Origin of the sequence: Clostridium sp. 1001271B_151109_B4, assembly GCF_015670405.1 — a bacterium.
GTDB lineage: Bacteria > Bacillota > Clostridia > Clostridiales > Clostridiaceae > Clostridium.
On record NZ_JADPBQ010000011.1, the window covers coordinates 23483 to 128166 of the forward strand.

The 104684-nt window shown below is 30.9% G+C and carries 109 protein-coding genes, 4 tRNA genes, 3 riboswitches and 3 other annotated features; of the genes, 105 read left to right on the plus strand and 8 right to left on the minus strand.

Features of this window, described 5'->3' with window-relative positions; all coding sequences use genetic code 11:
- The first annotated feature begins 4 nt into the window (after positions 1–4).
- From tuf (I4V63_RS09025) to I4V63_RS09305, 57 genes are all read left to right on the plus strand, one after another.
- Positions 5–1198, plus strand: a complete 1194-nt coding sequence (tuf, locus tag I4V63_RS09025) for an elongation factor Tu (protein ID WP_196000962.1) — start codon at positions 5–7, stop codon at positions 1196–1198.
- Between the two features lie 176 nt (positions 1199–1374).
- The gene (rpmG, locus tag I4V63_RS09030) at positions 1375–1524 is read left to right on the plus strand and encodes a 50S ribosomal protein L33 (protein WP_042402281.1); all 150 of its coding nucleotides are present in this window, start codon (positions 1375–1377) and stop codon (positions 1522–1524) included.
- A gap of 50 nt (positions 1525–1574) precedes the next feature.
- The gene (secE, locus tag I4V63_RS09035; RefSeq protein WP_196000963.1) at positions 1575–1805 is read left to right on the plus strand and encodes a preprotein translocase subunit SecE; all 231 of its coding nucleotides are present in this window, start codon (positions 1575–1577) and stop codon (positions 1803–1805) included.
- A 38-nt stretch (positions 1806–1843) separates the two neighbouring features.
- Complete coding sequence (gene nusG, locus I4V63_RS09040; RefSeq protein ID WP_196001043.1) at positions 1844–2365, plus strand: transcription termination/antitermination protein NusG; 522 nt, start codon at positions 1844–1846, stop codon at positions 2363–2365.
- A gap of 81 nt (positions 2366–2446) precedes the next feature.
- Positions 2447–2872, plus strand: coding sequence for a 50S ribosomal protein L11 (rplK, locus tag I4V63_RS09045; protein ID WP_042402288.1), 426 nt, complete (start codon positions 2447–2449; stop codon positions 2870–2872).
- Positions 2873–2931: 59 nt separating this feature from the next.
- Positions 2932–3621, plus strand: coding sequence for a 50S ribosomal protein L1 (rplA, locus tag I4V63_RS09050; RefSeq protein ID WP_196000964.1), 690 nt, complete (start codon positions 2932–2934; stop codon positions 3619–3621).
- Positions 3622–3666: 45 nt separating this feature from the next.
- Positions 3667–3798: a sequence feature (ribosomal protein L10 leader region), on the plus strand.
- Positions 3799–3834: 36 nt separating this feature from the next.
- A complete protein-coding gene (gene rplJ / locus I4V63_RS09055; protein ID WP_196001044.1) occupies positions 3835–4338 on the plus strand; it encodes a 50S ribosomal protein L10 in 504 nt (167 codons plus the stop codon).
- A 33-nt stretch (positions 4339–4371) separates the two neighbouring features.
- Complete coding sequence (gene rplL / locus I4V63_RS09060) at positions 4372–4737, plus strand: 50S ribosomal protein L7/L12 (protein WP_042402292.1); 366 nt, start codon at positions 4372–4374, stop codon at positions 4735–4737.
- A 332-nt stretch (positions 4738–5069) separates the two neighbouring features.
- Positions 5070–8777 (plus strand): DNA-directed RNA polymerase subunit beta, encoded by a 3708-nt coding sequence (rpoB, locus tag I4V63_RS09065; RefSeq protein ID WP_196000965.1) that lies wholly within the window; start codon positions 5070–5072, stop codon positions 8775–8777.
- Between the two features lie 21 nt (positions 8778–8798).
- The gene (gene rpoC / locus I4V63_RS09070; RefSeq protein WP_196000966.1) at positions 8799–12335 is read left to right on the plus strand and encodes a DNA-directed RNA polymerase subunit beta'; all 3537 of its coding nucleotides are present in this window, start codon (positions 8799–8801) and stop codon (positions 12333–12335) included.
- A 150-nt stretch (positions 12336–12485) separates the two neighbouring features.
- Positions 12486–12725, plus strand: a complete 240-nt coding sequence (locus tag I4V63_RS09075; protein WP_196000967.1) for a ribosomal L7Ae/L30e/S12e/Gadd45 family protein — start codon at positions 12486–12488, stop codon at positions 12723–12725.
- A gap of 55 nt (positions 12726–12780) precedes the next feature.
- Complete coding sequence (gene rpsL / locus I4V63_RS09080) at positions 12781–13158, plus strand: 30S ribosomal protein S12 (protein WP_196000968.1); 378 nt, start codon at positions 12781–12783, stop codon at positions 13156–13158.
- A 154-nt stretch (positions 13159–13312) separates the two neighbouring features.
- Positions 13313–13783, plus strand: a complete 471-nt coding sequence (gene rpsG / locus I4V63_RS09085; protein ID WP_196000969.1) for a 30S ribosomal protein S7 — start codon at positions 13313–13315, stop codon at positions 13781–13783.
- A gap of 77 nt (positions 13784–13860) precedes the next feature.
- Complete coding sequence (gene fusA / locus I4V63_RS09090; protein WP_196000970.1) at positions 13861–15927, plus strand: elongation factor G; 2067 nt, start codon at positions 13861–13863, stop codon at positions 15925–15927.
- Between the two features lie 162 nt (positions 15928–16089).
- Positions 16090–17283 (plus strand): elongation factor Tu, encoded by a 1194-nt coding sequence (tuf, locus tag I4V63_RS09095; protein ID WP_196000962.1) that lies wholly within the window; start codon positions 16090–16092, stop codon positions 17281–17283.
- Positions 17284–18010: 727 nt separating this feature from the next.
- Positions 18011–18319, plus strand: a complete 309-nt coding sequence (gene rpsJ, locus I4V63_RS09100) for a 30S ribosomal protein S10 (protein ID WP_021876938.1) — start codon at positions 18011–18013, stop codon at positions 18317–18319.
- A gap of 79 nt (positions 18320–18398) precedes the next feature.
- Positions 18399–19028 (plus strand): 50S ribosomal protein L3, encoded by a 630-nt coding sequence (rplC, locus tag I4V63_RS09105; protein ID WP_196000971.1) that lies wholly within the window; start codon positions 18399–18401, stop codon positions 19026–19028.
- A gap of 24 nt (positions 19029–19052) precedes the next feature.
- Positions 19053–19673, plus strand: a complete 621-nt coding sequence (gene rplD, locus I4V63_RS09110; RefSeq protein ID WP_196000972.1) for a 50S ribosomal protein L4 — start codon at positions 19053–19055, stop codon at positions 19671–19673.
- A complete protein-coding gene (gene rplW, locus I4V63_RS09115; protein WP_042401534.1) occupies positions 19673–19969 on the plus strand; it encodes a 50S ribosomal protein L23 in 297 nt (98 codons plus the stop codon). The genes rplD and rplW overlap by 1 nt, the downstream gene beginning before the upstream one ends.
- A gap of 58 nt (positions 19970–20027) precedes the next feature.
- The gene (gene rplB, locus I4V63_RS09120) at positions 20028–20861 is read left to right on the plus strand and encodes a 50S ribosomal protein L2 (protein WP_196000973.1); all 834 of its coding nucleotides are present in this window, start codon (positions 20028–20030) and stop codon (positions 20859–20861) included.
- 64 nt (positions 20862–20925) lie between these two features.
- Positions 20926–21210, plus strand: coding sequence for a 30S ribosomal protein S19 (gene rpsS, locus I4V63_RS09125; RefSeq protein WP_005212052.1), 285 nt, complete (start codon positions 20926–20928; stop codon positions 21208–21210).
- 21 nt (positions 21211–21231) lie between these two features.
- Positions 21232–21567, plus strand: a complete 336-nt coding sequence (rplV, locus tag I4V63_RS09130; protein ID WP_005212053.1) for a 50S ribosomal protein L22 — start codon at positions 21232–21234, stop codon at positions 21565–21567.
- 20 nt (positions 21568–21587) lie between these two features.
- Entirely contained in the window at positions 21588–22256 is a 669-nt protein-coding gene (gene rpsC, locus I4V63_RS09135) for a 30S ribosomal protein S3 (RefSeq protein ID WP_196000974.1), read from the plus strand.
- Positions 22257–22274: 18 nt separating this feature from the next.
- Complete coding sequence (gene rplP / locus I4V63_RS09140) at positions 22275–22709, plus strand: 50S ribosomal protein L16 (RefSeq protein ID WP_040419026.1); 435 nt, start codon at positions 22275–22277, stop codon at positions 22707–22709.
- Positions 22709–22921 carry a 50S ribosomal protein L29 gene (rpmC, locus tag I4V63_RS09145; protein WP_005212060.1) on the plus strand — a complete coding sequence of 71 codons (213 nt, stop codon included), beginning with the start codon at positions 22709–22711 and terminating at the stop codon, positions 22919–22921. The genes rplP and rpmC overlap by 1 nt, the downstream gene beginning before the upstream one ends.
- A 22-nt stretch (positions 22922–22943) precedes the next feature.
- On the plus strand, positions 22944–23198 hold the full coding sequence (rpsQ, locus tag I4V63_RS09150) for a 30S ribosomal protein S17 (protein WP_005212062.1): 255 nt from the start codon (positions 22944–22946) through the stop codon (positions 23196–23198).
- 32 nt (positions 23199–23230) lie between these two features.
- On the plus strand, positions 23231–23599 hold the full coding sequence (gene rplN, locus I4V63_RS09155; protein WP_021876949.1) for a 50S ribosomal protein L14: 369 nt from the start codon (positions 23231–23233) through the stop codon (positions 23597–23599).
- 17 nt (positions 23600–23616) lie between these two features.
- Positions 23617–23931, plus strand: a complete 315-nt coding sequence (gene rplX / locus I4V63_RS09160; RefSeq protein ID WP_196000975.1) for a 50S ribosomal protein L24 — start codon at positions 23617–23619, stop codon at positions 23929–23931.
- A gap of 22 nt (positions 23932–23953) precedes the next feature.
- Positions 23954–24496 (plus strand): 50S ribosomal protein L5, encoded by a 543-nt coding sequence (gene rplE / locus I4V63_RS09165; protein WP_196000976.1) that lies wholly within the window; start codon positions 23954–23956, stop codon positions 24494–24496.
- Between the two features lie 15 nt (positions 24497–24511).
- Positions 24512–24697: a type Z 30S ribosomal protein S14 gene (locus I4V63_RS09170; RefSeq protein ID WP_005212070.1), complete on the plus strand. Its 186-nt coding sequence runs from the start codon at positions 24512–24514 to the stop codon at positions 24695–24697.
- Positions 24698–24725: 28 nt separating this feature from the next.
- Positions 24726–25124, plus strand: coding sequence for a 30S ribosomal protein S8 (gene rpsH, locus I4V63_RS09175; protein ID WP_005212071.1), 399 nt, complete (start codon positions 24726–24728; stop codon positions 25122–25124).
- Positions 25125–25187: 63 nt separating this feature from the next.
- Complete coding sequence (gene rplF, locus I4V63_RS09180) at positions 25188–25730, plus strand: 50S ribosomal protein L6 (protein WP_042401515.1); 543 nt, start codon at positions 25188–25190, stop codon at positions 25728–25730.
- 19 nt (positions 25731–25749) lie between these two features.
- Entirely contained in the window at positions 25750–26112 is a 363-nt protein-coding gene (rplR, locus tag I4V63_RS09185; RefSeq protein WP_196000977.1) for a 50S ribosomal protein L18, read from the plus strand.
- A gap of 20 nt (positions 26113–26132) precedes the next feature.
- Positions 26133–26630 (plus strand): 30S ribosomal protein S5, encoded by a 498-nt coding sequence (gene rpsE / locus I4V63_RS09190; RefSeq protein WP_042401509.1) that lies wholly within the window; start codon positions 26133–26135, stop codon positions 26628–26630.
- Positions 26631–26642: 12 nt separating this feature from the next.
- Positions 26643–26822, plus strand: a complete 180-nt coding sequence (gene rpmD, locus I4V63_RS09195) for a 50S ribosomal protein L30 (protein ID WP_005212077.1) — start codon at positions 26643–26645, stop codon at positions 26820–26822.
- 21 nt (positions 26823–26843) lie between these two features.
- Positions 26844–27284 (plus strand): 50S ribosomal protein L15, encoded by a 441-nt coding sequence (rplO, locus tag I4V63_RS09200; protein ID WP_042401505.1) that lies wholly within the window; start codon positions 26844–26846, stop codon positions 27282–27284.
- 1 nt (position 27285) lies between these two features.
- Positions 27286–28563 carry a preprotein translocase subunit SecY gene (gene secY / locus I4V63_RS09205; RefSeq protein ID WP_196000978.1) on the plus strand — a complete coding sequence of 426 codons (1278 nt, stop codon included), beginning with the start codon at positions 27286–27288 and terminating at the stop codon, positions 28561–28563.
- A 22-nt stretch (positions 28564–28585) separates the two neighbouring features.
- Complete coding sequence (locus I4V63_RS09210; protein ID WP_196000979.1) at positions 28586–29236, plus strand: adenylate kinase; 651 nt, start codon at positions 28586–28588, stop codon at positions 29234–29236.
- Complete coding sequence (map, locus tag I4V63_RS09215) at positions 29236–29985, plus strand: type I methionyl aminopeptidase (protein WP_042401494.1); 750 nt, start codon at positions 29236–29238, stop codon at positions 29983–29985. The genes I4V63_RS09210 and map overlap by 1 nt, the downstream gene beginning before the upstream one ends.
- Positions 29986–30068: 83 nt before the next feature.
- Positions 30069–30350 carry a KOW domain-containing RNA-binding protein gene (locus I4V63_RS09220; protein ID WP_196000980.1) on the plus strand — a complete coding sequence of 94 codons (282 nt, stop codon included), beginning with the start codon at positions 30069–30071 and terminating at the stop codon, positions 30348–30350.
- 7 nt (positions 30351–30357) lie between these two features.
- The gene (gene infA / locus I4V63_RS09225) at positions 30358–30576 is read left to right on the plus strand and encodes a translation initiation factor IF-1 (protein WP_005212092.1); all 219 of its coding nucleotides are present in this window, start codon (positions 30358–30360) and stop codon (positions 30574–30576) included.
- A gap of 41 nt (positions 30577–30617) precedes the next feature.
- Entirely contained in the window at positions 30618–30731 is a 114-nt protein-coding gene (rpmJ, locus tag I4V63_RS09230; RefSeq protein ID WP_016205879.1) for a 50S ribosomal protein L36, read from the plus strand.
- A 216-nt stretch (positions 30732–30947) separates the two neighbouring features.
- Entirely contained in the window at positions 30948–31316 is a 369-nt protein-coding gene (gene rpsM / locus I4V63_RS09235; RefSeq protein ID WP_196000981.1) for a 30S ribosomal protein S13, read from the plus strand.
- 15 nt (positions 31317–31331) lie between these two features.
- Positions 31332–31727 (plus strand): 30S ribosomal protein S11, encoded by a 396-nt coding sequence (gene rpsK / locus I4V63_RS09240; RefSeq protein WP_005212098.1) that lies wholly within the window; start codon positions 31332–31334, stop codon positions 31725–31727.
- 31 nt (positions 31728–31758) lie between these two features.
- Positions 31759–32379, plus strand: a complete 621-nt coding sequence (gene rpsD, locus I4V63_RS09245) for a 30S ribosomal protein S4 (RefSeq protein WP_196000982.1) — start codon at positions 31759–31761, stop codon at positions 32377–32379.
- Between the two features lie 102 nt (positions 32380–32481).
- Positions 32482–33429 carry a DNA-directed RNA polymerase subunit alpha gene (locus I4V63_RS09250; protein ID WP_196000983.1) on the plus strand — a complete coding sequence of 316 codons (948 nt, stop codon included), beginning with the start codon at positions 32482–32484 and terminating at the stop codon, positions 33427–33429.
- A 12-nt stretch (positions 33430–33441) separates the two neighbouring features.
- The gene (gene rplQ, locus I4V63_RS09255; RefSeq protein ID WP_042401475.1) at positions 33442–33783 is read left to right on the plus strand and encodes a 50S ribosomal protein L17; all 342 of its coding nucleotides are present in this window, start codon (positions 33442–33444) and stop codon (positions 33781–33783) included.
- A gap of 212 nt (positions 33784–33995) precedes the next feature.
- The gene (locus tag I4V63_RS09260; protein WP_196000984.1) at positions 33996–34838 is read left to right on the plus strand and encodes an energy-coupling factor transporter ATPase; all 843 of its coding nucleotides are present in this window, start codon (positions 33996–33998) and stop codon (positions 34836–34838) included.
- Positions 34823–35692, plus strand: a complete 870-nt coding sequence (locus tag I4V63_RS09265; protein ID WP_196000985.1) for an energy-coupling factor transporter ATPase — start codon at positions 34823–34825, stop codon at positions 35690–35692. The genes I4V63_RS09260 and I4V63_RS09265 overlap by 16 nt, the downstream gene beginning before the upstream one ends.
- Before the next feature lies 1 nt (position 35693).
- Entirely contained in the window at positions 35694–36491 is a 798-nt protein-coding gene (locus I4V63_RS09270; RefSeq protein WP_196000986.1) for an energy-coupling factor transporter transmembrane component T, read from the plus strand.
- A gap of 25 nt (positions 36492–36516) precedes the next feature.
- Positions 36517–37251 carry a tRNA pseudouridine(38-40) synthase TruA gene (gene truA / locus I4V63_RS09275; RefSeq protein ID WP_196000987.1) on the plus strand — a complete coding sequence of 245 codons (735 nt, stop codon included), beginning with the start codon at positions 36517–36519 and terminating at the stop codon, positions 37249–37251.
- A gap of 165 nt (positions 37252–37416) precedes the next feature.
- Positions 37417–37851, plus strand: coding sequence for a 50S ribosomal protein L13 (gene rplM / locus I4V63_RS09280; protein WP_196000988.1), 435 nt, complete (start codon positions 37417–37419; stop codon positions 37849–37851).
- Positions 37852–37877: 26 nt separating this feature from the next.
- Positions 37878–38270, plus strand: coding sequence for a 30S ribosomal protein S9 (gene rpsI, locus I4V63_RS09285; RefSeq protein WP_196000989.1), 393 nt, complete (start codon positions 37878–37880; stop codon positions 38268–38270).
- 432 nt (positions 38271–38702) lie between these two features.
- Positions 38703–40316, plus strand: a complete 1614-nt coding sequence (locus tag I4V63_RS09290) for a Na/Pi cotransporter family protein (RefSeq protein WP_196000990.1) — start codon at positions 38703–38705, stop codon at positions 40314–40316.
- Positions 40317–40409: 93 nt separating this feature from the next.
- A complete protein-coding gene (cwlD, locus tag I4V63_RS09295) occupies positions 40410–41105 on the plus strand; it encodes an N-acetylmuramoyl-L-alanine amidase CwlD (RefSeq protein ID WP_196000991.1) in 696 nt (231 codons plus the stop codon).
- A gap of 157 nt (positions 41106–41262) precedes the next feature.
- A complete protein-coding gene (locus tag I4V63_RS09300) occupies positions 41263–42105 on the plus strand; it encodes a fumarate hydratase (RefSeq protein ID WP_196000992.1) in 843 nt (280 codons plus the stop codon).
- An 11-nt stretch (positions 42106–42116) separates the two neighbouring features.
- A complete protein-coding gene (locus I4V63_RS09305; RefSeq protein WP_196000993.1) occupies positions 42117–42671 on the plus strand; it encodes a Fe-S-containing hydro-lyase in 555 nt (184 codons plus the stop codon).
- A gap of 171 nt (positions 42672–42842) precedes the next feature.
- Here I4V63_RS09305 and I4V63_RS09310 read toward each other — a convergent pair whose 3' ends face one another.
- Positions 42843–43700: a YitT family protein gene (locus I4V63_RS09310; protein ID WP_196000994.1), complete on the minus strand. Its 858-nt coding sequence runs from the start codon at positions 43698–43700 to the stop codon at positions 42843–42845.
- A 322-nt stretch (positions 43701–44022) separates the two neighbouring features.
- Between I4V63_RS09310 and I4V63_RS09315 the strand changes: the two genes are divergently transcribed.
- From I4V63_RS09315 to iadA, 4 genes are all read left to right on the plus strand, one after another.
- Positions 44023–46254, plus strand: coding sequence for a ribonucleoside-diphosphate reductase subunit alpha (locus tag I4V63_RS09315; RefSeq protein ID WP_196000995.1), 2232 nt, complete (start codon positions 44023–44025; stop codon positions 46252–46254).
- An 85-nt stretch (positions 46255–46339) separates the two neighbouring features.
- Positions 46340–47374: a ribonucleotide-diphosphate reductase subunit beta gene (locus I4V63_RS09320; RefSeq protein WP_196000996.1), complete on the plus strand. Its 1035-nt coding sequence runs from the start codon at positions 46340–46342 to the stop codon at positions 47372–47374.
- A gap of 307 nt (positions 47375–47681) precedes the next feature.
- On the plus strand, positions 47682–49301 hold the full coding sequence (ptsP, locus tag I4V63_RS09325) for a phosphoenolpyruvate--protein phosphotransferase (protein ID WP_196000997.1): 1620 nt from the start codon (positions 47682–47684) through the stop codon (positions 49299–49301).
- Positions 49302–49844: 543 nt separating this feature from the next.
- Positions 49845–51017, plus strand: coding sequence for a beta-aspartyl-peptidase (gene iadA / locus I4V63_RS09330; protein WP_196000998.1), 1173 nt, complete (start codon positions 49845–49847; stop codon positions 51015–51017).
- A gap of 35 nt (positions 51018–51052) precedes the next feature.
- On the opposite strand, the gene I4V63_RS09335 is transcribed toward iadA, so the two are convergent.
- On the minus strand, positions 51053–51628 hold the full coding sequence (locus tag I4V63_RS09335; RefSeq protein ID WP_196000999.1) for a cell wall hydrolase: 576 nt from the start codon (positions 51626–51628) through the stop codon (positions 51053–51055).
- A gap of 73 nt (positions 51629–51701) precedes the next feature.
- Entirely contained in the window at positions 51702–52721 is a 1020-nt protein-coding gene (locus tag I4V63_RS09340; RefSeq protein ID WP_196001000.1) for a hypothetical protein, read from the minus strand.
- Between the two features lie 182 nt (positions 52722–52903).
- Between I4V63_RS09340 and cdaA the strand changes: the two genes are divergently transcribed.
- The 21 genes from cdaA (at position 52904) to I4V63_RS09445 (ending at position 79046) form a co-directional block, all read left to right on the plus strand.
- A complete protein-coding gene (cdaA, locus tag I4V63_RS09345; protein ID WP_042402506.1) occupies positions 52904–53758 on the plus strand; it encodes a diadenylate cyclase CdaA in 855 nt (284 codons plus the stop codon).
- Entirely contained in the window at positions 53728–55002 is a 1275-nt protein-coding gene (locus I4V63_RS09350) for a CdaR family protein (protein ID WP_196001001.1), read from the plus strand. Before cdaA ends, I4V63_RS09350 begins: the two co-directional genes overlap by 31 nt.
- A 62-nt stretch (positions 55003–55064) precedes the next feature.
- A complete protein-coding gene (locus I4V63_RS09355) occupies positions 55065–56666 on the plus strand; it encodes an FAD-dependent protein (RefSeq protein ID WP_196001002.1) in 1602 nt (533 codons plus the stop codon).
- A gap of 494 nt (positions 56667–57160) precedes the next feature.
- Positions 57161–58069: a phosphate butyryltransferase gene (gene ptb, locus I4V63_RS09360; protein WP_196001003.1), complete on the plus strand. Its 909-nt coding sequence runs from the start codon at positions 57161–57163 to the stop codon at positions 58067–58069.
- Between the two features lie 24 nt (positions 58070–58093).
- Positions 58094–59161, plus strand: coding sequence for a butyrate kinase (buk, locus tag I4V63_RS09365; protein ID WP_196001004.1), 1068 nt, complete (start codon positions 58094–58096; stop codon positions 59159–59161).
- 699 nt (positions 59162–59860) lie between these two features.
- Entirely contained in the window at positions 59861–60634 is a 774-nt protein-coding gene (locus I4V63_RS09370) for an AIM24 family protein (RefSeq protein WP_196001005.1), read from the plus strand.
- An 87-nt stretch (positions 60635–60721) separates the two neighbouring features.
- Complete coding sequence (locus tag I4V63_RS09375) at positions 60722–61030, plus strand: YerC/YecD family TrpR-related protein (protein WP_196001006.1); 309 nt, start codon at positions 60722–60724, stop codon at positions 61028–61030.
- Between the two features lie 107 nt (positions 61031–61137).
- Positions 61138–62481, plus strand: coding sequence for a phosphoglucosamine mutase (gene glmM / locus I4V63_RS09380; RefSeq protein ID WP_196001007.1), 1344 nt, complete (start codon positions 61138–61140; stop codon positions 62479–62481).
- Positions 62482–63267: 786 nt separating this feature from the next.
- Positions 63268–63780, plus strand: a complete 513-nt coding sequence (gene ilvN / locus I4V63_RS09385) for an acetolactate synthase small subunit (RefSeq protein ID WP_196001008.1) — start codon at positions 63268–63270, stop codon at positions 63778–63780.
- Between the two features lie 295 nt (positions 63781–64075).
- Entirely contained in the window at positions 64076–65668 is a 1593-nt protein-coding gene (gene cimA / locus I4V63_RS09390; RefSeq protein WP_196001009.1) for a citramalate synthase, read from the plus strand.
- Between the two features lie 14 nt (positions 65669–65682).
- On the plus strand, positions 65683–66942 hold the full coding sequence (gene leuC / locus I4V63_RS09395; RefSeq protein WP_196001010.1) for a 3-isopropylmalate dehydratase large subunit: 1260 nt from the start codon (positions 65683–65685) through the stop codon (positions 66940–66942).
- Between the two features lie 14 nt (positions 66943–66956).
- Positions 66957–67448 carry a 3-isopropylmalate dehydratase small subunit gene (gene leuD, locus I4V63_RS09400; RefSeq protein WP_196001011.1) on the plus strand — a complete coding sequence of 164 codons (492 nt, stop codon included), beginning with the start codon at positions 66957–66959 and terminating at the stop codon, positions 67446–67448.
- 38 nt (positions 67449–67486) lie between these two features.
- Positions 67487–68557: a 3-isopropylmalate dehydrogenase gene (leuB, locus tag I4V63_RS09405; RefSeq protein ID WP_196001012.1), complete on the plus strand. Its 1071-nt coding sequence runs from the start codon at positions 67487–67489 to the stop codon at positions 68555–68557.
- Positions 68558–68671: 114 nt separating this feature from the next.
- Positions 68672–70330, plus strand: coding sequence for a dihydroxy-acid dehydratase (gene ilvD / locus I4V63_RS09410; RefSeq protein WP_196001013.1), 1659 nt, complete (start codon positions 68672–68674; stop codon positions 70328–70330).
- 43 nt (positions 70331–70373) lie between these two features.
- The gene (gene ilvB / locus I4V63_RS09415) at positions 70374–72059 is read left to right on the plus strand and encodes a biosynthetic-type acetolactate synthase large subunit (protein WP_196001014.1); all 1686 of its coding nucleotides are present in this window, start codon (positions 70374–70376) and stop codon (positions 72057–72059) included.
- A gap of 161 nt (positions 72060–72220) precedes the next feature.
- Entirely contained in the window at positions 72221–73225 is a 1005-nt protein-coding gene (gene ilvC, locus I4V63_RS09420; RefSeq protein ID WP_196001015.1) for a ketol-acid reductoisomerase, read from the plus strand.
- Positions 73226–73428: 203 nt separating this feature from the next.
- A complete protein-coding gene (locus tag I4V63_RS09425) occupies positions 73429–74352 on the plus strand; it encodes a type II CAAX endopeptidase family protein (protein ID WP_196001016.1) in 924 nt (307 codons plus the stop codon).
- Positions 74353–74629: 277 nt separating this feature from the next.
- Positions 74630–74731, plus strand: a riboswitch (purine riboswitch).
- A gap of 112 nt (positions 74732–74843) precedes the next feature.
- Positions 74844–76151, plus strand: coding sequence for an NCS2 family permease (locus I4V63_RS09430; RefSeq protein WP_196001017.1), 1308 nt, complete (start codon positions 74844–74846; stop codon positions 76149–76151).
- 148 nt (positions 76152–76299) lie between these two features.
- Positions 76300–76487 (plus strand) — a binding site (T-box leader).
- Positions 76488–76549: 62 nt separating this feature from the next.
- Positions 76550–78211, plus strand: coding sequence for a glutamate--tRNA ligase (gltX, locus tag I4V63_RS09435; RefSeq protein WP_196001018.1), 1662 nt, complete (start codon positions 76550–76552; stop codon positions 78209–78211).
- A gap of 146 nt (positions 78212–78357) precedes the next feature.
- Complete coding sequence (locus I4V63_RS09440; RefSeq protein ID WP_196001019.1) at positions 78358–78579, plus strand: hypothetical protein; 222 nt, start codon at positions 78358–78360, stop codon at positions 78577–78579.
- A 263-nt stretch (positions 78580–78842) separates the two neighbouring features.
- Entirely contained in the window at positions 78843–79046 is a 204-nt protein-coding gene (locus tag I4V63_RS09445) for a hypothetical protein (protein WP_196001020.1), read from the plus strand.
- A gap of 300 nt (positions 79047–79346) precedes the next feature.
- Here the strand turns inward: I4V63_RS09445 and I4V63_RS09450 are convergent, their stop codons facing one another.
- Entirely contained in the window at positions 79347–81008 is a 1662-nt protein-coding gene (locus tag I4V63_RS09450) for a glutamine--tRNA ligase/YqeY domain fusion protein (RefSeq protein ID WP_196001021.1), read from the minus strand.
- Positions 81009–81273: 265 nt separating this feature from the next.
- On the opposite strand from I4V63_RS09450, the gene I4V63_RS09455 reads away from it, so the two are divergent.
- The 8 genes from I4V63_RS09455 to rpsD (I4V63_RS09490) all read left to right on the plus strand — a co-directional run bounded on the left by I4V63_RS09455 (position 81274) and on the right by rpsD (I4V63_RS09490) (position 88711).
- Complete coding sequence (locus tag I4V63_RS09455) at positions 81274–81594, plus strand: DUF1540 domain-containing protein (protein ID WP_196001022.1); 321 nt, start codon at positions 81274–81276, stop codon at positions 81592–81594.
- Positions 81595–81748: 154 nt separating this feature from the next.
- Entirely contained in the window at positions 81749–82618 is an 870-nt protein-coding gene (locus tag I4V63_RS09460) for a type II CAAX endopeptidase family protein (protein ID WP_196001023.1), read from the plus strand.
- Positions 82619–82694: 76 nt separating this feature from the next.
- Positions 82695–83714, plus strand: coding sequence for a homoserine dehydrogenase (locus I4V63_RS09465; protein WP_196001024.1), 1020 nt, complete (start codon positions 82695–82697; stop codon positions 83712–83714).
- A 202-nt stretch (positions 83715–83916) separates the two neighbouring features.
- Positions 83917–84069 (plus strand): zinc-ribbon domain-containing protein, encoded by a 153-nt coding sequence (locus I4V63_RS09470; RefSeq protein WP_196000097.1) that lies wholly within the window; start codon positions 83917–83919, stop codon positions 84067–84069.
- 186 nt (positions 84070–84255) lie between these two features.
- Entirely contained in the window at positions 84256–84819 is a 564-nt protein-coding gene (locus tag I4V63_RS09475) for a 5-formyltetrahydrofolate cyclo-ligase (protein ID WP_196001025.1), read from the plus strand.
- 67 nt (positions 84820–84886) lie between these two features.
- Positions 84887–85052, plus strand: a riboswitch (SAM riboswitch).
- A gap of 247 nt (positions 85053–85299) precedes the next feature.
- Positions 85300–86577, plus strand: a complete 1278-nt coding sequence (locus tag I4V63_RS09480; protein WP_196001026.1) for an O-acetylhomoserine aminocarboxypropyltransferase/cysteine synthase family protein — start codon at positions 85300–85302, stop codon at positions 86575–86577.
- Between the two features lie 22 nt (positions 86578–86599).
- Positions 86600–87820 carry a homoserine dehydrogenase gene (locus I4V63_RS09485; protein ID WP_196001027.1) on the plus strand — a complete coding sequence of 407 codons (1221 nt, stop codon included), beginning with the start codon at positions 86600–86602 and terminating at the stop codon, positions 87818–87820.
- A 294-nt stretch (positions 87821–88114) separates the two neighbouring features.
- Positions 88115–88711 (plus strand): 30S ribosomal protein S4, encoded by a 597-nt coding sequence (rpsD, locus tag I4V63_RS09490; RefSeq protein WP_196001028.1) that lies wholly within the window; start codon positions 88115–88117, stop codon positions 88709–88711.
- 155 nt (positions 88712–88866) lie between these two features.
- Here rpsD (I4V63_RS09490) and I4V63_RS09495 read toward each other — a convergent pair whose 3' ends face one another.
- Both I4V63_RS09495 and thrS read right to left on the minus strand, forming a co-directional pair.
- Positions 88867–89793: a M48 family metallopeptidase gene (locus I4V63_RS09495; RefSeq protein WP_196001029.1), complete on the minus strand. Its 927-nt coding sequence runs from the start codon at positions 89791–89793 to the stop codon at positions 88867–88869.
- A 137-nt stretch (positions 89794–89930) separates the two neighbouring features.
- A complete protein-coding gene (gene thrS / locus I4V63_RS09500) occupies positions 89931–91862 on the minus strand; it encodes a threonine--tRNA ligase (RefSeq protein WP_196001030.1) in 1932 nt (643 codons plus the stop codon).
- A 261-nt stretch (positions 91863–92123) separates the two neighbouring features.
- Positions 92124–92333 (minus strand) — a binding site (T-box leader).
- A gap of 315 nt (positions 92334–92648) precedes the next feature.
- Between thrS and I4V63_RS09505 the strand changes: the two genes are divergently transcribed.
- The 3 genes from I4V63_RS09505 to I4V63_RS09515 all read left to right on the plus strand — a co-directional run bounded on the left by I4V63_RS09505 (position 92649) and on the right by I4V63_RS09515 (position 93210).
- Entirely contained in the window at positions 92649–92885 is a 237-nt protein-coding gene (locus I4V63_RS09505; protein ID WP_196001031.1) for a hypothetical protein, read from the plus strand.
- Between the two features lie 55 nt (positions 92886–92940).
- A tRNA-Leu gene (locus I4V63_RS09510) sits at positions 92941–93024 on the plus strand.
- A gap of 112 nt (positions 93025–93136) precedes the next feature.
- A tRNA-Gly gene (locus I4V63_RS09515) sits at positions 93137–93210 on the plus strand.
- A 212-nt stretch (positions 93211–93422) separates the two neighbouring features.
- On the opposite strand, the gene I4V63_RS09520 is transcribed toward I4V63_RS09515, so the two are convergent.
- The gene (locus I4V63_RS09520; protein WP_196001032.1) at positions 93423–93824 is read right to left on the minus strand and encodes an HNH endonuclease signature motif containing protein; all 402 of its coding nucleotides are present in this window, start codon (positions 93822–93824) and stop codon (positions 93423–93425) included.
- 192 nt (positions 93825–94016) lie between these two features.
- Here I4V63_RS09520 and I4V63_RS09525 point away from each other — a divergent pair, with 192 nt between their 5' ends.
- The 4 genes from I4V63_RS09525 (at position 94017) to I4V63_RS09540 (ending at position 96648) form a co-directional block, all read left to right on the plus strand.
- Positions 94017–94691, plus strand: a complete 675-nt coding sequence (locus I4V63_RS09525; protein WP_196001033.1) for a hypothetical protein — start codon at positions 94017–94019, stop codon at positions 94689–94691.
- A 50-nt stretch (positions 94692–94741) separates the two neighbouring features.
- Positions 94742–94815: transfer RNA gene (locus tag I4V63_RS09530), tRNA-Gly, on the plus strand.
- A gap of 6 nt (positions 94816–94821) precedes the next feature.
- Positions 94822–94897, plus strand: a tRNA-Lys gene (locus I4V63_RS09535).
- Between the two features lie 187 nt (positions 94898–95084).
- Positions 95085–95279: riboswitch (SAM riboswitch) on the plus strand.
- Positions 95280–95364: 85 nt separating this feature from the next.
- Positions 95365–96648, plus strand: coding sequence for a Na+/H+ antiporter NhaC family protein (locus tag I4V63_RS09540; protein WP_196001034.1), 1284 nt, complete (start codon positions 95365–95367; stop codon positions 96646–96648).
- Between the two features lie 131 nt (positions 96649–96779).
- On the opposite strand, the gene ispF is transcribed toward I4V63_RS09540, so the two are convergent.
- Complete coding sequence (gene ispF, locus I4V63_RS09545; protein ID WP_196001035.1) at positions 96780–97256, minus strand: 2-C-methyl-D-erythritol 2,4-cyclodiphosphate synthase; 477 nt, start codon at positions 97254–97256, stop codon at positions 96780–96782.
- 479 nt (positions 97257–97735) lie between these two features.
- Here ispF and I4V63_RS09550 point away from each other — a divergent pair, with 479 nt between their 5' ends.
- The 8 genes from I4V63_RS09550 to I4V63_RS09585 form a co-directional block, all read left to right on the plus strand.
- A complete protein-coding gene (locus tag I4V63_RS09550; RefSeq protein ID WP_347707729.1) occupies positions 97736–98335 on the plus strand; it encodes a class D sortase in 600 nt (199 codons plus the stop codon).
- Positions 98336–98350: 15 nt separating this feature from the next.
- On the plus strand, positions 98351–99355 hold the full coding sequence (locus tag I4V63_RS09555; protein WP_196001037.1) for an anti-sigma factor domain-containing protein: 1005 nt from the start codon (positions 98351–98353) through the stop codon (positions 99353–99355).
- A gap of 84 nt (positions 99356–99439) precedes the next feature.
- Positions 99440–100225, plus strand: a complete 786-nt coding sequence (gene rluF / locus I4V63_RS09560; RefSeq protein WP_196001038.1) for a 23S rRNA pseudouridine(2604) synthase RluF — start codon at positions 99440–99442, stop codon at positions 100223–100225.
- 674 nt (positions 100226–100899) lie between these two features.
- Positions 100900–101628 (plus strand): DUF3298 and DUF4163 domain-containing protein, encoded by a 729-nt coding sequence (locus I4V63_RS09565; RefSeq protein WP_196001039.1) that lies wholly within the window; start codon positions 100900–100902, stop codon positions 101626–101628.
- A 32-nt stretch (positions 101629–101660) separates the two neighbouring features.
- Positions 101661–103037, plus strand: coding sequence for an aldehyde dehydrogenase (locus I4V63_RS09570; protein WP_196001040.1), 1377 nt, complete (start codon positions 101661–101663; stop codon positions 103035–103037).
- Between the two features lie 69 nt (positions 103038–103106).
- The gene (locus I4V63_RS09575) at positions 103107–103379 is read left to right on the plus strand and encodes a sugar phosphate nucleotidyltransferase (RefSeq protein WP_196001041.1); all 273 of its coding nucleotides are present in this window, start codon (positions 103107–103109) and stop codon (positions 103377–103379) included.
- 294 nt (positions 103380–103673) lie between these two features.
- Positions 103674–103868, plus strand: coding sequence for a hypothetical protein (locus I4V63_RS09580; protein ID WP_042402220.1), 195 nt, complete (start codon positions 103674–103676; stop codon positions 103866–103868).
- A gap of 137 nt (positions 103869–104005) precedes the next feature.
- On the plus strand, positions 104006–104684 hold a 679-nt coding region (locus tag I4V63_RS09585; RefSeq protein ID WP_196001042.1), incomplete at its 3' end, for a helix-turn-helix domain-containing protein.

Sequence of the window (104684 nt, forward strand, 5' to 3'; positions counted from 1 at the left end):
TAAAATGGCAAAGCAAAAGTTCGAAAGAAGTAAACCACACGTAAATATCGGAACAATCGGTCACGTAGACCACGGTAAGACTACATTAACAGCTGCTATCACAACAGTATTAGCAAACAGAGGATACGCAGAAGCGTTCAACTATGCTGATATCGATAGAGCACCAGAAGAAAAAGAAAGAGGAATCACAATCAACACTGCACACGTTGAGTACGAAACAGAAAACAGACACTACGCTCACGTTGACTGTCCAGGACATGCTGACTACGTTAAGAACATGATCACTGGTGCTGCACAAATGGATGGAGCAATCTTAGTTTGTTCAGCTGCAGATGGTCCAATGCCTCAAACAAGAGAGCATATCTTACTTGCATCAAGAGTAGGTGTTGACTATATCGTAGTATTCTTAAACAAAGCAGATATGGTTGATGATGAAGAATTATTAGAATTAGTTGAAATGGAAGTTAGAGAATTATTATCTGAATACAACTTCCCAGGAGATGATATTCCAGTAATTAAGGGATCAGCTTTAAGAGCATTAGAAAACCCAACAGATCCAGAAGCAACAGCTTGCATCATGGAATTAATGGATGCAGTAGATAGCTACATCCCAACACCAGAAAGAGCTACAGATAAGCCTTTCTTAATGCCAATCGAAGACGTATTTACAATCACAGGTAGAGGAACTGTTGCAACTGGAAGAGTTGAAAGAGGTATCTTACACGTATCTGATGAAGTAGAAATCGTTGGATTAATGGAAGAAAAGAGAAAAGTAGTAGTAACAGGAATAGAAATGTTCAGAAAGTTACTAGATGAAGCACAAGCTGGAGATAACATCGGAGCATTATTAAGAGGGGTTCAAAGAACTGAAATCGAAAGAGGTCAAGTTTTAGCTAAAACTGGATCAGTAAACCCACACAGCAAGTTCGTAGGTCAAGTATACGTACTTAAGAAAGATGAAGGTGGTAGACATACTCCATTCTTCGATGGATACAGACCACAATTCTACTTCAGAACAACAGACGTTACAGGATCAATCAAATTACCAGAAGGAATGGAAATGGTTATGCCTGGAGACCACATCGATATGAACGTTGAGTTAATTACTCAAGTAGCTATGGATGAAGGTTTAAGATTCGCTATCAGAGAAGGTGGAAGAACTGTAGGTTCAGGAGTTGTTACTTCTATAATTGAATAGTAGATTAATTACTTCATATATAAAGGGCTGGGTTAGTTTACCTAGTCCTTTACCAAGCTAATATTATTGACATAATATCGCTTTTATGATAGAGTGTTTAAGTAATTAACGAATTAGGTAACACAATATCATATATATACTTATATAATTATTTGGATAAACTGGAGGTGCAGACTGTGAGAGTAAAAGTAACATTAGCATGCACAGAGTGTAAGCAAAGAAATTACAACACAATGAAAAATAAGAAAAACAACCCAGACAGAATGGAAATGAATAAATATTGCAGATTCTGTAAAAAACACACACAACACAAAGAAACTAAATAGTTCGCTTTAGAGTGATGACACGTACTCACAATAGTTAAGGATGTGAAGTAATGGCTATTAAAGAAAATGTAAATATTAATACTAAAACTTCTGAAAAAAGAGGGCTTTCTAAGTTTTTTAGAGAACTTAAGGCAGAGGTTAAAAGAATAACTTGGCCTTCTAAAGATGACACAAAAAAAGCGTTAATTGCAGTAGGCGTAGTCGTACTAATATATATAGTATTAGTAGGCGGGTTAGATTATATTTTTACAAACCTCTTTAAATTGATTTTTAAACTATAATAAAGGAGGTTTAGGTGAGTTTCTCATCTATAGTAAATATGAGTGAAAGAGCTAGATGGTATGTAGTACATACATATTCAGGTTACGAAAACAAGGTTAAAGCAAATATTGAAAAGACCGTAGAAAATAGAAATCTTGAAAATCTACTTCTTGATATACAAGTTCCTATGGAAGAAGTTATTGAGGAGAAAGATGGTAAACAAAAGGTTTCTTTAAAGAAGAAGTTTCCGGGATATGTGTTAGTAAAAATGCTTATGACTGATGAGTCATGGTATGTGGTTAGAAATACTAGAGGTGTAACAGGATTTGTTGGCCCAGGTTCTAAACCAGTACCTCTTACTGATGAAGAAGTTGAATCAATGGGTGTTGTAGAGCTGCCTATAGATATAGACTTAGAAGTAGGGGAAAGTGTAAGAGTTATCTCAGGACCGCTAAGAGAATTTGTAGCGATAATCCAAGAGATAAGTGTTGAAAAACACAAGATAAAAGCTTTAATAGATATGTTCGGCAGAGAAACGTTAGCTGAACTAGATTTTAACCAAGTTGAGAAATTAGTTTAGTATTTAAAATATAAAACTAATGTTTTTAATTAAGTGGGAGGACAAAAAGTCCGTATTACCACAGTATAGGAGGAATATTAAATGGCTAAGAAAGTAACAGGAATGATTAAATTACAACTTCCTGCAGGTAAGGCAACACCAGCACCACCAGTAGGTCCAGCATTAGGACAACACGGTGTAAACATTATGGGATTCTGTAAGGAGTTTAACGCAAAGACTGCTAATCAAGCTGGATTAATAATACCAGTTGTTATAACAGTATACCAAGATAGATCTTTTAGTTTTATCTTAAAGACTCCTCCAGCTGCAGTTCTAATTAAGAAGGAATTAGGATTAGAAAGCGGATCAGGAGTTCCTAACAGAACAAAAGTTGGAACATTAACAAAGGATCAAGTTAGAAAGATCGCTGAATTAAAAATGCCAGACTTAAATGCTGCTACAATCGAAACTGCAATGAGCATGATCGAAGGTACTGCTAGAAGTATGGGTGTTACAATCGCAGAGTAATTCTGATTTTTTAATAAGTGGGAGGTAAAAACCGCTAAAACCACGAAGGAGGCATAACAATGGGAAAGAAATATGTTGAAAGTTCAAAATTAGTTGATAAGAACGTTTTATATACACCAGCTGAAGCTTTAGATTTAGCTGTAAAAACTGCAAAAGCTAAATTCGATGAAACTATCGAATTACACGTAAGATTAGGGGTAGACCCAAGACACGCTGACCAACAAGTTAGAGGAGCAGTTGTTCTTCCAAACGGAACTGGTAAAAGTGTTAAAGTATTAGTATTCGCTAAGGGAGCTAAAGCTACAGAAGCACAAGAAGCTGGAGCAGATTTCGTTGGAGCTGAAGAATTAGTTCAAAAGATCCAAGGTGAAAACTGGTTTGACTACGATGTAGTAGTTGCTACTCCAGATATGATGGGTGTTGTTGGTAGATTAGGTAGAGTATTAGGACCTAAGGGATTAATGCCAAACCCAAAATCAGGAACAGTAACATTTGATGTAGCTAAAGCTATAGCTGATATCAAAGCAGGTAAAGTTGAATATAGAGTTGATAAGACTGCTATCGTTCACTGCCCAATCGGAAAAAAATCATTTGGTGTTGAAAAGTTACAAGAAAACTTCCACGCTTTAATGGATGCATTAGTTAAGGCTAAACCAGCTGCTGCTAAGGGACAATACGTTAAATCTGTATCAGTTTCAAGCACAATGGGACCTGGAGCTAAAATTAATCCAACAAAAGTTTTAGATTAATATTGACATAATGAAATTAACATAGTATAATGAATTTCGTTGTGAAAAAAGAGAATACTGTTTCCGTAGACAGTAGGTGCCGTAAGGTTTAAAGTAATCGCCTGCCTAGGATAACTAGATAAGTGATTATTTATTTGGTCTTCCTGTGTCTATGGGAAGACCTTTCTTAATATATATTACAGTTAATAACTGTGAGGAGGTGGACACACAGTGATAAAGAAGAACAGACAAATCAAAGAAGCTAAAGTAGCTGAGATTAAAGAAAAGTTAGAAAAAGCTCAAGGTGTAGCATTAGCTAGTTACCAAGGTTTAACAGTTGAAGAAGATACAATGTTAAGAAAGAGCTTAAGAGAAGCTGGTGTTGAATATAAAGTTTACAAAAACACATTAGTAACATTAGCTGCTAACGAATTAGGTTTAGGTGATTTAGTTCAATACTTAGAAGGACCAGTTTCAATAGCTTTCGGTTACGAAGATGCTACTGCTCCTGCAAGAGTATTAAATGATTTTGCTAAAGATCATAAGAAGTTAGAATTAAAAGCAGGTATTGTTGACGGTATTGTTTACGACAAGGCTGGAGTTGAAAAACTTGCAACAATCCCATCAAAAGAAGTTCTTATTGCAAAACTTCTTGGAAGCTTCAAAGCTCCATTATCAAACCTTGCATACTTATTAAATGCAATTAAAGAAAAAAAAGAATCAGAGTCAGCTGAATAATAAACTGATAAAAATTTTGGAGGTGCAATTAAAATGACAAGAGAAGAAATCATTCAAGCTATAAAAGAAATGACTGTTTTAGAATTAAACGAATTAGTAACTGCTTGCGAAGAGGAGTTTGGTGTTAGCGCTGCTGCTCCAGTTGCTGTTGCTGGTGGAGCTGTTGCAGGTGCTGCAGCAGAAGAAAAGACTGAGTTTGACGTAGTATTATCAAATGCTGGTGCAAACAAGATCAAAGTTATCAAAGTTGTTAGAGAAATAACTGGATTAGGATTAAAGGAAGCTAAGGAAATAGTTGACGGAGCTCCTAAGACATTAAAAGAAGCTGTTTCTAAAGAAGAAGCTGAAGACATGAAAGCTAAATTAGCTGAAGTTGGAGCTGAAGTAGAAGTTAAGTAATTTCTTAACTTATATATAAAAAGGTGCTTTATAGCACCTTTTTTAATGCCCAAATCATGAAAATTTTTCAAAAATTAGAATGAGAAATGTTTTTTTGAGAATACTATTATATTATTGGAGTGTAATTAATATACAAAAGTGTTGACAAAAAAAAAAGGGTATGTTACTATCATTAAATGTACTATTCATTATGGATAATTATATATTCTTGCGAAAATAAGTATAATCAAGTTTAAAAATGGTTATACTATAACGTGATGCTCTCCGAAAGTATATGTCCTTAGGGAAATTATGCTTTTGGTTATTTTACTTTAAACAAGGGGTGAAAATTCATGGTACATCCTGTCCAAGTCGGAAAAAGAACTAGAATGAGCTTTGCTAAGGTTAAAGATGTAACCGAAATGCCAAACTTAATCGAGGTACAATTAGATTCTTATGAGTGGTTTTTAAGAGAAGGATTATTAGAAGTTTTTGACGATGTTAATCCTATTTCAAACTTCACTGGAAATCTTGTACTGGAGTTTGTAGATTACAAACTTGATATGGATAATATTAAGTATTCAGTGGAAGAGTGTAAGGAAAGAGATTGCACTTATGCAGCTCCATTGAAAGTGTCAGTAAGACTGACAAACAATGAAACAGGAGAAATAAAAGAACAAGAAGTATTTATGGGAGATTTCCCATTAATGACTGAACAAGGTACTTTTATAATTAATGGGGCTGAAAGAGTTATCGTAAGCCAATTAGTTAGATCTCCAGGTGTATATTATAGTAATACTGTTGATAAAAGTGGTAAAAAATTATTTTCATCAACTGTTATTCCTAACAGAGGTGCGTGGTTAGAATACGAAACAGATTCTAATGATGTTATTTATGTTAGAATTGACAAAACAAGAAAACTGCCAATTACAATATTAGCTAGAGCTATGGGTTATGGAAGTGACCAAGAGCTTTTAGATTATTTTGGTGAAGAAGAAAGATTCAAAGCAAGTATTGAAAAAGATAATACTAAAACTAAAGAGGAAGCCTTACTTGAAATCTATAAGAGATTAAGACCAGGTGAACCACCTACAGTTGATAGTGCTGTTTCATTAATTGATTCTTTATTCTTCGATGCTAAAAGATATGATTTATCAAGAGTTGGTAGATACAAATTTAATAAGAAATTAGCTATTAATCTTAGATTAATTAATCAAATTGCAGCTGCTGATATAATAAATCCTTCAACTGGAGAAATAATGGTTGAACAAGGAGAAAAAATAAGCAGAACAATGGCTTCTAATATTCAATGTGCAGGAATTAACTCTGTAGACATTTTAGTAGAAGATAAGGTGTTAAGAGTAATAGGTAATCACTTTGTTGACTTAGAAAAAGTTGTGTCATTTGATGTAAGTGATTTAAACATAAGAGAAGCTGTTCATTATCCTACATTAATGGAAATCCTTGATAATTATGATGATGAGCAATCTATTAAAGAAGAAATCAAAAAGAACATAACTAGATTAATACCTAAACATATTATAAGAGATGATATATTTGCAACTATAAGTTATGAATTAGGATTAGCTTATGGAGTTGGATATACTGATGATATAGACCATTTAGGTAATAGAAGATTAAGATCTGTTGGTGAGTTATTACAAAACCAATTTAGAATTGGTTTATCAAGAATGGAAAGAGTAGTTAAAGAAAGAATGACTATTCAAGATCAAGAAGCAATTACTCCTCAAATGTTAATAAACATTAGACCAGTAGCTGCTGCAATAAAAGAATTCTTTGGTAGCTCTCAATTATCACAATTCATGGATCAAACTAATCCATTATCAGAATTAACACATAAGAGAAGATTATCAGCTTTAGGACCAGGAGGTCTTTCAAGAGAAAGAGCTGGGTTCGAAGTAAGAGACGTTCACCATTCACATTATGGTAGAATGTGTCCTATAGAAACTCCAGAAGGACCAAATATAGGATTAATCAACTCATTAGCAACATATGCAAAGGTTAATGAATATGGATTTATAGAAACTCCGTATAGAATTGTTGACAAAGAAACTGGAATGGTTACAAATGAAATCAGATACTTTACTGCTGATGAAGAAGATTTATACTTAATTGCACAAGCAAAAGAACCAATTGGTGAAGATGGAAGATTCGTGGACAGTAGAGTTACTGTTAGACATAAGCATGATATTTTACAAGTTAATGCTAAAGACGTAGATTTAATTGACGTTTCACCAAGACAAATAGTTTCAGTTGCGACTGCAATGATACCTTTCCTTGAAAATGATGACGCATCAAGAGCACTTATGGGAGCCAACATGCAACGTCAAGCAGTTCCACTATTAAAGCCTCAAGCTCCAATAGTAGGTACAGGAATTGAGTATAGAGCAGCAGCAGATTCAGGAGTATTACCTAAAGCTAAGAACTCAGGTACAGTTGTATATGTTAGTTCATCTGAAATCAGAGTTAAGAGAGATCTTGATGGAGGAATAGACACATATAAACTACTTAAATTCAAGAGAAGTAACCCAGGTACTTGTATAAACCAAAGACCTTTAGTAGATAAGGGTGAAATTGTATTTAAGAACCAAGTGTTAGCTGATGGTCCAGCAACTGACCTAGGAGAAATCGCATTAGGAAAGAATATCAGAATGGGATTCATTACTTGGGAAGGTTATAACTACGAGGATGCTATGCTTATCTCTGAAGAATTAGTAAGAGAAGATGTATTTACTTCTATCCATATTGAAGAATATGAATGTGAAGCGAGAGATACTAAGCTAGGACCAGAAGAAATAACAAGAGATATTCCTAATGTTAGTGAAGATGCTCTTAAAGATATAGATGAAAGAGGAATAATCAGAATTGGTGCTGAAGTTAGATCAGGGGATGTTCTTGTAGGTAAAGTTACACCTAAGGGAGAAACTGAATTAACAGCCGAAGAGAGATTATTAAGAGCTATATTCGGAGAAAAAGCAAGAGAAGTTAGAGATACTTCTTTAAGAGTACCACATGGAGAAGCTGGTATTATCGTAGATGTAAAAGTATTTACAAGAGAAAACGGTGATGACTTAAATCCAGGTGTTAACGAACTTGTAAGATGTTATATAGCTCAAAAGAGAAAGATATCTGTTGGAGATAAGATGGCCGGTCGTCATGGTAACAAAGGGGTTATTTCTAGAGTTTTACCAGAAGAAGATATGCCATTCTTACCAGATGGTAGACCACTACAAATTTGTTTAAATCCACTAGGGGTTCCATCTCGTATGAACATCGGTCAGGTATTAGAAGTTCACTTAGGATGGGCGGCAAGTGCATTAGGATGGCACATTGCAACACCTGTATTTGATGGTGCAACAGAAAAGAATATAGAAGAGTGCTTAGAAAAAGCAGGATACAACGCAAACGGAAAGACTGTATTATATGATGGAAGAACTGGAGAACCATTTGATAATGAAGTTACAGTTGGTATAATGTATATCTTAAAGCTTGCTCACTTAGTTGATGATAAGATCCATGCTAGATCTACAGGTCCATATTCATTAGTTACTCAACAACCACTTGGAGGTAAAGCTCAATTTGGTGGTCAAAGATTTGGGGAAATGGAAGTTTGGGCACTAGAAGCGTATGGTGCAGCTCATACATTACAAGAAATCTTAACAGTTAAGTCAGATGACGTTGTAGGAAGAGTTAAGACTTATGAAGCTATAGTTAAGGGTGAAAATATCCCAGAACCAGGAGTTCCAGAATCATTTAAGGTTCTTATTAAAGAACTTCAAGCTTTATGCTTAGATGTTAAAGTATTAAATGAAGATAACGAAGAAGTTAAATTAAAAGAATTCTCTGATGATGATTCAGAGGAATTAGAAGTAAATATCGAAGGAACTGAAGAACTTGTTACAGAGCAAGTGACAGGAGACGATAGTTACACAACTAATGATGAGGAAATCGACGAAGATATTGATTATGAATCATTTACTTTAGAAGGTTTTCATGAAGAAGAATTAGAATTAGATGATTTCGTTAATGACGAACACTAAAATTGAAGGGAGGATATACCCTTGTTTGAATTGAACAATTTTGATGCAATACAAATCGGCTTAGCTTCTCCAAGCCAAATTAGAGAATGGTCTAGAGGTGAAGTTAAGAAGCCAGAAACAATTAATTATAGAACTTTAAAACCAGAAAGAGATGGTCTATTCTGTGAAAGAATATTTGGACCTATGAAAGACTGGGAATGTCATTGTGGTAAATATAAGAGAGTTAGATATAAGGGAATTGTTTGTGACAGATGTGGAGTTGAAGTTACAAAAGCTAAAGTAAGAAGAGAAAGAATGGGGCACATTGAGTTAGCTGCCCCAGTATCTCACATTTGGTACTTTAAAGGAATTCCTTCAAGAATGGGATTACTTTTAGATATGTCACCAAGAGCTTTAGAAAAAGTTCTATACTTTGCTTCATATGTAGTTATTGACCCTAAAGAAACTTCTCTTTTAAAGAAACAACTTTTAAGTGAAAAAGAATATAGAGAAGCTGTAGATAAGTTCGGTGAAGAAAGCTTCGTAGCTGGAATGGGTGCTGAAGCAGTTCAAGAAATTCTTGGCGAAATAGACTTAGAAACAACTTCAAGAGAATTAAAAGAAGAATTAAAGACTAGTAGTGGTCAAAAAAAGGTTAGAATTATAAGAAGATTAGAAGTTGTAGAATCTTTTAGAAAATCAGGAAATGATCCAAGATGGATGGTTATAAACGTAATTCCTGTAATTCCACCAGATTTAAGACCTATGGTTCAATTAGATGGAGGAAGATTTGCTACATCTGACTTAAATGATTTATATAGAAGAGTAATCAATAGAAATAACAGATTAAAGAAGCTTTTAGATTTAGGAGCTCCAGATATTATTGTTAGAAATGAAAAGAGAATGCTTCAAGAAGCAGTTGATGCTCTAATAGATAATGGTAGAAGAGGAAGACCGGTTACTGGACCAGGAAATAGACCTTTAAAATCATTATCTGATATGTTAAAAGGTAAGCAAGGTAGATTTAGACAAAACTTACTTGGTAAGAGAGTTGACTATTCTGGTAGATCGGTTATCGTTGTTGGACCAGAATTAAAGATGTACCAATGTGGTTTACCAAAAGAAATGGCTTTAGAATTATTTAAGCCTTTCGTAATGAAAAAATTAGTTGAAGATGGAGTAGCTCATAACATAAAGAGTGCTAAGAGAATGGTTGAAAGAGTTAACGAACAAGTATGGGATATACTTGAAGAAGTTATTACAGATCATCCAGTTTTACTTAACAGAGCGCCTACTCTACATAGACTAGGGATTCAAGCCTTCCAACCAGTATTAGTTGAAGGTAGAGCAATAAAACTTCACCCATTAGTATGTACAGCATATAATGCTGACTTCGATGGAGACCAAATGGCAGTTCACGTTCCATTATCAGTTGAAGCTCAAGCTGAAGCTAGATTCTTAATGCTTGCAGCAGGTAATATAATGAAACCTTCAGATGGTAAGCCAGTTTGTGTTCCTACACAGGATATGGTTTTAGGTTCATATTACTTAACTATGGATAAAGAAAATGCTAAAGGCGAAGGAATGTACTTTGCAAATGTAGATGAAGCAATAATGGCTTATAACGTAGGTGAAATTGCTGTTCATGCTGCAATTAATGTAAGAATGCACAAAGAAGTGGATGGAGTAGAAAAATCAGGAATAATTAAGACTACTGTAGGTAAGCTTATATTCAATGAATCTATTCCTCAAGATTTAGGATATGTTGATAGAACAAATCCAGAAACAGAATTTAATCTTGAAGTTGATTTCTTAATTACTAAGAAAACTTTAGGAAAGTTAATAGATAAGTGTTACATTAAACACGGACCTACTAATACATCTATAATGTTAGATAAAATAAAAGCATTAGGATACCATTATTCATCTATCGGTGCCGTAACAGTTGCAGCATCAGATATGATAGTACCGGATGCTAAATATGAACTACTTAGAGAAGCTGAAGAAACAGTTGAAAAAGTAGAAAAGATGTATAAGAGAGGTTTCATATCTGAAGATGAAAGATATGAAAAAGTTATTGAAAAATGGAGTAAGACAACAGAAGATGTTGCCAATGCGTTAATGGATAGCTTGGATAAATTTAATCCAATATTCATGATGGCTGATTCAGGAGCCAGAGGATCTAAGGCTCAGATTAAACAATTAGCTGGTATGAGAGGACTTATGGCCGCTCCATCAGGTAAGATTATCGAATTACCAATCAAGGCTTCATTTAGAGAAGGTCTTGACGTATTAGAATACTTCATATCAACACACGGTGCTAGAAAAGGTAATGCCGATACAGCACTTAAGACTGCCGATTCAGGTTACTTAACAAGAAGACTTGTTGATGTATCACAAGATGTTATCGTAAGAGAAGAAGATTGTGGAACTGATAGAGGATTAATCGTAGCTGAAATTAAAGAAGGTAACGAAGTAATCGAAGGATTAGCAGAAAGATTATATGGAAGATATACTGCAGAGGATATTTATGATCCAGAAAGCGGTGAATTATTATTAGCAAAAGATCAATATATTGAATCTCATATGGCTGATAGAATTACAGCAGCAGGAGTTAAGAAGGTTAAAATAAGATCTGTATTTACTTGTAACTGTAAAGTTGGTGTTTGTGCTAAATGTTATGGTATGAACATGGCTACAGCTCAAAAGATCAATATAGGAGAAGCTGTTGGTATAATAGCAGCTCAATCAATCGGTGAGCCTGGTACTCAGCTTACAATGAGAACATTCCATACTGGTGGGGTTGCTACTGGTGCGGATATCACTCAAGGTCTTCCTAGAGTTGAAGAATTATTTGAAGCTAGAAAACCTAAAGGTCTTGCTATAGTTTCTGAAATTGCAGGTACTGTAAGAGTAGAAGAAACTAAGAAGAAGAAAACTGTGTTTGTAATGGCTGCTGATGGCGAAGAACGTAGCTATGACATTCCGTTTGGTTCAAGATTAAGAGTATCTGATAATGATGTTATTGAAGCTGGAGATGAAATTACAGAAGGTTCAGTTAACCCTCATGATATCATGAATATTAAAGGTGTTGAAGGAGCTAGAAGATATTTACTTTCAGAAGTTCAAAAGGTTTATAGACTACAAGGGGTTGATATCAACGATAAGCACTTAGAAGTAGTTGTTAGACAAATGACTAGAAAAGTAAAAGTTTCTGATTCAGGGGATACAGAATTATTACCAGGTACTATGATAGATATGTTTGACTTTGAAGAAGAAAATGCTAGAGTAAGAGAATTTGGTGGAGAAGAAGCTAAGGGAGAAATGGCTTTATTAGGTATAACAAAGGCAGCTCTTGCAACTGATAGTTTCTTATCAGCAGCTTCATTCCAAGAAACAACAAGAGTACTTACAGAAGCAGCTATCAAAGGAAAAATAGATCCATTAATAGGATTGAAAGAAAATGTTATTATTGGTAAGTTAATTCCAGCTGGTACAGGTATGATGAGATATAGATCTGTAAAGCTTGATGTGCCAACAGAAGAGTTAGCAGAAGATAATATTGATACAATAGAATAATACAATGCAATTTTATTGACATGTGTATGCTTAAATGATAAAATACCAATTGTGTGATTTAAAGCTACACTACAGTATGATTGTCTACATGATTTATGGAGGCATTCTGTATAGCATGCCTCTATGATCTTTAATTAAGGAGGGGGATTCATGTTAGACAGAATTGTAGTAAAAAAGGTTATTGGAATAAAGCAATGTACTAAATTGATTAAAAACAATGAAGGAAAAGTTTTATATGTAGCTAAGGATGCAAATGCTAAGTTGATATCTCCAATAATTCAACTTGCAAAAGAGAAAAACATTGAAATTGTAGAAATATCTACAATGAAAGAACTTGGGAAGATAGGCGGGATTGATGTTAACTCATCAGCAATATTGACCCTAGAATAATAAATTAGTGTTTATCTTATTTTATATAGATAAATAAATTTCAGGAGGTGAAGAAATGCCAACTATAAGCCAATTAGTAAGAAAAGGTAGAAAGTCTGTTGCTAACAAATCAACAGCGCCAGCACTAAACGAGTGTCCACAAAGAAGAGGAGTTTGTACAGTTGTTAAAACTACTACTCCAAAGAAGCCTAACTCAGCGTTAAGAAAGATTGCCAGAGTAAGACTTACAAATGGATTCGAAGTTACTGCTTACATCGGTGGTGTAGGTCACAACTTACAAGAGCACAGCGTTGTTCTTATAAGAGGTGGTAGAGTTAAGGACCTTCCTGGTGTTAGATACCATATCGTAAGAGGAGCACTTGACTGTGCTGGAGTAGCTAACAGATTACAAGGAAGATCAAAATACGGTGCTAAGAAGCCAAAAACAAAATAGTTTTCTAAACTAAGACAGTGCTTATCTTCGGCATTTACATAGACTAGAAATTTTACATAAGTTTATATAGATGTAAGAAGCGAAGCACTTTACGGTAAGTTTACTTACCGAGTACCTATGAATTAAATTTAAAATTGTTAAGGAGGGAAGAAAAGTGCCAAGAAAAGGATTTATCGCAAAAAGAGATGTATTACCAGATCCAATGTATAACTCAAAGGTTGTTACTAAGTTAATAAACAACGTAATGGAAGATGGTAAAAAAGGAGTAGCACAAAAGATTTGCTACCAAGCGTTTGAAATTATGGCGCAAAAAACAGGCAAAGATGCTTTAGAAGTATTCGAAGAAGCTATGAACAATGTTATGCCTTTATTAGAAGTTAAAGCTAGAAGAATAGGTGGTGCTAACTACCAAGTTCCAATCGAAGTTAGACCTGAGAGAAGACAAACTTTAGGTATCAGATGGATTTTAGCTGCGGCTAGAAAAAGAGGCGAAAAAGTTATGGCTGAAAGATTAGCTGGAGAATTATTAGATGCAGCTAACAATACTGGAGCTGCTGTTAAGAAGAGAGAAGATACTCACAAAATGGCAGAAGCAAACAAAGCATTCGCTCACTACAGATACTAATATTACAAGAACTGTTTTGGCTTATGCCAAAACAGTTTTGTCGAATATAAAATTACTCATTGAGAGGAGGACATAAAATGGCTAGAAAATATCCATTAGATAAATTCCGTAACTTTGGAATAATGGCTCATATAGATGCGGGTAAAACTACAACTACTGAGCGTATATTATTCTATACTGGAAAAACTCACAAAATTGGTGAAACACATGAGGGTGCTTCACAAATGGACTGGATGGTTCAAGAACAAGAAAGAGGTATAACAATTACTTCTGCAGCAACAACTTGTTTCTGGGAAGGTCATGAATTAAACATAATAGATACTCCAGGTCACGTAGACTTCACAGTTGAAGTTGAAAGATCACTAAGAGTTCTTGATGGAGCTGTTACAGTTCTTGACGCTAAGAGTGGGGTTGAACCACAAACTGAAACTGTTTGGAGACAGGCAGATAAATATGGCGTACCAAGAATGATATATGTAAATAAAATGGATGCTACAGGTGCTGATTTCTTCAGATGTATAAACACTGTAAGAGATAGATTAAAAGCAAATGCAGTTCCAATACAAATACCAGTAGGTGCTGAAGCTGAATTTAAAGGTATGATAGACTTAATATCTAATCATGCTATCATCACTTATGATGATTTAGGTAAAGATGTAAGAATTGAAGAAATTCCTGCAGATTTAGCTGATCAAGCTGAAGAATACAGAATGGCTATGATAGAAGCTATTGCTGAAACAGATGAAGCATTAATGGAAAAATATCTTGAAGGTGAAGAGATAACAGAAGAAGAAATACATGCAGCTTTAAGAAAAGCTACTATAGCTAATGAAATAGTTCCATGTATATGTGGATCTTCATATAAGAATAAAGGGGTTCAAGAAATGATTAACGGTGTTGTTGCTTACTTACCATCACCATTAGACATTCCTGCAATCCAAGGTCAAACTTTAGAAGGTGAAGAAGATTCAAGAGAAGCTTCAGATAAAGCGCCAATGGCAGCTTTAGCATTCAAGATTGCTACTGACCCATTCGTTGGAAAACTTGCGTTTACAAGAATCTATTCTGGTGTTATGAACAGTGGTTCATATGTTCTTAACTCTACAAAGGGTAAGAAGGAAAGAATAGGAAGACTTGTTAAGATGCATGCTAATACAAGAGAAGAAGTTGAATCATTAGAAGCAGGTGAATTAGGAGCAGTTATCGGATTAAAGAACACTACAACTGGTGATACTTTATGTGATGAAAATGCACCAATTATACTTGAATCAATGGAATTCCCAGAACCAGTTATATCTGTAGCTATCGAGCCAAAGACAAAAGCTGGTCAAGAAAAGATGGGATTAGCTTTAGCTAAGTTAGCTGAAGAAGATCCAACTTTCAAAACTTGGACTGACCAAGAAACTGGTCAAACAATCATCGCTGGTATGGGTGAATTACACTTAGATATCATTGTTGATAGATTAACTAGAGAATTCAAGGTTGAATGTAACGTTGGAGCTCCTCAAGTTGCTTACAAAGAAACTATCAGATCAGCTGTTAAAGCTGAAGCTAAATACGCTAAGCAATCAGGTGGTAAGGGTCAATACGGTCATGCTGTAATTGAAATGGAACCAACTGAAGGTGAATACGTATTTGAAAATGCTATCGTTGGGGGAGCTGTTCCAAAAGAATATATTCCTGCAATTGATGCTGGTATTCAAGAAGCAGCTAAGAACGGTATCATAGCTGGATACGAAGTTATCAACTTCAGAGTTAAGTTAGTACACGGTTCTTACCATGAAGTCGATTCATCAGAAATGGCATTCAAGATTGCTGGTTCTATGGCATTCAAGAACGCTATGCAAAAAGCAAGCCCAGTATTACTTGAACCAATGATGAAGGTTGAAGTAACTGTACCAGAAGAGTACATGGGAGATGTTATCGGTGATATCAATTCAAGAAGAGGTAGAATGGAAGGTATGGAAGCAGTTAACGGAGCTCAAGTTATAAGAGCATACGTGCCACTAGCTGAAATGTTTGGATATGCTACAGCTTTAAGATCTAGATCTCAAGGTAGAGGTAACTACTCAATGGTATTCGATCACTATGAAGAAGTACCAAAGAGCATTCAAGAAGAAGTTGCTGGTAAAAGAGCAAAATAATTTGTAATAATTTTTTGTAACATTATCCATAATATATTTATGGGTAGTGTTACAGAAGTTAATATATATATAATAATTTAAATTTATAAAAAAACAATTATTGAATTTTAATGTAAATATAAAGTTCACATAATATGGTTTCCATAAAGGAGGATTTTCAAAATGGCAAAGCAAAAGTTCGAAAGAAGTAAACCACACGTAAATATCGGAACAATCGGTCACGTAGACCACGGTAAGACTACATTAACAGCTGCTATCACAACAGTATTAGCAAACAGAGGATACGCAGAAGCGTTCAACTATGCTGATATCGATAGAGCACCAGAAGAAAAAGAAAGAGGAATCACAATCAACACTGCACACGTTGAGTACGAAACAGAAAACAGACACTACGCTCACGTTGACTGTCCAGGACATGCTGACTACGTTAAGAACATGATCACTGGTGCTGCACAAATGGATGGAGCAATCTTAGTTTGTTCAGCTGCAGATGGTCCAATGCCTCAAACAAGAGAGCATATCTTACTTGCATCAAGAGTAGGTGTTGACTATATCGTAGTATTCTTAAACAAAGCAGATATGGTTGATGATGAAGAATTATTAGAATTAGTTGAAATGGAAGTTAGAGAATTATTATCTGAATACAACTTCCCAGGAGATGATATTCCAGTAATTAAGGGATCAGCTTTAAGAGCATTAGAAAACCCAACAGATCCAGAAGCAACAGCTTGCATCATGGAATTAATGGATGCAGTAGATAGCTACATCCCAACACCAGAAAGAGCTACAGATAAGCCTTTCTTAATGCCAATCGAAGACGTATTTACAATCACAGGTAGAGGAACTGTTGCAACTGGAAGAGTTGAAAGAGGTATCTTACACGTATCTGATGAAGTAGAAATCGTTGGATTAATGGAAGAAAAGAGAAAAGTAGTAGTAACAGGAATAGAAATGTTCAGAAAGTTACTAGATGAAGCACAAGCTGGAGATAACATCGGAGCATTATTAAGAGGGGTTCAAAGAACTGAAATCGAAAGAGGTCAAGTTTTAGCTAAAACTGGATCAGTAAACCCACACAGCAAGTTCGTAGGTCAAGTATACGTACTTAAGAAAGATGAAGGTGGTAGACATACTCCATTCTTCGATGGATACAGACCACAATTCTACTTCAGAACAACAGACGTTACAGGATCAATCAAATTACCAGAAGGAATGGAAATGGTTATGCCTGGAGACCACATCGATATGAACGTTGAGTTAATTACTCAAGTAGCTATGGATGAAGGTTTAAGATTCGCTATCAGAGAAGGTGGAAGAACTGTAGGTTCAGGAGTTGTTACTTCTATAATTGAATAGTTTTAAACTTTTAATTTAGTTTTAAAATCTTTTTAAATATATAATTTTAAATTAAAGCGCTTATAAATGTGATCACAAAAAAGAGAAAGAGTAAGGGGACGCCTTTACTCTTTCTTTTTTTTATTTCTAAATATATATCACCATAAAAATAATTTAATGCATTATGTATTAAATAATAATATAAGATATATATAGTTAAGAAAAAAATATATAAATTAAGATTATTAATAATATGAAAAGAGAAGAAAATATAATACATATTGAAAAAAAGATTAAAAAATAGAGAAAAATCCTATAAAAATGTTTACATTGATATATAAAGGTTAATCATATATAATATAAGGCAATACACAGAAAAATTTCATTAATTATACTATTGAAAAAAATTTAAATACGATATAAAATAATAACAGTTGAACGACAGAATTACTTCTAAAAGGCTAATTTTTTTTTGAATAAATGGTTAAAAAAAGATGAAAAAAAGATGAGAAAAAAGTCTTGATAAAGATTTATAAAGATAGTATAATAAAGAAGTTGTGTAGCGCAACGCGATGAATCAAGAGGTTGCCGGACTTCCGGGTTATTCTTGAGGAGCAAGTCAGGATCTAGAATCCGACGGCAGGGGTAGTAACTTGTGTTCTTAGTTGTGAAACACCAGGAACAGTTTACAGAACTACAACTGTTGTGCGTTAGAAGTAAAGCGTACATGAAAAGGAGGGAAACCAGAATGTCAAAACAAAAAATAAGAATCAGATTAAAGGCTTTTGATCACACTATATTAGATCAATCTGCTGAAAAAATCGTTGAAACAGCTAAATCAACAGGAGCAAAGGTTGCAGGTCCAGTACCACTACCTACTGAAAAAGATGTTGTTACAATATTAAGAGCTGTTCACAAGTACAAAGATTCAAGAGAACAATTCGAAATCAGAACACACAAGAGATTAATCGATATCGTTAATCCATCACCTAAGACTGTTGATGCATTAATGAGATTAAACTTACCTGCTGGTGTAGATATCGAAATAAAGCTATAATAGCTTAACTATTAAATAAACAGTTTGAACGGTTATGATTGCAAAGCAATCCGCTAATGCGTTTAGGAGGTGTAAATACATGAAAAAAGCTATAATCGGTAAAAAAATAGGGATGACTCAAATTTTCGATGAAAATGGAAAGGTAGTTCCTGTAACTGTAGTAGAAGCTGGACCATGTGTTGTTGTTCAAAAGAAGACTATCGAAAAGGATGGTTATGAAGCAATACAAGTTGGTTTCGGTGAAATAAGAGAAAAATTAGTTAATAAGCCAAGAAAAGGACAATTTGCTAAAGCTGGAGTATCTTTAAGAAGAACTTTAAAAGAGTTCAGATTAGAAGATTGCAGCGGATACGAAGTAGGTCAAGAAATCAAAGCTGATTTATTTGCAGCTGGAGATAAAATTGACGTTTCTGGAGTATCTAAAGGTAAGGGATTCCAAGGTGTTATTAAGAGATGGAATGCTAACAGAGGACCAATGTCACACGGTTCTAAGTTCCACAGAGCAGTAGGTTCAATGGGAGCTTCTTCAGATCCATCAAGAACATTTAAGAACAAGAACATGCCAGGACACATGGGAGCTGTAAACACAACTGTATTAAACTTAGAAGTTGTTAAAGTAATAGCTGAAAAGAACTTAATATTAGTTAAGGGTGGTATCCCAGGTGCTAACAAGAGCACAGTTGTAATAAGAAACGCTGTTAAAGCTTAATTTCTTTAGAAAGGAGGAGACAGAATGCCTACAGTAGGATTATTTAACAAAGAAGGAAACAAGATTGAAGATATTCAATTAAACGATAATGTATTCGCTGTTGAAGTGAATGCAGATGCTATGCACCAAGTAGTTGTTGCATTATTAGCTAATAAGAGACAAGGAACTCAATCAGCTAAGACTAGAGCTGAGGTTAGAGGAGGCGGAATTAAGCCTTGGAGACAAAAGGGAACTGGTAGAGCTAGACAAGGATCAATCAGAGCACCACAATGGATCAAGGGTGGAGTTGTATTCGCACCAAAGCCAAGAGATTACAGAATGTCAATACCAAAATCAATGAGAAGAGTTGCTATGTTATCAGCTTTAACTAGCAAAGTTCAAAATGATGAAATGGTAGTATTAGACAGCTTAACATTAGAAACTCCTAAAACAAAGGAAATAGTTAAAATGTTAAATGCTTTCGATGCTAAAAAGACATTAATCGTTACTGCTGAAGCAAACGAAACAGTTTACAAGTCAGCTAGAAACATTGAAGGAGTAGCAGTACTTCCAGTAAACAACATCAATGTTTATGATTTATTAAAATACTCAAAAGTAATCATGACTAAGGATGCTGTATCAAAGATTGAGGAGGTGTACGCATAATGAAGTTAACAAGCCACGATATAATCAGAAAACCAGTTATCACTGAAAAGTCAATGGCTGCAATGGCAGAAAAGAAGTACACTTTCATAGTTCATATGAGCGCTAACAAAGTTCAAATAAAGAAAGCGATCGAAGAAGTTTTCGGCGTTAAAGTTGAAAAAGTTCAAACAATAAGAACTATGGGAAAAACTAAGAGAATGGGCGTACATGTTGGTAAGAGAGCTGACCAAAAGAAAGCTATAATCACATTAGCTCAAGATAGCAAAGGTATTGAATTCTTCGAAGGAATGCAATAATATTAAAGCGTAGTATTGGTAATAATACCAGATAAGCTTAAAGAAGGAGGGAATTAGCATGGCAGTTAAAAAGTTTAGACCTACTACACCATCAAGAAGAGAAATGACAATGGCTAGTTTTGAAGAAATAACTACAAACAGCCCAGAGAAATCACTTCTTGTTTCTTTAAAGAAAACTGGTGGTAGAAATGCTCAAGGTAAAATAACTGTTAGACACCACGGTGGTGGAGCTAAGAGAAAATATAGAATAATAGATTTCAAGAGAAATAAGGATGGTATTCCAGCAAAAGTTGCTACAATAGAATACGATCCAAACAGAACAGCATACATTGCATTAGTAGTATATGCTGATGGTGAAAAGAGATATATTCTTGCACCAGTAGGATTAAAGGTTGGAGATACAATAGTATCTGGAGCAGACGCTGATATCAAAGTTGGTAATGCTAAAGCATTAAAAGATATGCCGGTTGGTACAGTTGTTCACAACATTGAATTACAAGCTGGTAAAGGTGGCCAAATGGTTAGATCAGCAGGTACTTCAGCTCAATTAATGGCTAAAGAAGGTAACTATGCAACATTAAGATTACCATCAGGCGAAATGAGATATGTAAGAATCGAATGTAGAGCTACAATCGGTACAGTATCTAACACTACTAACGACATCATTAACCTTGGTAAAGCTGGTAGAAAGAGACACATGGGATGGAGACCTACAGTTAGAGGTTCTGTAATGAACCCTTGCGATCACCCTCATGGTGGTGGTGAAGGTAGATCACCAATCGGTAGACCAAGTCCAGTTACTCCATGGGGTAAACCAGCACTTGGATACAAGACTAGAAAGAATAAGAAGTATTCTGATAGATTCATAATAAAGAGAAGAAATAGTAAGTAATTGAAGAGAATTAATTCTCTTCAGGCTTACTGGGCCTAGAGATTATGAAGGGAGGCAAATTATAGTGAGTAGATCAATAAAAAAGGGACCTTTCGTACACGAAGGACTTTTAAAGAAGATAGAAGAAATGAATGCTAATGGTGAAAATAAGGTTGTTAAGACTTGGTCAAGATCATCAACAATTTTCCCACAAATGATTGGTCACACAATCGCTGTTCACGATGGTAGAAAACACGTTCCAGTATATGTGAGCGAAGATATGGTAGGACACAAATTAGGAGAATTTGCTCTTACTAGAACATACAGAGGACACGATTACGACGAAAAAGCATCAAGAAAAAGAAAGTAATCTGGGAAAGGAGGAACACCAATGGAAGCTAGAGCTATAGCTAAATATGTGAGAATGTCTCCAATGAAAGTAGGAGTTGTTCTTGATTTAATAAGAGGAAAAAATGTTAACGAGGCTTTCGCTATATTACAATACACTCCAAAAGATGCTGCAGTTGTTATAAACAAAGTTTTAAAATCAGCTGTTGCAAATGCAGAGAACAATCATGACTTAAATGTTGAAAACTTATATGTTGCTGAAACATTCGTAGGTGCTGGTCCAACTTTAAAGAGATTTAGACCAATGGACCACGGTAAAGCGTTCAGAATCAATAAGAGAACAAGTCATATTACAGTAGTAGTTAAAGAAAGAGCTTAGTAAGAAGGAGGGAAAAACAAGTGGGTCAAAAAGTACATCCTCACGGACTTAGAGTTGGAGTTATCAAAGGTTGGGACGCAAAATGGTACGCTGATAAGAGAACATTCGCAGACAACTTAATAGAAGATAACAAAATAAGAGAATTCGTAAAGAAGGAACTTTTCTCAGCTGGTATAGCTAAGATTGAAATCGAAAGATCAGCTAAAAGAGTTAAGTTAAATATACACACTGCTAAACCAGGTGTTGTTATTGGTAAAGGTGGTTCAGGAATCGAAGCTTTAAAAGCTAAGGTTACTAAATTAGTAAACGGAAAGAATATTTTAATAAATATAGTTGAAGTTAAGAATGCTGAAGCAAACGCTCAATTAGTTGCTGAAAACATTGCTGCTCAATTAGAAAAGAGAGTTTCTTTCAGAAGAGCTATGAAACAAAGCATCCAAAGAGCTATGAGATTAGGAGCTAAGGGTGTTAAAACAGCTTGTTCAGGAAGATTAGGTGGAGCTGAAATCGCTAGAACTGAACAATATCATGAAGGAACAATTCCACTACAAACATTAAGAGCTGATATCGATTATGGATTTGCTGAAGCAGATACAACATACGGTAAAATCGGAGTTAAAGTTTGGGTTTATAATGGAGAAGTTCTTCCAACTAAAAAAGTTGAAAAGAAGGAAGAAGTTAACGCGTAAGAAAGGAGGAATATAATCATGTTAATGCCTAAAAGAGTTAAGCATCGTAAGGTACAACGTGGTAGAATGAAAGGAAAAGCTACTAGAGGTAATTTCCTTGCATACGGAGATTTTGGTATCCAAGCACAAACTTGTGGATGGATAACAAGTAACCAAATAGAATCTGCCAGAATAGCAATTAACAGATACATTAGAAGAGGAGGAAAACTTTGGATAAAAGTATTCCCAGATAAGCCAGTTACTGAAAAGCCAGCTGAAACAAGAATGGGTTCTGGTAAAGGTTCACCAGAATATTGGGTAGCTGTAGTTAAACCTGGTAGAGTATTATTCGAATTATCAGGAGTTAACGAAGAAGTTGCAAGAGAAGCAATGAGACTTGCATCACACAAACTTCCTGTAAAGTGTAAATTCGTTACAAGAAGAGATTTTGAGGAAATGGGTGGTGAAGAATAATGAAGGCTAGAGAATTAAAAGATTTAAGAGCAAATAATCCTCAAGATTTAGTTGCTAAATTAGGAGAATTAAAAGCTGAATTATTCAACTTAAGATTCCAATTAGCTACAGGACAATTAGAAAATCCTATGAGAATAAGAGAAGTAAAGAAATCTATAGCCCAAATCAAAACCATCATTAGAGAAGAAGAGATCAGGGCATTTGAACAGTAAATCTGGAAGGAGGTAGCCCCTAATGGAAAGAGGATTAAGAAAGAAGAAAATCGGTAGAGTTGTTTCTGATAAAATGGATAAAACTATCGTAGTTGCTGTTGAAACTAAGGTAAGACATCCACTATACGGAAAAACTATGAATAGAACTACTAAATTCAAAGCTCATGATGAAAATAATGAAGCTAACATGAATGATAGAGTATTAATAATGGAAACTAGACCATTATCTAAAGATAAGAGATGGAGACTTGTTGAAATAGTTGAAAGAGCTAAATAAGCTTTTAAAGACTGAAAGGAGGGTAAATTTCAATGATACAACAACAAACCTTATTAAAGGTAGCAGATAACTCAGGTGCTAAAGAAATAATGTGTATCAGAGTTTTAGGCGGATCAAAGAGAAAGTTCGGTAACATTGGAGATATAATAGTAGCTAGCGTTAAAAGTGCAACACCAGGCGGAGTTGTTAAAAAAGGTGACGTTGTAAAAGCTGTTATTGTTAGATCAGTAAGAGGATTAAGAAGAGCTGACGGTTCATACATCAAATTTGATGAGAACGCTGCTGTTATAATAAAAGATGATAAGCAACCAAGAGGAACTCGTATCTTCGGACCAGTTGCTAGGGAGCTAAGAGATAAAGAATTTAACAAAATATTATCATTAGCACCAGAAGTTCTATAATAGAGGAGGTGGCTAATTTGAAGTTACACGTTAAAAAGAACGACACAGTAGTAGTTATTTCTGGTAAAGATGCTGGGAAAACTGGTGAAGTTTTAAAAGTATATCCAAAAACAGGAAAGGTTCTTGTTCAAGGAGTTAACATAGTAAAGAAACATCAAAAACCATCTAGAGCTAATGCTCAAGGCGGAATAATTGAAAAAGAAGGAGCTATCTACAGCTCAAAAGTTATGTTATACTGCACAAAATGCAAAAATGCTACAAGAATTAGCAGTAAAATCTTAGAAGATGGTACTAAGGTTAGAGTTTGTAAGAAGTGTGGAGAAACATTCTAAGATCTGAAAGGAGGTACTAATTATGACACCAAGACTTCAAGAGAAGTATACAAATGAAGTAATTCAAGCGATGACAGAAAAGTTCGGATACAAAAACGTTATGGAAGTTCCAAAGCTTGAAAAAATCGTTATAAATATGGGAGTTGGAGAAGCTAAAGATAACCAAAAGGTTTTAGAATCTGCGGTTGCTGATTTACAACTTATCTCAGGACAAAAGCCAATCTTAACAAGAGCAAAGAAATCTGTTGCTAACTTTAAGATTAGAGAAAACATGGCATTAGGATGTAAAGTTACATTAAGAGGAGCAAAGATGTTTGAATTTGCTGATAAGCTAATGTCAATTGCTCTTCCAAGAGTTAGAGACTTTAGAGGGGTTTCTGACAAAGCATTTGACGGAAGAGGAAATTATTCTTTAGGAATTAAAGAACAATTAATATTCCCAGAAGTAGAATACGATAAGATCGATAAGGTTAGAGGAATGGATATTATCTTCGTTACAACTGCAAAGACTGACGAAGAAGCAAGAGAATTATTAAGATTCCTTGGTATGCCATTCGCTCAATAATAAGGAGGGAAAACTGTGGCACGTAAAGCTATTATTGAAAAGTGGAGCAAAGCTCCTAAATATAAAACAAGAGCTTATACAAGATGCAGAATATGTGGAAGACCACATGCAGTATTAAGAAAGTTTGGTATTTGCCGTATATGCTTTAGAGAACTTGCTTACAAGGGTGAAATTCCTGGTTGTAAGAAGGCAAGCTGGTAAACCTAACGACTGAAAGGAGGCAAATTAAATGGTTATGACAGATCCTATCGCAGATTTACTAACTCGTATTAGAAATGCGAATGCTGTAAGACACGAAGTAGTAGAAGTTCCTTCTTCAAACGTAAAGAAGGCTGTTGCAAATATATTATTACAAGAGGGATACATCAAAAATATTGAAGAATATAATGACGGTGTAGTTCCAATGATGAGATTATCTCTTAAATACGGTTCTAACAAAGAAAGAGTTATAACTGGAATCAAGAGAATTTCAAAACCAGGTTTAAGAGTATACTGTAAGAAGGATGAAGTTCCAAGAGTTCTTAATGGATTAGGAATCGCTGTAATTTCAACTTCAAAAGGTATAGTTGTAGACAGAGAAGCTAGAAAATTAGGCTTAGGTGGAGAAGTTGTTTGCTACGTTTGGTAGTAACAAATTTGAAATTAAGTAGATTAACATATAGATCTAAGAAGTAATACAGGAGGTGCGATTATGTCAAGAGTAGGTAGATTACCAATAGCTATCCCTGCTGGAGTTACAGTTACAGTTACTGAAGATAACGTTGTTACTGTAAAAGGACCAAAAGGGCAATTAGTTAAGGCTATGGACAAAGACATGAATATAGCAGTTGAAGACAACCAAGTTGTTGTTACAAGACCTAGTGATGTTAAAGAGCATAGAGCTCTTCACGGATTAACTAGAGCATTAATCAACAACATGATCATAGGAGTTGAAAAGGGATACCAAAAGACTCTAGAATTAATCGGTGTTGGTTATAGAGCTCAATTACAAGGAAAGAAACTTGTAATGAACTTAGGATATTCACACCCAGTTGAAATAGAACCAGCTGAAGGAATTACTTTCGAAACTCCAGCAGCTACAAAAGTAGTTGTTTCAGGAATCGATAAGCAATTAGTTGGTGCTGCTGCGGCTGATATAAGAAAGTGGAGAAAACCTGAACCATATAAGGGTAAAGGAATTAAATTCGAAGGCGAAGTTATCAGACGTAAAGAAGGTAAGACTGGTAAGAAATAATTAGGAAGGAGTGAACCTTATGTTCAAGAAGGCAGACAAAAAAGCAAGCAGAGCAAAGCGTCACCTTAGAGTACGTAAGAAAGTTTCTGGTACTCCTGAAAGACCAAGACTTTCAGTTTATAGAAGTGAAAAAAACATATATGCTCAAATTATAGATGATATAAATGCTGTAACTTTAGTATCTGCTTCAACTTTAGATAAAGAAGTTGATGTTAAGGTAGGCGGAAACAAAGAAGCTGCTAAATTAGTTGGTGAATTAGTTGCTAAAAGAGCTTTAGATAAAGGTATAACTGAAGTTGTATTCGACAGAGGTGGATACGTATATCACGGAAGAGTTCAAACATTAGCAGAAAGCGCTAGAGAAGCAGGCTTAAAATTCTAATCAAACAAGGAGGGAAATCAATGAGAATCGATCCTAGCACACTAGACCTTAAGGAAAAGGTTGTTTTTATAAACAGAGTTACTAAGGTTGTTAAGGGTGGTAGAAACTTCAGATTCAGCGCTTTAGTTGTTGTTGGTGACGAGAACGGACACGTAGGCGTAGGAATGGGTAAGTCAATCGAAATCCCAGAAGCAATTAAAAAAGGAATCGAAGACGCTAAGAAAAACATGGTTAGCGTTGCTATAGTTGGAACAACAGTTCCTCACGAAATATATGGTAAGTTTGGAACTGGTAAAGTTTTAATCATGCCAGCTAAAGAAGGTACAGGAGTTATTGCTGGTGGACCAGCAAGAGCTGTATTAGAATTAGCAGGATTAAAGGACGTTAGAGCTAAGTCTTTAGGTTCAAACAATCCAAGAAACATGGTAAATGCTACAATTAATGGTTTAGCAAACTTAAGAACAGCTGAAGATATAGCTAGATTAAGAGGCAAAACTGTAGAAGAAATATTAGGTTAGGAGGTATACGCAATGGCAAAGATAAAGGTTACTTTAGTTAAAAGCTTAATAGGCAGAAAGAAAGACCATATCGCTACTGCAAATGCTCTTGGTCTAAGAAAGATTAACAAAACTGTAGAGCATGAGGATACTCCTCAAATCAGAGGTATGATCAACAAAGTTGACTACTTATTAAAAGTAGAAGAAGTATAATAAAGAGGAGGTGCACGAGATATGAAACTTCATGAATTAAAACCAGCAGCTGGTAGTAAAAAAGCTCCTAAGAGAGTTGGTAGAGGTACTGGTTCAGGTTTAGGAAGAAACGCTGGTAAAGGTGAAAAAGGACAAAACGCTAGATCAGGCGGTGGAGTTAGACCAGGATTTGAAGGTGGTCAAATGCCATTATACAGAAGACTTCCTAAGAGAGGATTCACTAATATCTTCGCTAAGCAAATAGTTTCTATCAATGTTGATAGATTAAACATATTTGAAAACGGCACAGTAGTAACTCCAGAATTATTACTTGAAACAAGAGTAATATCTAAAGTTAAAGATGGAGTTAAGATATTAGGAAACGGAACACTAGAAAAGAGCTTAACTGTTCAAGGATGTAAGATGTCTAAGGCAGCAGCTGAAAAGATAGAAGCAGCTGGAGGAAAAGTTGAGGTGATGTAATATGCTATCAACCCTACGTAATGCCTGGAAGGTTCCGGAACTTAGAAAAAGATTTTTATGGACGATATTTTTAGTAGCAATTTTCAGGATTGGAATACATATTCCCGTTCCTGGAATTGATACTAGTTATTTAAGCTCAATGACAAACTCTGGTGGGTTACTTGGTTTTTATAATTTAATATCAGGAGGAGCTTTAAGCAAGTTTAGTATATTTGCATTAAGCGTTTCACCTTATATTAATGCATCAATCATAATGCAATTATTAACAATTGCAATTCCTTCATTAGAACAACTATCTAAAGAAGGAGAAGAAGGTAGAAAAAAAATTCAATCTATTACAAGATATGCTTCAATAGCTATAGGTTTTGTATTAGCAATTGGAATTTACTCAATGATTGCAGCACAAGGTGCAGCAACAGGATTAAATACAGCTCAAAAGGCAATAGTATTAATTTCATTGGTAGTAGGATCTACTTTCTGTATGTGGCTTGGTGATCAAATAACTCAAAAAGGATTTGGAAATGGAGTTTCAATATTAATATTTGTCAATATAGTATCTCAATTACCTACAACTTTAATGTCATTATTTACATTAAAAGAAGCAGGTGAAATTACTATTATTGAAATAGCATTATTCTTAGTTGGTGCTTTAGCACTATTAGTATTTACAATTTACTTCTCGTTAGCAGAGAGAAGAGTGCCAATCCAGTATGCTGGTAAGGCTGTAGGTTCTAAGGTTATGAAAGGTCAATCTACTCATATACCACTAAGTTTAATTGGATCAGCAGTTATTGCAATTATTTTTGCAATGTCTGTAATGATGTTCCCTGAAACAATAGCTAATTTCTTCCCAACTAAGGGATGGTCACAATGGATATTAAACAGTCCATATAGTATTTTTAATAAAAGTACATGGATGTATCCAGTTTGTTATGCAGTATTAACAGTATTCTTTACTTGGTTCTATACTCAAATAACATTTAAACCAGATGAAATGGCTGAGAATCTTCATAAGTCTGCAGGCTTTGTACCAGGAGTAAGACCAGGTGAAGCTACAGAGAAGTATTTCGAAAAAGTACTTACTAAAGTATCTTTAATCGGGGGATTATTTGCAGCATTATTAGCTGTTACTCCAATATTAATTAGTAATTATACAGATTTAAGTGGAATCCAATTTGGTGGAACGTCACTATTAATACTAATTGGAGTTGGTTTAGATTTTTCTAGACAGTTAGACTCACAATTAGTTATGAGACACTACCAAGGATTCTTAAAATAGATTTATAATGGAGATGATGCCCGTGAAGATAGTATTATTAGGTCCTCCTGGGGCTGGAAAAGGAACACAGGCAAAATCAATTAGTAATAGATACTCTATACCACATATTTCTACTGGGGATATCTTTAGAAAGAATATTTCGGAAGAAACCCCTTTAGGAATAGAAGCAAAGCAATATATTGATAATGGTCAATTAGTACCAGATGAAGTAACTATTAATATGGTTAAGGATAGACTTACATGGGAAGACTGTAAAAATGGTTATCTATTAGATGGTTTCCCAAGAACTGTTGCTCAAGCTGAAGCTCTACAAGAGTTTTTAGAATCAAGAGATGAAAACTTAGATACAGCTTTATGTATCGAAGTACCTAGCAGTTTCATACTTGAAAGAATGACAGGAAGAAGAGTTTGTTTATCATGTGGAGCTAGTTACCATATAAAATTCAATCCACCAACTGTTGATGGGGTTTGCGATGTTTGTGGAGACAATGTTATCCAAAGAAAAGATGATGTTGAGGAAACTGTAAAAGAGAGATTAGATGTCTATGAAAGACAAACACAACCACTGATTGATTTTTATAAAGAGAAAAACTTACTTTCTACTGTAGATGGAACTAAAGCTATTAATGAAGTATTCGAAAGTATCTGCGATATATTAGGGAGTGCAAACTAATGATTATTATCAAAAATGATAAAGAAATCGACCTAATGAGGATTGCTGGTAGAATCGTAGCTGAAACTCTTCTATTAGTTGAAAAAGAGGTTAAACCAGGAATAACTACTGCTGAGTTAGATAGGATAGCAGAAGAATTTATAACTAAGCATGGGGCGACACCTTCATTTAAAGGGCTCTATGGATTTCCTGCTTCACTATGTATATCTGTTAATGAGCAAGTAGTTCATGGAATACCAGGAGGGTATGTATTAAAAGAGGGAGATATTATTAGTGTTGACTGTGGTGCACATATTAATGGGTTCCATGGAGATGCAGCAAGAACTTTTGCTGTAGGTAATATTTCGGATGAAGCAAAAAAACTTATTAAAGTTACTGAAGAATCCTTTTTTAAGGGTTTGGAATTTGCTAAAATAGGAAATAGACTAACTGATATTTCACATGAAATACAACGCTACGTTGAGGCTTCAGGTTTCTCTGTTGTAAGAGAATTTGTAGGTCACGGAATAGGAAAGAGTGTCCATGAGGATCCAGAAGTTCCTAACTTCGGAAGACCAGGCCGAGGTCCAAAATTAGTTGCTGGTATGGCTCTAGCTATAGAACCTATGGTTAATATGGGAACATATAGAGTAGCTACTTTAGGTGATGATTGGACAGTAGTCTCAGCAGATAAGAGCCTTTCGGCTCACTATGAAAACACTGTTGTAATTTTACCAGATGGACCAGAGATATTAACACTGATCAAATAAGTGTTGCTTAGTTATAAATTCGCATGATACCAAAAGGTGGCTTGTAGATTTATGGCTAAGGTAATCATCGAGGTGAAAGTGATTTGCAAAACAATGACTTAATTGGGAAAATTGTTCTTTCAAAATGCGGAAGAGATAAGAATCATTATTACGTTATTGTTGATAAAGTTGATGATACTTATTACCTTCTTAGTAATGGAAGTAATAAGACAATTCAGATGCCTAAGAAAAAAAGCATAAAACATTTTAGTGTTTTAGAGAATGTAGATGATGAGATTAAAGCATCAATTATATTAAAGAAAAAAGGTACTGATTTAAAAATTAAGAGATTTCTAAAACTAAAAGGCATTGTTAAGGAGGGTTGATTACCTTATGTCAAAAGATGATGTAATAGAAATGCAAGGTGTAGTCTTAGAGGCTTTACCAAATGCAATGTTTCAAGTTGAGTTAGAAAGTGGTCATAAAATTTTAGCTCACATATCAGGAAAATTAAGAATGAACTTCATAAGAATTCTTCCAGGAGATAAGGTTACTATAGAACTTTCTCCATATGACCTAACAAGAGGAAGAATTACTTGGAGAGCAAAATAAGGTAAATATATTTACCATAAATTACACAAGGAGGGTTAGCGATGAAAGTAAGACCATCAGTTAAGCCTATTTGCGAAAAGTGCAAGATTATTAGAAGAAAAGGAAAAGTAATGGTAATCTGTGAAAATCCTAAGCACAAGCAAAAACAAGGCTAATATGATTTAATATTAGGCAGAATAATTTACAATTATTAATATATTGACTTTTATTTGAAAGTTCAATATTATTATATAGGCGTTTAAATCAGCTTATTGATTTTAGGTACGGCTGACGATAGGTTAATTTAACCTATCGACCTAAGATTTTAATATAAATTTACCAAAAGCAAAAATAAAAAATTGCATTTCAATAAACAGGAGGTGTAAGTTCAAATGGCAAGAATAGCAGGCGTTGACCTACCAAAGGAAAAAAGAGTTGAAATAGGTCTAACATATATATACGGAGTTGGTTTATCTACTTCTCACAAGATATTAGCTACTACTGGAATCAATCCAGATACTAGAATTAAGGATCTTACTGAGGATGAAGTAAATGAAATCAGAAACTATGTAAACAAGAACTTAATGGTTGAAGGTGACTTAAGAAGAGATGTTGCTTTAAATATTAAGAGATTAGTTGAAATAGGTTGTTACAGAGGTATTAGACATAGAAAAGGTCTTCCAGTTAGAGGACAAAAAACTAAGACTAACGCTAGAACTAGAAAAGGTCCTAAGAAGACTATCGCAAATAAGAAGAAGTAGTGAGGAGGGATTTCGATGGCTCAAAAAGTCAAAAAGACTACTAGAAGAAGAAAAGAAAGAAAGAATGTTGAGCATGGTGCTGCACACATCCAATCAACTTTCAATAACTCAATAGTTACTTTAACTGATGCGGCTGGAAATGCTTTATCATGGTCAAGTGCTGGAGCTCTAGGTTTCAGAGGTTCAAGAAAGAGCACACCATTTGCATCTCAAATGGCAGCAGAAACAGCAGCTAAAGCAGCTATGGAACACGGTTTAAAGAGTATAGAAGTATACGTAAAAGGACCAGGAGCTGGTAGAGAAGCAGCTATAAGATCATTACAAGCTGCAGGATTAGAAGTAACTTTAATTAAAGATGTTACTCCAATTCCACACAACGGATGTAGACCACCGAAGAGAAGAAGAGTCTAATTATATTTAAATTCAACAGGAGGTGTAACGAATGGCAAGATATACTGGAGCTACATGTAGATTATGTAGAAGAGAAGGTCAAAAGCTATTCCTTAAGGGAGATAGATGTTATACAGATAAATGTGCTTTCGTAAGAAGAAGCTATGCACCAGGACAACATGGAGCAGCTAAGAAGAAGTTATCTAACTACGGAGTACAATTAAGAGAAAAGCAAAAAGCTAGAAGAATATACGGTGTTTTAGAAGGTCAATTCAGACATTACTATGAAAAGGCTGACCACATGAAGGGAATCACTGGTGAAAACTTATTAATGTTACTAGAAATGAGATTAGATAACGTTGTTTATAGATTAGGATACGGTGCTTCTAGAAACGAAGCTAGACAATTAGTTACTCACGGACATTTCTTAGTAAATGGTAAGAAAGTTGATATTCCATCATACAGAGTATCAGTTAACGATGTAGTATCTGTTTGCGAAAAGAGCAGAGGAACTGAAAAGTTCAAGACTTTCGCTGAAAATCCAAAGACATTACCAAAATGGTTAGAAGCTAACGTTGAAAACTATGAAGGTAAAGTTGTTGCTGCGCCAGCTAGAGAAGATATTGACGTACCAGTTAATGAAACTCTAATTGTCGAATTATACAGCAAATAATAGTTTAATATAGTTTATATTAATATATTATTTTAGATTATTTAATGGAATCAGTTGCCCTCGTAAAAAGGTTGCCATTTTATATATAAGGAGGGTTTATACATGTTAGAAATAGAAAAGCCAATAATTGAATGTATAGAGTCAAATGAAGATGGTACATATGGTAAATATGTAGTTGAACCATTAGAAAGAGGATATGGTATTACACTTGGAAATGCAATGAGAAGAATTCTTTTATCTTCTCTTCCAGGTGTAGCTACTACATCAATTAAGATTGATGGAGTACTTCATGAATTCTCTACTGTACAAGGTGTTAAAGAGGATGTTACTGAATTAATTCTTAACATCAAATCTTTAGCATTAACAATGGAAGGCGAAGGTCCACAAACTATCTATATAGATGCTAAAGGACCAGGAGTTGTTACAGGTGCAGATATTAAGACTGATGGAAGTGTTGAAGTAATCAATAAAGATTTACACATCGCTACTCTTGATGAAAATGGAAGACTGTACATGGAATTAACAGTTAACAGAGGTAGAGGATACGTTACTCAAAATAAAAATAAGAGTGATTCACTACCACTTTCATCAATAGCTATTGACTCTATTTATACTCCTGTTAAGAGAGTAAACTTTACAGTTGATAATACTAGAGTTGGTCAAATCACTGATTATGATAAATTAACACTAGAAATTTGGACTAATGGTACTATTAAAATAGATGAAGCTATAAGCTTATCTGCTAAGATTTTAATAGAGCACTTTAAGTTATTTATGTCATTAGGTGTTGCAACTAATGATGTTGAAATAATGATTGAAAAAGAAGAAGATAAAAAAGAAAAAGTACTAGAAATGACTGTTGAAGAACTAGATCTTTCAGTTAGATCTTATAACTGCTTAAAAAGAGCTGGTATCAATACAGTACAAGAACTTGCTGGTAAATCAATGGACGACATGATGAAGGTAAGAAATCTAGGAAAGAAATCTTTAGAAGAAGTTGAAAGAAAGCTTAAGGAATTAGGTTTAGCCTTAAAACTAAGCGACGAGTAGGGAGGTAAATCCATGGCAGGTTATCGTAAGTTAGGTCTTTCTACAGACCAAAGAAGAGCTATGTTAAGAAGTCTTGTTACTAGCTTCTTAAAGCATGGTAGAATTGAAACTACTGAAACTAGAGCTAAAGAAGCTAGATCTATAGCTGAAAAGATGATTACTCTTGCAAAAAGAGGAGATCTTCACGCTAGAAGACAAGTTTTAGCTTACGTTTTAGAAGAAGATGTTGTTAAAACATTATTTGATGAAATCGCTCCAAAGTACGCTGAAAGAAACGGCGGATACACTAGAATGATCAAAAAAGGTCCTAGAAGAGGAGACGGAGCTGAAGTTGTTATACTTGAATTAGTATAATTTCACTCTGGGGATTAAGTTTTACTTAATCCCCATTTTTTCATATAAAAAAGTATTAATTAAATATGTCAATTTTATCATAAGATAATAGAGAGATTATATATCAAATACTTGTAATTAAATAGAGCTTCTATATAATTAAATTATGGAAATTTATATGAAATTTATATAATTTAATTATATAAAAAGGTGTTTCTAAAGGAGGGATACATATGGAGAAAATGATAGAATGTAAAAATGTAGTTTTTAAATATTCTACAGGTGAAGAAGGAATAGAAAAATTAGCTATAGATGGATTGAATTTAGATGTAAATAAAGGTGAATTTTTAGTTGTTTTAGGACATAATGGATCAGGAAAATCCACTGTTGCAAAACATATGAATGCCTTATTAGTACCTACTGAAGGAACTGTTATCGTAAATGGATTAGATACAACTGATGAAAATAATGTATGGGATATTAGATCAAGTGCAGGAATGGTATTCCAAAATCCTGATAATCAGTTAGTAGCAACTATTGTTGAAGAAGATGTTGCTTTCGGACCTGAAAACTTAGGAGTTCCACCACAAGAAATAAGACAAAGAGTTGATGAAGCTCTTGAAAAGGTTGGAATGAGTGAATATAAAAGGCATGCTCCACATTTATTATCAGGGGGACAAAAGCAAAGAATTGCAATTGCTGGTATATTAGCAATGCAACCGAAGTGTATTATTTTTGATGAACCTACTGCAATGCTTGATCCAGCAGGTAGAAAAGAAGTAATGAATAATATTAAAGATTTAAATAAGAAACATGGAATCACTGTTATATTAATTACTCACTACATGGATGAAGCTGCTCAAGCAGATAGAGTAGTTGTAATGGATAAAGGGAAAGTAATAATTGAAGGAATTCCACGTGATGTTTTTTCAGAGGTAGAAACTATGAAAAAAATAGGATTAGATGTTCCACAAGTAACAGAAATATGCTATGAATTACAAAAAGCAGGAATAAATATTGATACTAAAATTTTAAATGTGAATGAGATGGTGAGTGCGTTATGTCAATTAAAATAGAAAATTTAACACATGTATATATGCCTAAAACTCCATTTGAAAAAAAGGCATTAGATAATGTTAATTTAACAATAGAAGATGGAGAATTTTTAGCTTTAATAGGTCATACCGGTTCAGGTAAATCTACACTTATTCAACACTTAAATGGATTATTAGAGCCTAGCTCAGGGAGAATTTTAGTTGATGAAGTTGACATAACTAGCAAAGAAGTTAAACTTAGTAATATTAGAAAGAAGATAGGATTAGTATTTCAATATCCAGAATATCAGTTATTTGAAGAAACTATTGAGAAAGATGTAGCATTTGGACCAAATAACTTGGGGTTATCGTCAGAAGAGGTTTCTAGTAGAGTTAAAAAATCAATGGAAATGGTTGGTCTTGATTATGAAACTTATAAGGATGTTTCACCATTCGATTTAAGTGGAGGTCAAAAAAGAAGGGTTGCAATAGCAGGTGTTATAGCAATGGAACCTAAAGTATTAATTCTAGATGAACCAACTGCTGGGTTAGATCCTAAGGGTAGAGATGATATTTTAGAGCAAATAAAGATACTTCATGAAAAATATAAAATGACAATTGTTTTAGTTAGTCATAGCATGGAAGATGTAGGAAAACTTGCTGAAAGAATCGTAGTTATGAATGGTGGAAAGATTGAGTTATTAGGAAAACCTTCAGAAATATTTAAAGAAGTAGAAATACTTGAAAGAATAGGGCTTGCAGTTCCACAAGTTACTTATTTAATGAGAGCATTAAGAGAAAAAGGTTTTGATGTTTCTGATGAAGTGTTTACAGTTGAAAAAGGAACTGTAGAAATTTTAAAAGCTTTAGCAAATAGAAGAAAGAGAGAAGTTTAATATGATTAAAGATATAACTATAGGTCAGTATATACCAGGTGAATCTTTCATACATAAACTAGATCCTAGAACTAAGATATTAATAGCATTTTTATTCATAATTAGCCTATTTATTGTAGATAAATTTGTTGGATATATTTTTGTTGTTGCTTTCTTAGCATTGGTTGTTTATGTAGCTAAAATATCTCCAAGATATCTGTATAAGGGATTAAAACCGGTATTTTTATTAATAGCATTAACTGCAATTTTAAATATATTTATGCTTAGAGATGGAAGATTACTTTTTGAGCTTGGATTTATAAAAATTTATGAATCAGGTATTAAGACTGCATTCTTTATGGCAATAAGATTGATACTTCTTATTATGGGGACATCTGTTTTAACATTAACTACATCTCCAATAGAATTAACAGATGGAATAGAAAGATTACTAAGACCAATAGGTAAAGAAATGGCCCATGAATTAGCTATGATGATGACTATTGCATTAAGATTTATACCTACCCTTATTGATGAAACTGATAAAATCATGAAAGCTCAAAAAGCTAGAGGTGCTGACTTTGAAAGTGGTGGATTAATTCAGAAGGCTAAGAGCTTAATTCCACTTTTAGTACCGTTATTTATTAGTTCATTTAGAAGAGCAGATGAACTTGCTATGGCTATGGAAGCAAGGTGTTATAGAGGGGGAGCAGGAAGAACTAGAATGAAAGTTCTAAAGTTTACTTCTAAAGATTTTATTGCATTTGGTGTATTTGCTTTATTATTAGCTAGTACACTTATTGTTAGATTTGCAATGTAATAAATTTAATTGAAAAGGTGATATGTTGAATAATATTAAATTGACCTTAGAATATGATGGAACAAATTATTATGGATGGCAAAAGCAAAAGGAGCTTAAGACAATACAAGGCGAGATTGAAGAGGCTATAGAGATTGTTACTAAAGAATATTCCGAAGTAACAGGAAGCTCGAGAACAGATGCTGGAGTCCATGCAAAAGGATTTGTTGCTAATTTTAAAACTAATAGTAAAGTGCCTCCTGCTAAGTTTAGAGAGGCACTAAACGTTAAATTACCTGAGGATATAGTAATAATAAAATCAGAACAGGTAGAAGATGATTTTCATGCAAGATATTGTGCAAAGGGTAAGACATATGAGTATTATATATTAAATTCGGAAGTACCTTCTGCATTAATGAGAAATCAAATGTATCATTATAAATATGATCTTGATGTGGATGCTATGAAAATTGCGGCAAAGCAATTTATTGGTACACATGATTTTGCTGCCTTTAAGACACAAGGAAGTTCTGTAAAAGGTACGGTTAGAACTATTTTTGATGTTAAAGTAGAAAAAGAAGAGAATGTTATAAAAATTTCTGTAAGTGGTGATGGTTTTTTATATAATATGGTTAGAATAATAGTTGGGACTCTAATAAACGTTGGTAGGGGAAAAACAGATGCTGTGTCAATATCATATATAATAAACCAAAAAGATAGAACCTTAGCAGGAGATTGCGTGCCTCCTCATGGACTATTTTTAAAAGAGGTTTATTATTAAAAAATATTTACAAAAAATATTGACACACCCGCATCCGTGTATTATAATTTATTTTGTTTGTTAGAATAATTTATGTACGTAAGGCCACGAGCCCCGAGGTCTTGACATAAATGTTATACATAATTAAGTATAACGATAAAATGTAAGTTCAGGGAGGGAAAACACATGAAATCATACATTGCAAAAGCACAAGAAGTTGAAAGAAAATGGTATGTTGTTGACGCTGCTGGTAAGCCACTAGGAAGAGTAGCTAGCCAAGTTGCTTCAATATTAAGAGGAAAGAATAAGCCAACATTTACACCAAATGTTGATTGCGGAGATTTCGTTATAGTTATCAATGCAGAAAAAGTTGTTTTAACTGGTAAGAAGTTAGATCAAAAAATGTTAAGAAAGCACAGCGGATACGTTGGTGGATTAAAAGAAATTCCTTACAGAGAAGTTCTTGCTAAGAAGCCAGAATTTGCTTTCGAAGAAGCTGTTAGAAGAATGCTTCCATCAGGAGTATTAGGTAGAAAAATGCTTAAAAAGTTAAAAGTATACAAAGGTACTGAGCACGAACACGCAGCTCAACAACCAGAAGTACTTGAATTAAAGTACTAATACAAGTTCGGGAGGAGGAATAAAAAATGGCAAAAGTTCAATACATGGGTACTGGAAGAAGAAAAAAATCAGTTGCAAGAGTTAGACTTGTACCAGGAAATGGTAAAGTTACTATCAACAATAGAGAAATCGAAACTTTCTTTGGTTTAGAAACTTTAAGAATGATCGTTAACCAACCATTAGTTTTAACAGGAACTAAGGATAAATTTGACGTTTTAGTTAACGTTCACGGTGGTGGATTCACAGGTCAAGCTGGAGCTATCAGACACGGAATTACAAGAGCTTTAATTAAATCAGATGAAAACTTAAAATCTGAATTAAAGAAAGCTGGTTTCGTAACTAGAGACTCAAGAATGAAAGAAAGAAAGAAATACGGTCTTAAGAAGGCAAGAAAAGCATCTCAATTCTCAAAGAGATAGTATTTTTTCAGGGAGGTTTTATACCTCTCTTTTTTTTTATAATGATATTATTATAAAAATATAGCAGTAAATATTGTTATAAATTAAGTAATAACTAAATTGTAAAGATAATGTTAGATAAGAATTAAAAAATAAATGAAGAGCTGGATAAGGTTAAGTAATTATAGCTGATATTAAATAATCACTATGATTGCTTTTTTATTTTAATTAAATAGAATTCACTAAAAAATATAGCAATGAAATAGATATCATAAACTTTTTACTAAGATATATACTGAAAAAATAGTTAACATAAGATTGTAAAAAATAATATTAAATCTATGTTAAAAAATGTTGAAATCTATTAACAAATGTTAAATTTTATTGTAAACTTAACGAGGTGAAACTTTTATTAATATACATAAAATATACAAGAGTGAAGGAGAAATTATCTTGGATACGATATTAACTATTGTTAAATTATTAGGTGGATTAGGACTATTCATCTACGGTATGAAGTTAATGGGTGATGGTCTTGAAAATGCTGCTGGTGAAGGATTAAAAAAGATACTTGAAAAAGTAACTAAAAATCCTATAATTGGAGTTATTGTCGGAGCTGTAGTAACTATGGTTATTCAAAGTAGTAGTGCTACAACTGTTATGGTAGTTGGATTTGTTAATGCTGGATTAATGAATTTAGCACAAGCGGCTGGAATTATAATGGGGGCAAACATTGGAACAACTGTTACAGCACAGTTAGTTGCTTTTAAATTAGATAATATTGCACCAATTTTTGTTTTTGTTGGTGCTATGATGGTAATGTTTGTTAAGGGCAAAAAGAGAAGAGAAATTGGTAACATAATACTTGGGTTTGGTATTTTATTTGTTGGTATGGGAACAATGAGTGGGGCAATGAAACCACTTACATCATCTCCAATGTTCCAAGAAATACTTACAACAGTAGGAGCACACTGGTATTTAGGTGTAATAGCAGGGGCGTTAATTACAGCAGTACTTCAAAGTTCATCTGCGACTACAGGGATACTTGTAGCTTTAGCGACAGCAGGAGCATTAAATATTAATCAAGCACTTCCAATAATAATGGGATGTAATATTGGTACTTGTATAACAGCAATGCTTGCAACTGTTGGTACTAATAAAACTGCTCATAGAGCTGCTATGTTACATTTAATATTCAATGTAGTTGGTACTATAATATTCTTACCAATAATAGTGCCAGGATTCTTAGGTAACTTTGTTTCGTATTTTACTACAGATGTAAATAGACAAATTGCAAATGCACATACAATATTTAATGTAGTAAATACTTTAATAATGGTTCCTTTAATACCTATATTGTGTAAAATAGTTGAGAGAATCATACCAGGTGAAGATGACGAAAAAGTAGGACCTAAGTATATAGATGATAGATTATTAGAAACTCCAGTAATTGCAGCTGGGCAAGTTGTTAAGGAAACTATAAGAATGTCTAATAAGGCAAAATTAAGCTTAGAATTAGCTATGGATGCATTTATGAAAAATGATGAAAGCTTAGCTGAAAAAGTATATGAAAATGAAGAGATAATTAACAACCTTGAAGAATGCATAACAAATTATTTAGTTAAGCTTTCTAAGTGTGAATTATCTGATAAAGAAAAGAACATAGTTGCATCTACATTCCACATAGTTAATGATATTGAAAGAATAGGAGATCATGCAGAGAACTTAGCTGATTTAACTATTCAAAAGATTAATAAAAAATTAAGCTATAGTAATGAAGCTATTGGTGAAATAACAAATATGTATCAAAGCACTTTAAAGGCATTAGATATATCAATAGAAAGTTATTCTGATAGAGATTCAGCAAAAGCAAAAGAAATAACAAATGTTGAAGCTGAAATAGATAAGATGCATAAGAGATATAGAGACCTACATATTAAGAGATTACATGAAGGTACTTGTAATGCATATGCTGGTGCAATATTCCTTGATTTATTAAGTAATTTAGAGAGAATAGGTGACCATTCAACAAATATTGCAGAAATAGTAATTGAAAATAATAATTAAGAAAGAGCGAGAAATCGCTCTTTTTTTATTTTGAATAAATAGTTATAAAATTAAACAAAATAAAAATGATATTAATATAATGGAGGATGTGTTATGAAAAAAATTATTGTTGCTATTTTTACTTGCTTAATACTTATTAATTTTATTAATATAGCTTATGCAATGGCAGAAGATGATGAATCAAAAAAGGTAATTTTAATTGATCCAGGGCATGGAGGAATTGATGGTGGTGCAAAATCACAATCAGGAACAATAGAAAAGGATATAAATTTACAAATAGCATTAAAGCTTAGAGATAATTTAGAGGATAAAGGATATAAGGTTTGTATGACTAGGGAGAGTGATGAAGGTCTTTATCAAGAAGGTAAAACTGTAAAAGAGAAAAAGAGAGAAGATTTAAAAAAAAGAGTTGCATTAAAGACAGAAACAAAGTGTGATATATTTGTTTCAATACATCAAAATATGTTTCCGCAAAGTAAGTGCTATGGAGCACAAGTATGGTATGCATCAAATGAAAAGAGCTATGAATTAGCAACTAATGTTCAAGAATCTATTAAAGAAACAGTTAATGATAATAATAAAAGAGTTGCTAAGCCAGCAGGAGAAGCTTATTTAATATTAAGAGATAAATATGAAGGGGCTTCAATAATAGTGGAATGTGGTTTCTTATCAAATCCGACAGAAGAGCAAAAATTAAAAACTGATGAACATCAAGAATTAATTGTAAAGGGAATATCTGATGGTATAGATAAATATTTTGATGGTGATTCAGAGAAAAGTGCAGAATAATAGAAATTTCCCAGGAAATTTAGGAGTTAGTAGTTGATTTTTATATTAATTACTAACTTTTTATTTTTAAATGAATAAGAGCAATCTTAGGTTTTAGTTGTAAAATTTATCTAAAAATAATAAACTATTCATATATACGAGAATAGGAGGTTCTTAAATGAGAGAAATACATATATCAAAAATTATTGATACGGTAAAAGAACTTTGTATTGAAGCAAATTACTATTTATCAAATGATGTAAAAAAAGCATTATATAATTCAAAAAAAAATGAAACTTGGCCATTAGCAGAAAATATATTAGATCAAATAATATTAAATTCTGATATAGCTAAAAATGAAAATATGCCAATATGTCAGGATACTGGAATGGCTTGCATCTTTGTTGAAGTAGGACAAGATGTACATATTATTGGGGGATTACTAGATGAAGCTATAAATGAAGGTGTTAGAAGAGGATATGAAGAAGGGTTTTTAAGAAAGTCAGTAGTTAAAGATCCTATTAATAGAATTAATACAAAAGATAATACACCAGCAGTTATTTATTATAATATTGTTGCTGGAGATAAAATAAAAATAACAGTTGCTCCTAAAGGATTTGGATCAGAAAATATGAGTAGAATAAAAATGCTTAAGCCATCAGATGGATTACAAGGGGTTAAGGATTTCGTAATTGAGACTGTGAGATTGGCAGGGCCGAATCCATGTCCACCAATAGTAATAGGTGTCGGAATTGGAGGAACATTCGATAAAGCTGCTTATCTAGCTAAAAAAGCATTAATAAGACCACTAGATAAAAGAAATGAAGATAAGTTTTATAGTGACTTAGAAGAGGAACTTTTAGATACTATTAACAAGTTAGGTATAGGGCCACAAGGCTTTGGAGGAAAAACTACAGCTTTAGGATTAAATATAGAAACATATCCAACTCATATTGCAGGTTTACCTGTAGCAGTTAATATTAATTGTCATGCAACAAGGCATAAAGAAAGAGAACTGTAGGAGGATTAAAAATGGAAAAGAAGATAGTAACTCCTTTAACTGAAGAAATAACGAAAACATTAGCAGCTGGAGATAGTGTATTATTATCAGGAATAGTTTATACTGCTAGAGATGCAGCTCATGGAAGATTAATAAATTTGTTAGATGAAGGAAAAGACTTACCTTTAAATATTAATGGTGAGATTATATATTATGTAGGACCTACTCCAGAAAAGCCAGGAGAGGTTATAGGATCTGCTGGACCAACTACTAGCTATAGAATGGATAGCTATGCACCAAGACTGCTAGATTTAGGTTTAAAGGGTATGATAGGGAAAGGTGCAAGAAGTGAAGAAGTTATAAATTCAATAAAAAGAAATAAAGCAATATACTTTGGAGCGATAGGTGGAGCAGGTGCTTTAATAAGTAAGTGTATAAAGTCGTCAGAAGTAATAGCCTATGATGATTTAGGAGCAGAAGCAATAAGAAGGCTAGAAGTAAAAGATATGCCACTAGTTGTCATAATAGACACAGAAGGAAATAACCTATACGAAATAGGAAAAAAGGCATATTTAGAAAGTATTTAAATCTCAACTAGTATTTCCAATAGTACTTATTAGCAAAAACATTAATATTTTTAGTTGTTAAGTTATAAATAATTTATTAGGATAAAAGAAAAAAAGAAAGATTATATTCTAGGGGAAATTTCACTAATTCCCGAAGAGATAATCTTTCTTTTTTGATATTACACGTATTAATTAAATTGTTGCGAAGCCTTTTCCTTTAACTTCAGATACATCTATTATAGTAATGAATGCTTTTGGATCAACTCTTAATATTTTAGTTTTTAAGCTAATCATTTGAGAAGTTGTAACTGCAACATATAATAGTTTTTTCTTATCTCTAGTATATCCACCTTCAGCCATAAGTGCAGTAACACCACGATGCATATCTTTTATTACATAATTAATAATATCATCTTCTTTTTCAGTTAAAATAAGAAGAAGTTTTTTACTAGTAAAACCATTTAGCACTTTATCTAAAAGGGTACTAGTAATAAATAATGATATTAATGTGTATAGAGCTCTAGGTAATCCAAATATGAAAACTGAAATAGAAACTATAATTAAATTGAATCCAAATCCAACTTTACCTATATCAAAATTTGAATATTTTTTTCTAATAACCATAGTAATGATATCAGTACCACCAATAGAACCATTTCTATAAAATATTAATCCATACCCAATTCCACTTAGGACTCCACCATAAATACAATGTAATAACATATCATCAACTTGAACTAAATTAGATAAAGGTTTAGTTAACATTAATGCAGTTGAGAATGAAATCATACCTATTGCAGTATAAATTGTAAAACGCTTACTTAAATATTTATAGCTTACAAAGAATAAGGGAATATTAAGTAGAAAAACTGTTATTCCAGATGGAACATTAAATAAATATTGCAAAATAAGTGCTATACCAGTGACTCCGCCACTTAGAAGCTTAGCATTAGATAGGAATAGATTAACCCCTAATGAAGAGATAAAGCATCCTAAAATAATTACTACAACGTCAATGTAAAAACTTTTACTTTTAAATAAATCTTTCATAAAAAAATACCTCTGTATTAATATATCGATAGTTTTCATAAAGATTATATATTAAAAATATAATTATGTTAAGTAATTTATTTTAAATATATGTAACATAATAATACTAATGAATAATAAAATAATAAATACAAGGAAAATAATTATTGATTAATAATTATTATAGATTATTAAAGGAAATTGAAGAAATCAAAAAGATAAGTCTTTTTTTTTAGTTTTTTTGCTTTATAGGTTATTTTACAATAACAAAGAGTAAGATTATAATTACGATATATTGTGTAGTGAAGAGAAAAAATATACTATATATAGTGGAGGAGCAAAAGTGGTTAATTTAGAAAGTATTTGTAAAAAAGCAGTTAGTGAAATAGATGATTTACAAGGAATTTATGTAAAAGAAAAGCTAATTGATGGATGTAAAAATATAATAAGAGAGTCAATGAATGAAGAGGAAGTTAGAAATTCTGTAATTCAAATAGCATTAGAGCTAACTACTGAACAAGAGCCTAAGTGGCAGTATGTTGCATCAAAATTATATGTAGATAAATTATATGATGAAGTAAAAAGAAATAGAGGAAGAAAAGTAGAAGATAAGCCATATAGCAATTATTATGAATTCATTTCTGAAATGACTGATAAGAAGTTATATGGAAAGTATATTTTAGAAAACTATACTAAAGAAGAAATCGAAGAATTAGAAAAAGAGATAAAGCCTGAAAGAGATTATATATTTACTTATAGTGGTATAGATCTATTAACAAAAAGATATCTAATTCAAGACTATAATAGAAAACCTCTTGAGCTTCCACAACAAATGTTTATGGGAATAGCAATGCATTTAGCAATTCCTGAAGATAAACAAAATAAATTAGTGTGGGCAAAGAGGTTTTATGATGTTTTAAGTTCTCTTAAAGCAACTATGGCAACACCTACTATGTCAAATGCAAGAAAACCATTTTATCAATTAAGTTCATGTTTTATTGATACAGTAGAAGATAGCTTAAAAGGAATATATAAATCTCTAGATAACTTTGCAGAAGTATCAAAGTTCGGTGGAGGAATGGGAATTTATATAGGGAAGATAAGAGCTATAGGATCAGCTATAAGAGGTTTTAAAGGAGCATCAGGTGGAGTAATTCCATGGATAAAGTTATTTAATGATACAGCAGTAGCGGTTGACCAATTAGGAGTAAGAAATGGATCAGTTGCAATATGGCTTGATGCTTGGCATAAGGAAGTACCAGAATTCTTACAATTAAAAACTAATAATGGTGATGATAGAAAGAAAGCTCATGATATTTTTCCAGGTCTTTGTTATCCAGATTTATTCTGGAGATTAGCAGAAGAGGATATAGATTCTAATTGGTACATGATGTGTCCTCATGAGATTAAATCTATTAAGGGATACTCCTTAGAAGATTATTATGGGGAAGAATGGGAAAAAAGATATTATGATTGTGTTAATGATGACAAAATTGATAAAAGAGTAATGTCTGTTAAGGATATAGTTAGATTAATTATTAAAAGTGCTGCAGAAACAGGAACACCTTTTGCTTTTTACAGAGATACAGTAAATAAAATGAATCCTAACAAACATGCAGGAATGATTTACTCTTCTAATTTATGTACAGAAATAATGCAAAATATGAGTCCTATGGATATTCAAAATACAACAATAACAGATGATAATGGAGATACCATTATAGTTGAAAAAACTAAGGCTGGAGATTTTGTAGTTTGTAATCTTTCATCAATAGTATTAGGAAATGTTGATGTAAATAATGATGAAGATGTGGAATATGTAGTTGAAACTCAAATAAGGGCTATGGATAATGTAATAGATTTAAATTACTATTCAGTACCTTTTGCTGAAGTTACTAATAAAAAATATAGAGCAATAGGATTAGGAACTAGTGGATACCATCATATGCTTGCAAATAATAAAATTCACTGGAATGAAGAAAAGCATTTAGAGTTTGCAGATAATGTTTATGAAAAAATAAATTATTATGCAATTAAATCAAGTATGAAAATAGCTAAAGAAAAAGGCCCATATTCATGCTTTGATGGTTCAGATTGGCAAAATGGAGAGTATTTTAGCTTAAGAAATTATGATTCAGATAAATGGAATGACTTAAAAGGTGATGTAAGAAAATATGGATTAAGAAATGGATACTTATTTGCAGTTGCTCCAAATGGATCTACAGCAACAATTGCAGGAACATCTGAGGGTGTAGATCCTGTTATGGCAAGATTCTGGCTAGAAGAAAAGAAGGGAAGTATTGTTCCGAAAACGGCTCCAAATTTAAGTTGGGAGAATTTCTGGTACTATAATTCAGCTTATAATATAGATCAACAGATTTGTGTAAAGATAAATGGGATTAGACAGAGACACATAGACCAAGGGCAATCATTTAATTTATATATAACCACAGAATATACAATGAGACAAATAATGAATTTATATATAATAGCATGTAAATGTGGAGTGAAGTCTATTTATTATGTAAGATCTAAGTCATTAGAAGTTGCGGAATGTGAAAGTTGTTCTGCGTAGAAATTGATTATTATCTCAAAAGTATTAATTAAGTTGAAGATTAATACTTTTGAGTCATACTAAGTTTAAGAGCGGGAGAAAAGAAATGGAAATAAGGAAGAAACCTTTATTTAATGAAAATGGGGATATTGAAGTTAGTAAGAAAAAAATGATAAATGGAAATACTACTAACTTAAATGACTTTAACAATATGAAATATAAATGGGCAGCAGATTGGTACAGACAGGCAATGAATAATTTTTGGATTCCAGAAGAAATTAATCTTTCTCAGGATTTAAAGGATTATGGAAAATTAGATAATAATGAAAAAATGGCATATGATAAGATATTATCATTTTTAATATTCTTAGATTCAATACAAACAGCTAATTTGAGTAATATCAATAATTATGTAACTGCTAGTGAAATAAATTTATGTTTAACTATTCAAGCATTTCAGGAGGCTGTACATTCACAAAGCTATAGTTATATGCTTGATACAATTTGTTCACCAGAAAAAAGAAATGAAATTCTTTATCAATGGAAAGATGACAAGGTTCTTCTAGAAAGAAATAAGTTTATTGGAGAGCAATATAATAAATTTTTAGAAAATCCAACTGAAGAAAATCTTATAAGAACTATTATGGCTAATTTCATATTGGAAGGAATTTATTTTTATTCTGGATTTATGTTCTTTTATAACCTTGAAAGAAACGGGAAGATGCCAGGCTCAGCTCAAGAAATTCGTTATATAAATAGAGATGAAAATACACATTTATGGCTATTTAGAAGTTTAATTCGAGAACTTCAAAAAGAAGAGGCAGAAATATTTACTGAAGAGTTTGTTGAAGAATTAAGAATTATGATGAAAGTTGGAGTTGAACATGAGATTAATTGGGGGAATTATGTTATTGGGGAAAACATACAAGGAATTAATAAAAATCTAATTGATTCATATATTAAGTATTTAGGAAATAAAAGATTAAAAGAAATAGGATTAGAGCCTTTATTTGAAGGGTATGATAAAAATCCAGCTCCATGGATTGACTCATTATCAAATGCTAATACTGTTAAAACAGACTTTTTTGAGGCTAAATCAACAGCTTATGCTAAGGCTAGTGTTCTAGTTGATGACTTATAAATTATGTTAATAAGGAAAAGATTTTTCTTAAAATAATAAATAAATAATTTTTTTTAGGAGGATGCTTCCACAAAAAGATAAAATTTAAAAAAATTTAATGATAACGTTATTTAAAATATGTTATAATACTCATGGTCGTATTAAGTTTAAATAAGATAAGTTTAAAATGGGATAGATTTATCTTATAAATTTTCAACAGTATATAATAGGTCATTAAAATTTTAACAGAAATATTATAGTGGCTTAAAGTATAACAATAATTTTAATAATAGTATTAAATTTATGCTTAAGTGTAGGAGGAATTTATATGAAAAAAGGTATCGCTGCATCAAAAGGTTACGCTATAGGTAAAGTATTTATTCAAGAACATGAAGAAATAGTTATTAATGATGCTAAAGTTGAAGACGTAGCTGCAGAAAAAGAAAAATTAAATGTTGCATTAGAAGCATCAAAGGAACAATTAACAGCAATAAAGGAAAAAACACTTGCTGAAATAGGTGAACACGAAGCGGCTGTTTTCGAAGCTCACTTAACACTATTAGATGACCCAGAATTTACTGGTCAAATGGAAATGACAGTTGAAAATGATAGCTTAAACGCTATGAAAGCTGTTCAAAATGTAACAGATACATTTGTTATGATTTTCGAATCAATGGATAATGATTATATGAGAGAAAGAGCTGCTGATATTAAGGACGTTTCTAAGAGAATCATCTCTAACTTAGCAGGAAAAGGTGGAAGTGCATTTGCTATAACTGAAGAAAATACAGTAGTTGTAGCTCACGATTTAACTCCATCAGATACAGCTCAATTAGATAGATCAAAGGTTTGTGGTTTCTTAACAAACATCGGAGGAAGAACTTCTCACTCAGCTATCATGGCTAGAACATTAGAAATTCCTGCTGTTGTTGGTTTAGGAGATATAACTACAACTGTTAAAAATGGTGATTTAGTAATAGTTGATGGTATTGAAGGTATTGCTATAATCAACCCATCTGAAGAAGTAGTTGCTGAATACAAAGCTAAGAAAGAAGCTTTTGCAGCAGAACAAGAAGAATTAAAGAAACTTATCGAAGTTAAAACTGTAACTAAATCTGGTAAGAGAGTTGAAGTTTGCGGTAACATCGGTAAGCCAGAAGATATAGATCAAGTTTTAGCTAACGGTGGAGACGGTGTAGGATTATTCAGAACTGAATTCTTATACATGGATAGAGACCAAGCTCCAACTGAAGAAGAACAATTCAATGCTTACAAAACTGTTTTAGAAAAAGCTAACGGTAAGCAAGTTGTTATAAGAACATTAGATATCGGTGGAGATAAGGTATTACCTTACTTACCATTACCTGAAGAAATGAATCCATTCTTAGGATACAGAGCTATCAGATTATGCTTAGATAGAAAAGATATATTCAGAGTTCAAATCAGAGCTTTATTAAGAGCTTCTGTTTACGGAAACCTTTGTGTTATGTTCCCAATGATTTCTGGATTAGAAGAATTCCAAGCTGCTAAAGAATTCGTTGAAGAATGTAGAGCAGAATTACATGCTGAAGGAGTTAAAACTTCAGAAACTACTCAATGGGGTATCATGGTTGAAATTCCAGCAGCAGCAGTTATGGCAGATGAATTAGCTAAGTATGTTGACTTCTTCTCAATCGGAACTAATGACTTAATCCAATATACATTAGCTGCTGATAGAATGAGTGAAAAAGTATCATACCTTTATAATCCAATGCACCCAGCTGTATTAAGATTAATAAAGATGACTATCGATGGAGCTCATAAGCACGGTAAATGGGTTGGAATGTGTGGAGAAATGGCAGGAGATGAAGCTGCTATCCCTACATTAGTTGAATACGGATTAGATGAGTTCTCAATGAGTGCTACATCAATCTTAGGTGCTAAGAAGATAATATTAGAACAAGAATAAGATATAAAGAGAGAATCGCATTAGTGATTCTCTTTTTTTATTCATATTGACCATAAATTTCTTCGTATAATTCAAAAGATTTTTTACTCATCAGAGCAATTTTATCTTTTCGGATTTTAAGTATTGTCATTGCAATGTTCATAAATTTTCCCACTCAACACCAATTATTTATCCATGCTGTATATATGTCTAGCAATTGCTTTTTTACATTTGATTTTTTAATAACGCAAATATTATTTGCAGTGTTATTTTAAAGGATTTTAGCAAGGTTTCTCTTATGGTAGCTTTTGTTAAAGTTAATAGTATTATAGTAACATGAGTTGATAATTATTTACCCCAAATTATAATGTTAATAATTTGAGCCATATTTTTATTAAAAAAGGCTCATTCTATATTAGTGATAGTTATAGCAGCTATATTGTGATTAGTATTTTATTTATAGTCCTTGTTATAGAAGGACATAATAATAAAATGAACTAATATTAAATGTTTAATGATAATTATATATTTATCAGTTTGGTATTTAGTAAAGGAGGAGTTAAGGTGATTAAAGTTATTAAAAATGTAAATGTATATGCCCCAGAAAAGCTAGGTAAAAAAGATATTGTAATAGTAAGTGATAAAATTGAAGAAATATATGATTGTGTAAATATTCCAAATGATTTTGTTAATATAAGTATAATAGATGGAAAAGATAAAATATTATTTCCAGGATTTTTAGATTCTCATGTTCATATCATTGGTGGTGGTGGTGAAGGGGGATTTAAAACAAGAACTCCAGAAATATCAGTAATTTCATTAGTTGAAGCAGGAATAACTACTGTAGTTGGCTGTATAGGAACTGATGGGGTATGTAGAGATATGAGGTCATTAATTGCAAAAGCTAAAGGATTAGAAGAGGAAGGAATAACTTCATATTGTTATACAGGTTCTTATGAAATACCGGTAAAAACTATAACTGAAAGTATTAAAGGCGACTTTATGATGGTTGATAAAATTATTGGAGTAGGAGAAGTTGCATTATCAGATCATAGAAGCTCTCAAGCAACATATCAAGATTTTATAAATACTGTTGCTCAAGCTAGAGTAGGAGGAATATTATCAGGAAAAGCAGGGATTGTTAATGTTCATTTAGGGGATGGGGCAAGAAGATTAGATTATTTATTTAAATTAATAGAAGAAACTGAAATTCCATCAACTCAACTTTTACCTACACATATTAATAGAAGTGATAAATTATTTAAAGTTGGAATTGAATATGCTAAAAAGGGTGGTTTTATTGATTTGACAACAAGCTCAGATCCAAGATATTTAGAACCAGGTGAATTAAGAGCAGCAGAGGGTTTAGCTCTTTTATTAAAGAATGGAGTAGATATAAAACATATAACTTTTTCTTCTGATGGGAATGGTAGCATGCCTGTCTTTGATAATTCAGGTAAGTTAGTTGGATTAGGAATATGTTCAGTTCAAACACTTTATAGGGAAGTTAAAGATAGTATAAATGAACATAATGTACCTATAGAAAAGGCAATTCAAGTAATTACATCAAATGTGGCAGAAGTTTTAAAGTTAGATAATAAAGGTAGAATAGAAGCCGGAAAAGATGCAGACATTGTAATAGTTGATAAGGAAACATTGGAGATTGATACTGTAATTGCTAAAGGAAAAGTATTAGTAAGTGAAGGAAAGGCAATAATAAGGCCGACTTTTGAATAAGATTTAAGGGTTACCATAAAGGTAACCCTTTTTTGCTACAATGTGAAAAATAAGTGTTGTCCTATACTAATTATGTTATGTTTTTCTACACCTTGCATCCAGGAGCAAGTAGCTATATCTGGATTATAGAAAAATACAGCATCTCCTGTAGGATCATTTCCACTTAATGCATCATAAACAGCATCAAAGCATTCTTGAGTTGGTTCAACATTAATTTGACCATCAACAATGCAAGAAAAAGCTCTAGGTTGATATACAACGCCTTCAATTGTATTAGGAAAACCATTGTTAAGAGCTCTGTTTAATATTACTGATGCAACAGCAACTTTACCCTCATAGGGCTCACCTTTACTTTCAGCATATACTACTTGAGACATTAAATAAATATCTGATTGTGTTAAATAAAGCATTTGATTATTTTCTTTAAAAACTTGTACGTAATCATCATCAGATAAGTTTATATAGTTATTTGTGTTACTTTCTAAATTAGCTAAATCGTTGTCTAATATTGTACTTGCGCTTACTTCAATATATGAATTATATAAGCTTAAGTCAAGTGCTGAAAGGGATAGTGTTAGTATAATACAAAATAAGAATTTTCCAAATTTCATAATAAACCTCCTTTTGGAATAACCCAATCGAGATTTATTTTACCCAAAAAATTTAAAATAATACAAAACATTATCAAAAAGAGTTTAATAATGATTCAAAGGAAGTTTTTACATCCTCATATTTAGAAAATGCATTTTCGTAATATTTGTCTATACTTTTTTTATTATCTTCATATGATGAAGAGGATTTTTCATAAATAACTGCAATTTTAAGAGAATTTAAATAAGTAGAGTATAAGGAAAACGTATTATTTACAGAGTTATAATAGGAAATACATCCCTCTGGTATAGAAGAATAATTAAAATCATTTTTTATCACTGTTAAAGCATCTTCTTTTTTCTTTATATCATCAAGTATTACATCTAATGAACGATTATCTTTTCTTATTAACTTGATTGCGGGTTCTAAGTCTTCTAATAAATCAGAAAAACTATTAGTACATTTAGTAAGCTTTTCAATATAGGCATTATATTGAGTAGTTTTTATAGAGTCTTGTTTATTCAGTTTATCAATTGTATTTAAATAGCTAATTAAGTTATCAAAAAAGGTTTCGCTATCTTCTGGTAACTCTAAAGAAAATCCATAAGGAGATAATTCATCATAACTACTATTGCAGTTTTCTTTTAATACTAATATTTGTGAAGTAATTTCAGAAGCTGTTAAGTTACTTGTATATGATAAAACTTCAAGACAGTATTTATAAAGATTTTCTGTATTTTCTATACAGGATGTAAGTTTTGGAATTATTTCAGGAGTTTCATTGTTAGCTACAACGGTTGAGGCAACCTTTTCTTTTAATGAACTTAGTTTGCTTAAATCATCAGTTAATATACTTGAAGCTGATTTAGTATTTACTGTTACTCCATTAATACAATCTTTTAAAGTAGAGTTAATAGAAGAAAGTTCAGTAACGTAAGGTTCAAATTCTTTTGATGAAGTATCTGTAATAACTAATCCATTATTACTTAAGGTTTGAATAGCATTATTATTTTTATATAATAATATCATCATAGTAGATGTTACAATTACACCTATGCTTAAAGTAATTAAGAATATTTTATTCTCAGATAATGTTTTTTTTATATTTTCCAAAAAAATTCACATCCTTTAAGTATAATTACAATTTAAATATTATGAAGAAATCATTTTATATAATTTATATTAAGAAAAAAGGAAATTATACTTAAAAGAGGAATTAAAAATAAAATAATAATATTTTAACAATTATTATTATAGTGTATAATTTAATTAGTAAATTTATGGTGGTGGATTAGATGCAAAACTTTATTACGATAGTAATGAATTCACTAAAGAGTATGTCAGTTACTGCTGTTATTGATATTTTAGTAGTAGCATTTATATTTTATAAAGGATATATGTTAATTAAAGAAACAAGAGCTGAGCAGCTATTAAAGGGAATAGCATTTATTATTATTCTAATTCCAATTAGTTCTATTTTAAATTTAAGCATGCTATATTTTATATTAAGCAAGACTTTGACAATTGGAATAATATCTGTTGTAATAATATTTCAGCCTGAAATTAGAAGAGCTTTAGAGCATTTAGGTAGAAGTGCTTTTGAAGATAAGCATGGTCTTGTTGATAAGGAACAGAGAAATATCTATGTAAATGAAATTGTTAATGCTGTATCTAACTTAGCAGAAACTAAAACAGGTGCATTAATAGCAATTGAACAAGGAACAGGGCTAGGGGAGATTATTTCTTCAGGAACTATTATTGATGCAAAAATTACTGCAAATTTATTAGAAAATATATTTGTAGTTAATACTCCACTTCATGATGGAGCTACAATAATAGGTAAAGATAGAATAGTAGCTTCTGGATGTGTTTTACCTTTGACTAATAATCAAGAGATAAATAAAAAATTAGGAACCAGGCATAGAGCAGGAATAGGACTCTCAGAAATATCAGATGCTTTAGTTATTATAGTATCAGAAGAAACAGGAACTATTTCTTTAGCTATAAATGGACGTTTAACAAGAAATTATGATAAGGATAGATTAAGAAGTATCTTACTAAAGATAATGGATCATAGAGAAGAGAAGAATGTTAAAACTGCTGGCAAGAAGGTGAAAACATGGATAACTGGAATAATAAACAGAAAGTAATAGTTCAATTTGTATGTATTTTGCTATCTTTAGGCTTATGGATTTATGTAACTAATATTGAAAATCCACTAAAGTCTTATGAATTAAATAATGTGCCAGTAGAAATATTAAATTCAGATAGTTTGAAAGATGCAGGATTGGCGTTATCTCCAAATCAAGACTTTTATGTAAAGTTAAAAATTGAAGGTAATACCCAAGATTTATTTAGTATAGATAAAAGTGATTTTAAGATAACGGTAGATTTAAGTGAATTTGTACTTAAAAAAGGAGAAAATAAGATTGCTGTAAACATTCAAGAAGCTCCAAGTACAGTAAAGATTAAAAATAGTAGTGGGCTAACAATTACAGTTAATACTGAGGAGTATTCTACAAAAGAGGTGCCGGTAAAATCAGAGATTAATGTTATATCAAAGTCTAGTTATTATGTTGCAACACCGGTATTTAGTCCAGAAACTGTAACAGTATCGGGACCAGAATCTTTAGTTAACAAAGTTACTAAAGTAATTGCTGAAGGCGAAGAAAGTAATGCAGTAAAGACTATTGTGAAAAATTACATTATATCACCAGTGGATGATAATGGTGATGAGGTTACAGGGATAGAATTATCACAAAAGTGGGTTGAAGCAACTATTGAAATTAACGAAGGAAAAACAGTTCCTATAAAAATAAATACAACAGGAACATTATCTAATGGCTTGAGATTAAAATCAATATCATCTGATATAACGGAGATTAGAATAACAGGACCAGAAGGGATTTTAAATAATGTAAATGAAATTGGAACAGAGATAATTGATTTATCTGCAATAAAAGATTCAACTACTGTAGATGTTGCATTAGGAATACCAGATGGGATATCAATTCATAATGGTGAAAGTTCAATAAAAGTTAATATATCAGTAGATAAGTCTCAGACCAAGGAGTTTACAATTTCTTATTCAATAATAGGAACAACAGCAGAAGGATTGACTATTGTGCCAGATTCAGAGAGTGTTACAATAACAGTATCAGGTTATGCTGATGTATTAAATAATCTAACAGAGTCAAACTTTACTGCAGAGTTAGATGTTTCAGAATATACTGAGGCTGGAGAATACACTAAAGTACCTACTGTAAATTTAGTTAGTGTAGATAATGTTAATATAGATAACGTAAGTGAAGTAAAATTGACTATATCTAAAGATACGCAGACTAGTACTGATCCTGATGATAGTACAGGAAATACAGAAGAATTAAATGAATAATTTATCGTTAAGGTCAATCTAAATATTTGGATTGACCTTAATGACCAATATGAGGTGAATATATGACAATAAGAATAAATAATCTAAGCCTTGGTTTAGATGATGACATAAGTTTATTAAAGAAAAAGATAAGTAAAAAATTAAGAATTTCAGAAAAAGAAATTGAAAACTTAAGAATAGTAAGAGAAAGTATTGATGCTAGAAAAAAGGATAATATTAAACTTACATATGCAGTTGAAATTAATCACAAAGATGAAGAAAAGTTAGTTAATAGACTTCATGATAATGATGTCAGGGTAGATGTATCTAAGTATGAACCGGATGTTGAACCAGGAGCTGAAAGACTTAATAATAGGCCAGTAGTAGTTGGACTTGGGCCAGCAGGATTATTTTCAGCATTAATGTTAGCTCAAAAAGGTTATAAACCATTGGTGATAGAACGTGGAGAAGATGTTGATAAAAGAACAGAGACTGTGGATAGATTTTGGAAAACTGGTGAACTTAATTTAGAATCAAATGTTCAGTTTGGTGAAGGGGGAGCAGGTTCATTTTCAGATGGAAAGCTTACTACTAGAATTAAGGATAAAAAATGTGACTATGTCTTAGCAGAACTTGTTAAAGCAGGAGCTCCAGCAGAAATAAAATATGAAGCAAAGCCGCACGTTGGAACAGATATACTAAAGGATGTAGTAAAAAATATAAGAAAACAAATAATTGCTTTAGGAGGAGAGGTTAGATTTTCCTCTAAGCTTGAATATATAAAGAGTAATGATGGAAAAATAAAAAGTATAGTTGTAAATGGTGATGAAATACCATGTGATGCACTTGTTTTAGCGTTGGGGCATAGTTCAAGAGATACATATGAAATGTTACATAAAATAGGAATATTTATGGAGCCAAAGGCATTTGCAATTGGTGTTAGAATTGAGCATCCTCAAGAAATGATTAATGTTGGGCAATACGGTAAGATGGCAAGTCATCCAAGATTACAAGCAGCAAGTTACAATTTAACTTATCAAAGTAAAGATTTAGGTAGAGGAGTATATTCATTCTGTATGTGTCCCGGTGGAGTAGTAGTAGCGGCTGCTTCAGAAGAAAAGAGATTAGTTTCAAATGGTATGAGTTATCATGCAAGAGATAAGGCTAATTCAAATTCTGCATTAGTTGTAACTGTTGGACCAGAAGATTTTGAAGGAACTTCAGTATTAAGAGGAATGGAATTCCAAAGGCATTATGAATCATTAGCTTACAAAGTTGGTGGTGGTGGATACAAAGCTCCAGTTCAATTATTAGGTGATTTTGTTAATGATAGAAAATCAACTAAATTAGGAGCAGTTATTCCAAGTTATGAACCTGGCTTTGAATTTGCAGATATGAGAGAATGTTTACCTTCTTATGTTGTTAATGGAATTAAAGAAGGTGTAAATAATTTTGATAGAAAAATTAAAGGCTACGGAAGAGAAGATGCTGTGTTAACGGGTATTGAAACAAGAACTTCAGCTCCAGTTAAAATAACTAGAAATGAAAGATTAGAAAGTATTTCTTTAAGTGGTCTATACCCATGTGGAGAAGGAGCAGGTTTCGCTGGAGGAATAGTATCTGCAGCAGTAGACGGAATCAAAGTTGCAGAGAGAATTATAGAAAAATATAGTCCAATACAGTAGTATTAAAAGCAATATATTTTTAAAAGTTAATGTTTGTGCTGCAAATGGGAACAGTATGATTTTAGATGTAAGTAGATTTTATTAAGCGATATTATAATGAATATTGCATCTAAAAACAAATTGGAGTATTTACATTAACCTAGGAAAAAAGAGATATTATTATTGAAGGGAATATTGAAATCGAGCTGTAGAATTTAATAATTGATAGAAGATAATTTGCGTGAAGAAGATTATATGTTTGAGCGGTAGCAAATTATCTGGAATCAATTATATAAATTCAAGGCGAAATTTCACTAATCCTCGGAAAAATAATATCTCTTTTTTGTTATTTCTGCTATGGTTAGAAATTCAACATGAAATTTTCTGAAAATTTAGGTTTTTGTGAAAAAGTTTGGTAAAATAAAATATAAGGTAAATATTCCATTTAATTAAAAAGAATACAAATACTTACTAAACAGGGTTATTGGGAAATGAATATATAGGAGAGGTGTAACATGAGTAAAAGTTTTGATGATTTATTAACTAAGTTAAAGGTAGCAAAAACAAAGAAGTTAGCAGTAGCAGTGGCACAAGATGAGCCAGTTTTAGAAGCAGTTAAAGCTGCAAAGGATAGAGGGATTGCAGAAGCAATTTTAGTTGGGGATAAAGATAAGATTGAAGAAATTGCTGCAAAAATTGATATGGATTTAACTTCTTTTGAAATAGTTAATGAAGCAGATGTTAAAAAAGCTACATTAAAAGCAATTGAATTAGTATCAAGTGGTGCAGCAGATATGGTTATGAAGGGATTAGTTGATACAGCTACTTTCTTAAGAAGTGTATTAAATAAAGAAGTTGGACTTAGAACAGGAAAGTTAATGTCACATGTATCTGTATTTGAAATTGAAGGAATTGATAGATTAGTTTTATTAACAGATGCTGCATTTAATACTTATCCAGATTTAAAACAAAAGGTTCAAATTATAAACAATTCTGTAATGGTAGCAAAATCTTGTGGAATAGAAAATCCAAAGGTTGCTCCAGTTTGTGCAGTAGAAGTTGTAAATCCAGATATGCCAGCAACTATAGATGCGGCATTATTATCTAAGATGAGTGACAGAGGACAAATTAAAGGGTGCATAGTTGATGGACCTTTAGCTTTAGATAATGCATTATCTGAAGAAGCAGCACATCATAAAGGGGTAACAGGACCAGTAGCGGGAAAAGCAGATATATTATTACTTCCTAATATAGATGTTGCAAATGTTATGTATAAGTCTTTAACTTATACAGCTCATACTAAAAATGGTGGTATATTAGTAGGAACATCAGCTCCAGTTATTTTAACTTCAAGAGCAGATAGCTTTGAAACAAAGGTAAATTCTATTGCATTAGCTGCATTAGTATCAGAGGGTAGAAAGTAATATACTTAGGGGGTATTGAGAATTATGGCATATAAATTATTAATAATTAATCCAGGGTCAACATCAACTAAAATAGGGGTTTATTCAGGAGAAAAAGAAGTTTTAGTTGAAACATTAAGACATTCATCAGATGAAATAGCTAAATATGATACTATTTTTGATCAAAAAAGCTTTAGAAAAGAAGTTATAATGAATATTTTAAAAGAAAATAATATTGATGTGAATTCATTAGACGCAATAGTAGGAAGAGGGGGAATGCTTAGACCTATTCCAGGCGGAACTTATGAAGTTACGGATAATTTATTAGAAGATTTAAAAGTTGGAGTATCAGGACAACATGCATCTAATTTAGGTGGAATATTAGCAAATGAAATTGCAAAGGAAGTTGGAATAAGGTCATTTATAGTTGATCCTGTTGTTGTAGATGAATTACAAGATGTAGCTAGAATTTCAGGTATTCCTGAACTGCCAAGAAGAAGTATTTTCCATGCGTTAAATCAAAAAGCAGTTGCTAAGAGATATGCAAGAGAGAATGGAAAAGCATATGATGATTTAAATCTTGTTGTAGTTCATATGGGTGGAGGAGTATCTGTTGCTGCTCATAAGGATGGGTTAGTTATTGATGTAAATAATACTTTAGATGGAGACGGACCATTTTCACCAGAAAGGGCAGGATCAGTTCCAGTTGGAGATTTAGTTAAGTTATGCTTTAGTGGAAAGTATACTCAAGCAGAAGTATATAACAAGATAGTTGGTAAGGGTGGTTATGTTGCATACCTTAACACTAATGATGCTAGAGATGTATTAAAAGCTAGAGAAGAAGGAGATGAATATGCTTCATTAATATTTGATGCATTTATTTATCAAGTTAGCAAAGCTATAGGGGAAATGTCTACTGTTCTTAATGGAAAGGTTGATCAAATTATTTTAACTGGTGGAATAGCTTATTCAGCTGTAGTAGTCAAAGAAATTAAGAAAAGAGTTAAATGGATTAGTGATATAACTGTTTATCCAGGAGAAGATGAATTATTAGCATTAGCTCAAGGTGCTATTAGAGTTCTTGATGGAGAAGAAGAAGCAAAGATATACTAAGATTTAAATAATATAATTGCCTCTGGGATTAATTCAAGGTTTGAATTAATTTCAGGGGTGATTATATTATGAAATAATATTACCATAAAAAATTAAATGGTGTTACTAAACAAAAAAATATTTTCTATGCTTTGAAACAGTAGCATTTATAGCTATTCAAGGTATTATGCTCAGTATTAACTATTTTAGCTATGTTCTTTTATAATGTAACTGGAGATATTCATACAATTAAAGATGAAAGAAAATTAAAAGGACAATTTAAAACTATTTAGATGAGAAATAGAAAAGACTTAAAATAATGTAATTATTATCTTAAGTCTTTTAATTTTAGGTAAAATATATTTAATTTAGAATTAAACATAATTACATATTTAATACGTTAATGTATAACGGATTAATATATATAATAAAAAGTTAACAATAGCTAACAGTATTATTACTCAGCAAAATTTTGGGATTAAAATTACTAGTGTTTTAGAATCGGAAGAATTGGTAAATAGCTTGAAATGGGAAGGTGTAAGTAATAAATCTAATATTGTGGAAATAAAAAAGTAAGAAGTAGGAGTTTGGAAAAAAATCTTAACTATTAATTCTTACTTTTTATTTACTAACTATAAGAGCTGAATTGTTTAATGAATATTAAATTTGGATAGAATTAAGGTATAATATTTATAGAGTATAAAGGTGTGGGTAGTTAATATGAGAAGTAATATAGAGGTTAAAAATAAGCTTACTTTAGTTTCGCAAATGGGTAATCAATCTTGTTTTCAAATTTTAAGATATTCGTCGCTTAATGGTGCAAGTGAATTAAATGTAGCTAGGGCTATTAGGACCATTGAAGGTAATGGTAAGAGACTAAAGCAGGTTAGAATATTACTTAATGATAGATCTGTTAAGATTCAAGAAGGTACTCTAAGCTATATGAAGGGTTTTATTGAAAGAAGTGATATAGTAAATGAGTATAAGGGAATTAAAAGAGTTATTTTTGGAGTTACTCATATGGAGCATTTTGGATTGAAAACTGTTTTTAGTGGAACTGGCGAAATATTATTAAAGCCTAGTTTTAATGATTTTACACTAATTGAATTAGTTGATGAAGAAATAATAATAAATGAAGATATGTTTTATGGATGTGATAGTGAGATTAATATTTCTTTAACTTCAAATGATAGTAATAAAATGAATTTAAGTGGATCTGGAGTTATTGTATTGAAATTACCTGTACCAGAAGAAGAGATTATAAGATGTAAATTATATAAAGATAGATTAGTTGTTAATGGTGACTTTATAGTATTAAGAAGTGCTAATGTAAAAGTAAGTCAAGAAGAGTATGAAAGAATAATTGATGGAGAACTTGTAGAAGAAGTAAATAATGTTTATAGTGGTATAGGTGAAGTATGGATTTTACCAACAAAAAGTATTTATGATAAATACACCGAAGCAGATTGCTTTGAAAATGATGAAGAAAATTAATAAGCTAAAGAAAAATTTAAAGTATACTTAAATTTAGCACACTAAAGTGTTAAAATCATGGTATAGATAAATAATAGGAGTGATAATATGAGCCTACAGAATTTAGAGTTTAAAGATGATTTAGATATGTTATTTGAAGCGGTTTTAGAGTTAAATAATATAGAGGAATGTTATAAGTTCTTTGAAGATATAGCAACAATAAATGAGTTAAGGGCAATTTCTCAAAGAATATATGTTGCAAAAATGCTTACAGATAAAAAAGTATATACAGAAATAGCTGAAGTAACAGGTGCAAGTACAGCAACTATCAGTAGGGTAAATAAATGTCTTAATTATGGACAAGGAGGATATAATTTAGTATTAGAAAGAATGTATCCAAAAGATAAACAAGAATAATTGATATATAGCAGTAAAGTATGGTATATTGTAAAAAATCGGCATAAGTAATATACTATAAAAGATAATGTCTATAATTAATTATTTATATAAGCGAGGTATTATATATGAGTAGAATGTTTGGAACAGATGGTGTTAGAGGGATAGCAAATACTGAATTAACTGCAGAATTAGCTTATAGCTTAGGAAGAGCAGGGGCTTTTGTATTAACTGAGGGTACTCATAAACCAAAGATTTTAGTAGCAAAAGATACTAGAATATCAGGGGATATGCTTGAAGCTGCTTTAGTTGCAGGAATACTTTCAGTAGGAGCAGAAGCAGTAATTTTAGGAGTAGTACCAACACCAGCAGTAGCTCATTTAACTAGAGAATATAAAGCAGATGCAGGAGTAATGATTTCAGCATCTCATAATCCAGTAGAATATAACGGAATTAAATTTTTTGATGGAAAAGGGTACAAATTATCAGATAGTTTAGAAGACCAAATACAAGCTGTAATAGAAGGTGGATTTGAAGGCGTACCTAGCCCAATAGGTGGAAATGTTGGGAGATCATACACTGAAGAAACAGCATTAAGAGAATATATTGATTATGCATTAAGTACTATAAAAACAGATTTAAAGGGACTAAGAGTTGCTTTAGACTGTGCAAATGGTGCTGCATATAAAGCGGCAGTAAAGGCTTTTAGGTCTTTAGGGGCAAGAGTATATGTAATAAATGATAATCCAGATGGAAATAACATAAATGAAAATTGCGGATCAACTCATATGGAAGAATTAATGGATTATGTTGTAAGAAAGAACTGTCATATTGGTTTTGCATTTGATGGTGATGCTGATAGATGTTTAGCTGTAGATGAAAAGGGAAATATGATTAATGGTGATTTCTTACTAACTATTTGTGCAAAAGCTTTAAAAGAAGCAAATAAATTAATTGATGATACTTTAGTAGTAACTGTAATGAGTAATTTAGGGTTAGATATTGCTGCTAAGAGAGAAGGAATTAACTTAGTTAAAACTAAAGTTGGGGATAGATATGTTCTTGAAGAAATGCTTAAGAATAATTATGTATTAGGTGGAGAACAATCAGGACATATCATATTTTTAGATCATAATACTACAGGAGATGGATTAGTTACAGCACTTCAAGTAGCTGCTATTCTTAAAGAGAGTGGAAAAACTTTCAGTGAATTGGCTGGAGTTATGAAAGAATTACCACAGGTATTAGTTAATGCTAAGGTACCGAATGAAAAGAAAAACATATATTTAGAAGATAAAGAAATAATTTCTGCTATACAAGAAGTTGAAGCTAAGCTAAATGGTGTTGGAAGAGTGCTTATAAGACCATCTGGAACTGAACCATTAGTTAGAGTTATGCTTGAAGGTGAAAATCAAGAAGAAATAGATGAAATGGCACATAAAATTGCAAATTTAATATTAAGTAAAATATAATTATTAAATTATAATGGCGTATTAAAGTTAAGAGTAAAATTAATTTTAATACGCCATATTTTTTTGTAATAAATTAATAAAAACAATATTAAAAATAAAAAGAAGTGTTAAAAAGGTAAAGTTAAAATATAAACATAAAAAATGATGGTGTTATTAATAAATTAATAAGTTTAAAATAAATTTATTAAATTACTAAGAAATTAATAAAAATATTAACTATATGTAAAAAACAGCTAAAACAAGATCCTAAATATAATTAATATGGTAAATTTTGAAAGAGGCTATTGACAGTATATTAAAGTAAAGAGTAATATATTAACAATAGAATATTTTGGAAGGTCCTTTTTAAGGAATAAAAGCTGTGATAGAGACGTTTATTTAGAATAAAAAGTTTCAGAGAATCCATGGTAGCTGTGAATGGGTACTTTTACTAAATAATAATCACTCTTGAGCTGTAACCTGAACATTAGTAAAAATTTATCTAATGGCTAGATGTTGTAACACTCTTATCTATTTGTGTAAGATAACAGCGGATAAGCCTCTAGATAATCAATTCTAACCTTAAGGCGGAGTTAAATATCCATCTTAAGATAAGAATTCAGTTTATAAGTAGGGAATTACCGGTAAGCACCGTTATATGCAAGGGTTTGTTGGAACCTAGTGATATTTAATGATGAGGAATGTTATCCCGCCGTTATGATTTTATCATTAAGGGTGGGATTTTTTTAATCTAAATTCATTCCGTTTTATTCAAAAATTTGAAATTATTTGATTGGGGGTATATAAATGGAAAGGTATGTTTTGTCAGTTTTAGTTAGAAATTCTTCAGGGGTACTAACGAGAGTTTCAGGGCTATTTGCAAGACGCGGATTTAACATTGATAGTTTAACAGTTGGAAGAACTGAAAATCCAGAAATTTCAAGAATGACTATTACGTTAAATGGAAGCGAGGAAGTACTAGAGCAATTTATGAAGCAATTAAATAAGTTAGAAGATGTTTTAAGGGTATTACAATTAAAACCAGACAACTCAGTTTATAGAGAACTAGTATTAATTAAAGTTAAAGCAGATTCAGAGCAAAGAGCGGCAATTAATGAAGTTGTTAGAATTTTTAGAAGTAAGATTGTTGATATTTCACCAGAGACATTAACAATTGAGCTTACTGGAGATGAAAGCAAAATTAATGCTCATATAAAGTTAATGGAAGAGTATGAAATTAAGGAGTTAGTTAGAACAGGTGTCTGTGCATTAGAAAGAGGATCTAATGATATAACAGATTACTGCGAAATCTTTAATTAGTTAATAGTTAAGAGTTTAATGAAGAAACTTTTATGAGTTTTTAAAAATATATTTTTTAAATTCAGCTCAGCTGAAATTTTCCTTAACTATAAACTCAAAGCTATTAAATAACGAATCTATTAAATAACAAAGCAGTAATAAGTAATTAAATTGTGATAAGTCATAGTGGCTAGTATAACTAAAAAAGTTAACTTAATAACTATAGTATTATTGAAGTTAAGGGTTAATCAATAGTAAGGAGACAAGTATTAACTTGCCACTTTTAACTTATCACTTACGAAATGGGGGTAGAGTTTTGAATAGAACCATTGAAATTTTTGATTCTACTTTAAGAGATGGTGCTCAAGGGCAAGGAATATCATTTTCTTTAGAAGATAAAACAAAAATAGTTAAGATATTAGATGATATGGGGATTGATTATATTGAGGCTGGAAATCCTGGATCAAACCCTAAGGATATGCAATTCTTTAAGGTAATAAAAGAAATAGAACTTAAAAATTCAAGGTTAGTTGCTTTTGGATCAACAAGAAAACCAAATTCAAAGGTCAATGAGGATATTAATATAAAAAGCTTATTAAATGCAGAAACAAGTGTTATATCTATATTTGGTAAGTCATGGGCATTTCAAGTAACAGATATATTAAAGACTACATTAGATGAAAATCTACTTATGATAAGAGAAACTATAGAATATTTGACCAAAAAAAATAAAGAAGTAATTTTTGATGCAGAACATTTTTTTGATGGATATAAAGAGAATAAAGAATATTCTATGTTAACATTAAAGGCCGCCAGAGAGGCTGGAGCAAAAACACTAGTTTTATGTGATACAAATGGTGGAACATTACCAAGTGAGATTAAAGAAATAATTACTGAAGTAGCTAAGAGTTTCGAATGTAAAATAGGAATTCATTGCCATAATGATATAGGTATGGCAGTAGCAAATTCAATTATGGCAGTAGAGGCAGGGGCTATACATATTCAAGGCACATTTATAGGAGTCGGTGAAAGATGTGGGAATACTAATTTAAGTACAGTAATTCCAACTATAGCCTTAAAAATGAATTGTAATTTAAAGGCTGAAGGTCACTTGCCAGAATTAACTGCAAAGGCTAGATATATTTCAGAAATATCTAATATCCAATTAGAAGATTCAACTCCTTATGTGGGTAAATCAGCGTTTGCCCATAAAGGCGGAATGCATATAGATGCAATTTGTAAAACACCACAATCATATGAGCATGTAAAACCAGAGGTAGTCGGGAATAAGAGAAGATTTTTATTATCAGAGGTAAGTGGAAAGAGTACTGTTTTACAAGAGATACACAAGATATTTCCTAATGTCCAAAAGGATGGAGAGGAAGTTAAAAAGGTAACCAAAAGATTAAAGGAATTAGAATATGAAGGTTACCAATTTGAAGGGGCAGAAGGAACTGTAGAGTTGTTAATAAGAAAAATAATTGGAAAGTATAGGCCATTTTTCAAATTAAATCATTTTAAAACCATGGGAGAAGCACCTTGGAATAATGGTGAATTTAGCTCAACAGCTTTAATTAATATAACAGTTGATGGAAAAAATGAAATGACAGCAGCAGAAGGGGATGGACCAGTAAATGCTTTAGATAAAGCCCTGAGAAAAGCATTAGAGGTCTTTTATCCAGAATTAAAAAGTATAAAGTTAGTTGATTATAAGGTTAGAGTTTTAGATTCAGAAAGTACAACTGGTGCAAAGGTTAGAGTTTTAATTGAAAGTACTGATGGAAATGAAAGTTGGAGTACTGTTGGGGTGTCTAAGGACGTAATTCAGGCAAGTTGGATTGCATTAGTTGATTCAATGGAATATAAACTAATAAAAGATATTGAAAGAAAAGCAAAAGCATATTTCTAAAGGGGGAAAAAACAATGGCAATGACAATGACTCAAAAAATATTAGCTGCTCATGCAGGATTAGAAAGTGTAAAGGCAGGACAATTAATAGAAGCAAATTTAGATTTGGTGTTAGGTAATGATATTACTTCACCAGTTGCAGTAAAAGAATTTGAGAAGTTTGGAGTAAAAAAGGTTTTTGATAAAGAAAAGATAGCTATAGTACCAGATCACTTTACGCCAAATAAGGATATAAAGGCGGCAGAACAATGTAAATTTATTAGGGAATTCTCTAGAGATAAAGGAATAGTTAATTTCTTTGAAATCGGAGAAATGGGAATAGAACATTGTTTATTACCTGAAAAGGGATTAGTGGTTGCAGGTGATGTTGTTATAGGGGCGGATTCACATACTTGCACATACGGTGCATTAGGAGCCTTTTCTACGGGAATTGGTTCAACAGATATGGCAGCTGGAATGGCTACAGGAAAATGTTGGTTTAAGGTTCCTTCAGCATTAAAGTTCGTATTAAAGGGAAAGCCTTCAAAATGGGTAAGTGGTAAAGACGTTATACTTCATATTATTGGAATGATAGGAGTTGATGGAGCTTTATATAAATCAATGGAGTTCGTTGGTGATGGATTAAATCATTTATCAATGGATGATAGATTTACAATGGCTAATATGGCAATTGAAGCAGGTGGGAAAAATGGTATTTTCCCAGTAGATGAAAAAACTATTGAATATTTAAAAGAACATGGAAAGAAAGAATGGAAAGTATATGAAGCTGACGAAGATGCTGAGTATGATGAAGTTTATGAAATAGATTTATCTACTTTAAGACCAACAGTATCATTCCCACATTTACCTGAGAATACAAGAACTATTGATGAGGTTGGTGATGTTGAAATTGATCAAGCTGTTATAGGTTCATGTACAAATGGAAGAATATCAGATTTAAGAGTAGCAAGAGATATCCTTAAAGGGAAAAAGGTAAATAAAAGAGTTAGATGTATAGTATTTCCAGGAACTCAAAAGATTTATTTACAAGCTTTAGAGGAAGGAATAATTAAAGATTTAGTAGAAGCAGGAGCAGTTGTATCAACACCAACTTGTGGACCTTGTTTAGGTGGACATATGGGTATATTAGCAAAGGGTGAAAGAGCTATTTCAACTACTAATAGAAATTTTGTTGGAAGAATGGGACATGTGGAATCAGAAGTTTATTTAGCTAGTCCAGCAGTTGCAGCAGCTTCAGCACTAACAGGAAAAATAACTAATCCGGAAACACTTTAAGGGGGTAAATAAAGATGAAAGCAACGGGAAAAGTTTTTAAATATGGAGATAATGTAGATACAGATGTAATTATACCAGCAAGATACTTAAATACATCAGACCCAAAGGAATTAGCAAGTCATTGTATGGAAGATATTGATTTAAGCTTTGCAAGTAAAGTTGAAACAGGGGATATAATTGTTGCAAACAAAAACTTTGGATGTGGTTCGTCTAGAGAACATGCACCAATAGCAATAAAGGAAAGTGGAATTAGCTGTGTTATAGCATCGACTTTTGCAAGAATATTTTATAGAAATGCAATTAATATTGGATTACCAATATTAGAATGTGATGAAGCAGTTAAATCCATTGAAGCAGGGGATGAGTTAGAGGTTAATTTTGATACAGGGGTTATTAAAAATTTAACTAAGGATGAAGAATATCAAGGAGAAGCATTCCCAGAGTTTATGCAAAATATTATAAATAATAACGGACTTATAGGTTATATAAAGAATAAGAATAAATAAAATAAAGGGCAATGGGCAAATTTTAAGGGGGAAGAATCATGAATTTTAATATAGCAGTTATACCAGGAGATGGAATAGGGCCAGAAGTTATCGATGTATCAATAAAAGTCTTAAATAAAATTGGGGAAAAATACAATCATACATTTGAATTTGAGTTTTTACAAGCCGGAGGATGTGCAATAGATTCAATGGGAACGCCACTTCCAGAAAAAACTTTAGAAATATGCAAGAAAAGTGATGCAGTTCTTTTAGGTGCTGTCGGTGGCCCTAAGTGGGATGATCCTAATGCAAAGGTAAGACCAGAACAAGCGTTATTAGGATTAAGAGGTGGCTTAAATTTGTATTGTAATTTAAGACCAGCACTTTTATATAAACCATTAAAGGAAGCATCACCATTAAAGGATAGCATAATTGGTGATGGAATTGATATTTGTGTTGTAAGAGAGCTTACTGGAGGAATTTACTTTGGTGAAAGAGGAAGAGAAGTAGTTAATGGAATAGCTTCAGCTTACGATACAGAAAGATATAATATTAAAGAAATAGAAAGAATAGTTAAAATTGGTTTTGAGACTGCAATGAAGAGAAATAAGAAGCTTACTAGTGTTGATAAGGCTAATATATTAGAAAGCTCAAGACTTTGGAGAGGCGTTGTTGAACAAATGTCTAAAGATTATCCAGAAGTTGAAGTAAATCATTTATATATTGATAATGCTTCAATGCAGTTAGTAAGGGATCCAAGACAATTTGATGTAATTGTTACTTCAAATATGTTTGGTGATATTTTATCAGATGAGGCTTCAATGATAACTGGATCAATTGGTATGCTTCCATCTGCATCATTAGGAGAAGGAACTTTAGGAATGTATGAGCCAATTCATGGTTCTGCACCTGATATTGCAGGGAAGGGAATAGCAAATCCACTAGCAACAATTCTTTCAACTGCAATGATGTTAAGATATAGTTTTAATTTAGAAAATGAAGCAAAAGAAATTGAAAATGCAGTAGTTAAGATATTAGAAGAAGGATATAGAACTGGTGATATAAAGAGTGAAGGAACTACACTTGTTGGAACTAAAGAAATGGGACAGCTTGTTTTAGAAAAACTTTAAATAGTTAAAAGCTAAAAGTTAGTAGTTAATATGGAAATTCCTTAAGGATTTTCTTAAATATATAACTAAGAACTCAAAACTACTAACTATTAACTAACATTAAGGGGGATATAAATGAGAAGTGATGTAGTTAAAAAGGGAGTTGCTAAGGCTCCACATAGATCTTTGTTTAAGGCATCAGGGTTAACTGATGAAGAAATAGATAAACCTTTGATTGGAATTGTAACATCTCAAAATGATATAATTCCTGGTCATGTTAATTTAGATAAAATTGTTGAAGGTGTTAAAAAAGGTGTATTAATGTCTGGAGGAACACCATTAGTATTTCCGACAATAGGTGTATGTGATGGAATTGCAATGGGACATCAAGGAATGAAATATTCTTTAGTAACTAGAGAGCTTATAGCTGATTCTGTTGAGTGTATGGCAAATGCTCATGCATTTGATGCTCTAGTGTTTATACCAAACTGTGACAAGATAGTTCCAGGAATGGTTATGGCTGCATTAAGAGTAAATGTTCCATCAGTAATAGTTAGTGGTGGGCCAATGCTAGCTGGTAAATTCAAAGGTAAAGAAGTATCTTTATCTACAATGTTTGAAGCTGTTGGTTCAGTTGAAAGTGGATTAATGCTTGAATCGGATTTAGCAGAATTAGAAGAAAAAGCATGTCCTACTTGTGGATCATGTTCAGGTATGTTTACTGCAAATTCTATGAATTGTTTATGTGAAGTTTTAGGATTAGCATTACCAGGCAATGGAACAATTCCAGCAGTTTATTCTGAAAGAATAAGACTTGCTAAGTATGCAGGTATGGCTGTTATGAATCTTTTAGAAAAAGATATTAAGCCAAGGGATATAGTAACAGAAGATGCAATTAAAAATGCATTAACAGTAGATATGGCACTTGGATGCTCAACAAATAGTGTTCTTCATTTAACTGCTATAGCAAATGAAGCTGAGTTACCTATAAATCTTGATATTATAAATGGAATGTCAGCGAAGGTGCCTAACTTATGTAAACTAGCTCCTGCATCTGATACTCATATAGAAGACTTATATGCAGCTGGCGGAATTAGAGCTATAATGAGTGAATTAAACAAGAAGAATTTATTAAATTTAAATTGTATTACTGCAACTGGTAAAACTGTTGGAGAAAATATTGAAAATGCAAAAGTTTTAGATTATTCAGTAATAAAACGTATAGAAGAACCATATAGTCAAACTGGTGGAATTGCAGTTTTAAAGGGAAATTTAGCACCAGATGGAGCTGTTGTTAAGAGATCAGCAGTTTTAAAAGAAATGTTGGTTCATAAAGGACCAGCTAAGGTTTTCAATTCTGAAGAAGAAGCTATTGAAGCAATTATGGGTAAGAAAATTGTTGAAGGCGATGTTGTAGTTATTAGATATGAAGGTCCAAAAGGTGGACCTGGAATGAGAGAAATGTTATCACCTACATCTGCAATATGTGGAATGGGACTTGATAAATCTGTTGCACTTATTACAGATGGAAGATTTAGTGGGGCAACTAAAGGTGCAGCAATAGGACATGTTTCTCCTGAAGCAGCTGAAGGTGGAAATATTGCGTTAGTAGAAGATGGAGATATTATTTCTATTGATATTACAAATGGTAATTTAGATTTGCTTGTCAGTGATGAAAAACTAGCAAAGCGTAGGGCAAACTTAAAACCAGTTGAGCCAAAAGTTAAAGGAGGATATTTAGCAAGATATGCTAAATTAGTTAGCTCAGCTAGCTCAGGAGCTGTATTTAAATAGTTAACTAAAAACTATTAATTAAATATAAAGGGGGTTATTTTCAATGTTATTAACAGGTGCTGAGATTCTTGTTAAGACTTTATTAAATGAAGGTGTTGACACTATTTTTGGATATCCTGGAGGATCTGTATTAAATATTTATGACTATTTGTATAAATACAGAGATCAACTTAAACATTATTTGACTTGCCATGAACAAGGTGCAGCTCATGCAGCTGATGGTTATGCAAGGTCATCAGGAAAAGTTGGGGTATGTATTGCTACATCAGGCCCAGGAGCAACAAATCTTGTAACGGGGATTGCAACTGCATATATGGATTCTGTTCCATTAGTTGCAATAACAGGTAATGTTCAAAAAAGTCTGCTTGGAAGAGATAGCTTTCAAGAGGTTGATATTACTGGAATAACAATGCCAATAACAAAACATAATTTTATTGTTAAAGATGTTAATGAATTAGAGGAAACTGTTAGAAAGGCATTTTATATTGCTAGGGAAGGAAGACCAGGACCCGTATTAATTGATATTCCAAAGGATATTACATCTGATAAAACAGAATATAAAAATTTAAAGCCATTACCAGTGGAACCAAAAAGTAAGCATATTACTGTTGATTCATTAAATGAAGTAGCTAAATACATTAATGATTCAGAACAACCACTTATTTATGCAGGTGGAGGAGTTATTAATTCAGCGGCTACTGAAGAGCTAGTTAATTTTGCAGAAAAAATTAATGCACCAGTTGCAACAACATTAATGTGTAGAGGGGCAATTCCTTCAGAACATAGGTTAAATACTGGAATGATAGGGATGCATGGAAGTAATGCATCAAATATTTTAGCAACTAAGTGCGATTTAATAATTGCATTAGGTGCAAGGTTTAGTGACAGGGTAATTAGCGATAGAGAATTTATTAATAATGCTAAGGTAATTCAAATAGATGTGGATCCGGCAGAAGTAAATAAGAATGTTAAAGTAGATTCATTTATTATAGGGGATATTAAGGTAGCATTACAAAGATTAATGCCTTTAATAGATTATAAGAAAAATGATAAGTGGTTAAAAAAAGTAGATGAATTAAAACTTTTAGCTATTACAAAAAATAATAAGGATGATGGTGAGCAATTAACACCAAGATTTTTATTTGAAAAGCTTAGTGAATTAGATAAAGGTGATTTTATTATGACGACTGAAGTTGGACAGCATCAAATGTGGACAGCACAGTATTTTAATTTTAAAACACCAAGAACTTTAATTTCATCTGGAGGACTTGGAACTATGGGATTTGGTTTAGGTGCGGCAATTGGAGTTAAGGTTGCTAATCCAGATAAAACTGTATTTAACATTGCTGGTGATGGAAGCTTTGGAATGAACTGCAATGAATTTGCAACAGCTGTTAAATATAATATTCCAATTAAAATTATTGTAATGAATAACAATGCATTAGGAATGGTTAGACAATGGCAAAGTTTATTTTATGAGGCTAGATATTCTCAAACTACTTTAGATAGAGCTACTAATTTTGTTAAGCTTGCTGAAGCATTTGGAGGCGTTGGATTTAAGGTGGAAAAAAGAGAAGAACTTGATTCTGTATTAGAAGAGGCTTTAGCTGTAGATAGACCAGTAATAATTGATTATAGAATTGATAGTGATAAAAAAGTATTTCCTATGGTTGCTCCAGGGTCACCAATCCATCAAATTATAAATGAAGAAGATCTTGCTGGGGAATAGGCAATAAGTAATAGATAAAAATTAATAGGTAATAAGTATAATTAAATATTTTTCACTTTTTATGTATTAGTTAATGATAAAAAGTTAGTTTAAATTTCTATCATAAAAATTTGATAGTGAATTTTTATAAATAAAAAATAAATAAGTCGGGGGTATAAAAAATGGCAAAGATGTTTTATGAAAAGGACACAAATTTAGGTTTATTAAAAGGAAAGAAGGTTGCAGTTATCGGTTATGGTAGCCAAGGACATGCTCACGCATTAAATCTTCATGAAAGTGGAATTGATGTAGTTGTTGGATTATATGAAGGGAGTAAATCATGGAATAAAGTTAAAGAAGCAGGATTAGAAGTTGCTACAGTTGCAAATGCTGTTAAATCTGCTGATGTTGTTATGATTTTAGTACCAGATGAAAAGCAAGCTAAATTATATAAAGAAGAAATAGCTCCATATTTAGAAGAAGGAAATGCTTTAGTATTTGCTCATGGATTTAATATTCATTATGGACAAATAGTTCCTCCAGCAAATGTTGATGTATTTATGGTTGCGCCAAAGGGACCAGGACATATGGTAAGAAGAACTTATACTCAAGGATCAGGAGTTCCTTGTTTAATAGCAGTTCAACAAGATTACACAGGAAAAGCTAAAGAATTTGCATTAGCTTATGCTAATGGAATTGGTGGAGCTAGAGCTGGTGTATTAGAAACTACATTCAAAGATGAAACTGAAACAGATTTATTTGGTGAACAAGCAGTTCTTTGTGGAGGTGTTACAGCACTTATTAAAGCTGGATTTGAAACTTTAGTAGAAGGTGGATATGCTCCAGAAAATGCTTACTTTGAATGTTTACATGAAATGAAGCTTATTGTTGATTTAATATACCAAGGTGGTATGGCAGCAATGAGATATTCTATATCTGATACAGCTGAATATGGTGATTACATGATTGGTAATAGAATAGTTACTGATGAAACTAAAAAAGAAATGAAGAAGGTTTTAACTGAAATCCAAGATGGTACTTTTGCAAGAAATTGGTTAATGGAAAACCAAGTTGGAAGACCACAATTTAATGCTATGAGAAGAATGGAATCAGAACATCAAATCGAAAAAGTTGGTAAAGAATTAAGAGAAATGATGTCTTGGATCGATACTAAGAACTTAGATTAATAAATTATAGCTTTTTTGATTAAATAAATGTAGGAAAAGGAATTACAGTTCATAGTAGAGTTGTAATTCCTTATTTTTGTATAAATTCACAAAAACCATAAGATCTAAAACAATGACATGTAAAATTATAGTATTAATATTAAAATTTAATAATGATGTTTTGGTTTTTAAATTATATTTAATTATTGATTGGAGGAGAGAAAATGGAATTAAAAACTAGAGTAGATGATAAGAAAGTATTTGCCAAAATTGGACTAGCCACTTTTGTTTGTATGATAGTAGTAAATGTTATACAAGTGATTTATTATTCAGTTATTAATTTAATTAATCCGTCATTATTGCAACAACCTTGGATAAATTATGTAGCTATTGCAATTAGTTTTTATCTTATAGGTTTTCCTATATTTTATGTGATGGTTAAGAAACTTCCTGATGGTGAAAAAAGGGAAAGTAAAAGCTTAAGTGTAGGAAAAATAATTTTATTATTTTTTATGTCTTATGCAATATTATATGTGGTTAATTTTTTAACTACGCTTTTAATGATGTTAATTGCTTCAATAAAGGGAGGTGAGATAATAAATCCAATAGCGAATGTAGTAGGAGCGAGTAATTGGATTTGGAGTTTAATCTTTGTTGGTATATTATCTCCAATTGTTGAGGAAATGCTATTTAGAGGTATAATGCTTAATAAGATAAGAATGTATGGTGATAAAGTAGCTATAGTTACAACAGCAGTTTTATTTGGATTATTTCATGCAAATTTTTCACAGTTTTTTTATGCCGTTGGATTAGGAGTTATATTTGCATATGTAACATTAAAGACTGGTACTATAAAATATTCAATAATATTACATATAGCAATTAATATTGTTGGAAGCGTAATTATGCCAGCCATAGTTGGAGATGGTAGTAATATAGCACTAATAGGAGTTGCGGGATTTATTTTAATAGCAATTACTATTATAGGAATAGTTTTATTAATTATTAATAGAAAGAATATACATTTATCAGAAGGTGAAATAAAATTGGAAAAGGGTAGGGTTACAAAAACTATTTATTTGAATGTAGGAATGATTTTATATATAGCGCTTTGTGTAATATCAATGATATCGGTGGTAATGATGTAAAGTATAGATTAAATTTGTACATTAATGACATTTGCAAATATAGAGTTATTTATTTGCGTTATAATTACTGGAATTAAAATCTAAATTAGATAAAAATAATAAGATTTGAAATTTATTTTTTATAGATCTATATTATCCTATATTGGTATTTTATAGATCTATTTTAATGTATAATCTATAAAAATACGAACATTAATGTTTAAAAAAGTGAGAAAATTATGGAATTTGGTTGTATTTATGGACAATTTATTGTTTTTATATTAATATTATTCTTATGATAAAAAGTAATCGTGTTTATCGTATAAAGTTGGTAATAAGGTCCAACCGTATCTACCAAGTCACCATAAATGACTTGACTACGATATTTCTTAAATAAAGAGTATTTTTAAGAAATTTTATATACAATCATAAAAAATATACTTACACTTCAAATATCCTTAGCATGCGATAAATAGAACGGTTACTAAAAATATGCATGGAGGGAATAACAAATGATGAATTTCATATCGAATTATTTTAATTTTCAAGGAAAAAGAACAAATTTAAAGACAGAAACGATAGCAGGAATAACTACATTTTTAACAATGGCATATGCGCTTTTTTTAATTCCTAGTGTTTTAGCAGATGCAGAAATGCCAGAAAAAAGTGTCTTTGTTGCAACAGCATTAGCAGCAGCAATTGGTACTTTGATTATGGGTATATTTGCAAAATTTCCAATGGGACTAGCACCTGGGATTGGATTAAATGCATTTTTTACATATAGTGTATGTATAGGAATGGATATTCCATGGCAAACAGCTTTATCAGGTGTACTTGCATCAGGAATTATTTTCTTAATAATATCAGCAACAGGTTTAAGAGAATTAGTTATTAAGGCAATACCAACTAATTTAAAGTTTGCTGTAAGTGCAGGTATTGGATTATTTATAGCTTTTATTGGTTTAAAAAATGCAGGAATAGTTGTAGCAAATGAAGCAACATTTGTAGGCCTTGGGGATTTAACAAATCCAACAGTTTTACTTTCAATATTTGGCCTTATTGTAATGGCAATATTAATGGTTAGAGGATCTAATATAGCAATATTTATTGGAATGGTAGCAACAGTAGTTGTTGGAATGATATTTGGATTAATTAATTTACCAACTTCAATAATATCAATGCCACCATCAATTGCTCCAACTTTTGGAGTGGCGATTAAAAATTTAGGAAATATTTTTAATCCACAAATGATTTTAGTTATATTTACTTTCTTATTTATGGATTTCTTTGATACTGCAGGAACGTTAGTTGCAGTTGGTTCAAAGGTTGGATTACTTAAAAAAGATGGTTCAGTTGAAGGCGGATCTAAAGCCTTACTTGCAGATTCAGTTGCAACTTGTATAGGATCAGTATTTGGAACAACTAATACTACATCTTATGTTGAATCCTTATCAGGGGTTGCAGTAGGAGCAAAAACAGGATTTTCAAGTGTAGTAGTTGGATTATTATTCTTAGTTTCATTATTCTTCTCACCATTACTTACAGTAATTACTTCAGCAGTAACTGCACCAGCACTTATTATAGTTGGTTCATTAATGTGTAGTAATCTTAAAGAAATTGAATGGGATAAGCCAGAAGTTTCAATTTCATCATTTTTAACTATAATATTAATGCCTTTAACATATAGCATTGGTGAGGGTATAGCATGTGGTTTTTTATCATATGTAGTACTTATGATATTTAAAGGAAAAGCTAAAAAGGTACATCCAGTTATGTATGTATTAGCATTTTTATTTATAATATATTTTGCAGTAAGATAAAAATTTTTATTTATAAAATTGAAGCTGAATTATAGGTAGAAGATAATTCAGCTTCAATTTATTTTTATATATTCACTTTAGTATAAATACTTTACAATAATAATTGTAATCTGTATAATTAATCTGTAATTTGAAAATAATAGTTAATATAATTGTGTTGATTAGGAGCAGTAAATAGAACTTTAATTTAAAGCGATTTAGGAAGTGGTGTAAGCCTAAAATTTAAAACTATTGAAGGAAACCTAGGAGCAATAAAATTAAATAAGTATTTGAGTGGGTTAATTTATATTAACCAATTTAGGTGGTAACGCGGAAATACAGTCTTTCGTCCTAAAAGTTTAGGATGAAAGACTTTTTATTTTGTAAAAAATAAATAAGATTAAAAGGAGAAAAGTAATATGGCATTTGAAAAGTTAGCTGAAATGATATTCCCAAATGTAGAACATGATAGAGAATATTATATAGCAAAATACCCAAAGAGAAATTTAAAAGAAGGTGCTAGAGTAACTAGATATGCACCATCACCAACAGGATTCCAACATATAGGTGGAGTTTTTGCTGCATTAATAAATGAAAGATTAGCAAGTCAAAGTGAAGGTGTTTTCTATTTAAGAATAGAAGATACTGACCAAAAAAGAGAAGTTGAAGGTGCTATAGAAGATACAATTGCAACTATGCACAATTTTGGAATGGACTTCAGTGAAGGAATGACTGGTCAAGAAACTTCAAAAGGTGAATATGGTCCATATAGACAAAGTGAAAGAGCAGAAATATATAGAACTTTTGCCAAGGACTTATTATTAAAAGGATTAGCATACCCTGATTTCTGCACTCCAGAAGAGTTAGCAGCATTAAGAGAAGAACAAATTGCTAATAAGATAACTCCTGGATACTATGGAGAATATGCTAAATACAGAAATATTACTGAAGAAGAAGCTATTGAAAGAATAAATAATGGTGAAACTTATATCTTAAGATTAAAATCACCAGGAAACATTGAAAATAGAGTAGAATTCCATGACTTAATAAAAGGAGATATATCTTTCCCAGAAAACAATCAAGATGTTGTTTTAATAAAAGGAGATGGACTTCCAACTTATCATTTTGCACATGCAATTGATGATTATTTAATGAGAACTACAGATGTAATAAGAGGAGAAGAATGGTTATCATCTCTTCCAATACATGTTCAATTATTTGAAGTATTAGGCTTTGAAAGACCAAACTATGCTCATATTCCAACAATAATGAAGCAAGAAGGTGGATCTAAGAGAAAACTTTCTAAGAGAAAAGATGCTGAAGCAGCTGTATCTTACTATAACGAAGTTGGATATCCAGTAGTTTGTGTTATTGAATACTTATTAAATATAGTAAACTCAAGCTATGAAGAATGGAGAGCAGAAAATCCTACTGCTGATTACCATGAATTCTATGTTGCTTTAGAAAAAATGAGCAAGAGTGGAGCATTATTTGATTTAGTTAAGTTAAATGACGTTTCTAAAGATGTTATTGCTAGAATGCCAGCAAACAAAGTATATGAACAATATACAGCATGGGCTAAACAATATGATGAAGAAATGTATAACTTAGTAACTTCAAATGAAGCTATGTCTAAGGAAATATTCAACATAGATAAAGAAGGTCCAAAGCCAAGAAAAGATTTTGCTAAATGGGATGAAGTTAAAGAAAAGATTTTCTATTTCTTTGATGAATTATTCTATAATGAAACAGCAGATCAAGTTGAATTACCAAAGACTTTATCATTAGAAAATGCTAAAGCTGTAATTGAAGAATATGCTAAGAAGTTTAACTTCAATGCTGGAAGCCAAGAAAATTGGTTTGAAGATTTAAAAGTAATTGGAGCAGAACTTGGGTACTGTGCAAATAGAAAAGAATATAAAGCTAATCCAGAGCAATATAAAGGGATGATCTCTGATGTTGCAGGTGCAGTAAGAAGTGCATTATCACATAGAACAAATACTCCAGACCTTTATACTATAATGCAAATTATTGGTGAAGATAAGGTTAAAGAAAGATTTAATAAATTTTTAGAGCTATAAGATAATATAAAATTTTAAAATATGTTGATGTTTAGCTATATTAATTAATAATTATAAATCATATATTATTTAAAGTAATATTTGCCATGTATTATATAAGGTAAACTTCATAAAATAGTATCGAAAATAGAAATGGAGGTAATTTTATGAATAATAATTCAAACATGAACAAACAAAATATTAATAATCAACAACAGGGTAATATGCAAAGTAATACTCAACAAAGTATGAATAGCAGTGCTCAACAACAAAGCAATATGCAAAATAGTGCAAACTCTCAACAAGGAATGAGTAGTGCTCAAATCGATTCAAACATAGAAGCTTATAAAAAAGCACAACAAAATGCTAATCAAAATTCAATGCAATAAAAATATTTGAGTTATAAAAACTCCTTATAATTAGGGGTTTTTATTTTTTTATAGTTATAAAAATGTTAAAAAAATTTAAAATGGAGAACTAGATACATAAAATTATATTACAGGAAAAAAGGACTTATTATAGTAACAAGCACAATTAATACAAGGTATCAAAGATGATAAAAAGTACAAACTATTAATGTAGCGGTGGTAGAACTAAGTTAAGACTTGGCTGTATCAGGGCTAAATTCAAAAGTACACTGGAGGTAAATGTTATGGATAAACATTCAAAGTGTGGATGTCATACAAAAGAAAAAAGTAGTTGTGAATCAAGTTGCGGATGTGGATGCAATAGTGGAGCACCAAAATCTGCAGTAAATAATCAATGGGCATCACCAGCTGGTGTAAAAGTAGAAAATTATAAGGATTGCACATGCGAAAAAAAAGAAAAAACTGCAACCAATAATCAGTGGTCATAATTTAAAATCAATTTATAGAAATAAATTCTAGTATTAAATTAATAATATGGAACAAAATAATATTGATAAGAGTGTTGGAGAAAAATTGATGGGATGAAGATTAAAAATAATTAAATCTTAAACAATTTAACTGATGTCTATAGTTTTTGCACCGAAAGAAAAATTATAGAGAAATGATTATATAAGTGGCAGTTCAGTGTAAATCCGATTAAAAGTATTACTGTGTATGAAACCTCAAAAACACTCACTATACCTAATTAAAATAAGAGAAAGGCAAATGCCTTTCTCTTATTTTTCTTTTTATTTTAATTTAAATGAAGATTTTAAAGATACAATTCTGTTAAATACTAATTTATCAGCAGTTGTATACTTAGTATCAACATTAAAGAATCCATTTCTAACTAATTGGAACTTATCTTGAGGTTTAGCATCCTTAGCAGCTGTTGGCTCAATAAATCCTTGTAAAATTTCTATAGAGTTTGGATTTATTTGTTCTAAGAAATTCTTACCTTCATTTTCAGGAACATCATCTAAGATTAATGGTTCATATAATCTAAATTCAGCAGGTACGCAGTTGTTTGCATCTACCCAGTGAATAGTTCCTTTAACTTTTCTTCCTGTAAATCCAGAACCACTTTTAGTTTCAGGATCATAAGTACAGTGAATTTCAGTAACATTACCATTTTCATCTTTGATAACTTCATTACACTTAACAAAATAAGCACCCATTAATCTAACTTCATTACCAGGGAATAATCTAAAGTATTTCTTTATAGGAACTTCCATGAAGTCTTCTTGTTCTACATATAACTCTCTTGAGAATGGAACAAGTCTTTTACCAAAAGATTCATCTTTAGCATTATTGCTAACTTCAAGCATTTCAGTTTGCCCTTCTGGATAGTTAGTAATAACTAATTTTAAAGGTCTTAAAACTGCCATGGCATTAGGAGCCTTCATTTGTAAATCTTCTCTTACAAAATAATCAAGCATTTGAGAATCTACTGTAGAGTTTGCTTTAGCAACACCAATTGCTGAACAGAAATTCTTTAGAGCTTCTGGTGTACAACCTCTTCGTCTTAAACCAGAAATAGTAGGCATTCTTGGATCATCCCATCCATCAACAACACCTTCATCAACTAATTGCTTAAGTTTTCTCTTACTCATAACAGTATTAGTCATATTTAATCTAGCAAATTCAATTTGTCTAGGTTGGCAATCCATTTCACATTCTCTTACAACCCAATCATATAGAGGTCTATGGTCTTCAAATTCTAAAGTACAAATAGAATGAGTTACATTTTCTATAGCATCTTCTAATGGATGTGCAAAGTCATACATTGGATATATGCACCATTTATCACCTGTATTATGATGATGTGCATGAGCAATTCTATAAATAATAGGATCTCTCATGTTCATATTTGGAGAAGTCATATCAATTTTTGCTCTTAAAACTTTTTCTCCATCAGCAAATTCTCCATTCTTCATTCTCTCGAATAAATCTAGATTTTCTTCAACAGTTCTGTTTCTATAAGGGCTTTCTTTACCAGGTTCAGTTAAAGTACCTCTATATTCTTTAGCTTCTTCTGGTGTTAAATCACAAACATAAGCTAAGCCTTTCTTTATTAATAAAACAGCTCTGTTATACATTTCATCAAAGTAATTTGATGCAAAGTAAAGTTCATCCCATTTTCCACCAAGCCATTCTACATCTTCTTTAATTGATTGAACATATTCTGTATCTTCTTTTACAGGGTTAGTATCATCGAATCTAAGATGTGTTTTACCATGGAATTCTTCAGCTAATCCAAAGTTTAAAAGAATAGATTTTGCATGACCTATATGTAGGTATCCATTTGGTTCAGGTGGGAAACGTGTAATTATTTCCTTATGTTTTCCGTTTTCTAAATCGTCAATTATTATGTTTCTTATAAAATTAGAAGAATTAATTTCACTTGACATATTTTACCTCTCCTATTAACGCTTAATTATTTAAGTTAAAAATATTCTTAAAGGAATTTAAAATTATTCTATAAAGAATAATTATGTCCTAAGTAAATAACATTTATAACATATATTTTAACTATTACTAATAATTTTAATCGAATATAAGTAAAAAATAAAGTAACTTATAGAAAAAGTTAGATAATTACTTCATGAAAGTATAAAAAAGTAAGCTTATAACAATAATATATAGAGAATTATGTACTAAAGAGGAGGTATAAGAATGAATAATTTATCATGTAATGTTACTACATGTATATATAATTCACAAAACTTGTGTAGCAAAGAAAGTATTAAAATTGCAGGTAAAAATACTATTACAGCCAATTTTACAAGTTGTGAAGACTTTAGAAGAAAAACTGGTGAACTTACTAATAGTGTTAAATCAGCTAATACAATGTTAGATGTAACTTGCGAAGCTATAAATTGTGAATATAACAAAGATAATAAATGTGAGGCATCAAATATAACAATTGGTGGAGATTATGCTTTATCTGAAATACAAACAGAATGTTCAACTTTTGTATCAAAGATTAATAAATAGATAAATAATGTAAGGCTAGCTATAAATATATTATTTAGGATTAAGAATATATTTATTAAATAAGCTAGCTTTTTTATGCAATCTTGTTTACATTAATTGGTTTTTAAAATAAAATAGATATATAAATCAATTAAAAAGAAAAGGATTAATTTTAATGAAGATTAATTATATAAGGGAATTAAATAGTAGCAAAATAAATTTAAGTCCATTAAACTTTTGGCAGGCTATAGGAATAACAATTTTATTTGATATAATAACTTTATTTTTAAATAAACCTACGGATATTTTTTATATTATATTAAATAGTTTAGGAGTTGCAACATATAGTGGATTTTGGATGTGGATATCGACAGCATTATCTGCAGCATATGAGTTTGGTGCAATATTAATATTAATTATTTTTCTAAACAATAAAAACAATAAAGTAAATAATATAAATACTGGTTTTAAGTTGAGAAAAAGAGATTGGGTATTAGTTCCGCTACTAATAGTTTCATATATTTTATTAACTTATGGATGGTTTGATTATATTTTATATTTCTTTCCAACGGGTAATACATATGAATATGTTATTGATTATTTAAATTCAATTCCGATGGTTATATTGATGATAGAATCTTGTGTAATGGCACCTTTTTTTGAGGAACTATTGTATAGGGGAATTATATTAAATGGATTAATTAATAGATATAGTGGAAAAAAAGCTATTGTTTATTCAGCATTAATATTTGGAATAGCGCATCTGAATTTTCCACAAGGAATTAATGCATTTTTATTAGGGTTAATAATAGGAACTGTATATTATTATACAAGATCAATATATTTATGTATGATAATGCATTTTGCTAATAACTTCTTAGTTAATTTTGTTTATTATCCAACTTCACAGTTATGGACAAACATTTTATTTGTATTACTTCCTATATTAGGTTTAGTGTTAATGATTTACTTATTTAAGATATTAAGTTTAAAAGAGAGAAGTAAAGAAGCTATTAATTATATAATAAATAACGATTTTAAATAAAATGAGTGATGAAATAATTAGCATTTATCTTTAAATAGATAAGTGCTTTTATAATATAAAATTGGGGGTGAATACTATGAATATTGGGTTAATTGGATTTGGAAGAGTAGGACAAGCACTAATAAAATTGTTAATAGATAAAGAAAGTTATTTATTGCAAAAATACAATTTGAAAATAAAAGTAAAATACATAATAAAAAGCAATGGAGGAATATACAATCCTTCTGGAATAAATTTAAGTCAGATATTAAAATTTATTGGTGAAAATATAAGTATTACATGTCACAATGAGTGGAAAGATAATTTGAATATTAATGATATTATTGATAATAATGATATAGATACTTTGGTAGAGTTAACTTCAACTAATATAGAAACTGGTGAACCAGGGCTTACTCATATTAGAAAATCATTAAAAAATAATATAAATGTTGTTACAGGGAATAAAGGTCCTATTTTATTAGATTATAAAAATTTAAAAGTTTTATCTGATAGTAATAATGTGGAGCTTAAGGTTGGATGTACAACAGGTGGAGCATTACCTTCAATTAATGGAGGAATATATGATATTGCAGGTAGTGAAATTCAAAGTATTGAAGGTATATTAAATGGTACAACTAATTATATATTAAGTAAAATGGCTAATGATAATATAGACTATAAAGAAGCTTTATTAGAAGCACAAAAAGATGGGATAGCAGAAGCCAATCCTAGTTTAGATGTTTTAGGGTATGATACAGCAAGTAAAATAATTATTTTATCAAATGTACTTATGAATTCAGATTTAAAACTAGAAGATTTAAAAGTTAATGGCATTGAAGAAGTTAGAATAGATGATATAAAAAAGGTTAAAAGAAAGGGAAATAAGATAAAGTTAATTGGTAAAGTATATAAAAAAGATAATTTAGTTAAGGCTTATGTGAAACCAATAGAAATTGATGAAAACCATCCATTATATTGTGTTGATTATAAAAATAAGGGAATATATTATAAAACAGATACTTTAGGGGATATAAGTATAATTGGAGGAGCTTCTGGAACCATGAATGCTGCTGCTTCAATATTAAGGGATATAATATTAATTAAGGGTGTTTAGATAACAATACTGTGTAAAATATTGTATGAATTTTAATTATTTATAAAAAATGATTAAAAAAGGTTGCAATTTAATAAATACTATGTTATTATAAGAGAGTAGCAAAGTTGCTAACAAAAAAAGTTTCATTTAGGTAAATAGTTTCTCGAAAATTAGAGATTATTATATCAATTTAGAATCTTTAATTTTAGGAGGAATATTTATGACAGATAAAACATTAGTATGTAGAGATTGTGGAAGTGAATTCGTATTTTCAGTAGGAGAACAAGAATTCTACAAAGAAAAAGGATTCGATAACGAGCCAACAAGATGTGTATCTTGTAGAAGAGCTAAAAAAGAACAAAATAGAAGATAATTTTAGATTATTATAGGTTGTAGTTTAAACTACAACCTTTTTTGATTATATTAAAATATAAAAATTAACTAATAAAATATGTAGTAGGGTTAGAGTATAATGATAAATAAGAATGTCACTTAATATAGAGATGTATAAAAAGCAAGATACAGATGGATAGAAAGTAATTTGGGGAGCGTGAGACTCATGGATAAGAATTATATAAGAAAAGAAATATTGAAGACAAGAAATGATATAGAAGTAGTTTTAAAAAAAGAATATGATAGTATAATCTTTAAAAGGTTGATTAATAGTGATACTTATAAGAATGCCAATAAAATATTTACTTATATAAGTTTTGGTTCGGAAGTTGATACTAAGGAATTTATAAAATATGCATTAAGTGATAATAAAGAAATTTATGTACCAAAAACCGATAAAAGTAAAAGGGAAATGGTAGCTATGAAAATTAACAGTTTAGATAACATGGGTGTAGATAAGTGGGGAATACTTGAACCTAAAACTATGGAAGAAGATAAAATTGGAGAAGAATTTGATTTAATAATTATGCCAGGAGTAGCTTTTGATAAATTTGGAAATAGGATTGGCTATGGTGGAGGATATTATGATAAATATATTTCTAGAAAAAATATTAAATGTCCTAAAATTGCATTGGCATATGATTTGCAGATTATTGATAAAATACAGTGTGAGGAACATGATATAAAGGCAGATGGGGTAATATCAAATAAAGAGTTTATAAAAATGTAAAAAATTATAAAAATCATTGAAAAAATATTCCATATGTGTATAATAAAGATAACAAGTAAATAAAAATCTTTTATTAAGAACGGTGGAGGGACTGGCCCTGAGAAACCTAGCAACCTGTTATCAGTGACAAGTTGTAAGTGACAAGTTATATAAATTAACTGTGACTTATATTTATAAATTTTGCTGATGTACGTTGGTGCTAAATCCTGCAGGTTTAACCTGAGAAATGAGAGTATATATTAGTAAAATAGAGTTTTATGCTATTTCTCATTATCTATAAGGATAATAAGAAGTAGTTTTTTTTGTATAAAAATTATAAAGTTGAATTTATAACAATTAAGAAAAAGGTTAATATTTTTCCATTAATAATTAATAAAAGATTAATAAGTATCAAAACTTAAATGAATATAGGATTAGAGTTGAAGTTAATTACTAACTAGAAACTACTAACTCCTAATTATAAAAAAGGGGGCTTTATTTATGTCAAATAATTTAGGAAAAGGAACAATAGGAATTCATGGGGGGTATTCACCAAAGTCAGGTGAGACAAGAGTGTTACCAATTTATCAAAGTGCAACTTACAAATATGATGATCCAGATACACTAGAAGCTTTATTTGCTTTAAAATCAGAAGGACACTTATACAGTAGAATTTCTAATCCAACAGTTGGGGCGCTAGAGGATAAATATGCAAAATTAGAAGGGGGAGTTGGAGCAGTAGCAACAGCTTCAGGACAATCAGCAATACTTTATGCAGTTTTAAACCTTTGTAAAGCAGGAGATCATATTATTTCAGTAACATCTTTATATGGAGGAACAGTTAATTTATTTAATGTTCATTTAAAGAATTTAGGAATAGAAGTTAGTTTTGTTGAACCAGATGCATCTGAAGAAGAAATATTATCACTAGCAAAAGAAAATACAAAGGCTATATATGGTGAAACAATAGGAAATCCAGGATTAAATATTTTAGACTTTGATAAGTTTTCTTCAGTTGCTAAAAAAATTCAAGTGCCACTTATAATAGATAATACGGTAGCAACACCATATCATTGCAATCCATTTGAACATGGTGCAAATATAGTTGTACATTCAACAACAAAGTATTCAGAAGGACATGCTCAAACAATTGGTGGAATAGTAGTAGATGGAGGAAACTTTGATTGGACTAATGGTAAGTTTAATGACTTTACAACACCAGATCCAAGTTATCATGGACTTAAGTATGTTGAAAGCTTTGGACAAGCTGCATATATAGTAAAGCTTAGAGTAACTTTATTAAGAGATTTAGGAGCTTGTATGAGTCCATTTAATGCTTACTTAACTAACTTAGGATTAGAAACTTTACATTTAAGAATGGAAAGACATTCAAAAAATGCTTTAGAAATAGCTCAGTGGTTAACTACTCAAGAAAAGGTTTCATGGGTTAACTATCCATTACTTGAAGGAAGTAAATATTATGATTTAGCAAAGAAATACCTTAAAGGTGGAGCTAGTGGTCTTTTAACATTTGGAGTTAAGGGTGGAATTGATAATGCTAAAGAATTTAGTAGGAGATTAAATGTAATTGCCTTAGCAGTAACTTTAGGAGATACAAGAAGTTGTTTATTACATCCAGCAACTACAAGTCATAGTCAATTAAACGAAGAGGAATTGTTAGCGAGTGGAGTTACACCAGATTTATTAAGACTTTCTGTGGGGATAGAAGATTCTAAAGATTTAATTAATGATATTAGTGAAGCATTAAAAGCTATATAGGTATTTGATTGGAGGAATAGTAATGACTAAAGTAGCTATTATGGGATATGGAGTAGTAGGCAGTGGGCTTATTGAATTAATAGATAAGAATAGAGAATACAACAGGGAAGGCAAGATACTAATAACTAGTATATTAGTTAGAAATAAAGAAAAACATTATAACTCAAGTCATAATGAGGTTATAACTACTGATGTAGAGGAGTTCTTTTCTATTAAAAGCGATGTTGTAATAGAAGTAATTGGTGGGTTGCATCCTGCTTATGATTATGTAAAAAGAGCATTAGCTTTAGGAAAGCATGTTGTTACAGCTAACAAAGATCTAATAGCTACTTTTGGAGATGAACTTTTCCAATTGGCAAAAGACAATAATGTCTCATTAAAATTTGAAGCAGCTGTAGCAGGAGGTATACCAATAATAAAGCCATTAACTGAAAGCCTTTATGGTAATGGAATTAGTAGTATAAAAGCAATATTAAATGGAACTACAAATTTTATATTAACTAAGATGGATGGGGGCAATTTATCCTATGAAGAGGCTTTAAGTGAAGCACAACAGCTTGGTTTTGCAGAAGCTAATCCAGAATCAGATGTTATGGGATATGACTCAGCAAGAAAGCTTGCAATATTATCAAGTTTAGCATTTGATAAAAAGTTTAAGTGGAATGATATATCAATAGAGGGGATTACTAATATAGATACAAATGATTTTAAATATGCTAATAAATTAAACTGTAAAATTAAGCTTATAGCAGAAGCCTTTAAGTGTAAAGGTGGAGTTTATACTTCAGTAAAGCCTATATTAGTAGATAATGAAAGTATATTAGCTCAAATTAATAATGAGGTAAATGCGGTTATTTTAAATGGAGATGAAATAGGAGAACTATTATTTGTTGGTAAGGGAGCAGGTAAACTTCCCACAGGAAGTGCTGTTTATAGTGATTTAAATGATATTATAAATAATAGATTTACCAAAGTTGATAGCTTCAATAAAGAAGAGGCAAATGTAATAAAATTTGCTAGTAAAACTTGCAATTGTATATTAAGAGTAAAGGCTTTGGATAAAGAAGAAGTAATAAATAGATGTAGAGAAGCTTTTAATAATATAAAAGTTATTGATAAGTCTATTGATGATGAGGTTGCAATTTTTATTGAATGTACTTCAGAAGCATACGTTGAAAAATTTATTGAAGAAATAGAAGATGAAATTTATTATGAAGCGGCTAAAAAGTTAATAGTAGCTTAAATTAATTACGATAAAATTTATAAGTAGTAGTATAGATAGTGATAAGTGGTAAGTAACAAGTTTATGACAAAATTTTGTTGAGAGATTTAAAATTGAATTTATTCAGTTAGTCTAAATTTGTAATCTTAATTTCTTATCGCTATTTTTATTGCAATTAAATATTTTATATTTTTTTATTATTGAAAAAAAGATAGGCAGAAAATGAAATGATAATGATAATTATTATCATTTACAAAGAGGTAAATGTATGATATATTGTATTTAGGCTTAGAAATAATTTAAGGAGATGATTATATGGCAAAGATGATGGGCCCAAGGTTTAAGCAGTGCAGACGATTAGGCTTAAATGTTTGTGGACACCCAAAAGCAATGAATAGAGCTACTAAAGGCACAGCAAGAAATGATAAAAAGCTTTCTGACTATGGTACTCAATTATTAGAAAAACAAAGATTAAGAGCTTATTATGGGATTATGGAAAAGCAATTTGCTAATTACTTTGAAAAAGCATCTAAATCAAGAGAATTAACAGGGCATGCTTTAATTAATTTATTAGAATGCAGATTAGATAATTTAGTTTATAGATTAGGATTTGCAAATTCAATAAGACAGGCAAGACAAATGGTTGTACATGGTCATTTTTTAGTTAATGGTAAAAAGGTTGATATTCCATCATTCAATGTTTCTGTTGGAGATGAAATAAAATTAAGAGAAAAGTCTCAAAAGAATGTCATGTTTAAAGAAAATTTTGAATCAAATATTCTTAATGTTTTACCATATTTAAGTAAAGATGAAGCTAATTTCTCGGGAGTTTTACAAAGATATCCTGAAAGAACAGAGGTTCCAATAGAAATTAATGAAGTTTTAGTTGTAGAGTATTATTCTAAAAACTAGCTAGTATCATCTTTCCTTTAAGGAATAAAATTTTCTCTAAAAATTATATCTTATGTTATTTATAAGCCACTGTTGAATTTAAATAAGTTGTGTGAAAATGAAAATAGTTAATGTAATGTGCAGATTACATTAACTATTTTTCATTTTACATATTATCAATAAAGGTCTCCACTTCCTTCACCTTTTATTAAGGCTCTGATCCTTTTTGGCAATATTGGGTGGCTACTCATTAAGTTATTGCACCACACAAAAAAGCCACGAATATCAGCACTGTTATTAATATAGTCATAAACATCAATTTTTTTGTAAAGGTGCTTACCTGCAAATAAGGAAAACATAGCCTCAACGCCAGAATTCCCTGTAACTTTTTGAGCTAATCTATCACAACTATATTCTCTAGCTCTTGAAGCAGTGCTACCTATAATAGGTAGTACAGTTGAAAACAGTATAAATAAATTATAATAAAAAGTAGCATGCTTATATTTAATATGAGCTAATTCATGAGCTATTATAAAATTAATAGATTCTAAGTCGTTATATTCTCTATAAGCAATTTCAAATAAATCGCTATCAATTTCAATGTATTGTTTACGAATTATAAAAGCAGAAAAAGCATTCATAACACCATTTTGTTGGATTAAAAAGGCTTCAGGAACCCTTTTTAGACCTAATTTATGAGAATATTTAGCTATATTATAATAAACTTCTGGGAAGTTATTTTCAGTAATTTTTATAGCCCTTGACCTGTATTTAGCATAATAAAGATTTACTCCAAAAGGAAAAGCAATTATTGTTACAATACCTGCTAGTAGTATTTGCAGTTCGGTTGGAAAACTACTTAAAGCAGAAGTAGGAGATATTACTACATTTGCATATGAAGAAGGGTCTGAAAATGATTCTTTTAATGTATCAGGTAATGTATTATAGTTATGTATATTTATAATACAAAGTGCTATAACTGTGATTATTATAGCAAAATTAATAAATAGTAATATCCCATACCATTTCTTTTCAGATTTATGTCTACAGCCTTCAATTTCTTCCTTATTTAATTCAATATTGTCTTGTTCATAAAAACTCAAGATTCTCAATTCCTTTCAAAAATTTATTAAAAAGTATATCATTAATATACATATATTTCACGATTTTTATGTTGTTTATAATATAAATTCATTAAAAAAACATGGTAAACTAATTTGCTTACCATGTTTAAATAAAATTATCTTTCTTTATTAGCTATTTCAGTAGTAATTCTAGAAACAAAAGCATCTAAAGCCATTGCACCTTCATCATCATTCTTTCTGCTTCTTACAGACACTTCGTTGTTAGCAGCTTCTTTTTCACCAACAACTAGGATATAAGGAACTCTTTCAAGTCTAGCTTCTCTGATTTTATAACCAATTTTTTCAGTTCTGTGGTCAACTTCAACTCTAACACCATTTTTTCTTAAAGTTCTAACTACATCATCAGCATAGTCAGCATACTTATCAGAAAGTGGAAGAACTTTAGCTTGAACAGGTGACATCCATGTTGGGAAAGCTCCAGCATACTTTTCAATTAAAGTAGCGATAGTTCTTTCATAACATCCAATTGAAGATCTATGAATAACGAATGGTACTTTCTTTTCACCATCTTTATCGATGTAAGTCATACCAAGTCTTTCACCTAAAGCAAAGTCAATTTGAACAGTAATTATTGTATCTTCTTTTCCATGAACATTTTTAGATTGAATATCAAGTTTTGGTCCGTAGAATGCAGCTTCACCTTCAGCTTCAACATAATCAATTCCAAGATGATCTAATATAGTTCTCATTTGATTTTGAGTAGCTTCCCAAGCTTCAGGGTTATTTATATACTTTTCAGTATTTGTTGGATCCCACTTAGAGAATCTGTAAGAAATATCTTCAGATATTCCTAAAGTTTCCATAACATAGTTTATTAAATCAACAACTTCTTTAAATTCGTCTTCTAATTGTTCTGGAGTACAGATTATATGACCTTCAGATAAAGTGAATTGTCTAACTCTAGTAAGACCATGCATTTCTCCTGAAGCTTCTTTTCTAAATAGAGTAGAAGTTTCAGCATATCTTATTGGAAGATCTCTGTAACTATGTTGTTCTGCGTTATAAACTGTGAATTGGAATGGGCAAGTCATTGGTCTTAAAGCCATAACTTCAGCATCTTTTTCTTCATCACCTAATACGAACATACCATCTTTATAATGGCTCCAGTGTCCAGAAGCTACAAATAAATCATTCTTAGACATAAATGGAGTCTTAGTTAAAACATAGCCTCTCTTTTCTTCTTCATCTTCAATCCATCTTTGAAGAGTTTGGAATAATTTAGCTCCCTTAGGCATGAATAATGGAAGACCTTGACCTACTTTTTCATCAGTAGTGAATATTCCAAGTTCTCTACCTAATTTATTATGATCTCTCTTCTTAGCTTCTTCTAAAGCTTCTAAATGAGCATCTAAATCAGCCTTCTTTAAGAATGCAGTTCCGTAAATTCTAGAAAGCATTTTATTCTTTTCGTCACCTTTCCAGTAAGCACCAGCACTTCTTATAAGCTTAATAGCTTTAATGTTTTTTATTGACATTACGTGCGGCCCAGCGCAAAGGTCTGTAAAATCACCAATTTTATAGAATGATATGATTTCATCTTCTGGAAGGTCATTTATTAATTCAACTTTATAAGGTTCATCTTTCATAAGTTCTAAAGCTTCGTCTCTTGGAAGTTCGAATCTTTCTATTGAAGGATTTTCCTTAATTATTTTTTTCATTTCAGCTTCTATTTTATCTAAGTCTTCAGCTGTAAAAGCTTTTTCTACATCAAAATCATAGTAGAAACCATTAGCAATTGCAGGTCCTATAGCAATTTTAGCTTCTGGGAATAATCTTTTAACTGCAGCAGCAAGTACATGAGAAACAGTATGTCTTACAGCATCTTTTCCTTCTTGAGAGTCAAAAGTGCAAATTTCTAATTCGCAATCTTCATTTAAAACTGTTCTTAAGTCAACAACATTTCCATTAACTATTCCACATTGAGCAACTCTTGCTAAACCTTCACTAATTGCTTTAGCAACATCTAAAACTGATGATCCATTTTCAACTTCTTTAATAGATCCATCTTTTAAAGTAATTTTAATCATTTTAGTATCTCCCTTCATTTTAAGTGAAATTCAAAATCTTCGATTTTGTTAATTGAACATACTCATCGAATTTAATAGACGATGAGATTCATTTGATATTCATTTAAAATTAAGTTGTAATTTTAGATAAGTGTTAATATGTATGTGTAGCGTCTTATTGTTAACCCAAAATTGAATTTCAACTTAATTTCAATATGATAATAAATAAATTTATGTATAAAAAAAGCTCTCCATCACTTTTCTTATACAAATATAGTACAGAAAAGGGACGAGAGCATTATATTCCCGCGGTTCCACCCTTAATTGCCTAAAAATAGGCCTCTTAAGTAAACATCGTAACGTGATGCAACGGACTGGATTAGAGTCTCTCAGAGGTAGTCTTCAATTAATTTCATTTAAAAATACTTTCAGCTATTATATTTTCTCTCTGCAAATGAAGCTTTAATTTACTCGTCTCTTCATCGATTTTAACTTTAAAACAACTATAAATATAATTTAAAAATAATATAAATTATATCAATCCAATTTTGTACAATCACTATAGGTCAAAATCAGAATTTCATTTAAGAATAATTATAATTATACAAATTAATTATGTCAATAAACTGTTTTTTTATAATTGAGATTATAAATTTTAATTTAGTTAATAGAGATTAGTCAGAGAGTAGGAAAGTAAGGCTTCATTTTAAATTATAAAAATTTTAAGAAACAGTTATTTTGTTAAGTAAAGATTAATATAAATATATTAATTATGGATATAATAATTTAATTTAGGGAGTGGAGTTTATGGCTAAATATGTAAATCATGAGTTTTCATCTAGTGATTGGCTTAGATATTTTTCAAATAAATCTAACCATTGGATTTTAAAATATTGGCGTAATAATAAAGAAAATTTTTTTAATAGATTTATGATAATAGGGGATAAAAGATTATTAATAATAGGGGATAAAGAGAGAGGAAATACTTATGAATTTTTAAAACCTCGAGAGGAGTCTTTTATTCAATTAGATATGGAAATCTAGAGGGAAAATATATTGAAATTATTTTACAAAAGTTGTAAAATGGATTTATGGAAATGCAGATGTGGCGAAATTGGCAGACGCACTAGACTTAGGATCTAGCGCCATAGGCGTATGGGTTCGACTCCCTTCATCTGCACCATTAAAAAAATAAAAAATAAAAAAGTATAAAAAAGTAGTTGACAAGATATTAATAAGATTATATAATCTTAAGTGTAGAAACGAGCTCGACAGAATCGAGTGAAAATATTTATGCGGGTATCGTATATCGGTAATACTCCAGCCTTCCAAGCTGGAAAGGTGGGTTCGATTCCCACTACCCGCTCCAGGTAAGACTGTGTTTACACAGTCTTTTTTGTTTTTGTTTGTTTAATTTATATCGTTACATAGGAATATGTTTATTAGATAAGCATATTAAATACAGGTAATATAGATATTAGTAGAGAGTAAATATAAAAAAATTGCCTTCAAAATTATCATATATAATAATTTTGAAGGCGATTCTATATGCTTAAATAGTGTTTTATATTCAATATAATTTTATAGTACTTCAGTTAAACGGTCTAAAGCAAGCTCTTCTAAAGTTTCTATGCTGTATTTAACACACCCCATAAGTGTATAGATTATATCATCGCGTTTATAGCCTTCTTTATATCTCTTTAAGTTCTTTAATAATCTTTTTAAGGAATTATTATGAACACCTAAAATTTGAGAAATCTCCTTTGGAGAGTAATATTCCTTTTGAAGAGTATTGTACAATTTATTTTGCATTTCGATTTTATATTGAAGATCTACAAATTGGTTTTGATGTGGACCATTTTTTCCTCGGTGATGATAAGCGCATAAATACTTATAATTTAACTCAATATCAAAACCACCCTCGCTTCTATGAACTATATGATGAACATCAGCTTTGTTTCCACATATCTCACAATTGTACAATAGATTGCCCCCTTTATTTTTTATGAATATAATATAAGAAATTTATATTGATATTATATTCTAAATAGTGTTAAATATCAAATTTACATAATGAAAAATGTTACTATTGATTATTTTTACCATAAAGTGGTATATTTAATATATATTACATTATATTATATTATATTTAAATTTATGAAAGAAGGTGATTATATGAGAGAAAAATATAATTCTTTTGAGTATTGGAAAAATATTATTGTTGAGAATAGAACTATTAGAGGACATATATTTATGAATGAATTACCAACTGAGAAGAGTGTCTATATGCATACTTTAATTTATTCTAGAGGAAATGGATTGAATAATATATGGAGCTATTTTCCGAATATTAAGGCATTTATAGGGTATGTACAATATTCATTTTTACAAGAAGCCTTCTATATATGGATAAATTGCAAAGATGAATCTATCGCTTATATACCATTAATATCTGTTGAAGAAGTAATAAGAGATGGTGAAGCTAGTAAAAAGATTACTAAAGCAGAAGCTGATAAGATGAGAAAAGATATAAATAAAGTGAAGAGATGTTGGGATTTACCTTCTAATAAAGCATTGATAGAAATGAAAAAATTTATAAGAGAGTTTAATAGAAATTGGTATGGGGATAGTAAAGAGTTTTTATATATGAAGTTATTTGATAAACCAGAAGACTTAGGTAAATTTGTTTTAGAATCTAAGTATATGGCAAGTAGTGAAGAAGAGTTTAAAAGTAAGACTAATGAGGATTTAACAACATGGATAGATTTATGTCGTCGTTCTACTAAGGATAAAGAAGCAGGGGAAATTTTCAAGAAAATATTACAAAAGAGTCTCACAGAAGTTATCTAAAATTTATTGACAATATAATTTGTATTGGTTATAATTATATTGTCAATTATGCGGGTATCGTATATCGGTAATACTCCAGCCTTCCAAGCTGGAAAGGTGGGTTCGATTCCCACTACCCGCTCCATTTTATGCGCTATTAGCTCAGTTGGTAGAGCACCTGACTCTTAATCAGGGTGTCCCCGGTTCGAACCCGTGATGGCGCACCAAAAAAAGAAGTAACTTTTGTTACTTCTTTTTTATTGATTTTGGTTGGACTTTGTTTTACAGTTGACAGTGATATATCAACTTGTTAATATGTATAAGAAATGTATTTTAAAAATATAAAGGTTAAATTTATGAGTAATAAAGTTATATTAGAAAAATAAAACTTTAGGATCATATTTAAAAATTAATATCTTATCAAGAGTGGTGGAGGGACTGGCCCTGTGAAACCCAGCAACCTATTAGCAGTTAGGAGCTATTAGTTAGTAGTTGATATAAAAACTTAAATAGTTTTTATATTTTAGAAATTCAGTGGAATTTTATCGATAACTATTAACTAAAAACTCAAAACTATTAATGATGGTGCTAAATCCTGATAGATGAGAAATTATAAGTAGTTTTGATAATTAAGCTTCTGAGTTTCTCGGGGGCTTTTTTTTTATTTGAGTAAAATACCAAGGAGGAGAGAGAGATGAATAAAAAAGGAAATGGATGGGCATTATTACCATTGTTAGTTTTTATAATAGTCTATGTATCATCAGCTTTATTAGCAAAAGATTTTTATGCAGTATCAGTAATTGTACCATTTTTAGCTGCAACATTAGTTGCATTATTAATGAATAGAAAAGTTAAATTTGATGAAAAAGTTGAAATTTTTTGTAAGGGTGCTGGGAATAGCAATATAATATTGATGGTGTTAATATTTATTTTAGCTGGGGCATTTGCACAAGTAGCTAAATCTATGGGAGCTGTTGATTCAACTGTAAATTTAGGGTTATCAATACTTCCAAGTAATATAATGATTACAGGAATATTTGTAATTGCTTGTTTTATTTCATTATCAGTTGGAACATCAATGGGTACTATAGTTGCATTAGTTCCAATAGCTGTTGGAGTTGCAGAAAAAACAGGAATAGTTACAGCAATTGCAGTTGCAGCAGTGGTTTGTGGAGCGATGTTTGGAGATAACTTATCAATGATTTCAGATACGACTATAGCAGCAACAAGAACTCAAGGTTGTGAGATGAAAGATAAGTTTAAAATGAATTTTAAAATTGTGCTACCTGCAGCTGTAATTACAGCTTTAATTTTTATTTTAATAACAAGAAATTCAGGGGTAACTAGTGTTGAAGCATTAGAGTATAGTTTAATAAAAATAGTTCCTTATATAGCTGTTATTGTAGGAGCTTTAGTAGGATTAAATGTTATTGTAGTTTTATTAGGTGGAACAGTAATAGCAGGTATTATTGGATTTGCAACAGGAAGTTTTGATATATTAGGGTTTTTTGGAGCAATTGCTGATGGAATAGGTGGAATGAGTGAACTTATTATAATATCTATTTTGATTGCCGGAACTATTGAAATTATAAAATATAATGGTGGAATAGATTTTATTATTAATAAGGGGCTAAGAGGTTTTAAGAGTAAAATGGGTGCAGAATTTGGAATTGCAGCTTTAGTTAGTTTAGTAGATATTTGCACAGCAAATAATACTGTAGCAATTGTTACTGTAGGACCTATAGCTAAGGATATATCAGATGAAGTAGGGTTAGAGCCTAAGAGAGTTGCAGGAATTATGGACATGTTTTCTTGTGTATTTCAAGGGGTAATTCCTTATGGTGCACAACTTATATCAGCAGCTGGACTTGCTGCACTTTCACCATTTGCAATAATGAAATATTTATTTTATCCGTATTTAATGGGGGTTTCAGCAATTATTGCAATAGCATGGTATCATAGAAAAAAGGCAAAATAAATTAAGAAATAATATATTGATTAGCAAATATTGTGCTAAAACAATTAAATACATAATTTTAAAAAGATGATATAAAAATAGTAGTGTAGGATTAGATATATTTCCTACACTACTATTTTTAATTTAAAATATTATTTATTCTTTTCAATTAGACAAATTGATTGTGATGATATTCCAAGGCCTTTACCTGTAAATCCAAGGCCTTCTTCAGTTGTTGCTTTAACGTTTATTTGCTCTATTGATATGTTCAAAGCAGTGGCTATATTTTCGCGCATATTAGGTATATGAGGTGCCATTTTTGGCTTTTGAGCAATTATTGTAGTATCAATATTTCCAATTGTATAATTATGTTCATGTAATAGATTGCCAACATGTTTTAATAATTCAATACTAGAAATCCCTTTGTATTTTAAATCAGTATCAGGAAAATGTTTACCAATATCTCCTAATGCTGAAGCTCCAAGTAAAGAATCCATTATTGCGTGTACAAGTACATCAGCATCTGAATGACCAAGTAAACCTAATTCATAAGGTATTTTTACTCCGCCTAAAATTAAATCTCTATTTTCTACTAATTTATGTACGTCATATCCCATTCCTATTCTCATTAAATCACCTCATTAATTTTTTATCTTATAGCTTAGTCATAATAGCTATTATATTCAATAAGCTTAGCAAGCAGGTGAAATTAGAACTTCACCTGCAACTATAAAAGTTCCATATATATATATTAACATAAAGATGTATTTTGAAAATAAAAATGGGATAATAAAATTAATAGTTCGAAGTTTTTCTACTATTATAAGAAGCTTGTTTTTTGTTTTTATTATGATTGATTCTGAATGGAAAAATTCTTAATAGCTTAGAGTAAAGCCTATATAATAATAAAAGAGATTTAGAGTTAATTCTTTTTCTTTTGAATATGAAATCGATATAAATCACATTATCTTTATTATATTTCATAAACTCCCCCCATATACTTTACATTAAAAAGTATTAATGTTTTAAGTGCTTATGTTATAATATATGTAGAAAAAATCATATATGTACAAAATTAGAAAAATAAAAAAAGAAATTTAATATAGAGGTGAAATTGTTGGGAAAGTTAAGAAAAGTTGTTGGAATATTACTAATACTTATAGGTGTTGGAATAATTGGAAATGTAGCGTATAAGAAAATAGTTACATACCATAAGCAAAATGAATTATTGGAAGCCTTTGAAAGTCAATTAGCAGAAGGAGATAATGAGAATGATAAGGAAGAAGTAAATTTAGATTCAATAAATGGATATACACCTATAGCTATTATAGAGATTCCTTCAATTAAACTAAAACAGCCTGTTGTGGAAGGAATAACTGAAGATGTAATTAAATATTTTTTAGGAAAGTTCCCAGAGTCAACAATGCCAGGGGAAGTAGGGAATTTTGCAGTTGCGGGACATAGAGTTTCTGATTTTACAGATGCATTTATAAATTTATATAAAGTAAAACCGGGTGATAATGTAATTGTTACTACAAAAGATGGTAAATATACATATGAAGTTGAAGAAAGTTTTATTGTAGACCCAGATCAAGTTGAGGTCTTAGAAAGTGCAGATTATGAAAAAATTACATTAATAACATGTACAATAGGATCAAAGAGAAGAGTAATAGTAACAGGAAAACTTATTGAGAAAAATCAGGCGTAAGGGTAGGGGGCGTAAATGGACAAGTTTCAAAAGAATAAATATCGATTTTCATCAACACAGCCATTGATATTGATTGGTAATGATATAATAGAATCAAGAAATGAACAAGTAAATCAGCTTGTATCAGAATTAATAAAATATAAAGTGCTTTTAAGAGATCTATTAATTTCAGAAGTAGATTATTCCCAAAGAAATGAATTATTAACTATAGCGATGTTTATTATAAATAATTTTGAGTTATATGATACTTTTGTAAAAGATCAAGATGTACCAATTGATATTTTACATAGGTTTACAAGAGTAGATAAGAAGTTCCTACAGAAATATAGAGAGTATATAGTTGCATATACATTGATATTTGGAAATGAAGATTATAAAAACATTCAGGATTATGTACAAATAGCTGAAAATAGTATAGAAGATGAAGAGGAAAAGAGCAAAAAGGAAATTATAGAGTATGAAGAAAAAATAGGTGTTAATGGTATTGTAATAGGGAAAAATAAAAAGAATGCAATTATTCTTACATCTATTGGTGAGTTTAAGAAAGTTAAATTGAATCAAGATGTAATGAATGGAGAAGAGGTTAAGGCAAATGAAAAGAAAACTCTAAAGGATTTTAAAATATATATATCAATTGTATTGATATTTTTAGTAGTTTTTTCAGTTTCTATGGTGTATAAGTATAACAATGTTATTAGAACCATTGTCGTTGAAACAACTTCATCAATTAGATTAGAGATTAATGGATTTAACAGAGTGCTGAGTATTTCATCATCAACAGAAAAGGGACAGTTATTAGTGGAGGAAACTAATCTATTAGATCAAAAGCTTGACAGAGCAATATATAAAATTATAGAATATGCTAATGAAAATGAAATGGTAAAATCAACAGGAATTACAGTAACAATAACAGGTAAAGAATTAAAGCATAATTCCTTAGTTGAAACGGAAGATTATATTTATAAGAAAAACTTAAAGGTCAGGTTTAATAATTCAGGGGTAGAACATAAGGTTAATTAATTATGGATAAATGGACCTCCGGAATCCAAAATTTGGACCCGGGGGTCTTAGATTTTCCAAATATATTATATAAGGAAGGTACATATGCAACAAAAGTCAATAAAAAATAAAAATGTAATTGTTCATAATGATAGAGGAGATACTGTTAGGTTAAACAAGTATATAAGTGAATCGGGCTTTTGTTCAAGAAGAGAAGCCGATAAGTTAATTGAGAGTGGTTTAGTTACTATTGATGGAGTTAAAGCTGAAATGGGAACTAAGGTTTCAAAGGGACAAAAGGTTAAGGTTAATGGAAAATTAATTTCTAAAGAAGAAGAATTGGTTTATATAGTACTTAATAAACCTGTAGGAATAACTTGTACAACTGAGCATAAGGTAAAAGGGAATATTGTTGATTTTGTAAATCATAAAAAGAGAATATTTCCAATAGGAAGATTAGACAAAGATTCACAAGGATTAATATTAATGACTAATGATGGAGATGTAGTTAATAAAATATTAAGAGCTGGGAATAATCATGAAAAAGAGTACATAGTAACAGTTAATAAGCCTATTAATGAAGAATTTGTTAGAAGAATGAGCAATGGGATTAGAATTTTAGGGCAGGTTACAAAAAAATGTTATGTTAAGAAAGAAGGACGTAATACATTTAGGATAATATTAACTCAAGGACTAAACAGACAGATAAGAAGAATGTGCGAAGTTTTAGGTTATGAAGTTGTAAAACTTAAAAGGGTTAGAATTATGAATATAAATTTAGACGATTTGAAGATAGGAAAATGGAGAGATCTTACTTATAAAGAACTTAAAGAGTTAAATTCTCTTATTTCAACATCAGGCAAAACTAAAGAAGTTGATGAAGAGGAATAATAGATTAAATAATAGAGATTTAATAAAAAGAATGGTAAAGTCATAGCGGAATGCTATGGCTTATTTTTTGTAAAAAATTATCCACAGCATTTAAATTGAGATATAGAAATTTGAAAAGATATCCACAGATAATAAAGGGAAAGTGATAGGTAAATAAATTAATAGATTGAAAATATCTGTTTTAAATTATAAATGTGAATTTTATAATTTAAAATGAATAAAAATAATAAAAGAAAATGATGATTAATGATGTAAATTAAAAAAAATGGAAGTGAGGTTATAAAAAAATAAATTAATAATAATAGTTAAATTTATAAAAGTGATTTTATAAATTCTAATGTTTGTAAAAAAATAATAGTTTAAATAAAATGTTAATAAGTTGATAAAAATTAAATGTTTAATTTTAAGTATATAAAAATAAAAAAATGATAAAATAGATATAAAGAATTAGGTAATAAAAAATAATTTGATAATATTTATAAAGATATGCATAAAATAATTTTATGAAAAAAATTATAAAATTAACAAAAAATAGAGGTTACGCACATAATCAACAGGGGGTTGTGGATAACTTGTTTAAAATATGTTGATATATATGTTAATAATTATCAACAATATTGTAGATAATAATAAAAAGAGCGTGAGTATTATCGAAATAAAAGGAGGGTCATTTTATGAAGTGCCTAAAAATGTGGATTTTAGTAATATTAATGTTACTAACAGTAGTCGCGAGTTATCCACAGGCCATGTTGAAAACTGAATACTTAAATGAGGATAATATAAGTGTTGAGGTTGTGGATAAAGTATATAAGTCAAAAAATAATTATTTGGATATTAATGTGATTATCCCGCAAATAAAAGGCTTAAGTAATGATAAAAAGGAAGCTGAAATTAATGATAAGATTGTAAAGTGGACAGAAAAATGGATTGATGAAGCAAAAAGTATTGCTGATGAATATTTCAAGGATTATCCTTCACCATTAATTTCTTATCAATTATATGCAAGATATAAAGTAACTAATAATTCAGATATTATAAGTTTTTATATAGATTATTATCAATTTACAGGTGGGGCTCATGGGATTACCAATAGGGTAGCATATAATATAGATTCGGTAACAGGAAATGAATTGCAGTTAAAGGATATTTTTAAAAGTGATTTTCCTTATAAGGATATATTAAATAAAGAAATTAACAGACAAATAAGTAAAGATCCAGATAGATATTTTCCTGGGAAAGATGGATTTAATGGGATAAATGATAATCAAACCTTTTATATTAAAAATGGTAATATTATAGTTTATTTTGGATTATATGAAATTGCACCATATGCATCAGGTATATCTGAATTTCTTATACCTAATAATATTATACAAAATAATGTTAATTATGGTAAGATTTAAATATGAATTTAAAATAAACGAGGAGTTTGCTAATGGAACATATAGAAATAATCTTTAAAAAACAAAAGAAATTTTTTAGCACTGGTAAAACCATAGATATTAATTATAGAATTCAAAATTTGAAAAAGTTAAAAAATATAATTAAAAGCAATGAAGATAAAATATTAGAGGCATTAAAAAAGGATTTGGGAAAATCAGGATTTGAAGGATATGCCACAGAAATTGGGATTGTATATGATGATATTAATCTTCATATAAAGAACGTTAGAAAGTGGGCAAAAGAGGAGAAAAGAAAGTCGCCTATAATTTACTATCCGTCTAAAAGCTATGTTTATAAGGAACCTTATGGAGTAACACTTATTATAGGACCATTTAATTATCCTTTTCAATTAGTTATATCACCCTTAATAGGGGCTATTTCTGCTGGAAATACTGCAATAATAAAACCATCAGAAAATACTAAGAATGTAGCCTTGTTACTTGAAAAAATGATTAATGAAAACTTTAATGAAGCATATTTAAAGGTTGTAAACCCACTAGGTGGAAAAGAAATAGTATCTACTCTTTTAGACTTACCATTCGATTATATATTTTTTACAGGAAGTGTGAGAGTAGGAAAAATAGTTATGGAAAAGGCTGCAAAATATTTAACGCCTATGACACTAGAACTTGGTGGAAAAAGTCCATGTATAGTTGATTCAGATGCAAAATTAAATTTAGCAGCTAAGAGAATTGTGTGGGGAAAATTCTTAAATGCAGGTCAAACTTGTGTAGCACCTGACTATTTGTGTGTACATAAATCAGTAGCAGAAAAGTTATTAAAGTTAATAGTTGATGAAATACATAAACAGTTTGGAAGTAATATTAGATTAAGCGAGGATTATCCCAGAGTTGTTAATAAAAGCTCCTTAGAGAGATTAATGAGCTATTTAATGGATGGCAAAATTTATTTTGGTGGAAATATTGATAAAGATGATTTGTATATGGAACCAACTATAATAACTAAGCCAGATCTTAATTCTCCTCTTATGACTGATGAAATTTTTGGACCAATTTTACCAGTATTAATTTATGAAGATTTAAATAAGGTAGTTGAATTTATTAATAATAGAGAGAAGCCATTAGCTTTATATTATTTTTCAGAAAATAAAAAGAAAATTAAGCATATTTTAAGGGTAACGACTTCTGGGGGAGTTACTATAAATGATACTATTATTCATGTTGCTAATTCTAATTTACCTTTTGGTGGGGTTGGAAATAGTGGAGTTGGTAAATATCATGGAAGAGAAAGTTTTGAAACATTCACACATAACAGAGCTGTAATGGATAGAGGAACATTTGCAGAATTTAATGTAAGGTTTGCGCCTTATAAAAATAAATTAAAATTAGTAAAGAAAATAATGAAATAGTATTATAATTTCACAATTGTGAAAAAGCACTCATATAATAAACCATAGCACTACATGGAGTGGAATTTTGTGATATACGCGCTAATTTTAGCTGGGGGAAAAGGTACAAGGCTATATCCTTTATCAAGAGCAAATCAACCTAAACAATTTTTAAAGGTTATTAATAATAAAAGCTTTTTAGTAAATACTGTTGAAAGAATTACTCCTTTAATTAAGAAGGACAATATTTATGTAGTAACTAACCAAGATTATTTGGATAAAATAAGAGGTGAGTTATCTGACGTTAATTCTGAAAATATATTTACTGAGCCTGAAAATAAGGAAACTGCTTTATATATCTAAATAGGTTCTAAACCGGTACTATGTAGTACCACCTTTATAAAAAATACCGGTACTATCTAGTACCTATCATGGTACTATTAAAAACCTTATCGGTACTACCTAATACCGTATAGGTACTAAATAGTAGCTAACAAAGAACTAAATATAAAAAACTAAAAATAAATAACTATATATAACAACAACTAATAACTGCCGTGGTTGTTATAATGGTATATAGATATTAGTTTATATTGATAGATACATCACTATATGGTATAATGGTAATAGATAAATAAGTATTTAGGAGGAATTAAAATGGCGGTTGTTAACAGAAAGAGAATATGCACTTCAATATCATTTGAACATTATGATAACTTAATGAAAGTATGTGAAGATAACAAACAGAAACAATCAGCAGTTTTAGAAATAGCATTAGATTTATTAAAGAAGGAAATGGAAAATAAAAACTTATCAGATATAATTCAATATATTAATAATAGTAACAAGTAGAAAAAACTTGTTACTATTTTTTTTATTTATTTTTAAAAAGGTATTGAAAGATACATCACTTTATGATAATATAATTACAGAAGGTAAGTGATGTATCTTGTATGATAGATACATAATAAGCGAAGGGGGTATAAAAAATGAGTTTCAATAGTAACTACTTTAAACAAACTAACAACATATTCAATTTAAAATTAAAACCTAATCAATTCACAATATTATCATATCTAATCAGAATGGCTAACGAAGCCGAAAATTGTTACCCTTCAATGAACAACATTTCTGAAATGTGTTGTGTTAGTAAGTCAACAGTAGTAAAAACTATTGAAGAACTTGAACAGATTGGATATATAACAGTAAATATTGATAATACATACAACGTTTATACAATTAACTATGATGTAATTGAAAGCACTAATAACAGACCAGAAAATGTAAAAAAAACTAGAACTAAAAAAGTATCTAGTAAACCAGAAGTAAAAGAAGTTAAGCCGGTTGATAGTAACGGCAATGCTCCAGTAGATGGACAAATACATTTTACAGAAGTTAAAACAATTGAAGAAAGATTAATAGAAGAAACTGGAGTTACAGAAGAAAGAGTTAAACAAGCTATTGAATATGCAGAATTTAAAAATGCAAAAGATGTATTTGCATATGCTAGAGATACAATAAAGAATAATTGGGATATGCCAAAAACAATAGATGAAATTATTAATAGAACAATTAAAACAACTAAATTCGTAGAACATTGTCCAGCTAGAGAAGGTTTAGAAGAAATTTATAATTCATTAGAAAATAAATTGTTAGGTTGGGATAAAC

Coding starts and splice junctions, on each gene's coding strand:
- rplP (WP_040419026.1), top strand. CDS start 22,275: ATGTTAATGCCTAAAAGAGTTAAGCATCGTAAGGTACAACGTGGTAGA.
- I4V63_RS09505 (WP_196001031.1), top strand. CDS start 92,649: ATGGCTAAATATGTAAATCATGAGTTTTCATCTAGTGATTGGCTTAGA.
- map (WP_042401494.1), top strand. CDS start 29,236: ATGATTATTATCAAAAATGATAAAGAAATCGACCTAATGAGGATTGCT.
- rplC (WP_196000971.1), top strand. CDS start 18,399: ATGAAAAAAGCTATAATCGGTAAAAAAATAGGGATGACTCAAATTTTC.
- buk (WP_196001004.1), top strand. CDS start 58,094: ATGGCATATAAATTATTAATAATTAATCCAGGGTCAACATCAACTAAA.
- I4V63_RS09465 (WP_196001024.1), top strand. CDS start 82,695: ATGAATATTGGGTTAATTGGATTTGGAAGAGTAGGACAAGCACTAATA.
- rluF (WP_196001038.1), top strand. CDS start 99,440: ATGCAACAAAAGTCAATAAAAAATAAAAATGTAATTGTTCATAATGAT.
- I4V63_RS09540 (WP_196001034.1), top strand. CDS start 95,365: ATGAATAAAAAAGGAAATGGATGGGCATTATTACCATTGTTAGTTTTT.
- I4V63_RS09450 (WP_196001021.1), bottom strand. CDS start 81,008: ATGTCAAGTGAAATTAATTCTTCTAATTTTATAAGAAACATAATAATT.
- rpsM (WP_196000981.1), top strand. CDS start 30,948: ATGGCAAGAATAGCAGGCGTTGACCTACCAAAGGAAAAAAGAGTTGAA.
- I4V63_RS09485 (WP_196001027.1), top strand. CDS start 86,600: ATGACTAAAGTAGCTATTATGGGATATGGAGTAGTAGGCAGTGGGCTT.
- rplR (WP_196000977.1), top strand. CDS start 25,750: ATGTTCAAGAAGGCAGACAAAAAAGCAAGCAGAGCAAAGCGTCACCTT.
- rpsE (WP_042401509.1), top strand. CDS start 26,133: ATGAGAATCGATCCTAGCACACTAGACCTTAAGGAAAAGGTTGTTTTT.
- cwlD (WP_196000991.1), top strand. CDS start 40,410: ATGAAAAAAATTATTGTTGCTATTTTTACTTGCTTAATACTTATTAAT.
- I4V63_RS09440 (WP_196001019.1), top strand. CDS start 78,358: ATGAATAATAATTCAAACATGAACAAACAAAATATTAATAATCAACAA.
- rplO (WP_042401505.1), top strand. CDS start 26,844: ATGAAACTTCATGAATTAAAACCAGCAGCTGGTAGTAAAAAAGCTCCT.
- I4V63_RS09565 (WP_196001039.1), top strand. CDS start 100,900: ATGAAGTGCCTAAAAATGTGGATTTTAGTAATATTAATGTTACTAACA.
- rplW (WP_042401534.1), top strand. CDS start 19,673: ATGAAGTTAACAAGCCACGATATAATCAGAAAACCAGTTATCACTGAA.
- ispF (WP_196001035.1), bottom strand. CDS start 97,256: ATGAGAATAGGAATGGGATATGACGTACATAAATTAGTAGAAAATAGA.
- I4V63_RS09075 (WP_196000967.1), top strand. CDS start 12,486: ATGTTAGACAGAATTGTAGTAAAAAAGGTTATTGGAATAAAGCAATGT.
- I4V63_RS09580 (WP_042402220.1), top strand. CDS start 103,674: ATGGCGGTTGTTAACAGAAAGAGAATATGCACTTCAATATCATTTGAA.
- I4V63_RS09355 (WP_196001002.1), top strand. CDS start 55,065: ATGACAATAAGAATAAATAATCTAAGCCTTGGTTTAGATGATGACATA.
- I4V63_RS09270 (WP_196000986.1), top strand. CDS start 35,694: ATGATTAAAGATATAACTATAGGTCAGTATATACCAGGTGAATCTTTC.
- rpmJ (WP_016205879.1), top strand. CDS start 30,618: ATGAAAGTAAGACCATCAGTTAAGCCTATTTGCGAAAAGTGCAAGATT.
- rpsI (WP_196000989.1), top strand. CDS start 37,878: ATGGCAAAAGTTCAATACATGGGTACTGGAAGAAGAAAAAAATCAGTT.
- tuf (WP_196000962.1), top strand. CDS start 16,090: ATGGCAAAGCAAAAGTTCGAAAGAAGTAAACCACACGTAAATATCGGA.
- I4V63_RS09455 (WP_196001022.1), top strand. CDS start 81,274: ATGAATAATTTATCATGTAATGTTACTACATGTATATATAATTCACAA.
- rplK (WP_042402288.1), top strand. CDS start 2,447: ATGGCTAAGAAAGTAACAGGAATGATTAAATTACAACTTCCTGCAGGT.
- I4V63_RS09260 (WP_196000984.1), top strand. CDS start 33,996: ATGGAGAAAATGATAGAATGTAAAAATGTAGTTTTTAAATATTCTACA.
- rpsK (WP_005212098.1), top strand. CDS start 31,332: ATGGCTCAAAAAGTCAAAAAGACTACTAGAAGAAGAAAAGAAAGAAAG.
- fusA (WP_196000970.1), top strand. CDS start 13,861: ATGGCTAGAAAATATCCATTAGATAAATTCCGTAACTTTGGAATAATG.
- I4V63_RS09570 (WP_196001040.1), top strand. CDS start 101,661: ATGGAACATATAGAAATAATCTTTAAAAAACAAAAGAAATTTTTTAGC.
- I4V63_RS09370 (WP_196001005.1), top strand. CDS start 59,861: ATGAGAAGTAATATAGAGGTTAAAAATAAGCTTACTTTAGTTTCGCAA.
- I4V63_RS09430 (WP_196001017.1), top strand. CDS start 74,844: ATGATGAATTTCATATCGAATTATTTTAATTTTCAAGGAAAAAGAACA.
- secE (WP_196000963.1), top strand. CDS start 1,575: ATGGCTATTAAAGAAAATGTAAATATTAATACTAAAACTTCTGAAAAA.
- ptb (WP_196001003.1), top strand. CDS start 57,161: ATGAGTAAAAGTTTTGATGATTTATTAACTAAGTTAAAGGTAGCAAAA.
- I4V63_RS09480 (WP_196001026.1), top strand. CDS start 85,300: ATGTCAAATAATTTAGGAAAAGGAACAATAGGAATTCATGGGGGGTAT.
- rpoB (WP_196000965.1), top strand. CDS start 5,070: ATGGTACATCCTGTCCAAGTCGGAAAAAGAACTAGAATGAGCTTTGCT.
- infA (WP_005212092.1), top strand. CDS start 30,358: ATGTCAAAAGATGATGTAATAGAAATGCAAGGTGTAGTCTTAGAGGCT.
- I4V63_RS09300 (WP_196000992.1), top strand. CDS start 41,263: ATGAGAGAAATACATATATCAAAAATTATTGATACGGTAAAAGAACTT.
- rpmD (WP_005212077.1), top strand. CDS start 26,643: ATGGCAAAGATAAAGGTTACTTTAGTTAAAAGCTTAATAGGCAGAAAG.
- I4V63_RS09310 (WP_196000994.1), bottom strand. CDS start 43,700: ATGAAAGATTTATTTAAAAGTAAAAGTTTTTACATTGACGTTGTAGTA.
- rplE (WP_196000976.1), top strand. CDS start 23,954: ATGACACCAAGACTTCAAGAGAAGTATACAAATGAAGTAATTCAAGCG.
- ptsP (WP_196000997.1), top strand. CDS start 47,682: ATGAAAAAAGGTATCGCTGCATCAAAAGGTTACGCTATAGGTAAAGTA.
- rplQ (WP_042401475.1), top strand. CDS start 33,442: ATGGCAGGTTATCGTAAGTTAGGTCTTTCTACAGACCAAAGAAGAGCT.
- I4V63_RS09335 (WP_196000999.1), bottom strand. CDS start 51,628: ATGAAATTTGGAAAATTCTTATTTTGTATTATACTAACACTATCCCTT.
- I4V63_RS09265 (WP_196000985.1), top strand. CDS start 34,823: ATGTCAATTAAAATAGAAAATTTAACACATGTATATATGCCTAAAACT.
- rpsD (WP_196000982.1), top strand. CDS start 31,759: ATGGCAAGATATACTGGAGCTACATGTAGATTATGTAGAAGAGAAGGT.
- I4V63_RS09305 (WP_196000993.1), top strand. CDS start 42,117: ATGGAAAAGAAGATAGTAACTCCTTTAACTGAAGAAATAACGAAAACA.
- leuB (WP_196001012.1), top strand. CDS start 67,487: ATGAATTTTAATATAGCAGTTATACCAGGAGATGGAATAGGGCCAGAA.
- rpmC (WP_005212060.1), top strand. CDS start 22,709: ATGAAGGCTAGAGAATTAAAAGATTTAAGAGCAAATAATCCTCAAGAT.
- ilvN (WP_196001008.1), top strand. CDS start 63,268: ATGGAAAGGTATGTTTTGTCAGTTTTAGTTAGAAATTCTTCAGGGGTA.
- I4V63_RS09320 (WP_196000996.1), top strand. CDS start 46,340: ATGGAAATAAGGAAGAAACCTTTATTTAATGAAAATGGGGATATTGAA.
- ilvB (WP_196001014.1), top strand. CDS start 70,374: ATGTTATTAACAGGTGCTGAGATTCTTGTTAAGACTTTATTAAATGAA.
- I4V63_RS09460 (WP_196001023.1), top strand. CDS start 81,749: ATGAAGATTAATTATATAAGGGAATTAAATAGTAGCAAAATAAATTTA.
- nusG (WP_196001043.1), top strand. CDS start 1,844: ATGAGTGAAAGAGCTAGATGGTATGTAGTACATACATATTCAGGTTAC.
- rplM (WP_196000988.1), top strand. CDS start 37,417: ATGAAATCATACATTGCAAAAGCACAAGAAGTTGAAAGAAAATGGTAT.
- thrS (WP_196001030.1), bottom strand. CDS start 91,862: ATGATTAAAATTACTTTAAAAGATGGATCTATTAAAGAAGTTGAAAAT.
- ilvD (WP_196001013.1), top strand. CDS start 68,672: ATGAGAAGTGATGTAGTTAAAAAGGGAGTTGCTAAGGCTCCACATAGA.
- I4V63_RS09555 (WP_196001037.1), top strand. CDS start 98,351: ATGGACAAGTTTCAAAAGAATAAATATCGATTTTCATCAACACAGCCA.
- rpsL (WP_196000968.1), top strand. CDS start 12,781: ATGCCAACTATAAGCCAATTAGTAAGAAAAGGTAGAAAGTCTGTTGCT.
- secY (WP_196000978.1), top strand. CDS start 27,286: ATGCTATCAACCCTACGTAATGCCTGGAAGGTTCCGGAACTTAGAAAA.
- leuD (WP_196001011.1), top strand. CDS start 66,957: ATGAAAGCAACGGGAAAAGTTTTTAAATATGGAGATAATGTAGATACA.
- rplN (WP_021876949.1), top strand. CDS start 23,231: ATGATACAACAACAAACCTTATTAAAGGTAGCAGATAACTCAGGTGCT.
- I4V63_RS09250 (WP_196000983.1), top strand. CDS start 32,482: ATGTTAGAAATAGAAAAGCCAATAATTGAATGTATAGAGTCAAATGAA.
- rpsQ (WP_005212062.1), top strand. CDS start 22,944: ATGGAAAGAGGATTAAGAAAGAAGAAAATCGGTAGAGTTGTTTCTGAT.
- rplL (WP_042402292.1), top strand. CDS start 4,372: ATGACAAGAGAAGAAATCATTCAAGCTATAAAAGAAATGACTGTTTTA.
- rplD (WP_196000972.1), top strand. CDS start 19,053: ATGCCTACAGTAGGATTATTTAACAAAGAAGGAAACAAGATTGAAGAT.
- tuf (WP_196000962.1), top strand. CDS start 5: ATGGCAAAGCAAAAGTTCGAAAGAAGTAAACCACACGTAAATATCGGA.
- rpsD (WP_196001028.1), top strand. CDS start 88,115: ATGGCAAAGATGATGGGCCCAAGGTTTAAGCAGTGCAGACGATTAGGC.
- gltX (WP_196001018.1), top strand. CDS start 76,550: ATGGCATTTGAAAAGTTAGCTGAAATGATATTCCCAAATGTAGAACAT.
- I4V63_RS09470 (WP_196000097.1), top strand. CDS start 83,917: ATGACAGATAAAACATTAGTATGTAGAGATTGTGGAAGTGAATTCGTA.
- I4V63_RS09475 (WP_196001025.1), top strand. CDS start 84,256: ATGGATAAGAATTATATAAGAAAAGAAATATTGAAGACAAGAAATGAT.
- leuC (WP_196001010.1), top strand. CDS start 65,683: ATGGCAATGACAATGACTCAAAAAATATTAGCTGCTCATGCAGGATTA.
- rpsH (WP_005212071.1), top strand. CDS start 24,726: ATGGTTATGACAGATCCTATCGCAGATTTACTAACTCGTATTAGAAAT.
- I4V63_RS09375 (WP_196001006.1), top strand. CDS start 60,722: ATGAGCCTACAGAATTTAGAGTTTAAAGATGATTTAGATATGTTATTT.
- rplV (WP_005212053.1), top strand. CDS start 21,232: ATGGAAGCTAGAGCTATAGCTAAATATGTGAGAATGTCTCCAATGAAA.
- cdaA (WP_042402506.1), top strand. CDS start 52,904: ATGCAAAACTTTATTACGATAGTAATGAATTCACTAAAGAGTATGTCA.
- rplA (WP_196000964.1), top strand. CDS start 2,932: ATGGGAAAGAAATATGTTGAAAGTTCAAAATTAGTTGATAAGAACGTT.
- rplF (WP_042401515.1), top strand. CDS start 25,188: ATGTCAAGAGTAGGTAGATTACCAATAGCTATCCCTGCTGGAGTTACA.
- I4V63_RS09525 (WP_196001033.1), top strand. CDS start 94,017: ATGAGAGAAAAATATAATTCTTTTGAGTATTGGAAAAATATTATTGTT.
- I4V63_RS09350 (WP_196001001.1), top strand. CDS start 53,728: ATGGATAACTGGAATAATAAACAGAAAGTAATAGTTCAATTTGTATGT.
- rplB (WP_196000973.1), top strand. CDS start 20,028: ATGGCAGTTAAAAAGTTTAGACCTACTACACCATCAAGAAGAGAAATG.
- ilvC (WP_196001015.1), top strand. CDS start 72,221: ATGGCAAAGATGTTTTATGAAAAGGACACAAATTTAGGTTTATTAAAA.
- rpsJ (WP_021876938.1), top strand. CDS start 18,011: ATGTCAAAACAAAAAATAAGAATCAGATTAAAGGCTTTTGATCACACT.
- I4V63_RS09425 (WP_196001016.1), top strand. CDS start 73,429: ATGGAATTAAAAACTAGAGTAGATGATAAGAAAGTATTTGCCAAAATT.
- glmM (WP_196001007.1), top strand. CDS start 61,138: ATGAGTAGAATGTTTGGAACAGATGGTGTTAGAGGGATAGCAAATACT.
- I4V63_RS09445 (WP_196001020.1), top strand. CDS start 78,843: ATGGATAAACATTCAAAGTGTGGATGTCATACAAAAGAAAAAAGTAGT.